Source organism: Arenibacter antarcticus, from assembly GCF_041320605.1.
In the GTDB taxonomy this organism is placed as follows: Bacteria; Bacteroidota; Bacteroidia; order Flavobacteriales; family Flavobacteriaceae; genus Arenibacter; species Arenibacter antarcticus.
This window is the reverse complement of record NZ_CP166679.1, coordinates 2,626,029-2,741,371: the sequence shown is the minus strand read 5'-3', so window position 1 is coordinate 2,741,371 and position 115,343 is coordinate 2,626,029. Positions and strand designations below refer to the sequence as shown.

Below are 115,343 nucleotides of genomic sequence, written 5' to 3'. Positions count from 1 at the left end.
TCTCTACCAATACATCTTTTAGCTGTTGGAATTTAACTTCGTATTCCAACTCTAATTTCGCCAATTCTTCTTTATCTTCGGAACGCTTACGCTTATCCTTAACCGATCTAGAGAATAACTTTTTATCGATAACCACTCCTCGTAAAGAAGGTGAAGCTTTTAAGGAAGCATCCTTAACATCTCCTGCCTTGTCTCCAAAAATAGCACGTAATAATTTTTCTTCCGGAGTAGGATCAGATTCTCCTTTTGGAGTAATCTTTCCAATAAGAATATCACCAGGCTTCACTTCTGCACCAATACGGATCATACCGTATTCGTCAAGATCTTTGGTAGCCTCCTCAGAAACGTTAGGAATATCATTAGTCAATTCCTCTGCTCCCAATTTAGTATCCCTCACCTCCAACGCGTATTCATCTACGTGTATAGAAGTAAAGATATCCTCTCTAACTACTTTTTCAGAAATTACGATAGCATCCTCAAAATTGTATCCCTTCCATGGCATAAATGCCACTACCAAGTTTCTACCCAAGGCCAGTTCTCCATTTTCAGTTGCATATCCTTCACAAAGTACTTGTCCTTTTTTAACCTTATATCCTTTTTTAACAATAGGTTTAAGGTTAATACTAGTACCTTGGTTGGTTTTTCTAAATTTCACCAACTCATAGGTTTTGGAATCCTCTTCAAAACTAACTAGTTTTTCATCCTCTGTCCTATCGTATTTAATGGTAATCTTTTGAGAATCAACATATTCTATAACCCCATCACCTTCAGCATTTATCAATACTCGGGAATCAGAAGCCACCTGACGCTCTAACCCGGTTCCTACAATAGGAGCCTCTGGTTTTAGCAACGGTACTGCCTGACGCATCATGTTAGATCCCATCAATGCCCTGTTGGCATCATCATGCTCCAAAAACGGAATCAACGATGCTGAAATAGAAGCAATCTGGTTTGGTGCTACATCTGTATAATCCAATTCTAATGGATCTATAACTGGGAAATCACCTTCTTCTCTTGCAATAATTTTCTCTGGAGTAATGGTCCCTTCCTCATCCATAGGGATGTTGGCTTGGGCTATTTTCATTCCCTCTTCCTCCTCAGCACTCAGGTATATGAAATCGTTAATGTTCACCTTTCCATTTACCACTTTTCTATATGGTGTTTCAAGGAATCCCATTGGGTTAACCTTCGCAAACACAGAAAGTGAGGAAATAAGTCCAATATTCGGTCCCTCGGGAGTTTCAATAGGACAAAGTCTTCCGTAGTGGGTATAGTGAACGTCACGTACCTCAAAACCTGCTCTTTCCCTAGATAGACCTCCTGGCCCTAATGCTGACAATCTTCTCTTGTGCGTAATTTCAGCCAAGGGATTGGTCTGGTCCATAAACTGGGACAACTGGTTGGTACCAAAGAAAGAGTTGATCACAGAAGACAAGGTCTTTGCGTTGATCAAATCGATCGGGGTAAACACCTCGTTGTCACGAACGTTCATACGTTCACGTATCGTTCTAGCCATACGGGCAAGACCTACACCAAATTGTTGTGACAATTGTTCTCCAACAGTTCTTACCCTACGGTTTGAAAGGTGGTCAATATCATCGATCTCCGCTTTGGAATTGATCAATTCTATCAAATATTTTATAATGGTAATAATATCTTCCTTGGTAAGGACTTGTTTGTCCATTCCAATATCAAGACCAAGTTTTTTGTTCATTCTATAACGCCCAACTTCACCTAAGTTGTAACGTTGATCTGAAAAGAACAATTTATCTATAATTCCACGTGCAGTTTCCTCATCTGGCGGTTCGGCATTACGTAACTGACGGTAAATATGTTCAACAGCCTCTTTTTCCGAGTTTGTTGGATCCTTTTGAAGGGTGTTATGAATAATAGCATAATCACTCTGCGCATTATTTTCCTTATGAAGTAGGATGGTCTTAACATCTGCATCCAAAATTTCGGCTATGTGATCTTTTTCCAAAACGGTATCACGGTCCAAAATAATCTCATTACGTTCTATAGAAACCACTTCGCCGGTATCTTCGTCCACAAAATCTTCGTGCCATGTGTTCAATACTCTTGCCGCCAATTTACGGCCCAACACCTTTTTTAACCCGGCATTGGAAACTTTAATTTCCTCAGAAAGGTCAAATATTTCCAATATGTCTTTATCCCTTTCAAAGCCAATAGCTCTGAACAAGGTAGTAACGGGTAATTTTTTCTTTCTATCAATATAGGCGTACATAACACCATTGATATCCGTTGCAAATTCTATCCAAGATCCTTTAAATGGAATCACCCTGGCAGAATACAACTTTGTACCGTTTGCATGAAAGGATTGACCAAAGAAAACCCCTGGAGAACGGTGTAACTGAGAAACTACAACTCGTTCAGCACCATTGATAACGAAGGTACCACTAGGAGTCATGTAAGGAATAGTACCTAAGTATACATCCTGTACAATTGTTTCAAAATCCTCATGCTCAGGATCTGTACAATATAATTTTAATCTTGCTTTTAATGGAACACTATGAGTAAGTCCACGCTCTATACATTCTTGGATGGAATATCTAGGTGGATCAATAAAATAGTCTAAAAATTCTAGTACGAACTGGTTCCTGGTGTCTGTAATTGGAAAGTTTTCCATGAAGGTGTTGTACAACCCTTCATTGCCCCTTTCGTCAGATTTGGTCTCAAGTTGAAAAAAATCTTGAAACGATTTAATCTGAATGTCCAAGAAATCCGGATAATTCGGCGTATTCTTAGCGGATGCGAAACTTATTCTTTCAGTCTGATTTGTGAACATCGATGGACAAAATTTTGATCGTGAATACTTAATTGGGTCGTGCACTCCTCTATACACGATATGTATAAAAAGGCTTAGGTCTAGCCACAAAAAGTGGAAAGACCTAAACCAAAATAATTATGGTTGTCGCAATTATTTAAGCTCAACTTCTGCTCCTGCTTCTTCCAAAGATTTTTTAATACCTTCAGCTTCGTCTTTAGAAACACCTTCTTTAACTGCTTTTGGCGCGCTATCAACGATGTCCTTAGCATCTTTCAAACCTAAACCAGTCAATTCCTTAACCAATTTAACTACTGCTAATTTAGAAGCACCAGCTGCTTTCAAAATTACGTCGAATTCAGTTTGCTCTTCAACAGCTTCACCACCATCGGCTCCACCACCAGCAGCAACAGCAACTGCAGCAGCTGCAGGCTCTATACCGTACTCATCTTTCAATATATTAGCCAACTCATTTACTTCCTTTACTGTAAGGTTAACCAATTGTTCTGCGAATTCTTTTAAATCTGCCATTTTTCTATCGTTTAATAAATTTTAAAATATAATTGTTTTTAGTGCGTACTTATTATCTTTCTGATAATGTCTTAAGAATTCCGGCAAGTTTTCCACCACCAGATTTAAGTCCAGAAATAACATTCTTGGCTGGGGATTGTAACAATCCAATAATTTCGCCAACCATTTCGTCTTTAGACTTAATACTCTCTAGAGCATTCAATTGATCATCACCAATGTATATTGCTTCAGCTATATATGCTCCTTTCAACAAAGGTCTATCAGACTTCTTCCTAAAAGTCTTGATAAGCTTTGCGGGCGCATTTCCAGTTTCCGAAAACATTAAAGAGGTACTCCCTTTCAATACTGACGGAAGATCACCGAAATCTTTATCCGAAGCCTCCATTGCTTTTGAAAGCAAAGTATTCTTAACTACAGCAAGCGTAATATCCGCTTTGTAACAAGCCCTTCTTAAAGCCGTTGTTGTCACGGCATTCATTCCAGAAATGTCAGCTAAGTATATAACAGGGTTTTCCCCCAACTGCGCAGTTAAATCCTGTATAACATTTAATTTATCTTCTCTTGTCATAATTTAAACTTTTGACTACCAGTTACTTAAACTACTTTTGGATCTAATGCAACGCTAGGACTCATAGTGCTGGACATAAAAATTGTCTTCACATATATTCCCTTAGATGCTGATGGCTTCAATTTCATCAAAGTATCCAACAATTCATTGGCATTTTCCGCAATCATATCTGCTGTGAAAGAAACCTTTCCGATAGCTGCATGCACAATTCCTGTTTTATCTACCTTGAAATCAATTTTACCAGCTTTCACTTCTGCAACCGCCTTGGCTACATCCATAGTAACTGTACCAGTCTTTGGATTGGGCATAAGACCTCTTGGTCCCAAGATCCTACCTAAAGGACCTAACTTACCCATAACGCTTGGCATGGTGATAATTACATCAACATCGGTCCAACCGTTTTTAATTTTATCCAAATATTCATCTAAGCCTACAAAATCAGCACCAGCTTCCTTAGCCTCTGCTTCTTTATCCGGCGTTACCAAAGCCAAAACTTTAACATCCTTACCTGTTCCATGAGGAAGTGTTACTACCCCACGTACCATTTGATTAGCTTTCCTTGGATCTACGCCTAAACGTACAGCCAATTCTACAGATGAATCGAATTTTGTATTGGTTATCTCTTTTACTAAAGCGGAAGCCTCTTCAACAGAATAGAATTTATTCTTATCTATCTTGCCATGAGCTTCTTTTTGCTTCTTTGTTAATTTTGCCATTCTAAATTGCGTTTAAGATTTTAAAAAGGTCTAGTACCTGCCACTTTTAAACCTATAGATCTTGCTGTACCAGCAACCATACTCATTGCGGATTCTACCGTAAAGGCATTTAGATCTACCATTTTGTCCTCAGCGATTGCTTTGACTTGGTCCCAAGTGACACTGGCAACCTTGTTTCTGTTAGGCTCGCCAGATCCTTTTTTAACCTTAGCCGCTTCCATTAATTGAACTGCCGCCGGCGGTGTCTTTACAACGAAGTCGAACGACTTGTCTTTATAAACCGTGATCGCAACTGGCAATACTTTGCCTGGTTTATCCTGTGTACGCGCATTAAATTGCTTACAGAACTCCATTATATTGACCCCGGCAGCACCTAAAGCGGGTCCAACCGGTGGCGACGGATTCGCTGCACCTCCCCTAACTTGTAGTTTAACTACTTTACTAATTTCTTTTGCCATTGTTTCTAATTAAAATTAAAGTCGTGCTAATTTGGAAGCAACACTACCTTTACTTATGTAACAGTTCTTACTAAAATATTCTTTTGTTGAAAAACTTCAACGGATATTATACTTTTTCTACTTGCATATAACTGAGTTCTAATGGCGTTTTTCTTCCGAAAATTTTCACCATTACCTCCAGCTTACGTTTTTCCTCGTTAATCTTCTCAACAGTTCCATTAAAACCATTAAAAGGACCATCTATTACTTTTACGGTTTCTCCAAAAACGAAAGGAATTGCAACACTATCGGTCGTTACCGCCAATTCATCGACTTTCCCTAACATCCTATTTACCTCGGATTTCCTCAAAGGAACTGGATCCCCACCTTTGGTTTCACCCAAAAATCCAATCACATTGGTAATGGAACGGATAATATGCACCATTTCACCCCCAAGATTGGCTTTCACCATTATATAACCTGGAAAATAAACACGTTCTTTGTTAATTTTTTTTCCGTTTCTAATCTGAACCACTTTCTCGGTCGGCACAAGGACTTCTTCCAAATAATCCCCAAAACCAAGTCGAGCTACTTCAGCCTCTATATAGCCTTTAATCTTATTCTCTTGACCACTTACAGCTCTTACAACATACCATTTCTTATCCAATACTTCTGACATAGAGCTTCCCTTAATTGATTATATTATTGAAATAGAGCTGTATTAATTCGCCAAACAAACTATCCACAGCCCAAGTCGCCAACGCAAAAATTATAGAGAATACCGCTACGATAACCATAAGATTGGAAGATTCCGCCCTAGAAGGCAAAGTAACATTATTTCTAAGTTCATCTATAGATTCCTTTATATACGTAATCATGCAGCGAGTTATTTATTTTCTTAACTATTCCGAAAGGGATTTTACAGGATAACCTACCATTTTTGGAGTCTTCTGCAAAATTATAAAATGATATTTAGGGAATACCAACATATCTTATCAACCCCTAAAGATTCCCATAACCATAAATGGAAACCCATTTTATTTTGCACGGGCGGAGAGGCTCGAACTCCCGACACCTGGTTTTGGAGACCAGTGCTCTACCAACTGAGCTACACCCGTTTATATTTACATTGAAAGGTATCCCGCTTTAGCAAGACACCCTCAATGTAAAATTAAACTATCCTAAATTGATTAGTCTATAATCTTTGTAACCTGACCTGCACCAACAGTTCTACCACCTTCACGGATCGCAAAACGCAAACCTTCGCTAAGTGCAATTGGAGACAATAAATCAACAGTAATAGTAAGGTTATCACCTGGCATAACCATCTCTACTCCACTTGGAAGATTAATTGTACCAGTAACATCTGTGGTTCTTACATAGAACTGAGGACGGTAGTTATTATGGAATGGAGTATGACGTCCACCTTCTTCTTTTTTAAGGATATAAACCTCAGCTTCAAATTTAGCATGTGGCTTAACAGAACCTGGCTTACAGATTACCATTCCTCTTTTTATTTGAGATTTTTCAATACCTCTCAAAAGGATACCAACGTTATCTCCAGCTTCACCTCTATCCAAAATCTTACGGAACATCTCAACTCCAGTAACTGTAGAAGTCAATTTTTCAGCACCCATTCCAATGATCTCAACTGGATCACCTGTGTTGGCAACACCAGTTTCAATACGACCAGTTGCAACAGTACCACGACCAGTAATTGTAAATACATCTTCAACAGGCAACAAGAAAGGCTTATCAACATCTCTAGTTGGCAATTCGATCCAAGAATCAACAGCTTCCATCAAAGACAAAACTGTATCAACCCATTTCTGCTCTCCGTTAAGCGCACCTAATGCAGAACCAGAAACAACAGGACCATTGTCACCATCATACTCATAGAAAGAAAGCAATTCTCTTACTTCCATCTCAACCAACTCCAAAAGCTCCTCATCATCAACCATGTCAACTTTGTTCAAGAAAACAACAATTCTTGGAATACCAACCTGGCGTCCTAGAAGGATGTGCTCACGAGTTTGTGGCATAGGACCATCTGTAGCAGCAACAACCAATATAGCACCATCCATTTGAGCAGCACCAGTAACCATGTTCTTTACGTAATCCGCGTGACCAGGACAGTCAACGTGAGCATAGTGACGATTAGCAGTTGCGTACTCTACGTGAGAAGTGTTAATGGTAATACCTCTTTCTTTTTCTTCCGGAGCGTTATCGATAGAATCGAAACTTCTCATTTCAGAAAATCCTGCGTTAGCCAATACCGTAGTAATAGCTGCAGTCAATGTAGTTTTACCGTGATCCACGTGTCCAATAGTACCTATATTTAAATGCGGTTTGGAACGATCAAATGTTGCCTTTGCCATGTTTGTTAAATTTAATTCTTAGTTTATATTAGTGTACAAATAATGCCTTAATTGAGCCAATGATGAGATTTGAACTCATGACCTCTTCCTTACCAAGGAAACGCTCTACCCCTGAGCTACACCGGCTTTTAATATTTTTCAAAGTCGAGCTAAACCCCAACTTCTCATAACGCCTTCAACCCAAAGTTAAATGAACTCAGACAAAGTCATCTCTAACTTTGTCTATGACTGAATAACCAAATTCAAGTCAAATCAATCCTAATCGCACAAAGCCCCATATTAAGGAGCCTTTTGCGTTAAAATTTTGAGCGGGAGACCGGGTTCGAACCGGCGACATTCAGCTTGGAAGGCTGACGCTCTACCAACTGAGCTACTCCCGCATTGCAATTTTTAGGCAAACCTAAAAATTTATTTCATCATTTCAAAAATATATTCTGCTTTTTATTGCAAAAATATGGTGGGGAGAGCAGGATTCGAACCTGCGAAGACGTAGTCAGCAGATTTACAGTCTGCCCTCGTTGGCCGCTTGAGTATCTCCCCAATGTTTTTTAACTAATACTTTAATGAACGTAAGCAAACTAAATTTACTTTAATTTACCTTGAGCCGATAGAAGGCTTCCCTTCAACTACATTCGAAACAAACTTCTCGTCCCGGACGCTTTTCAAACCCTTTTCAAAATTTCAACAAAAATAATAATAATTTTTGTTTTCACTTGAGCCGATGGAGGGACTCGAACCCACGACCTGCTGATTACAAATCAGCTGCTCTAGCCAACTGAGCTACATCGGCACTAACTACTTATTCTGTCAAAAAAAAGTCCGCTATTTCTAACGGACTGCAAATGTAGATATTTATTTTTCTAATCAAAACATTTTTTAAAAAAACTTTATGCGTTTAGCCGTATTTTTTCCTTTCGCTTCACCAATTGTCGCTCCAGCGAACTACAAGCGGTATCGATCGCCTCTTCAAAAGACTTGCATTGTTTCTTTACTACAAACTTATCTCGAGGAACCAATACCTTGATTTCCACGATTTTATTTTCCTTTGCACTTGTGTTCTCCACCTTAAGATACACATCCGAACTAATTACCTTATCATAAAACTGTTCCATTTTATTTAATCTGGACTGAACAAAATCAATTAGTTTACCATCAGCTGTAAAATTTACCGATTGCGTGTTTACTTTCATACAATAAAATTTTTTAGAGTTAAACAATACAATACATACTATACTACAATTTCTTATTCCTAGGATGAGCACTGAAATGAACTTTTTTCAATTCCGCTATACTATTGTGGATATAAACCTGAGTAGAAGCCAGACTAGAATGACCCAACAATTCTTTGACAGCATTTAAATCCGCTCCTTTGTTTAATAAATGCGTCGCAAAGGTGTGTCGCAAAATATGCGGACTTTTTTTTACCTTCGTAGACACCTCACTAAAATACCTATTTATAACTCTATAAACAAGCGTTTCGTATATTTTATTCCCCTTGGAAGAAAGAAAAACATACGCCTCATCTTGAATTGCATTTAACTCATTACGCACTACCTCATACTCCAGAAACGATTGTTTCACCAACTCCAGAAGCGGCACTATTCGCTCCTTGCTTCTCTTTCCCAGCACTTTAATAGTGTTCCCGTCCAAGTCAACATCCTTCATCTTCAGATTGATTAGCTCCGCCCTCCTGATTCCTGTGGCATACAACAATTCTATTATCAACTTATCCCGCTTTCCCTTAAACGTATTCCCGTAGTTCACCTGCCCCAACACCCGTTCCATTTCCAATTCAGAAAATGGCACTTCAACTTTTTTGGGAATTTTTAAAGCCTTGTGCTTTGCCAAGGGATTAATAGTTAATTTCTCCAATCCTAAAAGAAACTTGTAATACGCTTTTAAGGAAGCCACCTTCCGGTTGACCGACCTATTAGAAATACCAGATTCCACCAACGATATGATCCAAGTTCTTATTAATCCATAGGAAGCCTCATCAATATCAGTTAAACCAAATTGAAGTGTTGAGAAATCTTTAAAATCAAGAATATCCTTCTCATAGGCGAGAACCGTATGGGGAGAGTAATTTTTCTCCAGGGACAAATAAGATATAAAGGATGCTATGGACATAATCCAAAGTTACAAAAGTATAACTTAGAAAAACCTCTAGATCAAGCTTTTTCAACACCCCATAAATGATAAGTAAAATCTACAAAACAAGAAAACGTCTTACCGTTACGGTAAGACGTTTAAATTTTTACTAAGTACGGTATTAGGATCTAGATTTCTTCTTGATCTCTTAAACCTTGAATATACTGAGCTTTCTGTCTTTGTGCTCTATTCAACACAGACGGCTTAGTAAACTGCTGACGTTTTCTCAACTGACGCATTGTACCTGTTTTATCGAACTTTCGCTTAAAACGCTTTAAAGCTCTATCTATATTCTCTCCTTCTTTTATTGGTATAATTAACATGGGCGATAACCTCCTCTCTTTTGTGATTAAGGCTGCAAATATATGCCTTAATAATGAAAATCAAATAATTATTTCAGAATATTTTTCAAACTCTTCAAACCCCCTACACTACCAAACCCACTAAAGACTTAGCCCGTAGAATATTACGCCATTTAAAAATTACAGGAAAAACACTTCTAATTGAAATTAACCAACCCTTAACTTAAGCATTACTACTAACTACCTGCAACCCGATTACTGAAATAACAAGCGTAGAGAGAAAGAATAGCCGCCAAAAAGTAGCTGGTTCTTTAAATAGGAGGATACCGGCAATGATGGTTCCAATTGCCCCAATAGCACCCCAGACAGCATAAGCGGTACCTACAGGAATAGCTCTTTCACCCCCCATAGCCTTAAAAAGAAGATACATACTAATACACACGCAAATGGCAAAGGCCACCAACCACAGCCACATCTCCTTGCCCGTTGTCTGTTGCGCCTTCCCTAAACTTATAGCAAACCCGGTCTCAAACAATCCACCAAGGATCAATAGTATCCAATTAATGCTCATAATGATATAATAGTAGAATTAGGCCTTGTAACCAAATCAAATATAGTTTTACACTCCCCACAGGTGACACCCCATAAAATGGAAGTCGATTAACAAGATTTTGTGAGATCTGGAAGGAAAGGCAAACTTACTTTAAAATATTTCTTGCGATTACAATCTTTTGGATCTCGGTAGTACCTTCTCCAATAGTACACAGCTTGGAATCTCGGTAAAATTTTTCCACTGGATAATCTTTGGTATACCCATATCCACCGTGAATTTGGACTGCTTCATTCGCAGCTCTTACACAGACTTCAGAAGCAAACATTTTTGCCATAGCTCCCAATTTAGTAACATTACGACCCTCATTTTTAAGAAATGCTGATTTATGAAGCAACAACTCTGCAGCTTCAATTTCCGTTGCCATATCTGCCAATTTAAAGGAAATTCCTTGAAATTGACTGATTGGTTTTCCAAACTGAACCCTTTCCTTAGAATATTTTAAGGCAGCCTCATAAGCCCCTTTGGCGATACCAAGTGACAATGCCCCGATCGAAATTCTTCCACCATCCAATATTTTCATAGACTGAACAAATCCCTCTCCTACCTCTCCCAATCTATTGGCATCTGGAATTTTACAATTATCAAAGATCAATTCGGCCGTTTCACTTGCCCGCATCCCCAATTTATTTTCCTTTTTACCGCTAGAAAATCCCACCGTGCCTTTTTCAATAACAAAGGCGGTCATTCCACGGCTATCCCCTTTTTCACCAGTTCTCACTATAACCACTGCTATATCCCCACTTTTTCCGTGGGTAATAAAATTCTTGGCTCCGCTAATCACCCAAGAATCTCCTTCTTTTACCGCTGTAGTATTCATTCCACCCGCATCAGAACCCGTATTATGCTCGGTTAAACCCCAAGCACCGATCCATTCAGCAGTAGCTAATTTAGGAATCCATCTTTGTTTTTGCTCTTCGCTTCCAAAGGTTAGAATATGATTAGTGCACAAAGAATTATGTGCGGCAACTGAAAGACCAATGGAAGGATCAACTTTAGAGATCTCCTCAATAATACTTATATATTCATGATAACCTAAGCCAGAGCCCCCCAACTCTACTGGAACCAACACACCCATAAAGCCCATCTCCCCAGCCTTTTTGAAAACTTCTACCGGGAAGGTTTGCGCCTCGTCCCATTCCATTACAAAAGGTCGTATGTACTGTTCAGCGAACTCCATTGCAGAGGTAGCCACCATTTTTTGTGTTTCCGAATAATCAAAACTCATTGAACTAGGGGTATCAATTACCATTGTATTTGCTGTTACTATTTTATAATTGCAAATATAACTGAATTATATCTATTTTTTCGGAAGGGAAATCCTCTAAATCTAACAATTCCTCGAATGAAGAAATGACCCCATTAAACTCCCTAAAAGCAACTATCCTATTGGCCAACTTATAATTTATATACACTAGTTTCACCAATTCTGCAGCAGAGGCATCATTTATATTTATCTTGACTATCCTCGGTGCATCCACAATCCTAAACCGCTCCCACACCTTTAAGACAACCTCCTTTTCCAAACCATAAACATGCTCCAATTGTTCTTCCACTACAAATCCTCCAAGGCGATCCCTAAATTTTATAACACGGTTAGACAATATTTCACCAACCCCTGAAATTGTCCTTAAATCTGCCGCTGTTGCTAGGTTAATATTCTTAAACTCCAAACCCACTTTAGGCACTTTAACCTCCTTTCCACCAACATATATTGCGCCTTCTAACTTATTTTCTGAAGATTGTCTCTCTTTATTATTTATTGTTCGTTTGGGCTTTTGTGTCCAATCGGGAAATTTAAAATAGGGCGACAATACTTTTAATAATGAATCCGAGACCAAGGTTACCTCTTGGAATTCTTGGGTGGAATTCACAAATTTCCTTTCGGCTCTAAAGCTGTGCAGCCTATCTATTTCGATAGGCGACATTCCCAATACATATCCTTTATAATCTGTAATGAAGTTGGGGTTAAAGTCGTAAATGACTACCGAATCCTGCTGAGTAAACGCTATCTTAAGCTGCTCCATTCTCCACTGAACTTCGGGATCAAACTTTAGTTGTGGCTGGTGAAGCGTTGGAGAATTAGTAGCCCAAACATAATACAACAATTGTAGAAAAAGTATGATAAATAACAAAAAGAAAATCCCATTTCGTTCTTGTTTATTAAAACTGAAATGGGATTTTATTGATTTTCTGCTCACAACTTAATCGTTTTGCCTACGCACAATATCATCATTCTCCGAATAGGAATCCGGCTCTTGCTTGGGAGGCGTTGTCAATACCTTATAAAAAAAATATATCGCAAAGAAAAAAAAGACTCCCTGCGCTAATATCATAATAGTCAATGCGGATGAATTCATAATGTAGCCCTCCCTTCTTTTAATCTTTTATTATAGGCTAAATATACTAATAATGAAATAAATAAAAACAAGCAGACCAAAATTGACCTACCAATATTTTTATAAAAGACATTATTTATAAAATTGCCCTCAGCAATAACATCACCAGGTTTAATTTGATCCCCTACAACAACTGTTGCTTTTTGGTCCTCGGAAAAGGCATACTCTTTAGCGTCGATAAATTCTTCGTACAATGCCATATTACTATCCTTATCGAACCTTTTTCGAGTGTTTTCAAAGGAAAATTTAATATAGCGAGCACCAACTTCCTCCACGGTACCAATTGCAGTTCCAGTCCTGTCAAAATTCTCTGCATAATAAACATCGGCAAAGGAAGATCTATTGAAGGTATCCTGATGGGTTAATTTATCGAACATGCTTGGAATACTAGCAAAGAAGACCCACCCCAACAACAGGGGTGTGACATACTTGATAACGTATTTATAGATGGTTGGCACTTTAATATCGGCACCTAGGTTAATTTCACGCCAACCCTTATCGATCCCAAATACCCAGGAGTACAAAATAACTTCAAAAAATGCAAAGAACACCAAACTCACGGTCCCGGCCCAATAATCATAATCATCAAATACTCCTTCCTGATAAAAAAAGACCGTCGGCAAACCCAGTATCAGTGCCATTACTCCAAAAGACCACGCCCCTTTTGTATTGCTCCATCCAAATTCGTCTCTCATAAAGCCCAGCCAAGGAGTCCCCATTGCCAAGGAACTGGTAATTCCGGAAAAGAACAATAATCCAAACCACATAACTCCTGCAACCGCCGCGAGGACAGGTCCCCATTGTTGAAATAAATACGGCATGGTCTGAAAAGCCATTCCAAATCCTGCATTGTTCATCACCCAATCTAACCCTAAATAACCTGCAGCGATCGGTATAACGATAGCACTTCCAATAACCACCTCAACAAATCCGTTCATAAAGCCTGCAGTGACCGAGTTGAGGGCTATATCGTCCTTACTCCTAACATAGGAAGCATAGCAATGAATGGTCCCCAGGCCAACGGATAGGGTAAAGAATATTTGTCCGGCCGCTGCCAACCACACTTTTGGGTTGAGCAAGGAATCATATTGAGGTGTCCATAAAAAATTTAATCCATCCCAAGCGTTGGCATTTGGGAAAAGATCTGATGCCCCGCTAGTACCTAAGGTATATCCCCGTATTGCTAAAAGTATTCCAAAAAGAATCAGTAATGGCATACCAATTTTCGCGACTTTCTCTACCCCTCGGATACCTTTAGATAATATAAAAGTATTGAAGGCCAGACAGAGCACAAAGAAAACAACCGCTTCGTAAGGAATACCAGTGGTACTATGTGTTACATCTACATAGGAATTGAAAAAACCTGCGACTTCCCCCTGAGACATCCCAGAAAAAGTCCCTTTTAAAGAATGATAAACGTAGGACATGGTCCACGACTCTATATAGGAATAATAGGCCACTATGGCTAAATTGGTGAAAATACCAAACACTCCAATATACTTAAGTGCCCTCCCTTTTACCATAGAATCCAAAATATACGGAGTACTATGATTTCCAAACCTACCGCCATAACGACCGGAGGACCACTCTATAAACAATAAGGGAATTCCCATTAATAAAAAACAGACCAAATACGGAATAATAAATGCCCCTCCCCCATTTTCAACAGCTTGAATAGGAAATCTTAAAAAATTCCCCAATCCTACTGCGTTCCCGGCCATTGCCAAAATAAGCCCCACACGCGAGCCCCAAGATTCCGTTGATTTTGCCATCTTTTACCTAATCTTATTAATGGGTAATTTTATTAAGTGGCGCAAGTTCGGGAAAAAATACATTTATACCACCTTTAATATATAATTCCGCCCAACACATTGCATTTAATGCAGGATTAGGCGGAATTATCGATAAGAATCACAACTATTTTTGAATTATATAACCTAGGCCTTTTGCTTTTTGTACAATTGGTTCGACTTCAGTTTAATTAAATAGCCCTTAAGATCAGTTTTCACCTCTCCGGACATAATGTATAAGCCTATTATATTAGGAAACGACATTGCCAAGATCATCATGTCGGAAAAGTCCAACACAGCCCCCAAACTAACGGAAGCCCCGATAACCACAAAAACTAAGAACAACATTTTATACACAAACTCCACCTTTTTGCTTTTCCCAAAAAGATAGGTCCACGCCCTCATCCCGTAATACGACCAGGATATCATAGTTGAAAAAGCAAACAGGAATACTGCGAGGGCCAACACATAGGGGAACCATGAGATTTGACTTGCAAAGGCATCAGAGGTCAACTGTGCGCCACCTAAGCCGCCCACTTCGTGCATACCTGTAAAAATTAACACCAACGCGGTCAAGGTACAAACAACCACAGTATCTATAAACGGTTCCAATAGCGCAACAAACCCTTCTGAAGGAGGATGATTTGTCTTGGCCGTACTATGAGCAATTGCAGCGGACCCCACTCCTGCCTCATTCGAGAAAGCAGCTCTTTGGAATCCAACTATCAACACTCCGATCACCCCACCTTTTAGAGCACTGGGACTAAATGCCCCATCAAAAATGGCAGTAAATGCCGGACCTATATTTTCTATATTCATTATGATAACGGCCATAGCTGCTACAATATAGATAGATGCCATAATAGGCACAACTTTACCGGTCACCTTGGCTATACTACTAATACCTCCAATAATCACTACCCCTACCAATATCGCAGTAATAATTCCGAACCAAAACCCCATCCCCTGTAAGGCGGGAAATTGCCCTGAAAGCTGCTCAAAGGACTGATTGGCCTGAAACATATTACCTCCACCAAAGGAGGCTCCAACCGCCAATACAGCAAATAATCCTGCCAACACCTTCCCTAACCCCTTCATATTCCTCTTTTCCAGACCATATCTCAAATAGTTCATAGGTCCACCAAAAACCCTTCCGTCAGGAAGAATATCTCTATATTTTACTCCTAAGGTACATTCTACAAATTTTGATGACATTCCCAGTAAGCCACAAACAATCATCCAAAAGGTAGCTCCGGCTCCCCCTAATGAAATAGCAACCCCAACCCCCGCAATATTACCAAGACCTACTGTACCTGATACCGCAGTGGCCAATGCTTGAAAATGGGTTACTTGACCGGGAGCATCGGGATCATCATATTTTCCTCTAGCAAGATCTAGGGAGTGCCTAAACCCCCTAAAATTGATAAAGCCCATTCTAATGGTGAAAAAGAAAGCACCAATAACCAACCAGATCACAATAAATGGGATTGCTTTCTCTTGTGCATCTCCATTAGGGTGTAAAATGGCAACAGGTTCATCATACTTTATACTGGCCAAAAAATGTGCTCCTTGCTCTATAACATGTTCAATATTTTCAGAATTATAGACTACTTTACCTTCCTTAGCAAGATACTGGAGTTCTCCCGCCACCGGGGCGATTATGGTATCAACTGCACCACTGTTACGAGACACAATAGCTATTTTATCTCCCTTTTTCACTTTATGGCCTTCGGGCAGCAACCATTTCTTCAACATAAACTTATCCTTCAACTCAGGAGACCAATTGGGTACTCCTATCAGTTTTACGTCTGCATGGACTACTGGGTCGTAAATGCCGATTGCAGCAAAGGGGTCCCAAAAAAGAATGGATCCCAATGCACTAACAGCCGGGGTCATAACCCCATTAAACACTTCAGTTATAGCCTCCGATGGCACCTTATACTCCTTGGTTATGGTCAACCCTTTAGCATCCGTAATCTTGACCGTATAGGCCAATCCCTCCACCAGTCCAACCGCCTGGTTAGAGGTTAATGCTGTTGCTTGGTTGCTCCATTTATATTGATAGGGCGGGGTACCTCCTTCCACTTCTAATTTAATAACCCCATCATTGATATTTACTGAGGGATTTAAAAGTGTTTCCTTTACTAATAATTCTTGCGAAAAGACGGTAAGAGAAAATAGGGAGATAATAAAAGCTAGGTTTTTCTTCATAATTCGATAAAAAGGTTAAGTTTTAGTTGGCTATAAGTACATGATTTTAGCAATATCATAAAAATAATCAATGCAAAAAAATATATCTTTTGAAAATATTTCAATAAAAAGGGTGCATTTCATTCAATTATTTAATCTTTCAGGACCTAACCACCAAAAAACCAACCGCAGTCACTTTAATGATGGTCCAGTAAAACCAAACTACTCAGGCACGATCAGGAAAGAACCAATACCCCAACATCCTAAAAAATAGCAGCAGATAACTTGTGGGACGAAAAAGTCTAATTTTCCTTAAAGGTCAAAAACAGAAGTTCTTTTTGTATATACCAGATCCTTTATTCTAAGCCAAAAGGCCATAAATAGGTAAAGGGCAAATCCAAAACCGAGGGTTACAAAAGTGAGGTAGATAAAAGAAGTCCTTACCACCCTCGTCCTAATCCCTAGACGTTCTGCAATACGCCTGCATACTTCAAAGCCCCGTTTCTGAAAATAGTAAAGTAATCTATAAAAAATATTCATGATCTAAAATTAGGCTTTTCCATTCAATAATCCATGTCCTACCACACATTGCAGGCATTTATTTTTTACACAGTAATCATTGTACAGCTGTAACACAGCCTGACTTTCCAAAGCAGAAGGGAAGGAAACCTTAAGGCTTTTAAAATTGGATATTACACTATTATTCTCTGCCTTGACCCCGGACATAATCTGTATAATTTCCTCGCCAATATCTTCTCCAAAATGCTTTGAATACCCTATTTTAATCGGCAAAACGGTATTTATTATCAGTAGATCCATAAATTTTTTACTCAGTTTTTTAGGACTGGAACCAGACTCCTTTCCAAAGGTGTAATGCCGATCCCAATAAGGACTAGCCGAGACCGCAAATAATCGGTATAGTTCCTCTATAGATTTTGCCGCCAAGATCTTGCTGAAAATATTTCTTTGAACGAAATACAAATTGGCCAATTGGGACAGTCTAATGGTGGGGAAATTGGAAGGCCTTAACCGAAAGAATTGAGGTTTTTGCACCTGACTTTCCGAAATAAGGAATTTGGTACTTAAAAACTCGAATTCCTTTTTCAGACTATTATAGTAGTCATCTCCCTGAATATCTTGGGACAAAAATCCTGCTAATCCAAAAAATGCACTTTCCAGACGCAGGGTATCGTTTTGAATTTTGCGTATCATGGAAAAATCGCACTGTTTTGCAATTTCGTAAAAAGCATCACCATTGATCTTTAGCCCAAAACCCTTCGCCAACATTATGAAAAACACCTTCTCCCAGTCGTTCTTGGATTCTAACAGAAGATGGGAAACCAATAGCCACTTGTTTTCCAGACGCTCAAAATAGAGTCGCTCTAACCAATTCCTCCAAATCAATTGGGATACATTTTCAATGGCGTGACCGCAATTGATAAACTTGCCTCCATTCTGCTGGAATAATTCAAGATAAGTATCCAGAACTTCTTGAGAAATGTAATTTTTCAAGACTAGGGTGGGGATAATAGTATTGTCTTTTCTATATACATTTACATCGTCCTCCCAAACAACGTGAAGAATTACATTGTTATAATTGGGATCTTGTTCGTGATGATGAGCATACCAATCGGAGGATTTTACATGAATTTCCACCGTCCCTGCCCATAGTTGTTCTCCAATAACAATTTTGGCATTAAAAAAATCTGGACCTGCCAATAAATTATGGGCACCTACCTCCATAATCCGAATAGGCTCATTGGTAGAGGTGTAGACATTACTAACCTGCAATTTTCGGTACTTCCAGATATAATGCAAAAGATCTTCCCGCATAATCCAAAGTAAGAATTTTTTTTGAAAAATACTACTTCGAGCATATTTTCATAGCCAACCCTGCTATGAAAATATGCTATCCTATCTTTGTAATACCGATCGACTCTGGGGACGGCTTAATACGGATCATGACCAATTGTTGTGTTTATGCAAAAATTGTAGTTAATCTGTAAAGGAAGAATTCTACATTTTTCACCCCTCTGAATTGTGCCCTGAACGCTTTAATTTTTGCATTGAATGATTCTGCCGAGGCATTCGTACTTTTATTTATAAAATAGTTCAGTATAGATCTGTAATTAACGCTGATACTGTTAGCCACTGTTTGGAAGCTTTTAAAGCCCGAAGCCTCTACGTCCTTGTGCCAGTGTGCCAGTTTCGTATATGCCGTTTGTATAGTAGTGGCTGTATTGAATATGTTCCTGAGCCCCTGTACCAGGTCGAAGGCTACCTTTATGTCGGGATATTCGGCAAACAATATTTTACTTCTTTCGGATTGGTTTTGGGTCCAGTTGGAAGGAGCTTTATACAATAGGTACCTGCTTCTGGCCAAGAGTTGTTTTCTTGTATCGCCATTGCTGAATTCTTTTGGAACGAATTGCTCTCCCTGTGTCTTTGCCTGTTTTATCTGTTGGTTCTCTTGATCTATGGCCTCCCATCGGTGTTTGATCCGGATATTCTGAACGGCCTCCGAAGCCAGCTTTTGCACATGGAACCTGTCCGTTACCTGTATCGCCTTTGGGAAGCATTTGCTAGCGATGGTCTTCATGGAGTTTGCCATGTCCAAGGTGATTTCCTTGACCTTTGCCCTTTTCTTGGGAGGTATCTTAAGTAGCTGCTTTATAATCGGTTCCATCTTGGTTCCGGAGAATATGGCTACTATGGATCCTTTCTTGCCCTTGGCTTTTTTATTGGTGATTATGGTGTAGAGTTCTCCCTTGGAAAGCGCTGTTTCGTCAATGGACAGGTAAGGCCCTATGTTTTCGGGGAATACAAGCCATTGCTTAGCATGGGATTTCTCCTTCCACTGCTTAAAATCGCTTAGGTAATCCCTAAACTGTCGTTGTAGATTTTTGCCGTTTACCCCATAGAATTGGCCGATGGTATGGCAGTCATTTGCTTTAGTACTGACCAAGTACTTTTAAAAAAGCAGCGAACTCTACGGTCATACGAGTTCCCTGTGCCACCAGCTCCCAATCTCTTTGCACGGCTTGCCTCGTGGCCTTGTCCAGCCAACGGCGGCGCTTAATGTGGAGAAAGACTGATTTTCCCCGTAATGGGAAATCCTGGACGACGATCTCCTTATGAAAGCCATGACCTATTAAAATGCGGTGTTTTTCCTCTTTAGGGCTATCCTCTTTTTCTTCAAAATATAAATGAAGCGTACCATCTTCAGTTTTATGGGAAACTAGTTTAAAGTGGGTTATTAAAAGTTCCGGCAGTATAAGCTTTAATAGGTCGATAGATAATTCCAATGCTGTTCGTTTTACTGCAAATATCGAACTCCTATTTCAATTCACACACAACTTTTGAGCTTGATCCCTTAATACACCGGTTAAGTTAGAACCAACATCAAACAACAATAAAATAGGAATGGAAAACTCCCCATAATGTTGTTTAACACTTTGGACAACTATAACGTATAATGAATAATTTCTAGATAGACCACTACTCCTCTACGATCTCACCTTCCCAATTCATAATACCGCCCTGCAAATTATAAGCGTTCTTAAAACCTAATTTGTTCATAATGGCACATGCCTGACCACTTCGCTGTCCAGACCTACAGTACACATAATAATTCTTGGTCTTATCCAATTTTTCCAGCTCAGTCATGAACTCCTGCCCCAGATGTATGTCAATATTTGTCATGTTGGGAATATACCCTTCCTCTACCTCTTCCGCTGTTCTAACATCCAATACAAAAGCATTCTGGTCGCCTTCCAATTGTGCATTCCATTCTTCTTGTGATAAATCTGCCATTTCATTTAATTTAAGTTTTCAAAAATAACGATATTTAAAAAAAATCCAAGCCTTATTTTTGCTAAGCTTTCCGAAAAACTTAAGCCCTCAGAAAACCCTTAAATCGTATTTAACACAAAATTAGCACAAAACTAAATTGGAGATCAAGGAATACGACATACATTTGTACATACAATTATTGTATAGACATGGATGTAGAGGAAATTATAAAAACCGAAAAGTCAATTCCCTTAGAAAGTAGGACGCTGATTCACATTAGTCTTGTGGAAAATAAAATCAATGACATAATGGGGCAAGCGATTAAACCCTTCGGTGTTTCACTACAACAGTTTAACGTCCTTAGAATTTTAAGGGGACAAAAAGGGAAACCTGCAAATCTTTCCACGTTAAATGATAGAATGGTGACCAAAATGAGCAACACAACCAGACTTGTGGACAAATTGATTCTAAAGGATTATGTAAACCGAGAAGTTTGCCCCAGTAATAGACGGAAAATAGAAATCACTATTACCCCTAAAGGTGAGGCAGATCTGTTAGAAATTGATAAGAACATTATTGAAGCAGAAAGGAAAATAATCCAAAATTTTAATCTACAAGAACTACAGGAATTAAACAGGCTCTTGGACAAGTTTTAAAGATAAAGATTAAAATACCATACAAATATATTAATGATGAGCAACTACTTAGATACCTTAAACTGGCGATATGCCACCAAAAAATTTGATACCTCCAAAAAAGTTTCACCCGAAAAATTAGAAAGCTTATTGGATGCTATTTCCTTAAGCGCCTCCTCTTACGGGTTACAGCCTTATGAAATCTTTGTTATTGAAGATAAAGAGGTGCGGGAAAAACTAAGACCTGCTGCATGGGACCAAGCTCAGATCACCGAATCATCTCATGTTATCATATTAGCAAATCAATCCACTTTTGGCGAAGAATTAGTAGATGATTATTTAGAGAATGTTAGTGCCACCCGTAATATCCCACTTGAGAGTTTAGGAGGTCGTGCTGACTTTATGAAATCTAAACTGGTAACATTGCCCGAGTCTGAAAAGGCTTCTTGGACCGCTAGACAAGCATATCTTGCTCTGGGAAATCTATTGTCTGCAGCCGCAGATCTTAAAATAGATAGCTGCCCGATGGAAGGGTTTGACGCTCCAGATATAAATGAAATCCTTGGACTTACTGAAAAGGGCTTAAACGCCGCGGTATTGGTAGCCATAGGGTATAGATCTGAAGAAGATACCACCCAACACAATAAAAAAGTGCGAAAGCCTAAAAAAGAGTTAATTACCCACATATAAATTAAATATAAACCTTAAACAAGAATTAGAATTATGAGAAAAACAACATTATCATTAGTATTGGCCGTAGTTACAGGATTCACTGCAATAGCGTCTAACCCAGTTGAAAACGACAAGAAAATAGTAAAAGCCTCGGAAAGCTCCGTAACCTGGAAAGGGTATAAGGTTACTGGTTCCCATTATGGTGTTATAGACCTAAAGGAAGGCGCCTTGATCTTTAACGACGATAAATTAGTAGGCGGGGAATTTGTAGTAGACATGACTACCTTGGTTTCTCACGACTTAGAGGGGGAATACAAAGGAAAATTAGAAAATCACTTAAAATCCGACGATTTCTTTGGAGTAGATAAACATGCTACCTCTAATCTAGTTTTTACAAAAGTAACCGCTACCGGAAAAAACTCCTATGAGGTTATAGGCAACCTTACTATAAAAGGGAAGACCAATCCTATTACTTTTAACCTTTCCGTTTACGGGAGTAAAGCTACCGCAACCATGAAAGTAGATCGCTCATTATACGATGTAAAATTTGGGTCTGGTAGTTTCTTCGACAATTTAGGGGACAAAACTATATATGACGAATTTGACCTAGTGGTAGATTTGGAATTCTAAGAAATACTGAAATTAAATTGTTTAAAACCTCACATTTGTGGGGTTTTTTATTTTTTACGTAACACTTCGTTTGTACTTTTAAAATTCCTTCTTATATTTGGCTTATAATGAAGAACTCGATTTCAAATACTTGGTGGTGGAACAACTTACGAAAAACATCGTGAGAGGAGCATCATTGTAGTATAACTATATAAAAGGCTTGTCATCACGACAGGCCTTTTTTTCGTTTATCATAAAAGTAAAAATTCCCGTTTGTACGGACAGAAATAAAAATTTAACATGAAATACCCTTTAGTTTCGCATCATAAGAAGATTCTTGCAGACACCATTACCCCTGTAAGTGTTTATTTAAAAATAAGAGATCGTTTTCCCAACAGCATCTTATTGGAGAGTAGCGACTACCATGCTAACGATAATAGTTTTTCGTATATCTGTTGTAATCCAATTGCTTCTATCGCCCTAGAGAATGAGTTGTTGGTACAACAGTTCCCAGATGGTAGTACAGAGAAAATACCCGTAAACAAGGATACGGATATCCCAGCACTATTGCACCAATTCAGTCAACGGTTCCAAGCTTCCAACAATGACTTCAAGTTTATAAACAATGGATTGTTTGGCTATATGGCCTATGATGCCGTTCGATATTTTGAGGATATAACCATCTCCAAAAAAGACAATAGCATTTCCATCCCGGATATATATTATGCCGTATATAGTAATATAGTGGCCATCAACCACTTTAAAAATGAAGCCTATATTTTCGCTCATTGTTACCAATCAGAAAGTAATATTGCAGAGATAGAGCAGATCCTCAGTGCCAAAAACTTTGCCTCTTATAACTTTAGTAAGAGTGGCGATCCAGTTTCTAACTTAATGGACGACGAATATAAGGAGCAGGTAGAATTGGCGAAAAAACACTGCCATAGAGGGGATGTTTTTCAGTTGGTATTATCAAAGCGATTCTCCCAAGAATTTAAGGGAGACGAATTTAATGTTTATCGCGCCCTACGATCCATAAACCCATCGCCCTATTTGTTCTATTTTGATTATGGAGATTTTAAAATATTCGGAAGTTCGCCCGAAGCCCAATTGATCGTAAAGGATGGAAAGGCCGAAATTCACCCCATTGCCGGCACCTTTAAACGAACTGGAAACGATGAACAGGATGCTGAGCTGGCAAAAAAATTAAAAATAGACGATAAGGAGAATAGCGAGCACGTAATGCTGGTTGATCTGGCCCGGAACGATCTCAGTAGAAATGGGAATATGGTACAGGTAGAAAATTATAGAGAGGTTCAATTCTTCTCTCATGTCATCCATCTGGTATCTAAAGTTACCGGACAAAAGAAAGCGCATATCCCCACTATGAAAGTGGTGGCTGACACGTTTCCTGCCGGTACCTTAAGTGGTGCACCTAAACATATGGCCATGCAACTAATTGAAAAATACGAAAAGACAAACCGTGGATATTATGGTGGGGCTATCGGTTTTATGGATTTTAACGGCAATTTTAATCATGCTATTATGATCCGTACCTTTTTAAGTAAAAACCATCAATTGCACTATCAGGCTGGGGCGGGCCTAGTGGCTGCCTCCATCCCCGAAAATGAACTACAGGAAACCTACAACAAACTAGGAGCCCTTACCAAAGCTTTAGAAATAGCAGAGTCCATATAAACCACATTCCCAACAAGTAATGGGAACTGATGGAAGATAAAAAAAATCAATAGGAAAAGTACAATATTCAATTCTAATGGATAAACATCAAAATAAAGAAAATACAATCTCCTCTCCCGCTTTGGGAGGACAAAAAGGAGCCATTCTTGTTATAGACAATTACGATAGCTTTACCTATAACTTGGTACATTATCTAGAAGATCTAGATTGCGAGGTAGTTGTACGAAGAAATGACCAAATAACCCTTGACGAGGTGGCGGTGTTCGACAAAATTGTATTATCACCAGGCCCTGGTATACCGGATGAAGCCGGATTGCTTAAGGCTATTATCGCAGAATATGCACCAACCAAAAGTATCTTTGGAGTGTGTCTGGGACAACAGGCTATTGCCGAAGTATTTGGTGGAAGCATAATAAACTTAGATCAGGTATACCATGGTATTGCTACCAAAATAAATATCGTTAAGGACGACATTTTATTCAAAGGCCTTCCAAAAGAACTGGAAGTAGGTCGTTACCATTCTTGGGTAGTGGACCCTAAGCTTCCCGAGGTCCTTATTGCTACTTCCTATGATGAAAACGGACAGGTAATGTCCCTACGCCATACCAGCTACGATGTATGCGCCGTACAGTTTCATCCAGAATCGGTACTTACCCCCATGGGAAAGGAAATATTAAAAAATTGGGTCGGGAATTAACTGGAGTAGTGAGTAGTGAGTAGTGAGTTAAAATAAAATTTAGGGGAAACACAGGGAATGGTTGCGAATCCTATTCTGAATTATAGCTCTAGTTCCTAATTAGTAAAAACAAGAAATGAAAGAAATATTAAACAAATTGATCAACCATGATGTACTTCCCAAGGAGGTAGCAAAGCAAGTATTGGTCAATATAGCAAAAGGAGATTATAACACCAGTCAGATTGCGGCATTCCTCACCGTTTATATGATGCGAAGTGTCACCATTGAAGAATTGGAGGGCTTTAGGGATGCATTGTTGGAACTCTGTTTAGCAGTAGACCTTTCAGCCTATAATCCCGTTGACCTTTGCGGCACTGGAGGTGATGGCAAGGATACTTTTAACATCTCTACCCTTGCAAGTTTTGTTACGGCAGGGGCGGGAATACCCGTTACCAAACACGGCAATTATGGGGTGTCGTCAAAATGTGGCAGCAGCAACGTAATGGAATTTTTAGGCATACGTTTCAGCAATGATCCAGGTTTTTTGGAGAAATGTTTGGTGGAAAGTGGAATCTGTGTATTACATGCACCGTTATTTCACCCAGCCATGAAAAATGTAGCCCCCATTCGTAAGGAATTAGCGGTAAAAACGTTTTTCAATATGTTGGGACCCATGGTAAACCCTGCCTTTCCAAAAAATCAAATGGTCGGGGTTTTCAATTTGGAACTCGCCAGAATGTACGGCTATTTATACCAGAAAACGGATAAGAACTTTACTATACTACATGCGTTGGACGGTTATGATGAGATTTCCCTGACCTGCAACACCAAAACGATCACCAATACCTCCGAAGGCATGTTAAAACCTTCCGATTTTGGCGTCGACACCATCTCAGCTACCGATATTGTTGGAGGCGATAGTATAGAGGAATCTGCTCAAGTATTTATGAACGTGCTTCAGGGTAAGGGAACCGCTCCACAGAACAATGTGGTCTGTGCCAATGCCGGTATCGCCATTGCTACCGTAAAGGGAATTAGCCCTATAGAGGGATTTGAGATGGCTAAAGAATCCTTAGTTAGTGGCAAAGCACTACAGGCGCTTAAAAAATTACAATCACTAAGCAGTAATTAAGAATAAATCCTCCTTTATTTAAAATAAAAACATGAATATACTGGACAAAATAGTTGTTGATAAACGTAAAGAGGTAGCATTAAAAAAATCCATCATACCAGCTTCCCAATTGGAAGCTTCCATTTTATTCGAAAGAACTACTTTTTCATTGGTTGACACCCTAAGGAATAGTACCAGTGGAATTATTGCCGAACACAAACGAAGATCTCCATCCAGATCGGTAATCAATCAGAACAATAGTGTTTACGATGTTGCCCAGGGTTATGAAAAAGCAGGTGCTTGTGGCATGTCTGTTTTGACCGATGGCAAATATTTCGGCGGATCACTTGATGACCTATTGCTAGCGAGAGCTTCTGTCCAAATGCCATTATTGCGCAAGGAATTTGTAGTAGATGAATACCAGATTTTGGAAGCTAAGGCCTATGGTGCCGATGTTATTTTATTGATCGCCTCCATTTTAACTAGGGAACAAATAAAAGCGCTTTCCCAATTTGCCCAAAGCTTGGCACTTAATGTCCTGTTGGAAGTACATAATGAGGAAGAACTGCATAAATCCATAATGCCTAGTTTGGATCTCTTGGGCGTCAACAATAGAAATTTAAAAACTTTTGAGGTGAGCCTAGATACCAGTAAAACCCTTTCTGCCCTTATCCCAGATGATTTTGTAAAAGTCTCTGAAAGCGGAATTAGTTCCGTTGACGCAATAAAGGAGCTACTACCCTATGGATACCAAGGATTTTTGATCGGAGAGAATTTTATGAAGACCGATGATCCTGGAGAGAGTGCTACCCAATTCATAAAGCAGCTAACCTCATGAAACTGAAAGTATGTGGTATGAAATACCCAGATAATATGCTGGAAGTAGCCAGCGTAGGTCCAGATTATATGGGTTTTATCTTTTGGGAACCCTCATCCCGTTTTTTTAATACAACTATTTCCGAAATTCCAAATCACATTAAAAAGGTGGGCGTTTTCGTAGATGCCTCATTAGAAGAGATAATAAATACAATAAAGAGATACAATTTGCAGGCAGTTCAGTTGCACGGAAAGGAAAGTCCGGATTTTTGTAAGCAATTAAAGGGGGCCAATAAGTCTGAAATAAACAAGCCCAAGAGGGAAGTAGAAATTATTAAAGTTTTTTCCATAAAGGACGATTTCAATTTTGGTCAACTACAGGCCTATGAGGCAGTATGCGATTATTTTTTATTCGACACTAAAGGGAAGCTACCAGGGGGGAATGGCTATGTATTTAGTTGGGAGGTTCTAAAAGAATACCCTTCAAAAAAACCCTACTTTTTAAGCGGTGGAATAGGACTTGAAGAAACTGATAAACTAAAAGACTTTCTGCAAAGACCAGAATCCAAATACTGTTACGCCATAGATGTAAACAGTAAGTTTGAAACAGCCCCTGGATTAAAAGAAATTGAAAAACTAAAAGAGTTTAAAAAGAGTATTGAGTAGTGAGATTCTCAATACTCACTACTATGTACTCAATACTATGTACTTAATACTATAATAACCATGAATTACAACGTTGACGAAAAAGGATATTACGGCGAATTTGGAGGGGCATTTATACCCGAAATGCTCTATCCCAATGTAGAAAATCTTAGGCAGCAGTATTTAAAGGTGATGGCAGAACCTTCCTTTAAGGCAGAGTTCGATCAATTATTAAAAAATTATGTAGGTAGACCTTCCCCCTTATATTTCGCCAAACGCCTTTCGGAAAAGTACAACACTAAAATATATTTAAAGCGCGAAGACCTTAACCATACCGGGGCCCATAAGGTTAACAATACGGTAGGGCAGATCTTAATGGCGAAGCGCTTGGGCAAGACTAGGATAATTGCGGAGACTGGTGCAGGACAGCATGGGGTGGCTACTGCTACCGTATGTGCCCTCATGGGTATGGAGTGTATAGTATATATGGGAGAGATTGATATTGCGCGCCAGGCCCCCAATGTGGCTAGAATGAAAATGCTGGGTGCAGAGGTTAGGCCGGCCCTATCTGGGAGTCGGACCCTAAAAGACGCTACCAATGAAGCAATTAGAGATTGGATCAATAATCCTGTGGACACTCATTATATTATAGGTTCTGCCATTGGCCCACACCCTTACCCAGATATGGTCACCAGATTCCAGTCCATTATTTCTGAAGAGATCAAATGGCAGCTAAAAGAACAGGAAGGCAAGGAAAATCCTGATTATGTAGTGGCCTGCGTTGGAGGGGGAAGTAATGCCGCAGGCACCTTCTATCATTTCCTTCACGAAGAGGAAGTGGGTATTATTGCGGTAGAAGCTGCAGGAAAAGGCGTAGAGAGTGGTGAAAGTGCAGCAACATCAGTATTGGGAAAAGAGGGAATTATTCATGGATGCAAAACTCTTCTGATGCAGACTCCTGATGGACAGATTACAGAGCCCTATTCTATCTCTGCCGGATTAGACTATCCAGGTGTTGGACCTATGCATGCCCATCTGTATAAAACTGGGAGGGCAGAATTTATCCCAGTAACAGATGACGAGGCCATGCAAGCGGGAATGGAACTCTCTAAATTGGAAGGTATAATTCCGGCAATAGAATCGTCCCACGCCTTTGCTATTTTAAAAACAAGAGCCTTTAAACCCAATGACGTGGTTGTTATTAACCTTTCTGGACGGGGTGATAAGGATTTAAGTACCTATATAAAATACTTCGAGCTATAAGTTTGGAATATCATTCCCCCTTTGAGGGAAAACTAAAAATACATTTGGTATGAACAGAATACAACACCAATTACAATCGGATAAAAAATTATTCTCCATATATTTTACAGCAGGATATCCGAATTTGAACGATACTGCCAAAATAATTCAGGATTTGGAAAGCAATGGGGTTGATATGATAGAGATCGGATTGCCATTTAGCGATCCCTTGGCCGATGGCCCTACCATACAGGCTAGTTCTACCCAAGCCCTGAAAAATGGAATGACTACTACAGTTTTATTCGAGCAATTAAAAGATATAAGGTCATCGGTTAATATACCCCTGATTATTATGGCGTATTTTAATCCCATTTTACAATATGGAGTAGAAGCGTTCTGCAAAAAATGTCAGGAAGTAGGTATAGATGGACTTATTTTACCGGACCTGCCGTTAGATGTATATCAGGAGCACTATGAGGCTATTTTTAAAAAATACGGATTAATAAATGTTTTCCTAATCACTCCACAGACCAGTGACGCGCGTATTGCGCAAATAGACAAGGCCTCTGAGGGATTCATATATATGGTGAGTTCTGCTAGCGTCACCGGTTCGTCCGATGGCTTTGGTACCGTTCAGGAATCCTATTTTCAAAGAATTGCGAAGATGGAATTAATATCACCTCAGATAATTGGGTTTGGGATTAGTAATTCCGAAACTTTCCAGCAGGCTACTAAATGGGCAAAAGGTGCCATTATTGGCTCGGCATTTATTAAATACATCACCAAAAACGGCACCAACAACATTGGGAATTTTGTAAAGCAAATCATTAGTGAAAAATGAAAGAACTCCTCAATAATTGGAAATTAATAGCGCTCCTTTGTCTAACTCTAGGCTTGGCGCCCTTCTTTCCTGAACCACATTTTTTTGGTAAACTAAAGTGGGTTTGGGGTGGCGCCAAGGGAATGCAGCCAATGGATTGGTTTGACTTTATCTTTCATGGATTTCCGTTTGTTTTATTGATCAGATTACTGGTAGTGAAAATTATAAAAAAGTAAGTTTAAACGTATTTATATAGCATTTTTGGATTCCTCCTTTCGCAGTGAGGACCTGCTACTTAAACGGTTATGTAGTTGGTCTAAAATTACGTATTGACCTTGCCAATAATTTAACTATTAGACAGATTGATTATCCGCAATTAACATCTAACTTTAACACATCAAACCACTAACTATTAGCTCCTTAATGCCTTAAAAAAGTAGTTATCCCCTTTATAAGATGAATATCCTGATTGTCATTTATAACGATGCCATGAAAAAAATTCGTTTACTTTTTGCATTACTACTTGTCAGTTCCATTTTAACGGGTCAGACTAAAGAATTCTCCAAAGATTATTTTTTACAAAAAAGTAAAAAACAAAACACCGCAGCATGGGTTCTACTAGGCGGAGGAACAGCTATGGCCATTGGAGGGCTAGCTGCATTCGACGCTAGTTGGGATAGTAGCTCCAGTAGTACCACGGACATAGCTGGCATTATTGGCATAACGGGTATAGTGGCCAATCTGGCCAGTATACCATATTTTATCAGTGCAGCCAAAAATAAGAAGACAGCAATGTCTATTACATTTGACTATAAACCTATTTATTCATCTGAAGAAAGCTTGGTTACTGCAAAGGCATATCCAGCAGTTTCACTGAAAATAAAACTTGACCATTAACAAGCTCCCATATTAGATATTTATTGATCCGCTAAGTGAATTTACCCTGTCGTTTTAATACGTTATGAAGAAATCCATACAACAAAAGACATGGGAATTAAAAAAACTTCTGATACTGTAAAACCCTGAAATCGATCGTATTGATTTCAGGATTTTTTGCCTTCATTACTTTATAGGCCTCCATACTTCCTACCGCTCTATTGGCTGCGCCAGAGGGCGCTGTAAGGGATACAGTCCTAATCACCCTCCTTACATCCAAAGTATGACCCTGAACGATGTCCGGTTGGGGTAGTACAAATTCATGAATCCGGGGAATTTGATCGGATACTAATGTTAACTTTACCCCAAACTCCCTGATATACCTTCTAAAAAAATATTCAGGACCATTTTTACTATTCCCCCCAGTAAACAATAATGTATCTATTTTAGGATACTGCTCTAGATACTCGAAAATGTTTCTCAATTCAATATTTTGCAATCCAAGATCCGAGGCGTCAATCTTTATACGCTCAGCACTCTTTACAATATCGCATATACCAATATGACGCTGTCGTAGAAAATCCTGCCGCTGCTGTACGGCTTGCTCTGTGGTCTCAAAAGCGAGCCCCAGTCCAAAAATCTGGTTTAGTATTGGCCATAATTGACCATCCCTGCTGCCATAGCAAAAATCGACATCACCTTCCTTTAGATCCCCAATGGTAAACCTAGGCGGCGGTAAGGTCCCTACAATCAGCTTTGTGGCCTCCGGAAACAAAAATGGTTCATAGGGATGGGTATGTAGAAAGGTTTTTGATGTCAAAAGAATAATTGAATTTTACAAAATTATCTATATGATCCGGTTAGGGGTAATTGGACTATCATTTTAATACAAGCACAAGGTCCTCCGAATTTACCAAAGTGCCCCCCTTCAATTGTATTCTATCTACCACCCCTTCCTGGGTAGCGGTTACTGTGGTTTCCATTTTCATAGCTTCGATAACGAAAAGTGGCTGATTTTTTTTCACTTCTTGATTTTTCTTTACCAGTACGCTAGATAGCAGGCCTTGTAAGGGGGCTCCAATCTGATTTACATCAGCGGCATCCACCTTAACATTTTCTACTTTATTCACTTTAACAGATCTATCTTTAATCATTACATTTCGCAATTGTCCATTTACCTTAAAGTAGATACTCACATTTCCGGCATCGTCCGGTTCCCCTCGTAACATAAGTGAGACCAAAATATTCTTACCCCGATCCAATTCCACAATGATCTCCTCTCCCACTTCCATCCCGTAAAAGAAATTCTTGGTAGGGATATTCATAACATTGCCATACTTCACATGGTTGTTGTAGGCATCGGTAAATACTTTTGGATATAGCTTATAGGAAAGAAAATCGGTTATCAGCAATTCACGCCCCATTCCAGCGTTAAATTTTCTTTTAAAGTCCGCAAATTCCCTATCAAAATCAATAGCTTCCAAGTGGGCATTTGGTCTATCCGTAAAGGCTTGTTGATCTTTAAGCACCATTTTTTGCAATTCTTTTGGAAAACCTCCTTCCGGCTGACCTAAATCGCCCTTAAAATAACCAATTACAGATTGTGGAAAGGAAATAGATTCTCCGTTTTCCAAGATATCCGATACAGTAAGGTTATTGGCAATCATATATTGGGCCATATCCCCTACCACCTTGGAACTGGGGGTTACCTTTATAATATCTCCAAAAAGTTGATTTACCTCCCCGTACATTTTGGTGACTTCGGGAAACTTATCCTCTAAGCCCAAAGCTATAGCCTGCCCCTTTAGGTTAGAATATTGTCCGCCAGGAATCTCGTGCTTATACACTTCCCCAGTCCCTGATTTTAATCCGGATTCAAACGTGTAATAATAATTCCGTACGGTTTCCCAATAGTTGGAATATTCTGCCAATTTATCGGTATTCAAACTATTTTCTCTTTCTTGGAAACGCAACATTTCCACAACAGAATTAAAATTGGGTTGGGAAGTAAGTCCAGACATACCGCCCAATGCCACGTCTACAACATCTACCCCAGCCTCAATAGCCTTTAGGTACATAGCCGCCTGGGTAGAGGAGGTATCATGCGTATGAAGATGTATGGGGATATTAATCTCGGACTTTAAGGCCGATATTAATTCGTAGGCCGCATAAGGCTTTAACAATCCCGCCATATCCTTGACCCCTAAAATATGGGCTCCAGCATTTTCAATATCCTTGGCCAATTGCACATAATACTTTAAATTGTATTTCGATTTTGTGGGATCTAATATATCACCAGTGTAACAAAGTGAGCCTTCTGCCAGGCCTCCTGTTTTGGTTCTGACATATTCTATGCAGGGCGCGATGGATTTCATCCAATTGAGGGAATCAAAAATCCTAAAAATATCTACCCCAGATTTCCATGATTCCTCAACAAATCGCTCTATCAAATTATCTGGATAGGCGGTATAGCCAACCCCATTGGAGCCCCTGATCAACATTTGCATTAATATATTGGGCATGGCTTTTCGCAACAATTCCAATCGCTCCCAAGGATTTTCCTGTAAGAATCGAAGGCAAACATCAAAGGTGGCCCCTCCCCAAACTTCCATACTAAATATTTCTGGATGGTTTTTGGCATATCCCTCAGCTACCTTTAACATGTCTAACGTCCTCATCCGTGTTGCCAATAAACTTTGGTGAGCATCACGCATGGTAGTATCGGTGAAATGGACCTTCTTCTCATTTTTTAGCCACATGGAAAATTGGTCGGGACCTAATTCGGTCAATAAATCCTTGGTTCCCTTTGGGTATTCCTCCACAATGGGGAAGGTGGGAATTTTTGGTTTGGAAAACACATGGCTCTTATCCATTTTTTTTTACATCAGGATTCCCATTTACAATAACCTCGCCCAAGAATTCCACTAACTTATTGGCCCTATTCCTTGGCTCCACAAATTGGAATAGCTCTGGTTCGTTATTAATAAAGTTTACCGTTACCTTACCCTCTCTAAAAGTGGGGTGTTTTAAGATATTGTCCAGAAACGCCATATTGGTCTTGACCCCCCTGATACGAAATTCAGCCAAGGCCCTTCTCATTTTACGACAAGACCCATCCAAAGTCCTACTCAAGGCAGACACCTTTACCAACATGGAATCGAAAAATGGGGAAATTGCCACCCCTTGATAGATACTACCGGCATCCAATCGGATTCCCAGACCTGAAGCACTACGGTAGGTAGTTACCACTCCATAATCTGGTTTAAAATCGTTAGCGGGATCTTCGGTAGTAATCCTACATTGCAGGGCATAACCCGTGACTACGATCGAGGCCTGATCTTGTATTTTTATCTGGGTATCCGATAATCTGTAGCCGCCTGCAATAAACAATTGGGCCTTAACCAAGTCTATATTGGTAATCATTTCCGTTACCGTATGCTCTACCTGTATCCTTGGGTTTACCTCAATAAAGTAGATACTGCCATCGTCATCTACCAAAAATTCCACCGTTCCTATATTATTGTAGTCTACTGCTTTGCAGATATCAATGGCATATTTATACAAATTATCCTTGGTATCCTGTGGCAATCCTATGGATGGGGCAAATTCTATTACCTTTTGATATCTTCTTTGTACAGAACAATCCCTCTCGTACAAATGCACCATATTGCCATGGGTATCCGCAACGATTTGAATCTCTATATGTTTGGGATTCTCCACAAATTTCTCCAGGAATACCGTATCGTCACCAAAGGCATTTAAAGATTCCCGTTTAGCTTCTGGAAATCCTTTTCTAAGCTCTTCCTCGGTTCGGATTACGCGCATACCACGTCCTCCACCACCAGAAGCAGCCTTTAACATTAAGGGATAACCTATTTGTTCCGCTTCAGAAAGTGCCACCTCAATATCCGACAAATCCCTATCACTACTTTTTATGATGGGAATATTATTGGCCACAGCAACTTCCTTGGCCGTAATCTTATCACCAAGAGCTTTTAATACCGAGACTTTGGGACCGACAAAAATAATTCCGTTGTCCTCACATTTTTGTGCGAAAGTGGCATTTTCAGATAAGAATCCATATCCTGGATGAATGGCGTCCACCTCATTTTCCTTGGCGACCTTAATCAAGGCATCCATATCCAAATAAGGCTTTAAAGGTTCGTTATCGCCCCCAATCTGGTAACTTTCATCTGCTTTATATCGATGTAGGGAATAACGGTCTTCATAAGTATACACCCCAACTGTTTTAATCCCAATCTCTACACATGCCCTAAAAATACGTATAGCGATCTCTCCCCTATTTGCAACTAATACCTTTTTAATTTTCAAAGCTATATTTTCTTTAGAATTGCTGGGTCCAACAATCGGTTATCTCACAAACTTAGCATTTTAGCCCAAGGATGACAATAGTAAAATAGGTTATATTTAAAGAAATTTGTTGTAAATCGATAGGAATCCATCGCATAAGGTCATACCTTAAAACTTTGAAATACAGAATTAATAATTTATTTTTAGGAAAATAAAAATTGGAAAGCTATGGGCAAAGGAGATAAAAAATCTAAAAGGGGTAAAATAATTAACGGCACTTACGGTACAAGGCGGAAACGCAAAATAAAAAGAAAGCCAAGTATAGAAGAAAAAATTAATGTGGAGAAAAAAAAATAAGTCGGTTATAAGAACCGTTTAGTGCTAATCCACCATAAAATTCAAAATTACTTCTCCCTCTTCGGAAATCTTTAAGCCATAGGTATAAAAGCCTTCTGGAAGCGGGGTTTCACCAACAAAATCGATGGGCTGTAAGATATAGTTTTCATCCCCTACAGTTATATTGATATAGGCATAGTTATAAGCAGTTTTATACTCCAGATATCTCGAAAAATTTCCTGGAGCAATGTTTGTATGTAGCATAGCTGCCTCGCCTACCTGTACCTTATCAAAATTAAAACTACTTTCGTTCTTCACCCTAATCTTTACCCCGCTAAGATCGTCATCCCGATCAGTACAGCCTGTTAATAAGATTAAAAACGCAATTAGTAAGCCGAATTTTTTCATTTTTATTTGTATTTATACAAAAACTGCTATGAACTTTAAAACGATATTTTGGCGAAAATATTCTATCTGATGAATACTGGCTGATTTTCCTTCAAGGTATGCTCCATACTATACAAATAACCTTCTTGATCAAAACCCTTAACATCCTCCAAAGTTTTGGCATTGGATTCCAATAAATAACGAACCATAGTTCCCCTTGCTTTTTTGGCAAAAAAACTAATCACCTTTAAGTTGTCATTTTTCCAATCCTTAAATATTGGAGTGATTACGGGTACTTTTAGCTTTTTTTCATCCACGGCACCAAAATATTCATTGCTTGCCAAATTTACAAACAACTCCTCGTCTTGCAGTTCCATATTCAAATGATCGGTAAGTTGTTTTTTCCAAAATTCGTACAGATTTTTTTTCCTCCCCACCTTTAAGGTGGTGCCCATTTCCAGTCTGTACGGCTGCATAAGATCCAATGGTTTAAGAATACCATAAAGTCCTGATAAAATTCGTAGCTGGTCCTGGAGTTGGGTCATTTTTTCGGGAGCAATGGAATACGCATCCAAACCTTGGTATACGTCCCCGTTAAAGGCATAGACGGCAGGCCTTGCATTTTCTGGTGTAAAGGGAATGGAAAACTCTTGGTTGCGCTCCCAGTTAAGCTGTGCCAATTTATCCGAAATTCCCATTAATTCCGACAGCGCAATGGGCTTTTTTTTCTGTAAAACTTTATTTAATCGTGCGGCTTCTTCAAGAAATAGTGGTTGGGAGTATTCCTTTATTGGTAATTTGCTTTCAAAATCCAACGTTTTTGCTGGCGATATAACTATTTTCATTCCTAAAAATTATTCTAGCGTTAAGTTAAACTTAAATCATTACCTAATCCAATACGTCCTTTACGGGATATTGGGATGGGAAAAGTTATTCTCCCTGACTGTGTTTGGCGTACTGCCTCCATTTTTCAATGCAATTCGCCATATCTTCAGGGATCTCCGAATTGAACTTCATATACTCCCCAGAAACGGGATGTACAAATCCCAATGTTTTGGCATGTAGTGCCTGCCTTGGCAAAATTTTAAAGGCATTATCCACAAATTGCTTGTATTTGGTAAAGGTGGTTCCTTTCAGGATTCTCTCTCCCCCGTAGCGCTCATCATTGAACAGAGTATGGCCAATGTACTTTAAATGAACCCTAATTTGATGTGTTCTTCCCGTTTCTAAGTTACAGGAAATCATGGTTACATATCCAAACCTTTCCAACACTTTAAAATGGGTCACCGCCTCCTTACCTTGCTCCCCTTCGGGAAACACCATCATTTGAAGCCTATTTTTTGGATTTCGTCCAACATGACCTTCTATGGTTCCATCGTCTTCGTCCATATTCCCCCATACCAACGCAACATATTCGCGCTCGCTAGATTTTTCAAAAAACTGTTTTGCTAGATGGGTCATGGCCGCTTCCGTCTTTGCCACAACCAAAAGCCCAGAGGTATCTTTATCTATCCTATGGACCAACCCGGGACGGTCATCACTGTTTTTTGGTAAATTCTCCTGATGGTATAAAAGGGCATTGATCAAGGTTCCCGAATAGTTCCCGTGACCAGGATGAACCACCATTCCTGCAGGCTTGTTTACCACCAATAGAACATCGTCCTCATAGACAATATCTAAAGGTATGTTTTCTGGGATCAACAAGAGTTCGTGCGGAGGGTGCGCGAATAATACACGTATATGATCGCCGGCCTTAACCTTATAATTTTGTTTTACAATGGTCCCGTTCACCCATATATTCCCATCCTTTGCCGCCTGTTGTATTTTATTCCTAGTAGCGTTTTCAATGAAATTCATTAAATACTTATCTACCCTTAAGGGGTCCTGTCCTTTTGATGCGGTAAAACTATGATGCTCAAAAAGTTCCTCCTCATTTAATTCATAATCCTCTTTTTCTTCCATAATTATTCTGAATCTGCCTTAACCTGGGCTCTTGGAGAAATATCACCATTACCACAAACCAATTCTATCTTGGATGTTTTTGGTAACTTATCCCCAGGGGTAATATATTTTCCTTTATGTTTTATATGATATACCATATCCTTTCCCAGCTCATCCACATAGGTCACCCGTTCAACTTCCAACCCTACGGCCTTAAGCATAGAACTTGCGTTCCTTTGAGTTACTTGGATAATATTGGGGATGGTAACTTTTTTATATCCCGATGGATTAACGGTAATATAAATTTTTCTATCCTCCTTCACCTGACTGCCAGCTGGAGGGTTTTGATCTATTATTGAAAACCGAGGATAAGAAGGATTGTAATTCGCAGAATCCAAAACAGAATACCGCAATTTAGACTTCTCTATTAAAGTCCTAGTCTCCATAACCGAAAGTCCGGCCAAATCAGGTACCTCAATAAATTCGCCATGATTGGTAGTTTCTTTTAACCACTGCAAAGCAGCAAAGATCACCAATACCGAAACCACTAAGGCTAACCCCAACTGTATTAGGAATGTCCTGCTTATTAAAAACCTAAAAAAATTCCGCATAATATATTTTCTTAAACGACAAAGATAGAAAACCGAATGCTTTTTTCTTTAATTTGAATGAATGATATTTGTTTCCTGGTTTCTCTAAACAATAAACTTAGAAAATAAGCCATTTTAGATGATAACGCCAACAAGAAATTGGGCATCTTATATCATACCGATCAGGAACGATTAATTATAACGGATGAAAAAAAATATTGCCATCATTATGGGCGGCCACTCTAGCGAGTTCAAAATTTCCCTGTTAAGCGGAAATGTAGTGTTCAACTCTTTGGACAAAGATAAATTTAACCTTTATAGAATTCATATTCTTAAGGAGAAATGGGTCTTGGTAGATGAGCACCAGGAAGAATATTTGGTGAACAAACATGATTTTACCGTATCCCTAAACAACCAGATCCTTAAATTTGATTGTGTATTTAATGCTATACATGGCACTCCGGGCGAGGATGGCTTGATGCAGGCTTATTTTCAACTTTTGGACATTCCACAGACTTCCTGTGATTATTACCAAGCTTCCCTTACTTTTAACAAACGAGACCTGTTAAGCGTATTAAAACCTTATGGCATAAAATCGGCAACCTCCTTTTACCTTAACAAAGGAGATATCGTACTAGCTGATGAGATTATAAATAAAGTGGGATTACCTTGTTTTGTTAAAGCCAACAAGGCAGGTTCTAGCTTTGGCATCACCAAGGTTTATCACAAAGCAGAACTTCCCAATGCCATTGTAAATGCTTTCTTGGAGGACGATGAAATACTTATCGAATCATTTTTAGATGGAACTGAAGTTTCAGTTGGAGTTATTCATTATCAAGGAAAAACGAAGGTCCTTCCCATCACCGAAATTATATCAGAAAACGATTTTTTTGATTATTCAGCGAAATATGAAGGGAAATCGCAGGAAATCACTCCGGCCAGAATCACCAAAAAACAGGAAGAAAGAGTAGTCCAAGTCGCCAAGTTGGCCTATGACACCCTTAAAATGAAAGGTTTTTCTAGGAGTGAGTTTATTTTTGTAGGGGATGAACCCTATATGCTGGAAATGAATACCACCCCAGGTTTAACCGCCGAAAGTATTTTACCACAACAAGCAGCGGCAGCAGGGATTTCTCTATCTGAGCTCTTTGAAAGTACCATTTGGGAGGCATTAAATGAAAATTAGTACCTTTACCGATTCATAAGAAAATAAGACATCTACTTTCATGCCTACAGTATAGTATTTCCATATTAATACTGCTTAATATTTTTAAACTCCGCCAATGAAAAGACGTGCTATTTTTCCTGGGTCATTTGACCCGCTAACATTAGGACATTATGATATAATACAAAGAGGTATTACTCTTTTTGACGAAATCATCATTGCTATTGGTGTAAACACGGATAAGAGCTATATGTTTTCCCTAGAGGAGCGTAAGCATTTTATCACTGAAGCTTTTAAGGACGAGCCCAAAATAAAAGTACTTACCTATGAAGGGTTAACGGTAGATTTCTGCAAAAAAATGAATGCGGGATTTATTTTAAGGGGACTTAGAAATCCTGGAGATTTTGAATTTGAAAAAGCCATAGCCCATACCAACCGTAAACTTTCGGAGATTGACACGGTTTTCCTACTTACTTCATCAGGAAAATCTTATATTAGTTCCTCTATTGTAAGAGACGTCATCAAAAATAAGGGAGATTATACTGGATTAGTGCCAAATTCTGTTCGTGTAAAATTAAAATAAGGTAGATCTTATTCCTATAAAAATATAAAAAAGCCCTACCACATATAACTTGGTATTACTGCCAACTTAAGCGCTACACCACTAAATAAGAGCCATTAACAACAAATTGTTTCATAATTTGAAGAAACGAAATAACATTGCATCAAATTACAATAATGATTAGGGACACTCCGGCTATTGGCAATCAACTTCTGTTCAATCAACTTCTGATCAAACAACTACCTAATGCCACTGGGTTTATCGACCTGGATTTTAAAGTAGTATTTGCGTCCGATAAATGGGCAGATGAGTTTCATTTTGAGTCTCAGGATATTGTGGATAAAAACATCCACGATCTTATAGGGCCTATTAGCGAGCAATGGAACAATTGTATTTTGCGGTGTTTTAAAGGGGAAATATCGGAAAGCTTTCGGGAAAGCTATGCTGGTCACAACCATAAATTAAAATGGCTCCAATGGACACTAAGTCCATGGTATTCAGAGAATAAAAAGATTATAGGGGCCGTAGTTCAATTTGACGATGTTAGCCAAAGTGTAAACCAAGAACAAAAAATTGAACAGCTCGAATTTGTCCTAAAAGAAACTGTTAATATAGGGAAAATTGGGAATTGGAAATACAATCAGTCATTAGATATTATGAACTGCTGCTCCATGATCAGCACCATCTTGGAAGTTGAAGAAGGGTTTCAATATACCCTAGATAATTACATCAACTTTCACAAAATTGGGTACAACAGAAATACCATTTCCATGGCCATTTATTCCGCTATGAAAAACAGGCGTTCCTGGAGCGAAAAGCTACAGATCATTACCGCAAAAGGGAACTATCGATGGGTAAAAGTTTCCAGTAAACCACTATACAACAATGGCATTTACATAGGTTTAATCGGTATAGTTCAGGACATTACCGATTATGTCTTAAAAGAACATGAAACAAAAAGCAGCGAAAATCTTTTAAAAACGCTGATCAATAATCTACCACTCCAAATCTATGCAAAGGATACCATGTCTAGAAAACTATTGGCCAACAGATCCGAGTTGGACCGCTGTGGAATAACTGAGGAAAGCGATATTATAGGGAAAGACGATTTCGATATTTACGATAGGACTACCGCACAAAAATATAGGGAAGAGGACTTAGAGGTCATGATCTCACAAACCCCAATGTTGAACAAGGAATTGAAGGAGGAAAATCCGGACGGCACTACCAATTATTACTTAAGTTCAAAAATTGCCTTAAAAGGTATAAATGGGGAAACCACAGGATTGGTTGGCATTACCATGGATATTTCAGAAATAAAGGAAAAGGAAAAGGAACTAAAAAGCCTCATCCACGTTTCGTCACAACAAAACAAAAAACTACTTAATTTCGCACATATCATTTCCCATAACTTACGGTCGCATTCGGCCAATTTCTCCATGTTATTGGACTTTTTAAAGGAGGAAAAAGATGAGGAGGAACGGATAAAAATTTTCAATATGTTGACGGATTCCTCCAACAGCCTAATGGAGACCCTTCACAATTTAAATGACATAGTTTCAATAAATACGGAAGCTACCACTAATAAGAAAATAGTTAATCTTAACGATCATGTCAATAACGCAGTAAATAACCTAAGCTTTTATTTAGATCAGAACCAGGGCACAGTTATTACCTCAATACCAAAAGATACTTACATCAATGTAGTCCCAGCATATCTAGAAAGTATCATGAACCATATTATCACTAATGCCATTAAATACAAAAAACCTGACACCCCTCTCGTAATCAAATTCAACTTAAGTCATGTTCAAAACTATACGGTATTGAGCATAGAGGACAATGGTTTAGGCCTAGATATGAAGAAATTCGGGAAAAAGTTATTCGACATGTACAAAACCTTTCACGGCAACCGCGATGCTAAAGGACTGGGATTGTATATTGCGAAAAATCAGATAGAAGCTATGAACGGAAAAATAAATGCTAACAGTCAAGTAGGAGTAGGAACCACATTTAATTTATATTTTAATGACGAAAATTAATTCGATTTTTATCGTAGATGATGATCCCATTACAGTTTACGGAATCAAAAAAATATTGAAATCGGTTTGCGATAACAATAAAATTGCTGAATTCCAAAATGGTGAAAGGGCTATTGACCATGTGCGGAAAATGATCTTGGAAAACCAAGAACTTCCTGATATAATTTTTTTGGATATAAATATGCCTATTATGGATGGATGGGAGTTTTTGGAAGAATTCATCAAACTCCCAATACCTAAAGCCGTCAACATCAATATCGTTACCTCCTCCATCGACCAAAACGACAAGGACAAGTCCGATAATTTCAAGTCCATGACCCATCACCCGATTGTTTTCAACAGCAAACCGATACGCCGGGAGGAAATTGAAGAAATTACTAGAGTGCTTTCTACCCAGTCCATTGCTTTTTATTTAACTTTGATCTATTGGAAATTAAGGAATTACCCTAGTGACGAAATTAGTTACAAGGGTAATTCGAAATTTTTAGGCCTACCCTATTAGAGTATCAACACTATATCAAAGTATAAAAAATGAGATTCTTATTAACTCTTGGATTGATGCTATGCCTTTTTTCTTGCGAAACCCAAAAGGAAAGTAAGACGAGGGAAATAATCACCGTTTTTGAAAAGAGCAATGGCAAAGAAACAGCAACTTACCTACAGGCTATTGACTTTTACATTCAACTCGCCAAAGAATTCCCTGAGATAAACATTCAGACCATAGGCACTACCGATAGTGGTCATCCGCTTCATATTGTTACCTATAATACCGATGCAGAATTTAATTTTCAAAAGATTGGCAAGGACAAAAGTGTCATCCTTATAAACAATGGTATACACCCAGGGGAAAGTGATGGCATTGATGCCACCATGATGTTGTACCGCGACTTGGCCCTAAACAATATAAACCCTCCAAAAAATACTGTTTTAGTTACCATACCCATCTACAATATAGGTGGCTCGTTAAACCGAAACTCAACCTCCAGAGTAAACCAGAACGGACCAAAATCTTATGGTTTTAGGGGAAATGCCAAAAACTATGACCTTAACAGGGATTTTATTAAAGTAGACACCAAAAACGCACACACTTTTTCCGAAATTTTTCATTTGGTAAAGCCCGATATTTTCGTAGACAACCACGTAAGCAATGGGGCCGATTACCAATATACCCTCACCCATTTATTTACCCAACACAACAAGCTGGATGGCGAATTGGGACAGTATCTACACCAAGAAATGATGCCTTCCTTAGAAAAATTACTATTAAACGATGGCTGGGATATTACCCCATACGTAAACGTCTTTAACACGGTACCTGAGAACGGATTTTCGCAATTTATGGATTACCCCCGCTACTCCACCGGATATACCGCCCTTTGGAACACCTTAGGCCTTATGGTGGAGACCCATATGCTAAAACCTTACAAACAAAGGGTAGAAGGCACCTATGAGCTGCTGGTAAAGCTTTTGGACCTCTCCGAAAGGGATTTCAAAAAAATAAAAGAACTAAGAGAGCATTCCTTTGAAATGTATTTGGAAAAAACTACCTATCCCCTACAATGGGCAATAGATACAACAAAAACAAGCCTCTTACAATTTAAAGGGTATAGTGCAGACACCCTTATCAGTGAAGTAACTGGATTTCCTAGATTAAAATACGACAGGAATAGACCCTTTGTTAAAGAGGTTTCCTATCAGAATTATTACGCCCCAACCAAAGAGGTGGAAATTCCGAAAGCATACCTAATAAAAAAAGGATGGAAAAAAATCACAGAACTGCTCCAGGACAATCAAATCAGTTTTGAAATTTTAAAGGAAAACAGCTCCTATACCGTGGAATCCTATAAAATAGATAGTTTTGAGACCTTCCAAAACTCCTACGAAGGTCATTATCCCCATTACAACACCAAGGTATTGTCATCCTTAGAAAAAATTGTTTTCACCCCTGGTGATATTTTAGTCCCTACCAATCAAAAAGGGCTACGCTATTTGCTAGAAACTTTAGAGCCAGAGGCTACAGACTCTTTCTTTAACTGGAACTTTTTCGATGTAATATTACAACGAAAGGAAGGCTTTTCTCCTTATGTCTTTGAGGATATCGCTTTGGAAATCCTAAAGAAAGACAAAAACATGAATTCCATATTTGTATTAAAAAAAGAAACCGACAGTGTTTTTGCCAGCAACTGGTACGCACAATTGGATTGGATCTACCAGAGATCAAAACCTCACGAACCCCAATTTATGCAATATCCTGTGTACCGACTTCTTAAGGACTAGCTTGGTTATTCCTCGAAAAGTATCCTAATGTTGGCATAGGAATTTTCCAAGGCTTTTTTTATTTTCTTTGGCCCCTTCCATTTCACTTTTTCTATACCTTCACTGGCTTCACCAATTAATTCGCCTTTATAATTGGTCCTCATAGCGAACCAGTGTACCTCTTTTAATTTATATCCGCCATTCCTTTTAAAAAGGTGATAGGTAGTCCTGAGGAAATTTTCAATCTTAAGGCCCTTTACCCCTGTTTCCTCCTCCACTTCCCTTATAGCACACTCTTCTATGGTCTCACCCTTATCCAATTTTCCTTTTGGAAGATCCCACTTGCCATCCCTATAAATAAAAAGCACTTTCCCCTCCTTGTTGGTGACCACACCCCCAGCAGCAACTACCAAAGGTATTTTTTTGGAGAACTTCTTTAATATTTCCTCTTTATTGGGGTGATAGATAAAGGCTTCTTTCAATTTTTTTCCAGCCAAAGAATCGATTGCCTCGTTGATGGAGGAACCATTCAATAAAAAATATTTATTATTAGTGGTGTCCGATAATTTATTTGTTAAAATCAACGGTGACTCATTAACAAAAACTTTATACATTTGCGTTATGGTTTTAGACAAAGACACAGCGAAAAAAACGGCCGAACTTCTGCTACAAATTAATGCAATTAAGTTGAAACCTGAAAATCCATTTACATGGGCTTCAGGTTGGAGGTCACCAATTTATTGTGACAATCGTATAATTTTATCCTATCCGACCATTAGAAATTACATGAGAGAACAGATGGGCAAGCAATTAGAATCCATTTATGGCAAGCCCGATGTAATTGCAGGTGTAGCCACAGGCGCCATAGGAATTGGGATGTTAGTGGCAGAATATTTGGGACTGCCTTTCATATATGTAAGGCCGGAAGCAAAGGCCCACGGGCGACAAAACCAAATTGAGGGACGTTTGGAGGCCAACCAGAACGTGGTGGTCATAGAAGACTTAATTAGTACTGGAAACAGCAGTCTTAACGCAGTAGAGGCTCTTAGAAACAATGGAGCCAACGTTAAGGGAATGCTCGCCGTTTTCACTTATGGATTTCCAGTGGCCACTGAAAATTTTAAAAAAAATAATGTGGAATTACACACTCTAAGTGATTTTGACCACTTAATTGAACAGGCTACTGAAACGAATTACATAAAAGAAAATCAATTTAAAACACTAATGGAGTGGAAATTAGACCCCGCTACATGGCAATTATAGATTATGCATTTAGATACACCAAAAAAAACCGTAAATAAAAGTAGTAAGGAAGTTTTTGATTTTCTGAACGATGTAAAGAATTTTGAAACTTTAATGCCCCAAAATATCAGTAAATTTGAGGTAATTAATGATCAAAGGTTTTTGTTCGCGTTAAAGGGAATGCCAGAAATTGTATTACAAAAAAAGCATCAAACCCCTAATTCTCAGGTTATTTTAGGGGCCGCTAGCGATAAATTGCCCTTTACTCTAACAGCAGACATCGTTGAAATTAGTGATTCAGAAAGCGAGGTCGTCCTGAGTTTTGAAGGCGAATTTAACGCTATGATGGCCATGATGATAAAATCACCTATCACCAATTTCATGAACACCCTATCCCAAAATCTTTCCGAAATTTAGGAAAAGTTCTAAATTTCAACTGCATATACCCTTCGTAATTCACGCTGGGCAGGGTGGCCTTATTATTTTTGCATCATTTGGGCATAAATACATTTTCTGATACCGACACTCCCTAAAGTAATCCCCTAGTGCAATTATTTGGCGCAACCTATCTTAGGGGAAATCCGTTTCAAAAAACATTAAATAGCGGATTCTATTCCCATTCAACTAAACTGCAAGGGAATTTGTTAGATAGTAGCCCCTTTAATACAGCAACTTTACCTCCTTTAAATCAAACTCCTTCAAGATATCATCCTCCAAAAGAATTAAAAGTTTACCCGAACGGGACACCCCTTTTATAAACCCCATAAAAAGTTGCTCTTCCGCATTTTTAAAGGTTGATGGTTTCCCGATTCTAAAAAGTTGATCCTCATAACTAGCACGAAGAACATCAAATTCATGCTCCCAATTAGTGCTCAAAAATACTTTAAGATGACCCACTATCGCATAAAGTAGCTCCTCCAAATCAAATTCTTGGCCCAATAACAACTTTAAGGAGGACACATTGGGCAGTTTTTCGAAATTTAGTTGATTTACATTTAGACCAATTCCAATAATGGAAGTACGTATAAACTGACCGGATAGCACATTTTCTATTAATATACCGCAAATTTTGGAATAACCTGACAGAATGTCGTTCGGCCATTTAATCTTCAAATCGGGTACATTATAAGGCGCCAAGGCTGTATATATCGCAAGGGAAACACAAATATTTATCCTAAATTGTTCTTCCACGCTAACCCTGTTAAATTTCTTCAAAACACTAAAGGTCAGATTATTACCGGGCTCAGACAACCAACTCGTCCCCATTTGCCCTCGACCTTTCATCTGAGTATCGGCAACAACTACCGTGAAATCTTCCAAATCAACACCTTGTATTAGGCTCTTCAAATACGCATTTGTAGAGTCCGTGGCACTAAGTTTGATTAACTGCATTTACAATTGTTTAGTTTATTCTATAATGTATTGTTAAAAACAATAGCTAAAAAAACAAATTTATAATAACTTTGTAAAAATTAAATTTTTTGGATGCAGAAAAGGAAAAGTAGCGCAGATGAATTAATTGCTTTAATTATAAGTGGGATAGAAGAAGTTAAAGGGCACGATATAAAATTACTAGATCTTAGAGATATTGAGAACACAGTTTGTGACTACTTTATTATTTGTAATGGTACTTCGAACACCCACGTAAATGCCATAGTAGGCTCAATTCAAAAAACTGTAAGCAAAGCTATAAAAGACAAACCTTGGCACGTTGAAGGTTCTGAAAATGCCGAATGGGTATTAATGGACTATGTTAACGTAGTAACGCATGTCTTTCAAAAACAGGTGAGGGAATTTTATGATATAGAAGGTCTTTGGGGCGACGCCAAAGTAACTTCAGTTGAAAGCAGCTTCAATCAGTAAAAAAAAATAATGGCAAAAGAAAATAATACAAGTCCTAAAAAACCAAAATTCAATACTTGGTGGATATACGGAATTATAGCAGTAATGTTAATCGGGTTTCAATTTTTCGGTAGTGGAAATTTTGCAAACACCAAAAAAGCAAGTACTTCAGAATTACAGGAATATCTGAGAAATGGGGACATCAATAAAATATTGATCATCACCAACACCAGACAAGCAAAAATATTCCTTACCGAGGAAGCTTTAAGTAAAGAAGTGCACAAAGATGTCTCTGATCAAGCATTTTCACTTAGTGCTACTGCAAACCCACAATATATAGTAAATTATGGGGATCAGCAGAATTTTGAAAAAGCGATCGACGAGATTAAAACCGAGAATAATCTAGAAACCGAAGTTACCTTCGGCCAAGAATCTAGCGTATTCACGGATCTTATATTAACCCTGCTCCCATTTGTTCTGATCATCGGTATCTGGATTTACCTAATGAGGCGTATGTCTGGCGGTGCCGGAGGTGGTGCAGGTGGACAGATATTCAATATAGGGAAATCCAAGGCAAAACTTTTTGACGAAAAAACGGATACAAGAACTTCCTTTAAGGATGTTGCCGGTCTTGAAGGCGCCAAGGAAGAAGTGGAAGAGATTGTAGAGTTCCTAAGAAATCCCGATAAATACACCTCTTTAGGAGGGAAAATTCCAAAAGGAGCCCTCTTAGTAGGACCTCCAGGAACAGGTAAAACATTATTGGCCAAGGCCGTTGCCGGTGAGGCCAAAGTTCCATTTTTCTCGCTTTCTGGTTCAGACTTCGTAGAAATGTTTGTAGGAGTAGGTGCTTCTAGGGTTAGGGACCTATTTAAACAGGCTAAAGAGAAATCTCCCGCCATTATATTTATCGATGAAATAGACGCCATTGGTAGGGCAAGGGGAAAAAACAACTTTACCGGATCCAATGATGAAAGGGAAAACACCCTTAATCAATTATTGACGGAAATGGATGGTTTTGGCACCAACACCAACGTAATTGTTTTAGCTGCTACCAACCGTGCAGACGTATTGGACAAGGCCTTAATGAGGGCTGGTCGTTTTGACAGACAGATTTATGTAGATCTTCCAGACATTAGGGAGCGAAAGGAAATATTTGAAGTACACCTTAGGCCTATAAAAACAGCTGAAACTCTGGATATTGATTTTCTTGCCAAGCAAACACCTGGCTTTTCTGGTGCAGATATTGCCAATGTATGTAACGAAGCAGCCTTGATAGCAGCAAGAAAAGAGAAAAAAGCAGTTACCAAGCAAGACTTTTTGGATGCTGTAGACAGAATAGTGGGCGGACTAGAGAAGAAGAACAAAATTATTACGCCGAGGGAAAAAGAAACCATTGCCTACCATGAAGCAGGACATGCTACGGTTAGCTGGATGCTAGAACACGCGGCACCCTTGGTAAAGGTTACCATAGTTCCAAGGGGACAATCCTTAGGAGCTGCTTGGTACTTGCCAGAAGAGCGATTGATAGTTAGACCGGAGCAAATGAAGGATGAAATGTGCGCCGCCTTAGGAGGTAGAGCCGCAGAAAAAGTAATATTCGATCAAATATCCACCGGAGCGCTGAGTGATCTAGAGAAGGTTACCAAACAAGCTAGGGCCATGATTACTGTGTACGGACTGAATGATAAGATTGGGAATTTGACCTATTACGATTCATCAGGGCAAAATGAATATGGCTTTACCAAACCGTATAGCGAACAGACTGCCCATACTATAGATTCAGAAATTTCAAAACTTATAGAAGAACAATATCAACGGGCAATTGAACTTTTATCCCACAACAAGGATAAACTTAAAGAATTAGCTGATCGTTTATTGGAAAAAGAGGTTATATTTAAGGACGATTTAGAAAAGATTTTTGGAAAGCGACTTTTTGAAAAAGATCAATTGATGGCGGCCGAAGAAGAAGCAGAAAAGGAAGCAGAAAAGGAAGCAGCAATAAAAGAGGCTGCAGAAAAAGAAGCAACAGAAAAAGAAGCAACTGAAAAAGAAGCCAAGACAATTGAAAGCAAAAGTGAACCGCAGACTGAAAAATAAATCCTTAATTATTTCGTTGTTCTTAGATTTGACAGCTGAAGAAGCGTATATATTTTAATGGGATTGTTTGATAAGATTTTTGGGGGAGGTAAAAAAAAAGTTTCTAAAGAAATAGTGGAGACTAGGGGGCAACATATGCCCGACCTGAAAATCCCAGCGGATGAAATGTTTACCATTAATTTTAAACGTAATGGGGGCAAATTCCTGTACTGTGATTCCATTGAGGAGGTCTATAGTAACTTAGACAAAATCATCATTGAAAATCAATGGCAGGACCAGACATTTTTTTCCATGGACAAACGCTTGGAGGATAAATTCTCCAAGCAAGACGTAAGTTTTACGGATCAGCCCAGCATGAGTCAGATCTTTTTCACCACCTGCGAACATCTAATTGCTCAAAATGGCTCTATTCTAGTTTGTTCCAATCAATTAAATGAAAGAAAATTGCACGAACTCCCCTCAAACTTAATTGTCTTTGCAACTACGAGTCAATTAGTAGAATCTATTGGGGAGGGACTAAAAACGATTAAGAAGAAGTATAAAAACCATATTCCCGCCAACATCACCACCATAAAACATTTCTTGCCCACCGACGAAAACTCCAATGATTTCTTAACTTACGGAAGTAGTTCTAAAAATCTTTATCTTTTACTTCTGGAAGACTTGTAGCATGAGAGAAATTTTAAGGCGTTTACTAACAGGGGTAGTATTTGTAGTTTTATTGCTTTCGGCTATTTTCCTAAGCTCTGATGCCTTCGACTTTCTGTTTATGATCTTCGGCTTAATATGCCTTTATGAGTACAAACGCATGGTGAAGCTTAGAGGATATTACGTCTTCCTAGCCTATTTGGGATTGTGGTGGGCCTATATTTATCTTGTCCAAGACAAGATTCTCATTAATATTTTGATGTTCGCAACAATAACGGTTAATTTCGCACTGTTATTTTATTTGTTTTCAGGAAAGGAAAAATTATTCAACAACCTTCAGAAATTCCTAATCGGATTATTTTATATAGGGGGTGGATGTATTTTCCTTACCATGATTCCGTATAAAGACAATGAATTTGCGCAATTTTTAATCATGGGCATATTCATCCTAATTTGGGTGAACGATTCCTTTGCCTATTTAGTCGGAAAAAGTATAGGTAGAACAAAGTTATTCCCATCTGTTTCTCCTAAAAAAACAGTGGAAGGAACAATGGGAGGTTATGTATTTACATTGATTGCTGCCTATTTCATGTCCAAATACGAAACCAATATTTCACTTATGCAATGGTTAATCCTTGCTTCGGTTATCGTATTGGCGGGAAGTTTGGGAGATCTTATTGAATCAAAATTCAAAAGAGCAGCTGGAGTAAAAGATAGTGGGGCCATTTTACCTGGCCATGGAGGAATGTTAGATCGATTGGATAGTTTAGTATTTGCCGCACCGTTTGCATATTTAACTTTAATAATATTTAAAAATGTTTCATAAAGAAGGTCAGAGAATTATTATCACTGCATTTATCCTTGTTTGTTCGGTGGTAATGTTAGCCCATTATTTTATTGGCACCCCATGGTTAAAACTGAGCCTACAAATTGTCGCCTTAGTTATTCTTATCCTAATCCTTCAATTTTTCAGAAATCCAACCCGTAAGGTGATCAAGAATTTTGACGATATCTTGGCGCCTGTAGATGGAAAAGTAGTAGTCATCGAAGAGGTAGAGGAAACAGAGTATTTTAAGGACAGACGCATACAGGTCTCCATATTTATGTCCCCTATTAATGTACATGTAACTAGGTACCCGTCATCTGGTGTCATTAAATTCTCCAAATACCACCCTGGAAAATATTTGGTAGCCTGGCATCCCAAATCTAGCGAGGAAAATGAAAGAACTACGATTGTGGTCAACACCCCAAAGTTTGGAGATATCCTTTATCGTCAAATAGCCGGTGCCGCCGCCCGTAGAATTGTAAATTACGCGGAAGTTGGAGAAAGTGTTCAACAAGGAGATGATGCCGGATTTATAAAATTTGGCTCAAGAGTAGATTTGTTCTTACCTTTGGACAGTGTCATTTGTGTTAAACTTCACCAAAAGGTAATTGGCGCCAAAACATGTATAGCAACCACAAAGGTTGAAAAAGACCATGAAGACTAATCAACTACATAAGGATTTCATAGAGGCAGTCAACTTTGTAAATGATTATACAAATCCATTGCCGGCAGATATATTGTTGAAGTTATATGCCTATTTTAAAATTGCCAACCGCAATTTTAGCCACCCAGGTAGCAGAACCCCATTGATTAACGCATTTAAGGCCAACGCGCTTATACAGGCCAAAAATGTAAATATTGAGGAGGCTATGGAAAAATATATCGCACTAGTAAATAAAGAAATAAGAAATCCCCACAAATAAGGCTATTTTCCTCGGAAAATTAATGGCTTAGAATTTGGTGATCCTCAACGGTAATCCCAATCCAACACGGAAACAAGCTTTGGACAACTAGCGGCGATCCTTAGCTCACCAAATCATATCTCTTATTCCGTGGCTCCAAGAAGGTGAAATATACCCCACCGAATATAGTCAACAAGAAATAAGCCGTTACCCACATATTGGCGCTGGGCAAAAAGTTATGCAACCCAAACCAATCTCCATAGAATAGTATCCAAAAAATACCCACCAATCCCCTACCTAACTCTATCCAAACCGCATACTTCTTTCTATCCATTAGGGTAGTATAGCCATAAATACCCGCAAAAATAAATCCGCTGAGCAACAATAGGCCATCAAAACCAATTCCTTCATAGTTGTAAAACATAAACATCATTAGCAGTAAACTAATGACCATCTGCAGAATAGCATATAGTTTAAGCCCTGTTGTAGCTTCTGGCTCATAGCGTTCAAAATGATAAACATCATTAATAATTTCTATAGGATATTTATCTTTAACATCTAGAGGCCTCCATCCGGTGGGCATAAACCAGATTCGGAGTTTATCCCAATAATTTTGAGTATACCAAGCGTCTTTAAGGAGCCGCCAAAAATGCTGAAAATTTATAAGGATGGGATTCCAAGTAGCCGCAGGCTTCAACACTCCATACTGCGGGGGTACCTCATCCAATTCCTCCTGAAAGGTACCGAACATTCTATCCCAAACACAAAGCACCTGGCCTAAGTTTTTATCTATATACTCAGGATTAATTGCATGGTGAACCCTATGTTGGGACGGGGTAACCAACACATACTCCAACCACCCCATTTTTTTGATGTGCCTCGTGTGGTACCAAAATTGTGCGAACAAATGTATTGGGGCCAATACGGCAATGACAACGTGGGGAACACCAAGAACGGCAGCTGGGATAAGTAGTAAGGAGAAATATCCAATTAAGTTGGAGATAGGCTGTCTAAGGGCACAGGCTAGGTTAAATTCTTCACTACTGTGGTGAATTACGTGCTGGTTCCAAAAGATATTAACCTTATGGCTCAACCTATGGTTCCAGTATCCCGCAAAATCGATCACCACAAATGCGACCAACCAAACCAACCAGTTTGCCTTTATATCCATTAATGCCAAATGCGTTAACAAAAAAGGATAGGAAACTACAATTAGGGCAAGGCCCAAGGTATCTTTTATAATATTGGTAAGGCCAGAACTGATGCTAGAAACCGTATCCATTACTTTGTGCATTTGCTTTTTCACATAAAACCCATAGGATATTTCTATAGCTAGAAGCATCACAAAAAAAGGAATGGCGTACAACAGCGCCGATGCGTAGGTTTCCATAGAATAAAGATCATTAATCCTATCAAATATAATGAAAATCCTCAGTTCTTAAGGTATCGTCACTAGCCCAATCAGCACGCTAAAGCACAATGCTCCCCGTCTTGCACCATGTCATTAAGTAAAGCTCATAAACCAAGTCTTGCAGTAGCATCTACCAATCTATGGGCATATAATCTTTTAAAAACTTCCCACACCAATGTTTGCCCGTGTTGATCCCATCGATCAATGGATCCAACACCCTTGCGGCTCCGTCAACAATATCCAAGGGAGGCTGAAAATCATGAACCTCAACTTTCTTTTTAGATAATTCTACGGGGTCTTCATCTGTTACCCATCCTGTATCAACTGCGTTCATATAAACGCCATCTTTGGCAAAATCCAGAGCGGAAGTATGTGTCATCATATTAAGCGCAGCCTTCGCCATATTGGTATGTGGGTGTCGATCTTCTTTAAAAAAACGATGGAATTTACCTTCCATGGCAGATACGTTAATGATATGTTTTTTACCTGTATTTTCTTGGCGCATCAATCTGGAAAGTCGGTTGCAGAGCACAAAGGGCGCAATGGCATTTACCAGTTGCACCTCTATCATTTCCGGAGTTTCTATCTCCCCTAATTTTAAGCGCCAGCTGTTGGTCTTGCGCAAGTCTACCTGCTGTAGATCTGCATCCAATTCCCCTTCGGGAAAGACTTCCTTTGTGGAAAGCGAACTATCAAAGCTATAGGGAATCTGGGAAAGTTTTGCCGAAGCTCTTATTCCAATACCAGGTTCTGGTGCGTGCCAATTAACTGGTAAAGCATTGTTTTGGGTGCCGGCTGTCCCCTGTGTCAGGGAATTAAGCTCCTGTAAACAATAATTATGATCTGCCAATACCTCCTTTGCTAGAGGTGGTAATGCTTGGTATGGGATTTCCTCATTTTTCATCAGGTGCTGATAAAATCCGGCTGGCCTTCTTACGGTTTGAGCAGCATTATTGATGAGGATATCTAACCTAGAATACTGTTGTTCAATAAAATTACAGAAAATCTCTACACTGGGAATATGTCTTAGATCCAGCCCGTGAATTTTTAATCGATGTCCCCAGTCATGAAAATCCTCTTCTCTAGAAAAACGCAGTGCTGAATCTACCGGGAAACGTGTAGTTGCCACTACTGTGGCACCTGCTCGCAAAAGAATAAGAGTAATATGATATCCTATTTTCAATCTAGATCCCGTCACTATAGCTACCTGCCCAGTAAGATCTGCTGATTGAAAACGTTTCGCATAATTAAAATCGGCGCAGTCCGGACACATGGCATCGTAAAAATGGTGAAGTTTGGTGTAGACCGCTTTACACACATAACAATTTCTAGGCGACTCCAATTCCATCTCCTCCAGGGATTTTTGAACGGGGGCATTCAACAATTTTGGCGCCACAAAAACAGAAGCTTCTCGCGCACTTCTAATACCCGTTTCTTTTCGGGCATGCTTGTCGCGCTCTATCATCTTTCGTTTGGCCGCCTTAGCTGCGTCTTTCTTACGTTGCTTGAATTGTTGTTTACTAGGCCTTGAAAGTTGTCCTGCGGCCTTTAATAAGGCTATGCGTTTCTCCTCGGGAAGTTCAAAAATAGTATGCCCTGTTTCCACCAGTTTATGTAAGGTGGCAATACAATTGTCTATTTCTATCAAACTGACTGTATCTTCCTTTTTTTCGATAATCCCAATGGATTGTCCACTTCCCATAACACCAATATTTTACATCAATTAAAACGGTGCAAATGTACATCTAAAAATAGATTCGGCAACTGGATTGGAACGATCGTAAAAGAAACATGAATAAAAAAAGCAAATTGAGGGACAACAGCACTTTTATAACTCGGCATACGCTGCACCTAAATACCGAGGCGAGGAATCTAGTAAAACCAAAAAGCCCTGTTAGGTTAAAAACATAACAGGGCTAAAACTAGATTGTATTACTCCCTTATAAAAAGGGAGCTAAAATAAGAGCGTAATTTTAATTAAAAGGTCCCACCATAATATGTGCCCTATGGGTACCTGGATCCATCAACCAAGGCATTCCAGGAGCATGTGGTTTATCTGGCAAGCCAGTAGACTCTGTAGTTGCAAACGGGGTGTATATAACATACCTATACTTTCCATTGTTCAAATCTCCAGTTTTTGGATCATAATCTTCAGATTTCCCATAATACACGTACAGCATACTAGGCTCTCCAGGCATTTTTAATTCTCCCGAGGCAACTTCGTTGGCCCGAATTTCTCTAATTTCATCAACTGATTTCCCTTGGGAAGACAGCTCACGTCCACGTGCCATAAACGGATCTAACTGGACATAATAACACGATACATTTATCCCGTCCTTTTCAGGATTATCCGCAATACAGACCAAATTATTGGTTCCTTTGCGCAAAACGATCAACTCTCCCGAAGCACCGTAACCATAGACCATAGCGCCCTCCTTATCTTCATCCGCCAAAGGCAACAGGGCCGTTTTTATCTGAATATCACTTGGGAGAACTTCTGTTTTTGATTTTTGTGCCATCATGGGTACAGCCAATAGCAGCAAACAATTTAATAGTAACGTTTTCATATTTTCATTTTTTACTTAAAATCCTTTATTTTCCAAAGATAACCTCAACTAAAATACAATATAGGCTACTTACAATGATTTAAGTGCCCAATAGATTTAACTTAGTACACAAGTTTAAAATAAACTAGGTATCCGTGTTTTCTCTAAAGATAAAAATATTAGGATAACCCCTCAAATAATTGCGACTTATTTACCGTTAATTAAGTATATTAATTTAAATTGGTATGTTATACATTTACCAAACTAATTTTAACCAATTACACTGATGACGGCACGTGAATTTTTAATCCAATTGAAAAATGACCCCGAGGGAATTTCCTTCGGCGATACCATTCAACTAATAGATACCTCTTACCATTTTGAGCCTACCGCTTTTAAAAATGGGCCCCTTTCCAATGAACCGGGACAGAACACGGGATCCTGCAAAGTGTTTTCCTTTGCACTACATCACAAATTGAGCAAAGAGGAGACTTTGGCTTGTTTTGGAAGTTATTACCGCAATGATGTTCTAAAGAACCCTACTGGCGATGACCATCAGAACATTCGTAACTTTATGAAAACCGGATGGGAGGGAATAGTCTTTGACAAAGAGGCGTTGAACATAAAGTAAGAACTGTACCTTTTAAGGTGCCCAACTACACCTATAATGATTTCCGTATTCCGATAAACAAAAAGATAAATACAGAGAAGAAAATAAAAAAAGGAATTATAGCGTTCGCCCAACCGACTACCAGCATAATGCTGATGACCAACAACTGAAAACCAAGGCCAAAGGTAGACACTGCAGTCATTAACCAACTAGGAAGTCGACCTTTAACTGATGCGCTACGATCCAGGTAATAAATAATTCGGTCAAACCCCCCATATAACACTTTATAGCATCCAAAAAGCAAATCTACATCTCTTTGGCGCTCTCCCGCCATGGCTATTGGCTTCCCAGTTTCAAATATTCTACTGGTAGTATCTCCATTGTGTCTATTTCTTAATATTACATAGTAATAATTATACAAGGTGCCCTGCAATTGCATTCCAAAAAATGCCAGCATTGTCCAGATAATACTAGTATCTGTAATGTGTCCTAACACGATAAAAATCATGAAATTCAATACGATATCGGCTATAGAATCAGAATATCGCCCCGTATAGGAAGGAGTTTGTTTTACTCTTGCCAATTCACCGTCGGCGGCATCCAAAGTCGATTTTAATATCAAAAAAAAAGTAGCTGCCAAATAATACCCTTTCAGGATACAACCTATCGCTAATAAACCGGAGACAATAAATAAGAACGTAACATGAAGCGGAGTAATAGTGGTATCCTTAAGTCGGACAGCAATTATCCTAGCTACTGGTCTACCGTAATCCGAAAGATCTAAAAACGCATAACTGTGTGGTATTTTTGACATTCTGGATGTATAGGTGGAAATTAATATGTTGAATTCTGTTAAAAACTAATTGGAGCAGACTATCCACAAGCAAGCCACCGAAAAACCTCACTCTAAAAAATAAGAACAAATAGCCTAGCCTTCCAATATGGCCAATTGTTGCAGTATATCATCGTGACTTACGGGATATGGAATTTCTTCTACTATTGTTTGATATACGGCATCGAACAAATGCAAGTAGGACGATGTTATAGGCGCTGTCTCCTCCATCTGCTTTTCTCCTTTTTCATCCAAGGTATAAAGCACCCCATTTTTATCGGCCTCCTCTACCCCAAAACTGGGATGGTCTGGTGCCAAACCATCCAATAACTGAGTTTCCTGAATATCCGTTCGCTGTTTAAAATAAGATCCCTTTGTCCCGTGCAAAACAAAGGAGGCTTGTGGCTGCACAACCAACATACTCATGGTAACAAACACTTGAAAACCTTCAGGATACAACAAATGGATATGAGCATAATCATCCACCTGGGTATTGGGACGAAATTGCCCCGTATTTTTCTTCCATTCTTTTGGATATCCAAAGAGTGCTATAACGGCATCCAACAGATGCGGCCCAAGATCATAAAGAAGGCCACTACCAGGCACTGGCGTCTCCTTAGCAACTTTTGGCCCAATGTGGTGTCTATATCTATCGTACCTAAGATGAGCCTCCACAAGGGATCCCAGCTTGCCCGATTCCAACACTTGTTTTACAGAAAGGAAATCACTATCGTACCGCCTATTTTGATAGGGAAGTATATGTCTTCCCTTTTCCTGAGCAACTTCGAACAGCTCTTTGGCTTCAGCGGTAGTGACACAGAATGGTTTTTCCACCAAGACGTGTTTATTGGCCTTTAGGGCCATTAACGCAAAATTGAAGTGGGTAAAATTAGGTGTATTTACTACTACCAATTCTATTTCCGAATCTGCCAAAAGTGCCTCTATGCTATCGTAACTTTTTATATGTGGATAAATTTCCTTTGCCTTTTTAGTAGACCTTTCTACCACGGCCATCAGTTGAAAACCTGAATGCACCTCTAAAAATGGGGCCTGAAAGAGCTTTCCCGACATACCAAAGGATAAAATCCCTGTTTTTATGGTCTTTTTTGTCATCATAAAAGATTTTTAATTCCCATCCAAGATACCTTGGCAAGGGGTATTAACTACAGCCTTCCTTTGGCAATGCCTTTACAACTCCTCGAAAAGGAATTAAAAAATTCATTCCACGTATTACATTAAATGGAGCTTAGCTCTCCTACTTTAAACTCGCTAAACTTTTTTCCAAAGTTTCAATTTTGGCAACGGCATCGGCCTCCTTCTTACGTTCCACCGAAATTACCTGTTCTGGCGCGTTCGTAACGAACCTTTCGTTGGAAAGTTTCTTTTGCACGGAAACCAAAAAGCCTTTTGTATATTTTAACTCTTCTTGTAATTTAACAATTTCGGCCTCGATATCTATAGTCCCGGACATAGGGATAAAATATTCATTGGATCTCACCCTAAAAGCGAGGGCACCTTCAACGGAAGAATCCACATATGAAATTTGGGACACATTGGTAAGCTTTGCAATTATCACATCCCAATCCTTGGAAATCTCCCCTTCGTTCAACACGGAGAGTTCCAAAGTTTCCTTCATAGCGATATTCTTTTCCTTACGGATGGTACGGATTCCAGAAACTACCTCAGCAGCAAAATCGAACCCAGTTATCAACTCCTCGTCTACGGGGAGTATTTCTGGCCATTTCGCAATTACTAGGGCTTCCTCTGGGCTTCGTTCTGCAATATGTTGCCAGACCTCTTCTGTAAGAAAGGGCATAAATGGGTGCAATAGTTTTAGGTTTTCCTCAAAGATTTGAATTACCGCATCAAAGGTAGTTTTGTCTATTGGTTGCTGATAAGCTGGCTTAATGATTTCTAATAACCAAGAACTATAATCGTCCCACACCAATTTATAAATAGCCATTAAGGCATCTGAAATACGATATTTACTAAAGTGATCCTCAATTTCCACTAAGGTTTTATTGAATTTAGCGGTATACCAGGCAATTCCCAGCTTAGAGGCTTCGGGTTGTGGCAAATTGGCCACTTCCCAACCTTTTACCAATCGGAAGCCGTTCCAAATCTTATTGGCAAAGTTTTTCCCTTGTTGGCATAGCGCCTCATCGAACATTAAATCATTTCCTGCAGCCGAACTCAACAAAAGTCCCACGCGTACCCCATCGGCACCATAATCTTTTATCAACTCGAGGGCATCGGGTGAATTCCCTAGAGATTTGGACATTTTACGCCGTTGTTTATCCCGTACCAAACCGGTAAGGTATACGTTTTGGAACGGTTTTTCATCTCTATATTCATATCCTGAAACAATCATTCTGGCCACCCAGAAAAATAGAATATCGGGTCCAGTTACCAGATCATTAGTAGGGTAATAATAGTTGATCTCCTCATTTTCAGGCTCTAAGATGCCATTAAATACACTTATAGGCCATAACCAAGAAGAGAACCATGTATCCAATGCATCTTCATCCTGCTTCAGCACCTCTATGGATAAATCGGAGTTCCCAGATTTTTTCTTCGCTAGTTCCAGGGCAAGTTCCTTGCTCTCTGCTACAACAAAATCGTCCTGACCATCGCCAAAATAATAGGCGGGAATCTGCTGCCCCCACCATAATTGCCTGGAAATATTCCAGTCGCGAATATTTTCCATCCAATGGCGATAGGTATTCTCGAACTTTTTAGGGAACAACTTCACCTCTTCATCTTCCAATACTGCTTTTATAGCGGGCTTGGCCAACTCCTCCATCCGCAGAAACCACTGATCGGACAATCTTGGTTCTATGACTGCCTTGGTCCTTTCGGAAGTTCCAACCTTATTTAAATGACTTTCCGTTTTTACCAAAAAGCCCTTCTCTTCCAATTCCTTAGTGATAGCTTTACGCACCACAAAACGATCCTGGCCTTCGTAGTGTAGGCCATAACTATTTAAACTGGCATCTTCGTTAAAAATATCGATGGTCTCTAAATGATGCTTATCCCCTAAAGCCTTATCATTAACATCATGAGCCGGAGTTACTTTAAGACAACCCGTCCCAAATTCAACATCAACATATTCATCCTCTATAATCGGGATTATCCTATTACATATGGGGACAATCGCCTTTTTCCCTCTTAAATGTTGATAACGCTCATCATTTGGATTAATACAAATGGCGGTATCCCCCAGAATTGTTTCTGGTCTGGTAGTAGCAATGGTCAAAGTTTCCTCAGAATCCTGTATCTTATACGTTAAATAATACAGTAAACCCTGTCTTTCCTCATAGATCACTTCTTCATCGGACAAGGTAGTCTTTGCTTCTGGATCCCAGTTTACCATTCTGTACCCCCTATAAATATGGCCTTTATTGAACAAATCCACAAAAACCTTTATTACGGAAGCAGACATATTGTCATCCAAGGTGAACTTAGTACGTTCCCAATCGCAGGAACAGCCCAACTTTTTCAACTGCTCAAGGATCACTCCCCCGTATTCATGAGTCCAATCCCAGGCATGGCCTAAAAACTCTTCCCTGCTTAAATCTTTTTTCTCTATCCCCTGCTCCTTTAGTTTCGCTACCACTTTGGCTTCTGTAGCAATGGAGGCGTGGTCCGTTCCCGGTACCCAACAGGCATTTTTCCCCATAAGACGGGCCCTACGGATCAAAACATCCTGTATGGTATTATTCAGCATATGCCCCATATGTAACACCCCAGTGACGTTTGGAGGTGGTATAACTATAGTATACGGTTCCCTCTCATCGGGTTTGGAATGAAAGTATTTATGCTTGGTCCAATAGTCATACCATTGGCCCTCTACCGTTTGCGGCTCGTATTTTGAAGGAATTTCCATTGTTTGGAACAGTTTTTGTTAACCCTTACCGGGTGATTACTATTATGATTGCTTTTTTAAAGTTACTTGAGGTAGTCCTATGGTTTTTTACCTACTTAGAAATACGAAACAAAAATAAGTAACGTTATTACATAACAAAAGAATTTTGGAGGTTCATTAAAAACATTTACTTTTGAAATTCGCCCAAAAACTAAAAATGATGAAAAAATTAGTACTAGTTTTATTTATTGGTCTATTAGGATTTGGCCTAACCGCACAAGAAAATGGAGCAAAGATTAAATTTAAAACGGACACTGTAGATTACGGTGAGATAGCCAAAGGAAGTGATGGTTTACGAGTATTTGAATTTACCAATACTGGAACCGCTCCACTTATCATTAGTAAGGTGAGTTCTACATGTGGATGCACCATACCTAAAAAACCTGAGGCTCCAATTTTACCTGGAAAAACGGGAGAAATACAAGTGAAATATGACACCAATAGGGTGGGGCCCATTAGAAAGGCCATTACGGTTATTTCCAATGCCGATACTCCTACGGTAGTCTTAAAATTAAAAGGGGAAATCAAGGCCGCAGACGGCAAATAGGTAGCCCCTAAACAACTATTAAAACTTGTTCTACAGCAAAATTTGCCTGTGGAACAAGTTTTTTCATTTAAACATCTTTTTAAGCACATAGGTAACCATTACGTCATTGCCAAAGCGGGCTACCTGAACTTTTACCCGCTTGCCCTCTTTTTCATTGAGCATTTCTAAGATCTTTTGCAATTCATAATTATGGACCTTTTTTCCGTTAACGGCCAAAATAACATCTCCCTCCCTTAATCCTGCCTCCTGTCCTGGACTTCCAGCACGGATGCCGGAAACTATAATCTCGGGGACTATGCTTAATCTCGTCTTGGATTCGAACACGATTTGGACATTGCCAAAAGAATCCCCTTTATCCCTAACAACACCTCTAGAATCGGCAATACTCTCAGAGATATAGCGCATTCCATTGTGCTGCAGATTTATTCCACTCAGGTTAAAATTGAAGGGATCGTTAAACATAGCATTCTTACGAAGACGCACTGTACTATCTCTATAATTATACACGGCAGTAAACCTTTTTAGGATTTCGCCACCCAAACTTCCATTCCGCTCTCCAAAACTGGTTATGGAACTAAAATATTCCATATCGGGAAAAGCGGTTTTGGCCTCCTTCAAATGAAATTCTCCCAGTACTAGGCCCTTTATTTTGGTCCTTTTGCCATAAATACCACCATTTAGTCCCTGGCCTAAAAAATCTTGGTAACTGTTTTTCGGCACATCTAGACCTTTCTCAACGTCTTCAAACAGCCACAGGGCATCCGAACTCCCTGAATCAACCAATAATTTAACGGGAACATTTTGTTTGTCACCTATAAGCACAAAGCCTTTTAAATACGCCTTACTCTTTTCTAAATGAAGGGACAAGGTTTGTTCCTTAGCCCTTTTTTTAGGCTTGTATAATTGGGGGTCGTACAGCTTAATCACCTTTGATGAGTAATTTATAGACACTACAAAATCACGAAAAAGGTCGTACCCTATAATCCCATGCACCACTATCCCTAATCTTGGAGATAAATTAAGTTCCTTGTCCATGACCACGTACAATAATTGATTATTGTTTCTGGCCTTCCCAATTTGAAAAGTGTTATTGGAAGAACTTAAGGCCTTAATAGGATCGCCATCCCCAAGCCCTCTAATAGAAACTTCCCTAACATCGTTTATTTGAATTGAATCTTGATCTGAAAGATTAAAAAGTATGGGCTTGTTTACACCCGAATCTAATATAAAGGACAGCTTGGCCCCATTTACATCCACAGGAACAATAATAAGGTTGTTAACCAGTTTAAATTTTACCTTTTCATATTTCTCACTTTTTGGTAAGGTGTACTCTTGGGCAACTAATAAAACTGGCAAACAAAAAATAAAGAAAACGGAATGTCTGAAAAATGAGTTCATACCTCCATACTTAATTGTGCCTTCCTATTAAGTTAAGGTTTTATCAGCATCCCTCAATGTTATTTAACAATTTTATGTGGTGAAAATTATTTGAAAACCCTATTTTCCAGGAGGCAAAACCGCTCTCTTTGCGCGGAATCATCTATCGTCGCATCTGTAAATACCAAAAAATAGTGCTGCCCTCTAGGTAGGCTTCACATCCCAAAAGCGGCAATTCAGAAGTCCACCTAGCCAGGCGATTGAGCAATTATTAAGATTAAAAATAATGAGCTTCTATTGTTTTGTCCATCTCTATTTCCCATTTTTGTGAAAAATATATTCTATATGCCATCAATTTCACAGAAAGGCCTGTCCATGCCAGAGTCCCCCATAAGAAAATTAGTACCCTACGCAGAAGCAGCAAAGGAAAGGGGAATTGGGGTAATTCACCTGAACATCGGACAACCTGATATTAAAACTCCAAAAATCGCATTGGACGCAGTTAAGAACATTGATTTAGAGGTTTTGGCGTATAGCCGAACAGAAGGTTCTGAAGTCTATAGGCAAAAGATAGCTAAGTACTATGCCAAGAACGATATTGAGGTTAATGCGTCTCAAATAATAGTGACCACGGGAGGCTCTGAAGCCTTGGCATTTGCCATCAGCAGCATTGCAGACATTGGGGACGAAATTATTATTCCCGAACCGTTTTATGCCAATTACAATGGTTTTGCAACCGCCGCAGGCGTAAAGGTAGTACCAGTTGTTTCACATATAGAAAACAACTTTGCACTCCCCCCTATTGAAGAGTTCGAAAAATTAATCAGTCCTCGTACGCGTGCCATTCTTATCTGTAATCCAGGAAACCCCACTGGCTATCTATATAGTAGAGAAGAAATAAAAAAACTGGCCGACATTGTTAAAAAACACGATCTCTTTTTGGTTGCCGATGAAGTTTATCGCGAATTCACCTATGATGGTATGGAACATTATTCCGTACTTAAGGAAGCAGGATTGGAAGAACATGCCATACTGATAGACTCGGTTTCCAAAAGATATAGTATGTGCGGTGCTAGGATAGGCTACTTAGTCTCCAAAAACAAGGAAGTGATAAAAACTGCCTTAAAATTTGCTCAGGCACGCCTATCTCCCCCAACTTACGCACAGATCGCCAGCGAGGCTGCCTTAGATACCCCACAAAGTTATTTTGATGCCGTAAAAGTAGAATACGTTTCCCGCAGGGACCTGTTAATCGCCGAACTAATCAAAATAGACGGGATAAAGGTTGCCAAACCTCAAGGCGCCTTTTATTGCATTGTAGAATTACCGATCAAAAACGCGGATACTTTTGCCCAATGGTTATTGGAAAGCTTTAATGTAAACGGAGAAACTGTAATGGTAGCACCTGCAGGTGGATTTTATGCCACCGAGGGATTGGGCGTCAATCAAATACGGATTGCTTATGTCCTTGAAAAAGAAGATTTAAAGAAGGCGGTATATATTCTTGGGGAAGCTTTAAAAGCATATAAGGATTAATGACCATCGAGAAAGACACATCTCTAAAAAATTATAATACTTTCGGAATTGACGCGAAAGCAACATACTTTTCCGAGATCCAGTCTGTTGCCGACCTAACGGAGGCACTGGCTCTAAAGGGATATCCCGATTTTTTTATTCTGGGTGGTGGCAGCAATATGTTGATCACCCAGGACCTAAATTATTTTGTACTCTATATTAACATTAAGGGTATAGAAGCGGTCTGGGAAGATGAGGACCATATCTGCATTGAGGTGAATGCCGGTGAAAATTGGCACGATCTGGTACTATGGACCTTGGACCGCAATTATGGCGGCCTAGAAAACCTGTCCCTGATCCCCGGAAATTCTGGCACTGCCCCGATACAAAACATTGGCGCCTATGGCGTGGAACTAAAGGACACTTTTGTAAGTTGCAAAGCGATGGAAATAGCTACTCATAAGCTACATCAATTTAGCAAGGCCGACTGTAAATTTGGGTATAGGGAATCCTATTTTAAAAATGAAGGGAAGGGCAAATACATTATCACCTCCATCCAACTAAAGCTCACAAAAAAAAATCACCGAAAACACATTGATTACGGAGCTATTGCCTCGGAATTAAAGGACAAGGGCATTCAAGATCCCGGCATCAAAGACATCTCCAATGCCGTAGTTGCCATAAGGCAAAGTAAACTTCCAGACCCAAAGGAACTAGGTAATAGCGGAAGTTTTTTCAAAAATCCCGTATTAAAGAAAAAAGAATTTGATAAATTTATAGGCAGCAATCCGGAAGCACCTTTTTATACAATATCCGAAATGGAATTTAAAGTGCCCGCAGGTTGGCTGATAGAACAATGTGGTTTTAAGGGAAAAAGATTTGGGGATGCTGGGATTCACAAGCATCAAGCCTTAGTTTTAGTAAACTACGGTAGCGCAACAGGACATCAGATTATTGCCTTAGCCCACAATATAATGAAAGCGGTTTATGATAAATTCAACATCGCTATTACACCAGAGGTAAATATCATAAAATAACCCCCGCTTAAAAAAAACAGGGGTTAGAATCAACCAAACTAACCAAAAATAAATGCACAGGTACCAGCTGCACATTTATCCTAATAATAGTTTTAAACAACTACCTTAACAATCAATTGTATAAATTAGCGTTTTCCTATATACGAGGAAAACACCGTCTTAGATGATCTATACATCATTTTATAATCATTCCATGATATGAGTATCTTATTAGAAAATCATATTGTAGAACTTCTTTTAGAACGGGATGACAAAGCCATGTCATTACTGTACGAACACTATGGGGATACTCTGCTAGGAGTTGCCTTTAAAGTAGTAAGAAACGAAGAGTTGGCACAAGATGTACTGCAGGAAAGTTTTCTAAAAATATGGAAGAAATCGGATACTTACGATCCCAGCAAGGCTAAATTATTTACCTGGTTATTTAGGATTACTCGAAATACAGCCATTGACAAATTAAGAAGTGTAAATACCAAATCAGACAAAGAGATCCAAATGGACGTTTCGGACGTATATAAGCTAGGAACTGAAGGATTAAACCCAGAATTAATGGACATTCAGGACAATTTGGATAAAATTGATAGTAAATACCAAATAGTTTTAGATGCACTATTTTTTCAAGGAATGACCCAACAGGAGGCAAGTGATGAATTGAACATACCCCTAGGCACTATTAAATCCCGGCTAAAGATCGGACTACGGGAAATGAAAAAAATATATGGCTCAACACTTCTACTTGCCACTTTATTACATTTTATTTAAACCAAAGCATCTTGTAGATTAGATCATAGCCCCAAAAGCAGTACGCTCCACGGCATATTCAACCGAAAAGAGCTGTAAAATCCAAAGCCATGAAAGACAAAATAAAAATATTTTTAGATTCGGACCTAATAGAACAATACCTATTAGGTGCCACCTCACAAGAGGAGACATTGCAGGTAGAGCGCTATATTGCCCTCTATCCTGAAGTAAGAAAAACGTATATTGAACTTCAAGAAAACCTTGAGATCTATGCTAAAATGCACGCCGTTAAAACACCCGATGGTTTAAAGGATAAAATTTTAAACAAGGTGAAATCTGAGAACAAAGGGCTTAAAAAGTTTTATTTGTACGCCGTTGCTGCAAGTTTTACTGCCTTGATCTTTGCCGGGTCTTCCTATACCTTTTGGACTCAAAACCAAAACTTGCAGGAAGAAAATGTTATTGTCAACAATAAGATCCAAAATCTGGAAGAAAATATGCGGTTACAGTTGGAGGATGTGCGCAACCAGTTTATAGTGCTCCACAATCCAAAAACAAAACGGCTTACCGTAAAGGGGAACAACAAAGCAAAGGATCTAAAAGCGGTAGCCTATATAAATCCAGTAAAGAAACTATCCTATATCAATGTAAGTAAATTACCTAATTTACCTGAGAACCAATGTTACCAGATGTGGGCAGAGGTGAACGGGGAAATGTTAAATCTGGGTATAATACAGGAAGCCACCAATAGCGAAAAGTTAATGGCACTTCCGTACGGTGAAAATGCGATGGGATATATAACCATAGAGCCTACAGGCGGCAACAATTCCCCTACTGTAGAGAATATAGTAGCCAATATCCGATACTAGGTATTCCCAAAACTAATCCCAATCCTACTTGGAAGCTTAATAATTTCATATCTTTGCACAAACAAAATGCAAGGATATGAAATTATTATTTTTAACCATAGGCTTGTTGGCACTTGCCTTTGCAGGTATTGCATTAAAGATATGGTCCAAAAAGGATGGTAAATTTGCAGGAACCTGCGCAAGCCAAAGTCCATTTTTAAACAAAGATGGGGAAGCATGTGGTTATTGCGGAAAATTACCGACAGAACAGGACTGCAAAGAAGACAGTATTACCTCATAGAATACGTTTCTAAAACCCTTTGTTATCCCCTTATTTTGGAAAAGACCGAAGAACCGCTCCTTACCCTTATTGAAAAGGCTAAATTAGGCAACCAGATAGCCTTCAGCGCCTTGTTGAATTGTTTTTGGAACGACGTGTATGGGTTTCAATTGATTAGGACCAAGAATGAAAACGATGCCGAGGATATTACTATACAGACCTTTTCCAGGGCTTTTGACAAGATCCATACCTTTGACAGCTCCTACGAGTTTAAGACATGGTTAATCGCCATTTCTAAAAATTTACATGTAGACCTAATCCGAAAAAGCAAAAAAAACGTTCTTCAAAGTAGTGATGGCAGTAATAATGAAGCCATAAAAAAGGTGTTGGACGACGCCCCCTCCCCTGAAGACAGTCTTATTACGGAACAAAATTTAGTCGCCCTATTAGGCTATATAAAAAAACTTAAACCCCATTATCAGGAAGTTATAAATCTCAGGTATTTCCAGGAACTTACCTATGCCGAAATAGCGGAAAAAACAGGGGAGCCCATTAACAACGTAAAGGTTAAGCTTCTAAGGGCAAAAAAGCTGTTGGCAGAAATCATAAAAAATCAGAATTAGGAAGAGTGCTCTTTACCAGAAAACAGTCTTTTAAACCTACTTCATTTCGTATATTTGAACCAAAGCATATTAGCATATAATGAGCACAGAAACTATAGATAGCGTAATTCCTCCAAAAGGCAAGCCAAAATGGTTAAGAGTTAAATTACCCACAGGAAAAAAATACACCCAATTAAGGCAGTTGGTAGACAAATACAACCTTAATACTATTTGCACCTCTGGCAGTTGCCCCAATATGGGGGAATGTTGGGGAGAAGGCACCGCTACTTTCATGATTTTAGGGAATATCTGCACACGATCATGTGGGTTCTGCGGTGTAAAAACTGGCAGACCAGTGGACGTAGATTGGGAGGAACCAGAGAAAGTAGCAAGGTCTATTAAATTAATGGAGATCAAACATGCCGTGATTACCTCTGTGGATCGGGACGATTTAAAGGACATGGGATCTATCATCTGGGCAGAGACGGTTAAGGCCATTAGAAGGATGAACCCTACCACTACCCTAGAAACACTTATTCCGGATTTTCAGGGTATAGAAACCCATATAAACCGCGTGATAGCAGTTGGGCCAGAAGTTATTTCACACAATATGGAAACCGTTAAAAGGTTAACTAGAGAGGTCCGTATCCAAGCAAAATATGAGCGTAGTTTAGGAGTACTTGCCTATTTGAAGAAAAATGGGGCACACCGTACCAAATCTGGAATTATGTTGGGATTAGGAGAGATGGAGGACGAGGTCATCACAACCATGAAAGACCTTAGGGCCGCCGATGTGGATGTAGTTACAATAGGACAGTATCTACAGCCCTCCAAAAGACATTTACCGGTAAAGGAATTTATCTTGCCAGAGCAATTTAAGAAATATGAAGAAATTGGTTTGGAATTAGGATTTAGGCATGTAGAAAGTGGCGCATTGGTACGATCTTCGTACAAAGCCCACAAACATATCTTGTAGGTAGTCCCGACCGGTCAATTCTTTTAAAAGACGTTCTCCGTATTTGTTACGGTTAAAATGACTTACCAATTTATATGAAGCAGACAACTATTGGCATAAACGGTTTCGGCAGAATTGGTCGGACCTTATTTAGGCTTCTTGCCCAACAACCACACTTAAAGGTGGTTGCAGTAAACGATTTGGCCGATGCACCTACCTTGGCCCACTTATTAAAATACGATAGCATTCACGGGGTATTTCCCTTAGAGGTCACCCATAGTGAGAATTGTATTATAGTAAACGGCACAGAAGTGGCCCTATTAAACCATAACTCGCCAAAAGACATTCCTTGGGCCGATCATAAGGTAGATATAGTTGTGGAAGCAACTGGTAGATTTAAGGACAGCCTCATTTTAGAGCACCACCTAAAAAACGGGGCAAAAAAGGTAATCCTATCCGTACCACCTTCTGACGATGAAATTAAGATGGTAGTGTACGGGATCAACCACGAGACCTTGAATAAAACAGACCATATCATTTCTAATGCCTCTTGTACGACCAACAATGCGGCCCCGATGATAAAGGTGATCCAGGATCTCTGTGGGATAGAACAGGCGTATATCACCACCATTCATTCCTACACTAGCGACCAGAGCCTTCACGACCAACCCCACAAAGATTTAAGAAGAGCAAGAGCAGCTTCACAATCTATTATACCCACCACCACCGGTGCAGCCAAAGCCCTTACTAAAATATTCCCGGAACTTTCAAATGTGATAGGAGGCTGCGGAATTCGCGTTCCCGTCCCAAATGGATCTCTTACAGACATCACATTCAACGTAAAGAGAGCGACTAGTATAGAAGAAATTAACGATGCATTTTCGCGAATTTCGCAAAACCAACTTAAAAATATCTTATATTACACAAAAGACCCAATTGTTTCTATTGACATAAACAATAGTTCTTACTCCTGTACGTTTGACTCTTTGATGACTTCTGTTATTGGCAAAATGGTGAAAATCATAGGATGGTATGACAATGAGACCGGCTACAGTAGCAGAATTGTGGATTTAATTAATTACTTAACAGATAAAGAATACGTTTGAGGTCCTTTATATCCCATATAAAATTAAAAAAAGGCAGTATATACTACCTTTTAGCTATGATATTGGTATATAACTATGGGCAATCTCAAGAAAATACAGTTTCCGCTACAGATGTGGATGTGCTTTTTGAAAAAGCTAGGAATTATAGAAACCAAAATAAAATAGACCTAGCCCTTGAATACCTCAATGCGGCCATGGATATAGCCGCACGGGAAAAAAATAACAAGACACTTATAGATTGCTATCATCAATTTTCCATTATTTACCTAAAGTTAGATAGGGACGATACGGCAGAATTCTATTGGGACAGATCCAAATCCTTGTTAAAAGATATTTCCTACCCATATGGCAACGCCGTTCACAAATACATAGAAGCCATTATTGCTTTCCGTGGTGGAAAAAATTTCCTGGCCATTTCTATGCTGAACGAGGCCAAACAAATAAACAACGACCGAAATTTATTGAACAACATCTTGTTTATTGAAGGTAACATATTTTTAAAATTGGAGAAATTTTCAAGCGCCCAGAAAAACTTCAACTCGCTTATAGTAAATACGGATATTTATGAGCAGGCATACCTAACCACCAATTCCTACCTAAAGCTGGCGGAGCTACATTTAATTTCCACAACTTTGGAAGCAAGTATTTTAGATGCGGAGAGCGCATTAAAACTAGCAAAATCCAACGGATTTTATGCCGAAGAATTGAGGGCCTACGAAATACTTACAAATGCAAGCACCCAACTTGGCCAATATGAATCTGCTTTGACCTATAACAAGAATACCGTTAAAATAAAAGATTCTGTTTTCAATGTCGAAAAGATTATTGCCGAAAGTAAAACCGCCGACAAGATCCAGACTAATTTCATGAAGGATGAAATAGCACGACAAGAGGAAATAATCACTGAACTCAGTCAATCTAAAAGTAGATCAGAGATCACGGCAATACTAACCTCAGCTTTTTTAACCGTAATCTCTATCCTTGCAATTTCCCTTTATCGGAACAATCAAATTAAGTTGAGGACCAACGACCTGTTGCAGACCAAGAACAGTGAATTGCAAGTGGCACGCGATGCAGCGGTAAAGGCTATGGAAGCAAAGACCAACTTTCTATCTACCGTTAGCCATGAGCTTAGAACACCACTCTATGCGGTAACAGGATTAACCCACCTATTGTTGGAAGAAAATCCAAGCGCCAATCAAAAAGAGCATTTAAAATCCTTGAAATTCTCCGGAGATTATCTTTTAAATTTTATCAATGATATTTTACAGATTAATAAAATTGACGCAGAAAAACTGGAAGCGCTCAAGATCGATTTCAACCTTAAAAAAATACTTTCAGAGGTGATTTTTTCCTTACAACAAGGTGCTAAGACAAATAAAACAAAGATTGTTTTACAATATGATGATTCTATTCCGTCCCATTTATTGGGAGACCCTTTGAAATTATCACAGATATTCATCAATCTTATCGGAAATAGCATAAAATTCACTAAAAACGGCGAGGTGACCGTTATCACTAAACTGATCGAGAAAGTAAACGAAAATGTCAATATATATTGTGAAGTAAAAGATACTGGTATTGGCATCGAAAAAGAACGTCAGCAAACCATTTTTGACAGTTTTGAACAGGGATCCATTCAGATCAACAGGGAATATGGGGGTAGTGGATTGGGACTTACTATTGTTAAAAGTCTATTAAGTCTTTTTGGAAGTAAAATTGGGCTAAAAAGTGAATTGGGCATGGGGAGTTCTTTCTTCTTTAATTTGGAATTAAAAAGCAAGAGCGACCTTGTTGAGTACATTACTTACGAAACACCTGCCCAGACCTACGACTTTACCGGGTTACACCTTTTGGTGGTAGAGGATAACAAAATTAACCAGGTAATTACCAAGAAGATGTTAGACAAAAAGAAAATTACCTGTGACATTGCTAATAATGGCCTTGAAGCCGTGGCCATGGTACGTAAAACCCATTACGACGGAATCCTTATGGATATCCATATGCCCGGAATTAGCGGTGAGGAAGCGACCATAGAAATAAGAAAATTCAACAGATTGGTACCGATTATTGCACTCACCGCCATTTCATTGGATGACAGTTTGGAAAGTTTCTACGCTGCAGGTTGTAACGATGTGGTGACCAAACCTTTTAAGCCAGAAGTTTTTTACCGAAAAATAGGGGAAAATATTTTCGATATAAAGAAACCCAAAACTACGGCTTAGTCCTCCATTACACTAAGTCTCCCATAAGCACTTCCTTTCCATTGCCCAAGAACACATGCTTGATCCCTACAAAATACAACTGTTCAATTTTCCCAGACAACCGTACGAAGTCTTTCTCCGTAGTAAGGATAAGCTCCTTTTTACTGAATATATCAATCTCCTTTTTGCTGAAAAAATGATGATCCGAATACGACAAATGTTCCAACTCCAATCCGCTTTCCAGCAAATAATTCACCAAGGGTGAGGGATCGGCAATCCCAGTCACCAAGGTTATTTTTTTATTCTTCAGTTCCTCCAAGGTTAGTTGCATGGGACCTCCCTTTAGAGCGGTGTCATATTCCAAATAACTAAACAACACCTTTTGCCTACTTTTAGGCTTTAACTTTACACAAATGTCTTTTTGCTCTGCATCGGATATATTTCTTGGACATTTGGTAACAACAATTATATTGGCACGCTTGGCCTCTCCCTTACTATCACGGAGATTTCCAGTAGGCAAATACCAGTCGTCCACATATAATTGACCATAAGCGGTTAGCAAAATATAATGTTCACACCTCACTTTTCTATGTTGAAAGGCATCGTCCAACAAAATAACATCGGGAGCCACAGCATTTTCTAAGGCCACTATTCCATGTTGCCTATCCACATCAACGGCTACGGAAATTTTCGGGAATTTTGTAGAGATCTGATAAGGCTCATCCCCCAATTCCTCTACCTTAACCTGCGGCCCTGCCAATATAAATCCTTTAGATTTTCTTCCATAACCCCTACTTAAGACCGCTATCTTTTTTGAATCCATTAAATTGGAAATTAAAAATTCGATCATAGGGGTTTTCCCGGTACCGCCCACACTTAGATTGCCTACACAGATCGTCTTGGTAGCGAACGACTTGCCTCCCAATATTTTATGATCATATAGAAAGTTTCGCAAATACACAATGAATGCGTAAATCAATGATAGGGGAAAAACTAATTTTCGTAGTAGCTGCATTAGAACGAAAATATAATATTTTATCTTTGGAAGACCATAAAATTATAAAATGATTATAAAAGAAGTTTTAGACATCCTGGAAGAGCTGGCCCCTTTAGGTTACGCCGAAGATTTTGACAATGTTGGGCTTTTGGTAGGAGAAGCTAATACCCCTGTAACCGGAATCCTAGTAACCTTAGATACCTTGGAGAACGTTGTAGACGAAGCCATAAATAAAAACTGCAACTTAATAGTAAGCTTCCATCCCATTATTTTTAGTGGGCTTAAAAAGATTACGGGCGCTAACTATGTAGAGCGTGTAGTTCTAAAAGCAATACGTCACGGTATAGCGATCTACAGTATGCATACCGCTTTGGACAACAGCAACAAAGGGGTAAATGCTAAAATTTGTGAAATTTTAGAATTAAAGCAAGCGCGTATTTTGATCCCTAAACAAGGCACTATCAAAAAATTGAGCACCTATATTCCCCAAGCCAACGCAGAACAGCTCAGGGTAGCGCTTTACGCGGCCGGTGCAGGACATATTGGCAATTATAGCAATTGCAGTTTTTCCGTGGAAGGTACAGGGAGCTATAAAGCCAACCCGGATGCCAATCCCCATTTGGGAAAAATTGGTGAGACCCACTATGAGCAGGAAACCCAAATAAATATAACCTACACCAAATCGAATGAAGCCAAAATATTAGCTGCTCTTTTTAACAATCACCCCTATGAAGAGGTAGCCTATGAGATCCAAACCTTGGATAATTATAATCAACATATTGGCATGGGAATGTATGGGAATTTGGAGAAACCACTCACCGAGGAAGTTTTTTTCGACATTATTAAGGAAAAAATGAATGTAAGCTGTATTCGCCACTCTCAATTTTCAGGAAAAAAAATCAGTAAAGTTGCAGTATTGGGAGGAAGTGGCTCTTTTGCCATATCTGCCGCAAAGGCCGTAAATGCTGATGTTTTCATCACTTCTGATCTGAAATATCACCAATTTTATGAAGCTGAAGGCAAAATTCTTTTGGCAGATATTGGCCACTATGAAACTGAGCAGTTTACAAAAAATCTCATAGTTGACTATCTTACGAAAAAAATTCCTAATTTTGCAGTCTCTTTATCGGAGAGTTTAACAAATCCCATCAAGTATTTTTAAATATGGCAACAAAGACAGAAGCAACAGTAGAAGAAAAGTTAAGAGCGTTATATGATTTGCAATTAATAGATTCTAGAGTTGATGAGATTAGAAATGTAAGGGGCGAATTGCCTCTTGAAGTAGAAGATTTGGAAGATGAGGTGCTTGGCCTTAAAACAAGATTGGATAAGCTTAAGACTGATGTTGAAACCATCAACTACGAAATAACTGCCAAAAAGAACCTTATTGACGAAGCTAAAGTATTGATGAAAAAATATGCTGAGCAACAAAAAAACGTTCGTAACAGCAGGGAATTTAACTCTCTTTCGAAAGAGGTAGAGTTTCAGGAGCTAGAAATACAATTGGCTGAAAAAAACATAAAGGAATTTAAGTTACAGATAGAGCAGAAGAAACTTGTTGTATCCACTACAAAAGAACGTTTAAGCGAAAGGGATGCCCATCTAAAGCATAAGAAGAGTGAGTTGAGTGCTATTTTAGCCGAAACTGAAAAGGAAGAGAAAGCACTTTTGACGAAATCGGAAGAGTATCAAACCCAAATAGAAGAGCGTTTGGTTAAAGCATATAAGCGAATCAGAAATAATGTAAAAAACGGCTTGGCAGTAGTTCCTATCGAAAGAGGTGCTTCTGGAGGGTCTTTCTTTACTATCCCACCACAGGTTCAGGTAGAAATTGCTTCTCGCAAAAAAATTATCACCGACGAGCACAGTGGAAGAATTTTAATAGATCCTGTTTTGGCTGAAGAGCAACAGGAGAAAATGAGAAAATTGTTCTCAAAACTGTAATAGCAAAAAAATTGAGGTAACATTCAAAGGCCATCTTTAACGAGATGGCCTTTTTTTGGTTTTATAAGAAGTTTAAGGCTCGTAGAAATCTCATCAACCTACATAATACTTATAGACTTTTTGATTTGGATATAAGCTCCAATATTTTTTGCTCTACCTCTTCGCTTTCCCAGACCTCTTCTATATTGGGGGTTCTCATAATCTGCGCCATTACTTCTTCTTGGGCATCGCCATAGGCCAAGGCTTCTACATAAGATCGTTCTGAAAAAGTTACCCTAGAATATACCGGAATCCATTTCTCGGGATGTTTTTGAGAGAATCGCTTTTCTATCTTCTTTTGCAAAATAAACCTGGGATCTGCGGTCATACTGCTCATTTCCATGAAATTGCGATAACTGAGCTCGGCAATAGCATCCGCATTGGGCTTGCGTTCCGTTTGATATTCCTTGAAAATACTCAACCAGTCATCCCCGTATTGGCCTATGATCTTGTTTAGGGCATATATGTCCTCAAAGCCAGCATTCATACCCTGTCCGTAAAATGGCACAACAGCATGCGCAGAATCACCCACTAAGGCCACCTTATCCATATAGGTCCATGGATAGCATTTCATGGTTACTAAGGCAGAGGTAGGATTTTTTAAAAAGTCTGAAGACAAATCTTCTATTGCTTGGGAAACACTGGGGAAATAGCTATTAAAAAACTTTTTCACCTCCTCCTTGGTCCTTAGTTTTTCAAATGAGATATCCCCTTCAAAGGGCAGAAAAAGCGTACAGGTAAAACTACCGTCTAGGTTGGGCATAGCTATGAACATAAACTTTCCTCTAGGCCAAATATGAAAAGAATATTTATCCAATTTATGCGTACCGTCCTCATTTGCAGGTATGGTAAGCTCCTTGTATCCCACATCTATAAAATCTTGGGAATAATCAAACCTACTTCTTCGTTGCATTTTATGGCGAACCCTAGAAAAGGCACCATCACATCCAAATACAATATCGTAGGCATACTCTTCCCATCTTCCTTTTTCCGTTGCACCGGTATAAATTTTCGCCTCCACCAGATCTACGTCCCATACTTTTTCCTCAAAGCGAAAAACAGCACCTTCAGCTTCCGCTAGATCGATCATTTTTCTATTTAACACCCCACGAGATATAGACCAAATAGCTTCCTTTTCCTTGCCGTATTTTTGATAGTATTCTGGCTGCCCCACAAGGTGGATGGCACGTTTATCCATGGGGATTCCCAATTCCTTTATATGATCTTCGATCCCCACTTCCCGCAATGCCTTCCAGCCTCGGTTGCTCATCGCCAAGTTTATAGACCGGCCAGAAAATTCAACATTTCTGATATCCCGTCGTCTGTCATAAACCGTTATATGATGTCCTAATTTCCTAAGATATATTGCCAATAAAGAACCTACTAATCCAGAACCGATAATTGCAATATTTTTCGGAGTTTGTGTCATACATTTTAAATAAAGGGGAATAGTAATGGTTAAAAGAATAAAAATAGTAAAATAAAGTCAAATAGTGCCGCATTGACGACCATTAGCTGGGTTGATTACCACCCTGTAGACCGACTAAAGTGACAATTCAACCATAAATAAATTATCTGCTAGCACAATTTATCATCGCATTTACCCTGTAATCAGAAGTATAGGGTGCTTTTTTCAACAATCCTTCAATCTAAGACATCCAAAACTAATACTAGTCTCGTATATATTGTACATTCCGCTTCGGCGTCTATATATATAAAAAAGTCCTTCGCATTAAGTTTGCGAAGGACTTTTACCTTTTATAAAAAGAAAGAAAATAATTATCTGCCTTTATTCCAAAATGCCATCTACAATTCCGTAGGCAATGGACTCTTCTGCATTCAACCAAAAATCACGGTCAAAGTCTTTCATCACCTTGTCAAAATCTTGACCACAATTTTCCGCCAATATCCTAGCACTCAACTCTCTTGTCTTTATGATTTCCTTGGCCTGAATTTCAATATTTGATGCCTGTCCCCTAGCGCCTCCACTAGGCTGATGGATCATCACCTGCGCATGTGGCTGAATAAACCGTCTCCCCTTCTTTCCTACGGATAACAATATAGAACCCATAGAAGCTGCCAAACCGGAACAGATTGTAGACACAGGACTTTTCAATGATTTAATAGTGTCGTAAATCGCAAATCCTGAGGTAACATATCCGCCTGGACTATTAATATACAACTGTATTTCTTTATTGTTCTGCATATCCAAATACAACAATCGGTCAATTACATGTTTAGCAGAATCATCATCTACCATCCCCCATAAAAACACCTTTCTCTCCTCAAGTAATTTCTCGTCGATTGCTTCTTGTATCTTACCTTTTTTTGAACCCATTTTTAAATTTCTTGTTAAGTCTCAAAAATAATCAATTTATTACAAATTACAGAAGCTAAATTATCCAACCCACTCCAAACCACCTATAAAATAACGTTAAATAGTGTTTCCAAAGGAGTTGTAGGAATATTGAAGGAAGAGAAATGCCCTAATAAACGTTTTCTAGACATTCCCCCTAAATAATAATAATAATAATAATAATAAGGATTGTATCATTTTTCAGGTTTAGACACAACATAACGAATTCATCTCCATACAAGTTGCTCAAAACCTATTACCTTTGAAAAAAATAGACCATGAAATGAGCATGACCGAAAACTGCTCGCAAATACGAATGAAGATATGCGAATCGCATATGACCATTAAAAAGCAATAAATATCTCCATATGAAAAAATCAATATTAATTGCCATAAGTTTCGCATGTTTCTTCAGCTGTAAGGAGACTAAAAAAGAAACCCCCTCAGAACAACAAATAGAGTTATCCATCATGGATAAGGTGGCTAGTGCCCATGGCTTTAATAATTTTAAGAACGTAAAGGAAATGGAATTTACCTTTAACGTAGACCGAGACACTTCCCATTTTCAGCGCAGCTGGACCTGGAATACGGTTACCCACCAAGTGGAGACCTTTAGCAACGATGAAAGAATCTCATATAACCGTAAAAACCTAGACAGCACTACAACAACGATCAACTCTGGATTTATCAATGATAAGTATTGGTTATTAGCCCCTTTCAACCTTGTATGGGACAAGGACAATATTACTTATGACCATCAAATAGACATCCATGCACCAATCAGCAACACCCCTATGCAACGGCTAACCATTGTTTATGGAAGTGAAGGCGGCTATACTCCCGGAGATGCCTATGATTTTTATTTTGGATCCGATTTTATAATTAGGGAATGGGTGTACAGACGCGGGAATCAAAAGGAAGCCTCTATGAGTACTACTTGGGAAAATTACGTGGATATAAACGGATTAAAAATAGCGGAAATGCATCAAAATGAAGATGGTTCTTTTAAACTGTACTTCACCGATCTAAAAGTTACCTCTAAAACCCCATAATTAGCAGGGTGGTTACCTTCCTTTACGATGCAAGCCATACGTTGCCGCCAATACCAATGCGGAACATATCAACAAAATAGTAAAGGTGTGGTTTAGGGAGTATTCCTCTGCCACAAAACCCAATACCACAGGACCTAGTAGGAACCCGGAATATCCGGTCCCTGCTATAAACGAAACCCCTTTTGCTGAATCTATACCCTTTACCGTGCCTCCGATCCTAAAAAGTTCTGGAATAATAACGGAAAAACCTAGGCCTACTAGAGCAAACCCTGTGATGGCCATATAAATATGTGTCGTAAGCACCAAAAGGTAGCCGATCATGGAAATACCAGCCCCAAAGGCCACAATTTTAATGGGGCCAATGCTCGCACTAATACCATCGCCCAAGAATCTGCCCAAGGTCATCATAACGGAAAATGCTAAAAACCCTGTACCTATAAGTGCTTCTGGGGCCATACTAACTTCCTGTAAATACAGGCCACTCCAATCTACAATAGCGCCTTCTCCCCCCATCACCATAAAAGATACCAAACCCAAAACGAGTAAGGGCTTAAAAAGCTTAAAACTAAAGACTTCTCTCTCTATTGGAGCCGCAACAATATTCTTAAAATTTTTATAGAAAAATAGATTCACGACCAGCACAAGTAATACGGCATATAGCATGTGCAAGGCAGGATTATTGATCCATAGAATAAGAAAACTGCCCAAACCAGCGAGTACCCCGCCCAAACTAAAAAAACCGTGGGAGGCCGACATAAAGTTTTTACTATCTTCTTTTTCTATTTCAGTAACCAAGGTATTCATTGCGATATCCGTTAAACCATTACTGGCACCAAACAAAAAAAGTGCCGCCATAAGGGTATAGTAATTTGGAGCGAGCAAAGGCAATAATGCAGTTAAACAGCTAAAAAGCACCCCGTACCAGGTAGCTTTCCCCACCCCTAGCCAGTCTATGATTCGCGATGCTATTGGAAATATAATAAAGACCCCTAAAGCCATAAAAAAGATGGCCACCCCAAGATCTGCCTTGTCTATATTTAGTTTGTCCTTTACGGTAGGGATATAAATAGCCCAAGTACCAAATAAGATGTTAATACTAGCAAATACCCAAGAAGGGCCAAAATATCTTGGATTGGAAAGAATTAAACGCAATGATTTCATTAATACCTTATTGTTACTGATTATAAACTGTTGAAATGTATGAAATTTTATAGTGAATGGTAATATAAAATAAGAACAAATCGAATGTCCAATATTCACTAATTATTAGAGCATTGGATATGGACTACTAGTGAAATTTAAGCTCAGCCTGCCTTCGGTAGGCAAACTCAATCACCGACTCAGGAATTAATAGGAGGTAGAGTCACTTTCCCTAAACGGGCTCAACCGAGTTTTTCAATGCTCGATTCTCAACAATACTCAATTCTCACCTCTCAATTTCTCACATCTCAATTTCTCACATCTCATTACTCACCTCTCATTACTCTGTACTAGGTCTTCATTTAATTCCCGATTTCAATATCTGGCCGAAATGGAACATATCTACGTAGGAACAATAAAAAGGTGCGGGTGCCAAACGAATTACATTAGGTTCCCTCCAGTCAACAATAACCCCATTATCCATTAAATACTTAAACAATTCTTTCCCCTGACCGTGCAAAAGCACAGAAAGCTGACAGCCCCTTTCCTTAGGGGTAATAATTTGAAATGTGGCATTGGTTTCCTTCCCTATTTCTTGAAGTATAAATTCCAAATAGCGCACAATAGTGTCCCTTTTTTTGATCAATGCATCCATTCCCACTTCCTCAAACATTTCCAAAGAGGCCAGATAAGGTGCTAAGGAAAGTACTGGGGGATTGCTTATTTGCCATGCATCGGCATTTTCCATGGGCTGGAATTCTGGTTCCATTAAAAATCGGGTTTCTTTTTTTGTTCCCCACCAACCCTCTAGTCTAGGGATATCCTTCCTATCTAAATATTGTTCGTGTATAAAAACTCCGGAGGCATTTCCCGGGCCACTATTCATATATTTATAACTGCACCAAGCGGCAAAATCCACTCCCCACTCATGGAGATTCAGGGCTACATTACCGGCACCATGTGCCAAATCCCACCCCACCATAGCACCTTGCTCTTTGGCTACCTTTGTTATTTGTTGCATCTGAAACACCTGTCCGTTGTAATAGTTGACACCACCAATAAGGACAAGGGCTAATTCTTCACCGACCTCCTTAATTTTTTCCAGGACATCCTCTGTTCGCCAAAAATGTTCCCCTACCCTCTTTTTTAAAGTAACAATGGCATTATCGGGATCTAGGCCATGAAATTTCACCTGGCTATTCATCAAATACTGATCGGAGGGAAAAGCCTTTTCCTCACAAATTATCTTAAATCGTTTTGGGGTGGGCCTATAGAAGGATACCATTAAGAGATGAAGGTTTACGGTAAGCGTGTTCATTACCGTAACTTCTTGGGTCTTTGCACCCACCACTTTTGCCATTGGCGCCGCCAAGAGTTCGTGATAGTCCCACCAGGATTTTTTAGCATGAAAATGGCCTTCTACAGCCAGTTCCTTCCAATCGGACATTATTTCATCAATATAACTTTGCGTTCTTTTAGGCTGCAGACCCAAGGAATTTCCTGTAAAATAGATGACCTCCTTGCCGTTTACCTTCGGAAAATAAAACTCGTTGCGGTATTTAGCCAAAGGATCTACAGCATCCAATTGTTGGGCAAACTCCAGGGAATTCTGAAAAATCATATCCTATTTTTAGTTCAAAAATACAATTTACCAAGGCATTCCGTTTATACTTAGGCAAACTATCCCATATTTTTCCTTAACCTACGTTCACCCTCATTTCTACTATATGCTTTTTAAACCCTACTTTTTGGTAGGCTCTTATGGCTGGCGCATTATCATTGTACACTGTAAGTCTTACTTCAGTAATTCCCTTGGATTTTGACCATTCCAACAAAGCCTCTACAATAGCTTTGTTTACTCCTTTCCCACGATATTCAGCATCGGTATACATAAACCCTAAATACGTAAACTTCTTATGGTCTAAATACGGTTTAGCATCTCGTATAAGCCCATATCCCGACCCCACCACTCTGGAGTTGAACTCTGCCAACAGAACTAAGGCAGTATCTGCTAGGATCAGTTCCTGTAGGTCGTAATAGCTAATAGGATCCCTTTCCAAGGTTTCATCAAACGGTCTTTCCGCTCCAATTATTTCCTGTTCAAAATTTTTCAATATTCTTAAATCGGCCAAGGTGGCCGTTCTTACCGTAAATTGTCCCATGATCCTTATATTTGGAGTCATAAATATACAACCTAAAACGCATGCATTTTTTATCGACAATTTTGGAACAATATATTACGGACCATTCTCAATCGGAACCGGAAATACTTCAAAAACTTACTAGAGAAACCCATTTAAAGGTAATCCAGCCCAGAATGATTACAGGGCACTTTCAGGGTCGTGTGCTTAGCCTATTGTCTAAAATAAAGGCTCCAAAAAACATCTTAGAAATCGGCACTTATACCGGGTATTCTGCAATTTGCCTAGCCGAAGGTCTTACAAGTGACGGATCGCTGCATACCATTGACATCAATGAGGAATTAAACGGTATGCAACGCCGGTTTTTTCAGGAAAGCGGTTATGGTGACCAAATTTTTCAGCATACTGGAGATGCATTAAAAATAATTCCGACGCTAGATATGGTATTCGATTTAATCTTTATTGATGCGGAGAAGGTTAGCTACGACCTTTATTTTGAGGCTTGTATTAAAAAATGCCGACCTGGAAGCATTATTTTATCTGATAATGTGTTGTGGTCTGGGAAGGTAGTGGCACCTTTAATCGCCAAGGATAAGGCTACAAAGACCCTAATAGATTACAACAGAAAATTAAAGGAAGACCCAAGAGTAGAAACTGTACTCCTTCCCGTTAGGGACGGACTCACCCTAAGTAGGGTAGTTTGATGAATGTTGGAAATAAGATTTTAGATGGGAGACGTGAAAAAAGAATTACTGAAGCTTGAAGACCAGTTACTCCGAAACAACAAATTTTCTTTGGTAGATTCGATAAAAGAGGATGGCAAAAAAGACACCTACAGCGGCACCCACTATGAGGTCTATGGGATAATGCACACCCAGATAAATCCTGCTCACGGCAAAGGTAATTGGCCAAATAAAGAACAACCAACTCCACTTAAACCGATGTCTAAGGAAAAGGAATACTGAAGTAGTGATACTAAAGGAACTGGAGGCATGACCGGAAAAGAAACTGTATCCGGTAGGACTTTTTAATATTCTGATTAAGGTATTTATTTCTTCTGTGTTATTGGGCCGTAAGCGAGCCACAATCTCTTTGGTAATACCAGTAAGCATGGCTACAACCGCTAGTGTAAGTATTACGGTCCCTATTACCCAAAGGGCTTCCTTTTTGGTATATTCTTTAAAAACAAGATAGATAAATAGTAGAAATAGTGGGATCCAAGTAGAAAAATTGGTCGCTATAGACCAAAAAACATCATAATCCTCAAGGCCCAGGCTATTTAGGTAAATAAAAGCATCCCGGTCCCATTGTAATAGCTTCTCGAGCATATTACTTTCTTTTGATAACGCCAGTTACCTCTTTTACATTCTCCTTAACCTTGTTGATCTCCCCTTTAATATCATCGGCGATACTGGTATCTATACCCTGCTTATCAGCGCTTTTCTGAATTTCTTGTTTAATATCCTCTGTGGCATCCTTCAACTGACGCATTCCCTTACCCAATCCTTTGGCTATTCCAGGAATTTTATCCGCACCAAAAACCATTACCACGATAAACATGATAAAGAATATTTCGGCGCCGCTAATAAATAGAATTATTGTGCTAAACATAAGACAAATATAATGAGAAGTTTTTCAGCTACATAAAAAATATGGTTAACTTTTTTTCACCCCCACAGACGCGTGAATACGGGATTAAAAGTTGGATAAAGACTATTATACTCGATTTCTCAAATACAAAAAACAATCCCTATCAATTTCCAAGCAACAAATCTACCTTGATTAAAGGGAGATTTGATGCTTGGAAACTATTTATTTTCCATCTATTTTTTCCTTAAACATATCAAAGTCGGATTTTGTTTCTTTGATGGGCCATGAATTATTGGTCACATCAATATCTGCGGTCTCCGCCTTTGGATCTACGACAATACCAGTCAATTCTTTTTCAGATGCAATTACACGACTCACTTCTTGATCGTTCATCCTCCAAATTTCAGCGGGGTAGGTAATATTCTCCTGAGACCCATCAGCATAAGTGTATTCTACGATCAATGGCATAGGTATTCCCCCCGGTTTTTCAAAAGTAACCTCATAGAAATATTTAGGCTCTTTTACTTTGGCGCGTTCCTCTGCAGTAAGGTTGTCCATCATATATTCCTGTAACGATTGAGAGTTTTCCGAAGCCGATTTCCCTATCAAATTGGGATCGTGATCCTCACTGCCCTCTTCGGCTAAAAACACCAAGGGTCGCAAGTCTTCCAATTTAATATTCCTCGCTGCCATATATTCCTTCATTTTCTTGGTAGGCTTATCGGATACAAAGTATTTTTTAACCTCTTTGACCCCTATATCCACATAATCTGTAGTATAGAACCAGGCCCTCCAGAACCAATCCAAGTCTACTGCGGAAGCGTCTTCCATTGTTCTGAAAAAATCTTCTGGGGATGGATGTTTAAACATCCAACGTTTTGCATAGGTTTTAAATGCATGGTCAAACAGCTCCCTGCCCATTACAGTTTCTCTAAGAATATTTAAGGCCGTCGCAGGTTTTCCATACGCATTGTTCCCCAATTGATACACATTTTCCGGATTGGACATGATAGGCGAAATGGTACTTTGATCCCCTGCCATATAATGTACTATTTTGGAGGGTTCTCCCCTACCGGAAGGATATTTGCTATTTGGGGCAATAGCCTCTGGATAGGCTTCACCAAACTCCTGCTCTGCCACATATTGTAAAAATGTATCCAGACCTTCATCCATCCAACCCCATTGGCGCTCATCGGAATTTACGATCATGGGGAAAAAGTTATGCCCCACCTCATGTATGATCACGGAAATCATTCCATATTTTACTCTATCGGAATAGGTGCCGTCTTCATTAGGCCTTCCATAATTCCAACAGATCATAGGATATTCCATTCCCTGGTTCTTAGCGTGTACGGATATGGCCTTGGGATAGGGATAATCAAACGTATGGCTGCTAAACGATCTAAGGGTATGTGCTACCGCCTTGGTAGAATACTCTTCCCAAAGGGGATTCCCTTCCTTAGGATACATGGAAATGGCCATAACATCCTTACTGCCTATTTTTACTGCCTGCATATCGTAAATAAATTTACGAGAGGTGGCAAATCCAAAATCTCTTACATTTTCAGCTTTTAGCTTCCATGTTTTCTTTTTCGCAGAAAACCCTTTTTCTGCTGCTTCCGCCTCTGCTTGAGTAACAATAAGCACTGGTTTGTCATAGGATTTTTTGGCTTGTTGGTAGCGGCTTATCATTTCCTTACTGTACACTTCCTTCATATTCTGAAGCTCTCCTGTACCGTCTAGAATATGATCTGCTGGAACAGTAATATTAACTTCGTAGTTTCCAAAGGGAAGCGCAAATTCTCCATTACCCCAGAACTGATGGTTTTGCCAGCCCTCTATATCGCTATAAACTGCCATCCGCGGAAAGAATTGTGCAATTACATACGCCCTGTTCCCATCTTCGGGAAAATATTCGTACCCAGATCTCGCTCGGGAAATGGTATGATCTGGAATATTGTACCACCACTTAATAGAGAACGATACCTGCCCTTTACTATTTAGTGTTTGAGGAAGATCTATCCGCATCATGGTCTGGTTTATCGTATACGGCAAGGGTTTCCCTTTGTCATCTCTTACATATTCTATATTAAATCCCCCATCGAAGGGCTCGCTTAAATAGGTGTCGACAAACGTGTTCACCTGATCTGCCAAAGGCACACTTTGTCCATCGCGTAAAGGCGATTTTGAATCCTTGGCCCTAACGTTCTGGTCTAATTGCAACCATAAGAAGGTAAGATCGTCTGGGGAATTATTGGTATAGGTAATAGTTTCCGTTCCGTATATTTTGGCATTTTCATCGTCCAACTCAATGTCCATCTTGTAATCTGCTTGCTGCTGGTAATAGTCGGGCCCAGGAGCACCGGAAGCTGATCTATAAGTGTTTGGGGTGGCAAATTCTTCGTGGAGTTGTTTAAACTTGTTCTGGTTCAGATGACCGGATTGCCGCTCTTTTTTTACTTCTTGTTGCGCCATTGTAACTGCCGCAAACAAGAAAAATAGGGAAGCAAAAACATATTTAAGTTTATTCATGAAAAGGTATAATTAATTTGATGTGAAAAGTACTATAATTTCTAGGAATCGTTAATATTTACTCTAAGTTTAACATTCCCTTATTATTCTCGCGAATAAGGACATGACTCTTCTTATTACCACCTACAACAAAGTGTATTACATTCTTCTGATCCTCAAAAAGATCCATTAACACCTCATTTTGTACTTCTATAGATCGGGTGGACTCAATAGCCACCTCTGTCACCTCCAGATAGCAGATTGCAATATCATCTTCATATTGCTTTCCTAAAAACTTATAGGATGCATTCTCCCCGTTGATGGAGATCAAAAATTTAGACTTAAGGTATTTCTCGATATACATATCGGCCTGTGGACTTTCCATTTTTGTTCCCAGCTGGAGTTTTGTCTCATAGCGTTCTTGTAGCACACGGTCAAAATCGTCTATAAAAATCCGAGTAGTTATCTGAAGCGCCCTATCCTTTTCGGAATACTCCACCTTACTAACACTAAGGTAAAACTTATGTACGGCAGTAAACGCGAATAAGGGCAACAGCAGCAGTAAACAACTTTTCTTTATGATTCCCATACTATTTTAGTCTGATGCAAAAATAAGCAAAGCCCAAATATAAAGTAGTGTCGAAGGTCAAATGTCGAAGGTATGTTTATCGATACCCATTGATAGTTGATCATTAGGATAGGATTTAATACAATGCCCAGTCTCCAGAATCCCAATACTATCATTACCTAATTGCGCAATAGCCTAATCTTAAGCAAGTAATGATTTTGTGTTTTTGATTGCATTTTCTCAAATTTCCATAAAGATACCAAGCTTATGATAGCTAATGTTCGTGTTCTCGGGCCCGCCCGAAGGAGGGATGAACTTAATACTCAATACTTTGTACTTAATACTTAACCCCACATCACTCCAACCCATTATTCTTGCGATACACTCTGCTCTTTTGCTCCATAAAGCCCCATACTTTAAAATCATCCTGACTATCCACTGCCCTGATAAAATCTGGATCCACCTCACAGAAATACAAAAAATCCTCTATCTTTTCTGCAGGTATTTTAAGTTGTAATACCATCAAACTATCGGCAAATTTGGTTCTTATATGTTGTACCTTATTATACCTTACATCCCTAGCCACTCTTTTTTTAAGCATTTTAGTCCTTCCTGTAATGGCATTTATAAGGGGATTAAAAGGTATACTGGTGAAGGTCCCTAATGATAAGGGTCCCATAGATGCCTCCCTCAACAACCTTTCACTTTGCATTAAGGGTTTTACATGGGCATTTGGAAGGCCAAGACTGGTAGCGGTTATGGGGCGTTCCACATTAAGGCGTCTCATATCTCTGCCCAGTTCTCCGGTTAGATTATAGGGCGTTACCACCACTTCGTCCAGAGCAATATTGGTTTCCACTAAACCAACGGAAATAAATTTACTCTCTAGGATTTCGGTTGAAACCACCACTATTTTTTTCTGGTACTGTACCGCCGAAAAAACCAGGGTATCACTTAAATGAATCACAATAGAAAAGAATCCATCAATATCGGTAATGGTGGCCTTTTTAGAAGTGGTATTCAACACATGGGTGGCCGCAACATCTCCATCGGAACTATAGACCCTTCCCTCCAAGGTTTTAGCACCAAAAGTCTGACCAGAAACTTGAGCAACCATCAAAAGGAAACTACCCAAGAACAGTTTTGTAAAAGTTTTGGAAAGTCCGAATTGTAATTCCATAGCCATTTTATCTATAAGCCCTATCACCCTGACACACAATACCACTTAAAGGAATTTTGAACAGTTTAATCTTTGGCATTTAGATTATCCAAATAGCTTTCGCTCTGTGTAACCAAGAAATCTATCAATTGAAATTCGTTGCGTTTTTGCAATAATTCCCTACCTGGGAGTTGCGTATCGCAATACAGTAGAAAATCGTCTATTTTATCTTGTGGCAATTTCAGGTCCACCACAAAAAATCTGTCGTCATACACCTGTCTCAGCACATCACTAACCTTTAGGGGCTCTCGTTCTTCAGTATCATCATCGCCTTTGGCAGCTAAAAGTAGTGCCTTAAAAATATTTACGAAATTAAGTCCGTTTACCATGCCCCTTTCGGCTTTGGAAAGGGAGATATTTTCCACGGCAGTAGATCGATCCGTTTCGTATTCATGTTCTTCCAAGAGTAATTCCTTGCTCTTTAACTGAAGAAATTTTTCCTGATTTTCGGGAGTGACCACCACCTCGTCTAGTTCGGTAACCTTCTCATTCACCTCAACAACAAGGCGATTATTGGCAAGTATCTCTGGCGTAATTTCAACCACCATAATCTGATAATTGACTGCGGTGAACACCAATTGGTCACCAGCTTTTACCTGGATCCCAAATTCCCCCTTGTCATTGGTAATGGTGGCCCTTTCGGTCTTGACGTTAATAACATTCTGATTGGGAACGTTTACATTTCTATAGAGCACCTGCCCCCTTAAATACTGACGGTCGTCGTCTTGGGAATACCCAAAGGCAACGGTAAATACGGTAAGCAATAACAGGATTATAAATCGCATATTTTTATTTAAAATTAGATAAATTAAGCTCGATATCGGGCTTTCCCGACAAAGAAATTGGAAAAAACCAAAAATGATTTAATATAAGATATAAAGAAATACTAAGTTAACCGCATTATAAAACTATTCTCCATTAAACTTTTGTTAATATAGCGCTAATGAGTACCCGAAATATATGATTTAAAAACAGATTGCAGTATTTTTAGAACGAATAAAATCTACCCATGAAAAAATTATTACTGGCCAGCACTTCTACCCTTTTTGGGCAATCGTATTTGGAATACCTCCTTACAGAACTGACAACTTTCTTCTCCCATACAGATACGGTTACTTTTATTCCTTACGCACGGCCAGGCGGTATTTCACATGACAATTACACAGAATTGGTGGCGATGGCTTTCTCTAAAATCGATAAAAAGGTAGTGGGACTTCATACTTACCAGAACCCGCTTGTCGGAATTGCAAAGGCCGATGCCCTGTACACTGGGGGCGGAAATACCTTTCTCTTGGTCCAACAATTGCATCGATTGGAATTGATGCAACCCTTAAAGCAAAAAATTGGCAGTGGCACCCCGTATTTTGGCACCAGTGCGGGAAGCAATATAGCGGGCCCCAGCATGAAAACCACAAACGACATGCCCATTGTGTACCCTTCCAGTTTTGATACCTTGGGGGTAGTAGACTTTAATTTAAACCCCCACTATTTGGACCCGGATCCCAATAGCACCCACAAAGGTGAAACTAGGGAGACTAGGATTCGGGAATTCCACAGTGTAGACCCTACGCCGGTAGTTGGACTTAGAGAAGGAAATTATATCCTTATTAACGGAAAACAAACTACCCTAAAAGGATCTGGGACCGCCCGCATCTTTGAAGCCGGAAAAACACCCTTCGAAAGTCTACAAATTCCATTTTAACACAGCGAACTCCCAATTCACCTAGTACTAAGGTATTTTGACTGATATAACTAGGTTTGTACAGAGATAATTTTATTTTTGTTAGCCCCCAGTATATCAGAATACCCGTTGATTATTGATCAACATAGACCACTGCTATTTTCGAATTAAGCACTAAGTTTTATGTACCTAGTATTGAGATTTGAGTAGTGAGTAGTGAGATTGGTCTGTGCCCTTGGCAGTAGGCACTTCACAATGAACAATAATCAATTTGAATTAAACAAAGTATTCAGTGGTTAGTTCAAATGAACGATAGTGAGAAGAACTTGCTCTTTGACTACTATTAATTTCAGTGTCGGAGATGGAGGTTTAGCAGAAGTCACATGGATTGGTACCTAGTATTGAGATCTGAGTATTAAGACACTCCGCGGCAAGGCGTGTCGCACTAAAAAATAGAAAATGAAACATCGAATTCTATTACTTTTCCTGCTATTTGGAATAGCGGTTCAGGCGCAGATAAAGATTGGGGACAACCCGCAAAATATTGACCCCAGCTCGGTTTTGGAGTTAGAAAGCACGTCTAGGGTATTGGTGATCACCCGGGTAAACACGGCTCAAATGAATGCCATAATTCCATCTGTTGGTGCTTTGGTATACAATACAGATGTACAATGTCTACATTATTATACCGGCGCGGCATGGACCAATGTATGTGATGCCGTGGCTGGCTCCCTATCTATTACTGCCGAAAATGGAACCATTGTTGTTACGCCAAATAACAATACTTATGAAATTAAAGTAGGACAGATAAAGGGAGAAAATATTGTGGATGCCACCATATTTGGTCAAGACCTTGCCAATGGCTCTATAACCCAGCCTAAATTGGCACTTAATTCTGTAGGGGCAGCGCAATTACGTGAGAATTCTGTAGGAGCTATGCAATTAATGGAAAATTCCGTGGGGACTCTAGAAGTTATTGATGGCACTATTCAGGCTGTGGATATTCAGCCCGGCGGCTTTAATCAATTATTGACCACCAGTGGGACAGGAGAGGTACTATGGGTAAACAAAGAAGAATTAGGGGCTACCATAGCGGACCAGGTTACCATTTCTGGCAAGGGCATAGCTGCAGATCCCATAAGAGTTGCTGATGTGGTGTTGCAAAGAATTACCTCCAATACCAATGCCCTTAACACTAAGGAAAATCTTTCCAATAAATCTCCAGATGTTAGTTTAGGAAATTCAGACCTTTTATACCCATCTCAAAGGGCGGTAAAAATCTATGTGGATAACCAAATCGGTGATCTTGGCGGGGCTGTAAATGACAATCAGAGATTATCTCTGAGTGCACAAAATATTTTAGCCCTTGAGCGTGGTGGCAATGTAAATTTAACTCCCTATGTGAATACGGACAATCAAACCTTAAGCAGGTCGGGCAATGAAATTTCTATTTCAGGCGGCAATACTATTGATCTTGGTGGACTTGGCGGCGGCGGCGGCGGCGGCGGTCCTGACAGAGCAATTATTGGCGTAGCACTCAACAACTCCAATTTGGTCTTTACCGGGGAAAATGGAGCCTTCACTGGTAACGTAGATTTATCAACACTGATAGGGAATGGTGCAGACGGTGTTATTTCTTCAGTAGCGCTAAATGGAACGGATTTAGAGTTCACGGGCAATGGTGGTGGATTTGGTGGTACAGTAGATTTATCTCAGCTCTCTGGAGGCGGCGACACTCCAGTAGAAGTAGATGGACTTACCATTTCTGGCTCAGGAATAGGTGGTGATCCCCTAAAAATTATACCTTCCAATGTATTTGGACAATTTTTAAGAACAGATCCAATTACCGGAGGTGTCATCTGGGATAATATGCCAGAAGGGACAGGCGGCGGAACCACCGTAAAAGCCGATGGTATTACCTTAACGGGAACCGGTAGTGATACCAATCCACTAAAAATTATATCTTCCACAACCTTAGGACAATTCTTACGAACCGATCCAACTAGTGGCGCTGTAGTATGGGCCGATTTGCCTGATGTCTCAGGTGGAATTCCAATATTGGTAGACAACTCAACAATTACCGGCGATGGAGAATCTGCCCAATTGCAGGTCATGGTTGGTGGAATCACCTCTACAGAAATTTTGGATGAGACTATTTTAAACGAGGATATTGGGAATGCAACTATCGAATTGACCAAAATAAGACCCTTAGCCACAAACCCCACAACAAACCAAATGCTTATAAACAGTACCGATGGGGAAATTAGATGGGCAGCAGTAAGTGCTGGCGGAGCTAATCAAGATTTGGCAGGTGTTTTAGCCACTGGCACAAGTGCTGGAAATAATCCAATTAAAGATTTACCTAACCCTACAGATCCCCAAGATGCAGCAACGATGGCCTATGTTGATGCCCAGGTGGGTAGTGGTGGCAGTTCCGATGGTGTAGTTTCTAATGTAGAAATCAACGGAACCAATTTAGATTTTACAGGTTCGGGAGGGGGGTTCAATGGTAGTATAAATTTATCGGGACTCTCAGGTGGTGGGGAAATCCCAGATAATGAATTAATAACAAATGCTGAGCTGATTGGGACCGACTTAATTATTACTGATCCAGGGCAAATTTGGACCATCCCATTAGCGAGTCTTGCAGGCGGCGGCGGATCCACAGAATTGGCAGACCAAATTACTATTATTGGGGATGGAACTGAGGATAATAAGTTTAGTGTAGGGGATGGAGCAATTACCACATCTCATATAAGCAACGGTGCAATTTTGGCCGAAGACTTAAACAACATGGGAGCCCTTGATGGGCAAATTTTAAAATGGGACATTACTGCAAATGCGGGCCTTGGTGGATGGATTTTAGCAGATGATCGTACGGACGGGACAGGTTTACCCAACTTATCCAATGGAACGTTCCTCATTGGCGATGCCTTAAACGATCCTCAGGAACGCACTATAAATGGAGATGCAACGATAGACAATGCAGGAGTTTTGACCATACAGGACGACGCCGTAACCGCCACTATGATAAATGCAAACGTGGCAGGGGCAGGAATAACCAAGAACCCAGTAACAGGGGCGCTCGAAGTCGACACAAACACTCTTACAGGTTCCGGGGATATCTCATCTACCGATATCACAGTGACAGGTGGCACCAATGCGGCGTTCGCCGACGTGACCCTCGAGATTGCTGACGATGCCGTAACCGCCGCTATGATAAATGCAAACGTGGCAGGGGCGGGAATAACCAAGAACCCAGGAACAGGGGCGCTCGAAGTCGACACAAGCACTCTTACAGGTTCCGGGGATATCTCCTCTACCGATATCACAGTAACAGGTGGCACCAATGCGGCGTTCGCCGACGTGACCCTCGAGATTGCTGACGATGCCGTAACCGCCGCTATGATAAATGCAAATGTGGCAGGGGCGGGAATAACTAAAAACCCTGGAACAGGGGCGCTCGAAGTCGACACAAGCACTCTTACAGGTTCCGGTGATATCTCATCTACCGATATCACAGTAACCGGTGGTGCCAATGCAGCGTTCGCCAACGTGACCCTCGAGATTGCTGACGATGCCGTAACCGCCGCTATGATAAATGCAAACGTGGCAGGGGCGGGAATAACCAAGAACCCAGGAACAGGGGCGCTCGAAGTCGACACAAGCACTCTTACAGGTTCCGGGGATATCTCCTCTACCGATATCACAGTAACAGGTGGCACCAATGCGGCGTTCGCCGACGTGACCCTCGAGATTGCTGACGATGCCGTAACCGCCGCTATGATAAATGCAAATGTTGCAGGGGCGGGAATAACTAAAAACCCTGGAACAGGGGCGCTCGAAGTCGACACAAGCACTCTTACAGGTTCCGGTGATATCTCATCTACCGATATCACAGTAACCGGTGGTGCCAATGCAGCGTTCGCCAACGTGACCCTCGAGATTGCTGACGATGCCGTAACCGCCGCTATGATAAATGCAAACGTGGCAGGGGCGGGAATAACCAAGAACCCAGGAACAGGGGCGCTCGAAGTCGACACAAGCACTCTTACAGGTTCCGGGGATATCTCATCTACCGATATCACAGTGACAGGTGGCGCCAATGCGGCGTTCGCCGACGTGACCCTAGACATTACCACTGGTGCAATTTCGAACGTACACATTTCTAGTGCAGCTGCCATTGCTGGCTCAAAAATAGCTCCAGATTTCGGGGATCAAAATATAGTTACAACAGGTGACCTCAGCGCTAAAGATATTACTGCAACAGGTCAATTTTATTCCAATACTGATACAATACCTTCAATCCCCGACTACGTCTTCCAAAAATATTTTAAGGGTTATTCGGATTTAAAAGAAGCTTATAATTTTAAAAGTTTGGCAGAGATTGAAGCATTTGTAAAACAGCACCATCACTTACCGGGAATCAAATCGGCAGAGGAAGTTAAACAAGATGGCTTTTGGAACTTAAGTGAGTCCAACCTGCAAAACTTGGAAAAAATTGAGGAATTGTTCCTACATACTATCGAGCAGGAAAAGAAAATAGATCAGCTTAAAAAAGAAAATCAATCCCTGTCTACAGCACTGCAGTCGCTTCGCAAGGACATGGAAGAAATAAAGGCCTTAGTACAAAAAAACAGTAGAAAGAACTAGCTATAATACATAGTTCCAAGAACATGAAAAGTATCATCTCCATACTCGCACTATTATTAGGTCTAGGGTTACAGGCCCAAACGGCCTTGTACAATAGTGGTAACATACGTATCCACGAGGAGGGGCAGATGGGATTCCATACCAATCTAATCAACAATGCGGCCTTTGACCAAAATTTGGGCTTGGCTGGCTTTTATGGCAGTACCGCCCTAGCCATATCCGGTGCTTTTATGCCTATTTTTTTCGATACCGAAATTGCCAACGATCAGGGAATAACCCTAGCGACAGGAATTGGCGTTACCAACAACACTAATTTTATCATCGGGAATATTACTACCCCAAGACTGCAGCAAGACGTTTACTATAACTTTCTGGACAATGCCGTTTATGTGGGCGAAACCGATTTCTCCAAAGTAGATGGTTATGTCACGGCCAATACGTTCCAAAATTTCGTTTTCCCAGTAGGCGACGCCACCCAGCTACGCCCACTTAGCTTAAACAGTAAAGGCACCAACACCTTTGCCAAATGTGCTTATTATAGGGACAATGTGGCCAACCCCACAGAATTTCCCCAAGGTTTTAATACCAGCCAAAAAGCCACTACCATTGGGGAAATCAGTAGTACAGAATTTTGGCATCTACAAGCCAATCTTTCCTCAACCATCCAGATTAGCTGGAATTCTAACAGTAATCTAGCTGCCCTTACAAACGATGTGGCAACCCTTATCCCTGTAGGGTGGAGTATTTCGGGAAAATCATGGGTCAACCTAGGGGCTAACTCCATAGTGGGCGACCTTAATCAAGGCTTCCTTATCTCGAACTACTTTGTGCCTTCAGACTATGCAGCAATCACCTTTGCCACCCAAGCCATCCCTAGTGAAATACTGACACTCAACAATTATTTGGTGACCCCAAACAGCGATGGGGTAAACGATTTCCTTTATATTGAGAAACTGGAACTCTCCCAAGATGATATGCTCCGAATCTTTGATCGCAATGGATTAAAAGTCTACGAGGAAAAGAACTACACTAACGGTTTTACTGGGTTTTCAAATATAGACAACCTCGTCATTAACCGTGAAGCGGGACTCCCCAACGGCATTTATTTCTACATCGTAAATATGAAGGACCTAGATCTGGACTATCAGGGATTTTTGTATCTGGAGAGGTGAGGTAGTACAAAGTATTTTAGGCAACTCAATCAGGTCCGAGAATAGGAAAACTATTTACTACTAGTTCCAGAGGCGGCGTATTAGAGGAAATAACCTCCTCCTAAACAGTAAGTAATTGCCAGTTTTAATGAATTATAGTGATAAGAGCACTAACAAGTAGTGGATCGCCCAACTCTAAAGAATGAGATTTCACAATTGCTGAGAAATAGGGATAGGGTGGACGAAAATTTAGTTGATGCATTCAATTAGATAATGCTATGAGATTTGGCTGTTTGAACGGGCCCGAACACAAACTTTATGTAACAAAACTTCATTGTGGTGATTTCGGACTAGAAATCACCATTTACAAATAGTAATGTATTCAACGGCCACTTCGACATGAAGTGTTTTCTTACACCGATTTAGAAGTCGCGCTAGATACTTTTCCCATCCTTGGAAATAAATTAATGGATTCTAGTTTTCTGGTCTAGGATTAGACAAGTTTAATTAAGTGAATATCTTGAAGTTTATTATTTGATAATAATCGGGACTAACCCTCTCCGAAGAGGGAAAAATAAATCATTATTTTAAACAAATTAAACCAAGAAATCAAGCACTTTTTGGCATAGCCAAAAACGACAAATAGCTCCTCATTTTGACTATTTCTACGCAGCAAAAGTAAAGTGGAGTGTTTATTTACAAATAAAAACCGCAGGGATTGAAGCAGTTTAAATACACATTTTAAAGTCAAGATTCCCACAGGACGTTGCACACCACATTTTTTGGAGCATTCACAACATTATATAAGGGGCGCGCGGTTTCTAAGCTAGTTTTGGCGTAAAACAGGCTATAACCACCCACACCACTCATTGATGGACTTTAAAAAACTACTCTTCTTACTTTTTATACTTGGCAGCAGTTATCTAACCGCCCAGGTAAAAATTGGAGAAAATCCCAATACTATTAATTCAGCTTCGATAGTTGAATTGGAAAGTACCACTAAGGCCTTTGTACTTACTAGAATTACCACTTCCCAGATGGAAAGCATTAAACCGCTACGCGGGGCCATGGTATTCAATATAGAGGAACAATGCGTTTTCTTTTACAATGGATCTCAATGGAACAATCTATGTAATGGAGGAACAACTCCTACAGGGGGTGTTGGCATACAATCGACAGTTGATAATGGCAACGGCACTATAACCTTTCATTACACAGACGGAACAAAATTTACTACTTCCAATTTAAGAGGACCCCAAGGATTGCCTGGAGCCAATGGAAAAGATGGAACTGATGGAGCTACTGGTTCTACTGGTACCCAAGGAGAAAAAGGAGAGACTGGAGAACAAGGAATTCAAGGTCTAGCTGGAGCTGATGGACAAGGTGGCGTTGACGGAGCTAAAGGCGAAAAAGGTGATGACGGTGAAGTTGGACCAGAAGGACCGATTGGTTTAACAGGAACACAAGGTGAAAAAGGAAATAAAGGTGAAAAAGGTGAAATCGGAGCTACTGGTGCACAAGGAATCCAAGGTTTCCAAGGTGAAATCGGAGCTACTGGTGCAACTGGAGCCCAAGGAGATACAGGTGAAAAAGGTGAGACCGGAGCACAAGGAATTCAAGGTCTAGCTGGAGCTGATGGACAAGACGGAGCAACTGGTCAAGACGGAATTGATGGTGTTGACGGAACAAATGGAAATGACGGCGCTACAGGAACTCAAGGAGAGAAAGGTGATACTGGAGCTACTGGTGAAACTGGTGAGCAAGGCGAAAAAGGAGATACTGGAGCACAAGGAGAGCAAGGAATTCAAGGGGTAACTGGAACTACTGGAGCAAAAGGCGACCAAGGAGAAACTGGTGCAACTGGTACAACTGGTGCACAAGGTGAAAAAGGAGAAACTGGAGCCGCTGGTACCAATGGAAACGACGGAGCTACTGGTGCAACCGGAGCAACTGGCGACAAAGGTGATACTGGAACAGCTGGAGCCCAAGGAGAGCAAGGTATTCGAGGAGAGACTGGAGAGCAGGGTGAGAAAGGAGATACTGGAGCAGCTGGACAAGATGGTTCTGATGGACAAGACGGCGCTGATGGAAATGACGGAGCAACTGGTGAAACTGGAGCACAAGGTATTCAAGGAATAACAGGAGCAACCGGTGCCGCAGGTACCAATGGAACTGATGGCGCGCAAGGAGAGCAGGGAATCCAAGGTGAGACTGGTTCTAAAGGAGATACTGGAGCGCAAGGAGCAACAGGAACTCAAGGAGAGAAAGGTGATACTGGAGCAGCAGGTACCAATGGAACAGACGGTGTAGATGGAAATGATGGAGCAACTGGTGCTCAGGGTGAGCAGGGAATCCAAGGTGAGACTGGTTCTAAAGGAGATATTGGAGCGCAAGGAGCAACAGGAGCTCAAGGACTAGCTGGTGCTGATGGACAAGACGGCGCAGATGGAAATGATGGAGCAACTGGTGAAACTGGTGCACAAGGCGACCAAGGAATTCAGGGTATCCAAGGAGAAAAAGGTGATACAGGTAACACTGGAGCACAAGGACCAGCAGGAGTCGATGGACAAGATGGTGCTACAGGAGCAATTGGTGCAACTGGTGACCAAGGAATCCAAGGTGAGACTGGAGAACAAGGGATAAAAGGAGAAACTGGAGCCGCAGGTCAAGATGGCGTTGACGGAACAAATGGAACTGACGGAGCTAAAGGTGAAACTGGAGCAGCAGGTGAAAATGGAACTGACGGAGCAACAGGTGCACAAGGCGAAAAAGGAGATACAGGTAACACTGGAGCTACTGGTGCAACTGGTGACCAAGGTATTCAAGGTCTAGCTGGTGCTGATGGACAAGACGGCGCAGATGGAAATGACGGAGCTACTGGTGAAACTGGAGCTCAAGGTGAGCAAGGAATACAAGGTGTTACAGGTAACACTGGAGCTACTGGTGACCAAGGTATTCAAGGTCTAGCTGGTGCTGATGGACAAGACGGCGCAGATGGAAATGACGGAGCTACTGGTGAAACTGGAGCTCAAGGTGTTACTGGTGCAACCGGAGATAAAGGAGATACAGGTGAAAAAGGTGACACTGGAGCACAAGGAATTCAAGGTCTAGCTGGTGCTGATGGACAAGACGGCGCAGATGGAAATGACGGAGCTAAAGGTGAAACTGGAGCAGCAGGTACCAATGGAACAGACGGTGTAGATGGAAATGATGGAGCAACTGGTGAAACTGGAGCTACTGGTAAAACTGGTGAGCAAGGCGAAAAAGGAGATACAGGCGCTCAAGGACCAATTGGTATAACAGGAGAAGCAGGTGAAAATGGAACTGAGGGCGCCCAAGGAGAGCAAGGAATTCAAGGTATTCAGGGTGATACTGGAGCTACTGGTGCGACTGGAGCCCAAGGTGCAACAGGTGAGCAAGGTGTTCAAGGAGAGACTGGAGCCGCAGGTCAAGATGGTTCTGATGGAGCTAAAGGTGATACCGGGGCTCAAGGACCAATTGGTTTAACAGGTGCAGCAGGTGAAAATGGAACTGATGGCGCCCAAGGAGAGCAAGGAATACAAGGGGTAACTGGTAACACTGGAGCAACTGGTGAAAAAGGTGACACTGGTGCTCAGGGTGCCCAAGGAATTCAGGGTGAGATTGGAGCTACTGGTGAGCAAGGTGTCCAAGGTGAAAAAGGAGATACTGGGACTCAAGGAATTCAAGGAGCAACAGGAGCTAATGGTAGAGACGGAATTGATGGTGTAGACGGAGCTACAGGAGCACAAGGTGTTCAAGGTGGCCAAGGAATCCAAGGTGAGACTGGAGCAGCAGGTGCTACTGGTAGCCAAGGCGAAAAAGGAGATACAGGAGCAGCAGGTCAAGATGGCGTTAACGGAACAAATGGAACTGACGGAGCTACTGGTGAAAAAGGTGAGACAGGAGAACAAGGTATTCAAGGGGTAACTGGTGCAACCGGAGATACTGGAGCCGCAGGTCAAGATGGTTCTGATGGAGCTAAAGGTGATACTGGTGAGCAGGGAATTCAAGGAGAGACTGGAGCAGATGGAACAAACGGAAATGATGGCGCTACTGGTGAAACCGGAGCACAAGGTGAAAAAGGTGACGCAGGTGCCGATGGTACTGATGGAGCTAAAGGTGATACCGGGGCTCAAGGCGACCAAGGAATTCAAGGTATTCAGGGTGAAACCGGAGCAGCTGGTGCTACTGGTAGCCAAGGAGAAAAAGGAGATACTGGAGCAGATGGAACAAACGGAAATGATGGCGCTACTGGTGAAACCGGAGCACAAGGCGAAAAAGGAAACAAAGGAGATACAGGTAATACTGGAGCAGCTGGACAGGACGGAATTGATGGTGTAGACGGAGCTACTGGTGAAACTGGAGCTCAAGGTATTCAAGGTGTTACTGGTGCAACCGGAGATAAAGGAGATACAGGTGAAAAAGGTGAGACCGGTGCACAAGGAATCCAAGGTTTCCAAGGCGAAAAAGGAGATACTGGTGCAACTGGAGCCCAAGGAGATACAGGTGAAAAAGGTGAGACCGGAGCACAAGGAATTCAAGGTCTAGCTGGTGCTGATGGAAATGACGGAGCTACTGGTGAAACTGGAGCTCAAGGTGAGCAAGGAATCCAGGGTATTCAAGGAGAGACCGGAGAAACTGGTAACACTGGAGCAGCTGGACAGGACGGAATTGATGGTGTAGATGGATCAAATGGAACTGACGGCGCCAAAGGTGAAACGGGTGCTCAGGGTGAGCAGGGAATACAAGGTTTCCAAGGCGAAAAAGGAGATACTGGAGCGCAAGGAGAGCAAGGAATTCAAGGTATCCAAGGTGAAATCGGAGCTACTGGTGCAACTGGTGACCAAGGTATTCAAGGTCTAGCTGGAGCTGATGGACAAGACGGAGCAACAGGTGCTACTGGTGCAACTGGAGCTAAAGGAGATACCGGAGCAGCTGGACAGGACGGAATTGATGGTGTTGACGGAACAAATGGAACTGACGGCGCTAAAGGTGAAACGGGTGCTCAGGGTGAGCAGGGAATACAAGGTTTCCAAGGCGAAAAAGGAGATACTGGAGCGCAAGGAGAGCAAGGAATTCAAGGTATCCAAGGTGAAAAAGGAGACACAGGTAACACTGGACAAGACGGAGCAACCGGACTACAAGGAGTTCAGGGTGAAAAAGGAGAAACTGGAACAACTGGTGAGCAAGGCGAAAAAGGAGAGACTGGAGCCGCAGGTAGAGACGGAATTGATGGTGTTGACGGAGCAACTGGTGCAACAGGAGAAAAAGGAGATACAGGAGCAGCTGGTGAAACTGGAGCTCAAGGTGAAAAAGGAGACACAGGTGCCGATGGTACTGATGGAGCTAAAGGTGATACCGGGGCTCAAGGCGACCAAGGTATTCAAGGAGAAACTGGTGCAACTGGTGACCAAGGTATTCAAGGTCTAGCTGGAGCTGATGGACAAGACGGAGCAACTGGTGCACAAGGAATACAAGGTGTTACAGGTAACACTGGAGCAACTGGCGAAAAAGGAGATACAGGAGCAGCAGGACAAGATGGAATAAATGGAACTGACGGTACTAAAGGTGATACTGGGGCTCAAGGACCAATTGGTTTAACAGGAGCAGCAGGTGAAAATGGAACTGAGGGCACCCAAGGAGAGCAAGGAATACAAGGTGTTACAGGTAACACTGGAGCTAAAGGAGATCCTGGTGCGCAAGGTGTAAAAGGAGATGACGGTGAAGTTGGACCAGAAGGACCAATTGGTCTAACAGGAACACAAGGCGAAAAAGGAGATCCTGGAGCCGCTGGTGCCAATGGAACAGACGGTGTAGATGGAAATGACGGAGCTAAAGGTGAAACTGGAGCAACAGGAGCTCAAGGTGTAAAAGGAGATACTGGAGCCGCTGGTACTGATGGAACAGACGGAAACGACGGAGCTAAAGGTGATACCGGGGCTCAAGGACCAATTGGTTTAACAGGAGCAGCAGGTGAAAATGGAACTGATGGCGCCCAAGGAGAGCAAGGAATTCAAGGTATCCAAGGTGAAAAAGGAGATACAGGAGCAGCAGGTCAAGATGGCGTTGACGGAACAAATGGAATTAATGGTGCAACCGGAGAACAAGGCATACAAGGAGAAACGGGTGCTCAGGGTGAGCAGGGAATCCAAGGTTTCCAAGGCGAAAAAGGAGATACAGGAGCAGCAGGTACCAATGGAACAGACGGTGTAGATGGAAATGATGGAGCAACTGGTGAAACTGGAGCAACAGGTGACCAAGGAATACAAGGACAAACTGGTGAAACTGGAGCTACTGGTAAAACTGGTGAGCAAGGCGAAAAAGGAGATACAGGCGCTCAAGGTGATAAAGGTGAGACCGGTGCAACTGGTGACCAAGGACTAAAAGGCGAAAAAGGAGATACTGGAGCAGCTGGACAAGATGGTTCTGATGGACAAGACGGCGCTGATGGAAATGACGGAGCAACTGGTGAAACTGGAGCACAAGGTATTCAAGGAATAACAGGAGCAACCGGTGCCGCAGGTACCAATGGAACTGATGGCGCGCAAGGAGAGCAAGGAATTCAAGGTATTCAGGGTGATACTGGAGCTACTGGTGCAACTGGTGACCAAGGTATTCAAGGTCTAGCTGGTGCTAATGGACAAGACGGAGCAACTGGTGAAAAAGGAGAAACGGGTGCCACAGGTCAAGATGGTGTAGACGGAACAAATGGAAATGATGGAGCCCAAGGAGATACAGGTGAAAAAGGTGAGACTGGTTCTAAAGGAGATACTGGAGCCGATGGACAAGATGGTGTAGACGGAACAAATGGAACTGACGGTGCTAAAGGTGATACTGGGGCTCAAGGTGAGCAAGGAATACAAGGTGTTACAGGTAACACTGGAGCAACTGGCGAAAAAGGAGATACTGGAGCAGCTGGAGCTAAAGGAGATACCGGAGCAGCTGGACAGGATGGAATTGATGGTGTTGACGGAGCAACCGGTGCCAATGGACAAGATGGCATTGACGGAACAAATGGAACTGACGGCGCTAAAGGTGAAACGGGTGCTCAGGGTGAGCAGGGAATACAAGGTTTCCAAGGCGAAAAAGGAGATACTGGAGCAGTTGGACAAGATGGAATTGATGGTGCTACTGGAGCTCAAGGTGAAACTGGAGCAGATGGAACAAACGGAAATGATGGCGCTACTGGTGAAACCGGAGCACAAGGACTAACTGGAGCAGCTGGACAAGATGGAGCTGACGGAGCAACAGGTGCTACTGGTGCAACTGGAGCTAAAGGAGATACCGGAGCAGCTGGACAGGACGGAATTGATGGTGTTGACGGAGCAACCGGTGCCAATGGACAAGATGGAACTGACGGCGCTAAAGGTGAAACGGGTGCTCAGGGTGAGCAGGGAATCCAAGGTATACAAGGAGAAAAAGGTGAGACCGGAGAACAAGGACTAGCTGGAGCTACAGGCGCAACTGGAGACCAAGGAGAAAAAGGAGATACAGGTAATACTGGAGCAACAGGAGATACAGGTGAAAAAGGTGAGACCGGAGCACAAGGAATTCAAGGCATACAAGGAGAAAAAGGAGATAAAGGTGATCAAGGTGAAATCGGAGCTACTGGTGCTGCAGGTACCAATGGAACAGACGGCGCAGATGGAAATGACGGAGCAACAGGAATTCAAGGTATTCAAGGTGAAACCGGAGCAGCAGGTGAAAAAGGAAATGAGGGCGCCCAAGGAGAGCAAGGAATTCAAGGTATCCAAGGTGAAAAAGGAGATAAAGGAGCAGCAGGTCAAGATGGCGTTGACGGAACAAATGGAATTAATGGTGCAACCGGAGAACAAGGCATACAAGGAGAAACGGGTGCTCAGGGTGAGCAGGGAATCCAAGGTTTCCAAGGCGAAAAAGGAGATACAGGAGCTGCTGGACAAGATGGAATAAATGGAACTGACGGAGCTAAAGGTGATAAAGGAGATGACGGTGAAGTTGGACCAGAAGGACCAATTGGTCTATCAGGAACACAAGGCGAAAAAGGAGATACTGGAGCCGCAGGTCAAGATGGCGTTGATGGAACAAATGGAAATGACGGAGCTACAGGTGCACAAGGCGACCAAGGTGAGACTGGTTCTAAAGGAGATACTGGTGCACAAGGAGAGCAAGGAATTCAAGGGGTAACTGGAACTACTGGAGCAAAAGGCGACCAAGGAACCCAAGGTGAGACTGGAGAACAAGGGATAAAAGGAGAAACTGGAGCCGCAGGTCAAGATGGCGTTGATGGAACAAATGGAAATGACGGAGCTACTGGTGCACAAGGCGAAAAAGGAGATAAAGGAGAAACTGGTGACTCAGGTACCAATGGAACAGACGGAGTAACCGGACAACAAGGAGTTCAGGGTGAGCAAGGTATCCAAGGTGAAATCGGAGCTACAGGTGCACAAGGCGACCAAGGTGAGACTGGTTCTAAAGGAGATACTGGTGCACAAGGAGAGCAAGGAATACAAGGTGTTACAGGTAACACTGGAGCAACTGGCGAAAAAGGAGATACTGGAGCAGCAGGTGAAACTGGAGCCGCAGGTCAAGATGGTTCTGATGGAGCTAAAGGTGATACTGGTGAGCAGGGAATTCAAGGTATTCAAGGAGAGACCGGTGCAACCGGAGATACTGGAGCCGCAGGTCAAGATGGTGTTGACGGAACAAATGGAATTAATGGTGCAACTGGTACAACTGGTGCACAAGGAGAAACGGGTGCTCAGGGTGAGCAGGGAATCCAAGGTTTCCAAGGCGAAAAAGGAGATACAGGAGCAGCAGGTCAAGATGGAATAAATGGAAATGACGGAGCTAAAGGTGATACCGGGGCTCAAGGACCAATTGGATTAACAGGAGCAGCAGGTGAAAAAGGAAATGAGGGCGCCCAAGGAGAGCAAGGAATTCAAGGTCTAGCTGGAGCTGATGGACAAGACGGAGCAACTGGTGAAACCGGAGCAACTGGTGAAAAAGGAGAAACGGGTGCTCAGGGAATCCAAGGTTTCCAAGGCGAAAAAGGAGATACAGGAGCAGCAGGTGAAAATGGAACTGAGGGCGCCCAAGGAGAGCAAGGAATACAAGGTGTTACAGGGAACACTGGAGCAACTGGTGAAAAAGGAGATCCTGGAGCGCAAGGTGATAAAGGAGATGACGGTGAAGTTGGACCAGAAGGACCAATTGGTTTAACAGGAACACAAGGTGAAAAAGGAGACACAGGTAACACTGGACAAGACGGAGCAACCGGACTACAAGGAGTTCAGGGTGAAAAAGGAGATACTGGAGCCGCAGGTCAAGATGGCGTTGACGGAACAAATGGAAATGACGGAGCAACTGGTGAAACTGGAGCTCAAGGAGAGCAAGGAATACAAGGTGTTACAGGGAACACTGGAGCGCAAGGTGATAAAGGAGATGACGGTGAAGTTGGACCAGAAGGACCAATTGGTTTAACAGGAACACAAGGTGAAAAAGGAGACACAGGTAACACTGGACAAGACGGAGCAACCGGACTACAAGGAGTTCAGGGTGAAAAAGGAGAAACTGGAACAACTGGTGAGCAAGGCGAAAAAGGAGAGACTGGAGCCGCAGGTAGAGACGGAATTGATGGTGTTGACGGAGCAACTGGTGCAACTGGAGCACAAGGTGACCAAGGTATTCAAGGACAAACTGGTGCAACAGGAGAAAAAGGTGAAAAAGGAGATACTGGAGCAGCTGGACAAGATGGAATAAATGGAACTGACGGTGCTAAAGGTGATACTGGGGCTCAAGGACCAATTGGTTTAACAGGAGCAGCAGGTGAAACTGGAGCCGCAGGTCAAGATGGTTCTGATGGAGCTAAAGGTGATACTGGTGAGCAGGGAATTCAAGGTATTCAAGGAGAGACCGGTGCAACCGGAGATACTGGAGCCGCAGGTCAAGATGGTGTTGACGGAACAAATGGAATTAATGGTGCAACTGGTACAACTGGTGCACAAGGAGAAACGGGTGCTCAGGGTGAGCAGGGAATCCAAGGTTTCCAAGGCGAAAAAGGAGATACAGGAGCAAAAGGCGACCAAGGAATCCAAGGTATTCAAGGTGAGACTGGAGCCGCTGGTGCCAATGGAACAGACGGTGTAGATGGAACTGACGGAGCTACTGGTGCAACTGGTGCAACTGGTGCTAAAGGAGATACCGGAGCAGCTGGACAGGACGGAATTGATGGTGTTGACGGAGCAACCGGTGCCAATGGACAAGATGGCATTGACGGAACAAATGGAACTGACGGCGCTAAAGGTGAAACGGGTGCTCAGGGTGAGCAGGGAATACAAGGTTTCCAAGGCGAAAAAGGAGATACTGGAGCGCAAGGAGAGCAAGGAATTCAAGGTATCCAAGGTGAAATCGGAGCTACTGGTGCAACTGGTGACCAAGGTATTCAAGGTCTAGCTGGAGCTGATGGACAAGACGGAGCAGATGGTGAAACTGGAGCTCAAGGTATTCAAGGTGTTACTGGTGCAACCGGAGATAAAGGAGATACTGGAGCCGCAGGTGCCGATGGTACTGATGGAGCTAAAGGTGATACCGGGGCTCAAGGCGACCAAGGAATTCAAGGTATTCAGGGTGAAACCGGAGCAGCTGGTGAGACTGGAGCCGCTGGACAAGATGGAATTGACGGAACAAATGGAAATGACGGAGCCCAAGGAGAGCAAGGAATTCAAGGTATCCAAGGTGAAAAAGGAGAAACTGGTGCAGCTGGACAAGATGGAACAAATGGAAATGACGGAGCTACTGGTGAAAAAGGTGAGAAAGGAAATACTGGAGAAGCAGGTGCTCAGGGTATTCAAGGTCTAAAAGGTGACGCAGGTGCCCAAGGAGAGCAAGGAATTCAAGGTATCCAAGGTGAAATCGGAGCTACTGGTGCAACTGGTGACCAAGGTATTCAAGGTCTAGCTGGAGCTGATGGACAAGAAGGAGCAACTGGTGCACTAGGAATACAAGGCATACAAGGAGAAAAAGGAGATACAGGAGCAGCTGGTGAAAAAGGAGATCCTGGAGCGCAAGGTGATAAAGGAGATGACGGTGAAGTTGGACCAGAAGGACCAATTGGTCTAACAGGAACACAAGGCGAAAAAGGAGATACTGGAGCCGCTGGACAAGATGGCGTTGACGGAACAAATGGAAATGACGGAGCAACTGGTGAAACTGGAGCTCAAGGAGAGCAAGGAATACAAGGTGTTACAGGGAACACTGGAGCAACTGGTGAAAAAGGAGATCCTGGAGCGCAAGGTGATAAAGGAGATGACGGTGAAGTTGGACCAGAAGGACCAATTGGTTTAACAGGAACACAAGGTGAAAAAGGAGACACAGGTAACACTGGACAAGACGGAGCAACCGGACTACAAGGAGTTCAGGGTGAAAAAGGAGAAACTGGAACAACTGGTGAGCAAGGCGAAAAAGGAGAGACTGGAGCCGCAGGTAGAGACGGAATTGATGGTGTTGACGGAGCAACTGGTGCAACTGGAGCACAAGGTGACCAAGGTATTCAAGGACAAACTGGTGCAACAGGAGAAAAAGGTGAAAAAGGAGATACTGGAGCAGCTGGACAAGATGGAATAAATGGAACTGACGGTGCTAAAGGTGATACTGGGGCTCAAGGACCAATTGGTTTAACAGGAGCAGCAGGTGAAACTGGAGCCGCAGGTCAAGATGGTTCTGATGGAGCTAAAGGTGATACTGGTGAGCAGGGAATTCAAGGTATTCAAGGGGTAACTGGTGCAACCGGAGATACTGGAGCCGCTGGACAAGATGGCGTTGACGGAACAAATGGAAATGACGGAGCAACTGGTGAAACTGGAGCTCAAGGTGAGCAAGGAATACAAGGTGTTACAGGTAACACTGGAGCAACAGGAGAAAAAGGAGATACAGGAGCAGCTGGACAAGATGGAATAAATGGAACTGACGGTGCTAAAGGTGATACTGGGGCTCAAGGACCAATTGGTTTAACAGGAGCAGCAGGTGAAAATGGAACTGAGGGCGCCCAAGGAGAGCAAGGAATACAAGGTTTCCAAGGCGAAAAAGGAGATACAGGAGCAGCAGGTCAAGATGGCGTTGACGGAACAAATGGAATTAATGGTGCAACCGGAGAACAAGGCATACAAGGAGAAACGGGTGCTCAGGGTGAGCAGGGAATCCAAGGTTTCCAAGGCGAAAAAGGAGATACAGGAGCAGCAGGTCAAGATGGAATAAATGGAAATGACGGAGCTAAAGGTGATACCGGGGCTCAAGGACCAATTGGATTAACAGGAGCAGCAGGTGAAAATGGAACTGAGGGCGCCCAAGGAGAGCAAGGAATTCAAGGTATCCAAGGTGAAATCGGAGCTACTGGTGCAACTGGTGAGCAAGGTATTCAAGGTCTAGCTGGAGCTGATGGACAAGACGGAGCAACTGGTCAAGACGGAATTGATGGTGTTGACGGAACAAATGGAACTGACGGTGCTAAAGGTGATACTGGGGCTCAAGGACCAATTGGTTTAACAGGAGCAGCAGGTGAAAATGGAACTGAGGGCGCCCAAGGAGAGCAAGGAATACAAGGTGTTACAGGGAACACTGGAGCTAAAGGAGATCCTGGTGCGCAAGGTGATAAAGGAGATGACGGTGAAGTTGGACCAGAAGGACCAATTGGTCTAACAGGAACACAAGGCGAAAAAGGAGATACTGGAGCCGCTGGACAAGATGGCGTTGACGGAACAAATGGAAATGACGGAGCAACTGGTGAAACTGGAGCTCAAGGTGAGCAGGGAATTCAAGGAGAGACTGGAGAGCAAGGTGAGAAAGGAAATACTGGAGAAGCAGGTGCTCAGGGTATTCAAGGTCTAAAAGGTGACGCAGGTGCCCAAGGAGAGCAAGGAATTCAAGGTCTAGCTGGAGCTGATGGACAAGACGGCGCAGATGGAAATGACGGAGCTACTGGTGAAACTGGAGCTCAAGGTGAGCAAGGAATACAAGGTGTTACAGGTAACACTGGAGCAACTGGCGAAAAAGGAGATACAGGAGCAGCAGGACAAGATGGAATAAATGGAACTGACGGTACTAAAGGTGATACTGGGGCTCAAGGACCAATTGGTTTAACAGGTGCAGCAGGTGAAAATGGAACTGAGGGCGCCCAAGGAGAGCAAGGAATTCAAGGTATCCAAGGTGAAAAAGGAGATACAGGAGCAGCAGGTCAAGATGGCGTTGACGGAACAAATGGAATTAATGGTGCAACCGGAGAACAAGGCATACAAGGAGAAACGGGTGCTCAGGGTGAGCAGGGAATCCAAGGTTTCCAAGGCGAAAAAGGAGATACAGGAGCAGCAGGTCAAGATGGAATAAATGGAAATGACGGAGCTAAAGGTGATACCGGGGCTCAAGGACCAATTGGATTAACAGGAGCAGCAGGTGAAAAAGGAAATGAGGGCGCCCAAGGAGAGCAAGGAATTCAAGGTCTAGCTGGAGCTGATGGACAAGACGGAGCAACTGGTGAAAAAGGAGAAACGGGTGCCGCAGGTCAAGATGGTGTTGACGGAACAAATGGAATTAATGGTGCAACCGGAGAACAAGGCATACAAGGAGAAACTGGTGCAACTGGTACAACTGGTGCACAAGGAGAAACGGGTGCTCAGGGAATCCAAGGTTTCCAAGGCGAAAAAGGAGATACAGGAGCAGCAGGTCAAGATGGTGTTGATGGAGCTAAAGGTGATACAGGTAACACTGGAGCACAAGGACCAGCAGGAGTCGATGGACAAGATGGAATAAATGGAACTGACGGAGCTAAAGGTGATACCGGGGCTCAAGGACCAATTGGTTTAACAGGAGCAGCAGGTGAAAATGGAACTGAGGGCGCCCAAGGAGAGCAAGGAATTCAAGGTATCCAAGGTGAAATCGGAGCTACTGGTGCAACTGGTGACCAAGGTATACAAGGAGATACTGGTGCCGCAGGTGAAAATGGAACTGATGGAGCCCAAGGAGATACAGGTGAAAAAGGTGAGACTGGTTCTAAAGGAGATACTGGAGCCGATGGACAAGATGGTGTAGACGGAACAAACGGTGTAGATGGACAAGACGGAGCAACTGGTGAAACTGGAGCCCAAGGACTAACTGGAGCAGCTGGACAAGATGGAGCTGACGGAGCAACAGGTGCTACTGGTGCAACTGGAGCTAAAGGAGATACCGGAGCAGCTGGACAGGACGGAATTGATGGTGTTGACGGAGCAACTGGTGCAACTGGAGCACAAGGTGACCAAGGTATTCAAGGTATTCAGGGTGAAACCGGAGCAGCTGGTGCTACTGGTAGCCAAGGAGAAAAAGGAGATACAGGAGCAGCAGGTGAAAATGGAACTGAGGGCGCCCAAGGAGAGCAAGGAATACAAGGGGTTACAGGTAACACTGGAGCAACTGGTGAAAAAGGAGATAAAGGTGATCAAGGTGAAATCGGAGCTACTGGTGCCACAGGTACCAATGGAACAGACGGAGCAACCGGACAACAAGGAATTCAGGGTGAGAAAGGAGAAACTGGAGCAGCAGGTACCAATGGAACAGACGGTGTAGATGGAAATGATGGAGCAACTGGTGAAACTGGAGCAGATGGAACAAACGGAAATGATGGCGCTACTGGTGAAACTGGAGCTACTGGTGACCAAGGGATACAAGGAGAGAAAGGTGATACAGGTAACACTGGAGCACAAGGACCAGCAGGAGTCGATGGACAAGATGGAATAAATGGAACTGACGGAGCTAAAGGTGATACCGGGGCTCAAGGACCAATTGGTTTAACAGGAGCAGCAGGTGAAACTGGAGCCGCAGGTCAAGATGGTTCTGATGGAGCTAAAGGTGATACTGGTGAGCAGGGAATTCAAGGTATTCAAGGAGAGACCGGTGCAACCGGAGATACTGGAGCCGCTGGACAAGATGGCGTTGACGGAACAAATGGAAATGACGGAGCAACTGGTGAAACTGGAGCTCAAGGTGAGCAAGGAATACAAGGTGTTACAGGTAACACTGGAGCAACTGGTGCACAAGGAATACAAGGCATACAAGGAGAAAAAGGAGATACAGGAGCAGCTGGTGAAAAAGGAGATCCTGGAGCGCAAGGTGATAAAGGAGATGACGGTGAAGTTGGACCAGAAGGACCAATTGGTCTAACAGGAACACAAGGCGAAAAAGGAGATACTGGAGCAAAAGGCGACCAAGGAATTCAAGGGGTAACTGGAACTACTGGAGCAAAAGGCGACCAAGGAATCCAAGGTATTCAAGGTGAGACTGGAGCCGCTGGTGCCAATGGAACAGACGGTGTAGATGGAACTGACGGAGCTACGGGTGAAACTGGTGCTCAAGGTATTCAAGGAGAGACTGGAGAGCAAGGCGAAAAAGGAGATACTGGTGCTGCAGGTACCAATGGAACAGACGGCGCAGATGGAAATGACGGAGCAACAGGAATTCAAGGTATTCAGGGTGAAACCGGAGCAGCTGGTGCTACTGGTAGCCAAGGAGAAAAAGGAGATACTGGAGCAGCAGGTCAAGATGGTGTTGATGGAGCTAAAGGTGATACTGGGGCTCAAGGACCAATTGGTTTAACAGGAGCAGCAGGTGAAAAAGGAACTGATGGTGCAACCGGAGAACAAGGTGAGCAAGGAAACAAAGGAGATACAGGTAATACTGGAGCAGCTGGACAGGACGGAATTGATGGTGTAGACGGAGCTACTGGTGAAACTGGAGCTCAAGGTATTCAAGGTGTTACTGGTGCAACCGGAGATAAAGGAGATACAGGTGAAAAAGGTGACACTGGAGCAACCGGAGATACTGGAGCCGCAGGTCAAGATGGAAATGACGGAGCAACTGGTGCAACTGGAGCCCAAGGTATTCAAGGTGAGACTGGTGCAACCGGAGCAGCTGGTGCTACTGGTAGCCAAGGAGAAAAAGGAGATACTGGGGCAACTGGTGACAAAGGTGAGACCGGAGCACAAGGAATTCAAGGTCTAGCTGGTGCTGATGGACAAGACGGAGCAGATGGAAATGACGGAGCTACTGGTGAAACTGGTGAGCAAGGCGAAAAAGGAGATACTGGAGCAAAAGGCGACCAAGGAATTCAAGGTATTCAAGGTGAGACTGGAGCCGCTGGACAAGATGGAATTGACGGAGCAACTGGTGCACAAGGCGACCAAGGAATTCAGGGTATCCAAGGAGAGACCGGAGAAACTGGTAACACTGGAGCTACTGGGGTAACTGGTGAGCAAGGAATACAAGGAGAGAAAGGTGAGCAGGGAATCCAAGGTTTTCAAGGCGAAAAAGGAGATACTGGAGCCGCAGGTCAAGATGGCGTTGACGGAACAAATGGAACTGACGGAGCTACTGGTGAAACTGGAGCACAAGGCGACCAAGGAATTCAAGGTATTCAGGGTGAAACCGGAGCAGCTGGAGCAGCAGGTCAAGATGGTGTTGATGGAGCTAAAGGTGAAACTGGAGCGCAAGGAGCTACAGGAACTCAAGGAGAGAAAGGTGATACAGGTAACACTGGAGCTAAAGGAGAAACTGGAGCACAAGGACCAGCAGGAGTCGATGGACAAGATGGTGCTACAGGAGCAAATGGTGCAAAAGGTGATAAGGGAGATCCTGGGGAAAGTGAAGCTGGTGGTGGATTTATTCGATCAATAAGGACTACTAATACAAGTACAACCTTATTACCAGATGATTTCACCCTGATTGTTAAAGGGGAAAGCAATACAATTTCATTTCCTACAAATGCCAGTACAGGGCAGATATACGTTATAAAAAATATGGGGGTTATCAAAGCAAATAATGGTAATAACAATGGTCATCATAAGAATAACAGGATGAACATAGCTATTACAGGTCTTGGTGGAGGAGGCTCAAATGAATTAATGGGCGATACCCACTGGTTCCAATATGATGGAAATGATTGGCATATTATTGGATCCTATTAATAGTATTCCAGAAATAATACTTAGGTGATAAATACAACTTAATTGAAAAATATGAAAATTGCATTAACAAATTATTAAACCAAGTTCAATATAATATGAACACAGTAAGACACATAGTTAGTTTACTCATCTTTGCAGGCGCATGCCATGCACATTGTCAAAATGCAGTCCACAACTATGGTAACCTCCAGATTCATGAGACTGCTATGGTGGGTTTTCATATAGATGTTATTAACGACGGAACCTTTGATCAGAACTTAGGATTGGTAGGGTTCTATAATGAAAATAATCCTATTACGGTTTCCGGGGCCTTTGCCCCTGTTTTTTATGATACGGAAGTGGCCATAACCGATGGCCTCTACCTACAGACGGCTGTGGGAGTGAACAACAATCTCAATTTTATCCTAGGGAATATGTATACCCCAAAAAATAGAAGTGATATTGCAGTTCGGTTTTCGGAGCAGGCCTTTTATGTGGGCGAAGGAAACAATACTAAAATTGACGGATACGCCTCCGCGATAAACAAGGCTACCTTTACCTTCCCTGTTGGGGATGATGACCGCCTACGGCCTTTGACCGTCACCTCGAGCGATATAATCTCCTTGTCCATATGTGCCTATTTTTATGAGAATCCGAATATTCCCTCCACAGTTACCCAAAAATTCGATACCGAAAAAAGGGACAAAAATGTTATGGGGGTCAGTACCAAGGAGTTTTGGAAATTGGAGGGAGACATGCCTGTAATGGCCTCTCTAAGCTGGGACGCATGGAGCGATATTAATGTATTAAGCGAACATCTAAGCGACCTAACCGTGGTAGGTTGGAGCAAAAAAGAAAAACAGTGGATAAATCTAGGGAATTCCGATTTTAAAGGGGAACTATCCAAGGGCTATATCAGTTCGGAAATCTTTATTCCTAACGATTATGAAGCCATCACCATTGGTGGCATAAATGATATGAACGAAACGCTGTCTACTGTGGAACTCGGCAATTATTATTTATCCCCGAACGGCGACGGAATAAATGACTACCTAGTTCTGGAAGGGATCAACAAATCTCCGAGAAACCTTTTACAAATCTTTAATCGATATGGTGTATTGGTCTATTATAAAGAAAATTATAACAATGAATTTGAAGGCCTTTCAAACCGGAAGATGGTTATCAATAGAAAATCGGGTCTAGATTCTGGAGTGTATTTTTATATCATCACCCTAAACGACCTTAAAATAAAACATCAAGGCTATCTGTACCTAGCACGGGCCAAGAAAAAATAAAAATTTTCTTGCCACTAATTATCCCCAAACCAATGCGCTCGGAGGTAATTTAGAGTAACCATTAACACACCGATGATCCACCTAGATCCCCATTTTGATAAAATTGGGTAACTTTACGCTATTAGCTGTAGTTGGCATCTAATTCTGCACTTGTAAGGCAATAAACATGACTTTGCATTGTTCTTAAGTTAGCTGGATTAACGAAATCTATCATGAAATTAATATCGCTCTATGCAACGAAGATCCTTTATTAAAAAAAGCGGTTATACCAGTTTGGCATTATCAATCTTGCCCGGTATTACCCTATCGCAAGACCCTGAATATAGCCTGGATGAATTGATGGGGAAAAAAGACATAGAACTGTTCGGGAAGGACATCAATCTAAAAAAGGCTGCGCATGACGCCTTCGTGGAAATGAAAAAAGCGGCTTATAGTGACGGCATCGATTTAAAAATTGTTTCCAGTTACAGGAGTTTCTATCGCCAAGATGCGATATGGGAACGCAAATACATACAAAACACTGAAAAAAGCGGCATGTCAAAATTGGCCGCTATAGAAAAGATCATAGAATACTCTACCATTCCAGGGACCAGCAGGCACCATTGGGGAACAGATGTAGACATTATTGATGGCTACCGAACAATTACCGGCAGTGTATTAGATCCCGACAAATTTGAAACAGGTGGACCATTTGAGCTTTTTAAGCAATGGATGGACGAAAATGCCAATACCTACGATTTTTATTTGGTGTATACCAATAACCCGAGGAGGAAGGGGTTTAAATACGAACCCTGGCATTACAGCTACGCTCCTATCTCCAAACCTATGTTAAAGGAATTTAGGAGAAAGAATATTTTTAAACAGATTATGCAGGAAGATATTATAGGCAAGGAAAACTTTACCGCTGGTTTTCTTAAGGGCTATATACAAAACAATATTTTAGATATTAATCCTGAATTATTGTAACCCATTTTTTTGTACATTGTTCTACTAACATTAGGTGGAGGTTGGGGAATTCTTCCCAGCAGAGTATATACATATTACTTCAATGAGAAGGGGCAATTGGAAAATCAGGATTTTTATTGGCTTGGCCATTGTGGCCTTTGCCTATGTACAACGCTGCACAAATAAGGAAGAAAATCCATATACTGGAAGGGTCCAGAATATCAATATGAGTACGGAGCAGGAAATTGCCATAGGCCTACAGAGCGCCCCGGAAATAGCACAGCAGTATGGCGGACTCTATCCTGATGAAAAACTTCAAGCCCTAGTAGACCAGATAGGCAACAAGTTGGTGAACAACAGCATTGCAAGAGAAACCCCTTACAACTATGAATTTCATTTATTGGCAGACACACAGACCATCAATGCCTTTGCACTTCCAGGCGGACAAGTGTTTGTAACCTATGCGCTCTTTTCCCAATTGAATGAGGCCCAATTGGCCGGGGTATTAGGACATGAGATCGGACATGTAATAGGCAGACATTCCGCTGAAAGAATAGCAGAGGGCAACTTCTGGAAAACAGTGTCCGTAGGGGCTACTGTAGGCGCGGATGCAGGTGATATAGTTGGCAGTATCGGACAGAACACCTTGTTGACAAATGGCAGGGAAGACGAATTGGAAAGCGATGATCTAGGCGTATTATTTATGCTTCGATCTGGTTATAACCCGCAGGAAATGATACGGGTAATGGAAATATTAAAGGCCGCCGCTGGACCAAACAGAGTACCCGAATTTCAAAGTACCCATCCCGACCCCGATAACAGAATCGAAAAAATTAAAGAGGCCATAAAGAAACACCAAAGTACCCCTTAACGTTAAAATAGCGTCTAAATCACTGAATTACAGGATATTTTAGTATCTTGCCATATCCCAATCTTTATACCTCAGCCAATTTAGCCCTTAT

Annotated in this window: 96 protein-coding genes, 5 tRNA genes and 1 pseudogene (1 of these 102 only partly in view); 49 read left to right on the top strand and 53 right to left on the bottom strand. The window is 40.9% G+C overall.

Features of this window, described 5'->3' with window-relative positions:
• The 21 genes from rpoB to KCTC52924_RS11200 all read right to left on the bottom strand — a co-directional run.
• Nucleotides 1-2,806 carry the 5' portion of a DNA-directed RNA polymerase subunit beta gene (rpoB, locus tag KCTC52924_RS11300; RefSeq protein WP_251809306.1) on the bottom strand. 1,004 nt of this gene lie to the left of the window's left edge, so the window shows 2,806 of its 3,810 coding nt (coding positions 1-2,806); its start codon is at nucleotides 2,804-2,806; its stop codon lies beyond the left edge, outside the window.
• Nucleotides 2,807-2,938: 132 nt separating this feature from the next.
• Nucleotides 2,939-3,316 (bottom strand): 50S ribosomal protein L7/L12, encoded by a 378-nt coding sequence (gene rplL, locus KCTC52924_RS11295; RefSeq protein ID WP_251809305.1) that lies wholly within the window; start codon nucleotides 3,314-3,316, stop codon nucleotides 2,939-2,941.
• Nucleotides 3,317-3,368: 52 nt separating this feature from the next.
• A complete protein-coding gene (gene rplJ / locus KCTC52924_RS11290; protein WP_251809304.1) occupies nucleotides 3,369-3,884 on the bottom strand; it encodes a 50S ribosomal protein L10 in 516 nt (171 codons plus the stop codon).
• 26 nt (nucleotides 3,885-3,910) lie between these two features.
• Nucleotides 3,911-4,600 carry a 50S ribosomal protein L1 gene (rplA, locus tag KCTC52924_RS11285; RefSeq protein WP_251809303.1) on the bottom strand — a complete coding sequence of 230 codons (690 nt, stop codon included), beginning with the start codon at nucleotides 4,598-4,600 and terminating at the stop codon, nucleotides 3,911-3,913.
• A 20-nt stretch (nucleotides 4,601-4,620) separates the two neighbouring features.
• Nucleotides 4,621-5,058: a 50S ribosomal protein L11 gene (gene rplK / locus KCTC52924_RS11280; protein WP_251809302.1), complete on the bottom strand. Its 438-nt coding sequence runs from the start codon at nucleotides 5,056-5,058 to the stop codon at nucleotides 4,621-4,623.
• Nucleotides 5,059-5,164: 106 nt separating this feature from the next.
• Nucleotides 5,165-5,716, bottom strand: coding sequence for a transcription termination/antitermination protein NusG (gene nusG, locus KCTC52924_RS11275; RefSeq protein ID WP_251809301.1), 552 nt, complete (start codon nucleotides 5,714-5,716; stop codon nucleotides 5,165-5,167).
• Nucleotides 5,717-5,726: 10 nt separating this feature from the next.
• A complete protein-coding gene (gene secE, locus KCTC52924_RS11270) occupies nucleotides 5,727-5,915 on the bottom strand; it encodes a preprotein translocase subunit SecE (RefSeq protein WP_251809300.1) in 189 nt (62 codons plus the stop codon).
• Between the two features lie 167 nt (nucleotides 5,916-6,082).
• Nucleotides 6,083-6,155: transfer RNA gene (locus KCTC52924_RS11265), tRNA-Trp, on the bottom strand.
• 72 nt (nucleotides 6,156-6,227) lie between these two features.
• On the bottom strand, nucleotides 6,228-7,415 hold the full coding sequence (tuf, locus tag KCTC52924_RS11260; RefSeq protein WP_251809299.1) for an elongation factor Tu: 1,188 nt from the start codon (nucleotides 7,413-7,415) through the stop codon (nucleotides 6,228-6,230).
• Nucleotides 7,416-7,469: 54 nt separating this feature from the next.
• Nucleotides 7,470-7,541, bottom strand: a tRNA-Thr gene (locus tag KCTC52924_RS11255).
• Between the two features lie 181 nt (nucleotides 7,542-7,722).
• Nucleotides 7,723-7,795 (bottom strand) — tRNA-Gly (locus KCTC52924_RS11250).
• Nucleotides 7,796-7,870: 75 nt separating this feature from the next.
• Nucleotides 7,871-7,955 (bottom strand) — tRNA-Tyr (locus KCTC52924_RS11245).
• A 176-nt stretch (nucleotides 7,956-8,131) separates the two neighbouring features.
• Nucleotides 8,132-8,205: transfer RNA gene (locus tag KCTC52924_RS11240), tRNA-Thr, on the bottom strand.
• A 97-nt stretch (nucleotides 8,206-8,302) separates the two neighbouring features.
• Nucleotides 8,303-8,605 (bottom strand): ribosome hibernation-promoting factor, HPF/YfiA family, encoded by a 303-nt coding sequence (gene hpf / locus KCTC52924_RS11235; protein WP_251809298.1) that lies wholly within the window; start codon nucleotides 8,603-8,605, stop codon nucleotides 8,303-8,305.
• Between the two features lie 43 nt (nucleotides 8,606-8,648).
• A complete protein-coding gene (locus KCTC52924_RS11230; RefSeq protein ID WP_251809297.1) occupies nucleotides 8,649-9,542 on the bottom strand; it encodes a tyrosine-type recombinase/integrase in 894 nt (297 codons plus the stop codon).
• Nucleotides 9,543-9,691: 149 nt separating this feature from the next.
• Nucleotides 9,692-9,886: a 30S ribosomal protein S21 gene (gene rpsU, locus KCTC52924_RS11225; RefSeq protein ID WP_251809296.1), complete on the bottom strand. Its 195-nt coding sequence runs from the start codon at nucleotides 9,884-9,886 to the stop codon at nucleotides 9,692-9,694.
• Between the two features lie 202 nt (nucleotides 9,887-10,088).
• On the bottom strand, nucleotides 10,089-10,430 hold the full coding sequence (locus tag KCTC52924_RS11220; RefSeq protein WP_251809312.1) for a multidrug efflux SMR transporter: 342 nt from the start codon (nucleotides 10,428-10,430) through the stop codon (nucleotides 10,089-10,091).
• A gap of 133 nt (nucleotides 10,431-10,563) precedes the next feature.
• The gene (locus tag KCTC52924_RS11215) at nucleotides 10,564-11,703 is read right to left on the bottom strand and encodes an acyl-CoA dehydrogenase family protein (RefSeq protein WP_251809295.1); all 1,140 of its coding nucleotides are present in this window, start codon (nucleotides 11,701-11,703) and stop codon (nucleotides 10,564-10,566) included.
• 43 nt (nucleotides 11,704-11,746) lie between these two features.
• Nucleotides 11,747-12,676, bottom strand: a complete 930-nt coding sequence (locus KCTC52924_RS11210) for a helix-hairpin-helix domain-containing protein (RefSeq protein ID WP_251809294.1) — start codon at nucleotides 12,674-12,676, stop codon at nucleotides 11,747-11,749.
• Nucleotides 12,677-12,831: 155 nt separating this feature from the next.
• Entirely contained in the window at nucleotides 12,832-14,646 is a 1,815-nt protein-coding gene (locus tag KCTC52924_RS11205) for a sodium-dependent transporter (RefSeq protein WP_251809293.1), read from the bottom strand.
• A 165-nt stretch (nucleotides 14,647-14,811) separates the two neighbouring features.
• Nucleotides 14,812-16,875 (bottom strand): amino acid carrier protein, encoded by a 2,064-nt coding sequence (locus KCTC52924_RS11200; RefSeq protein ID WP_251809292.1) that lies wholly within the window; start codon nucleotides 16,873-16,875, stop codon nucleotides 14,812-14,814.
• A gap of 70 nt (nucleotides 16,876-16,945) precedes the next feature.
• Here KCTC52924_RS11200 and KCTC52924_RS11195 point away from each other — a divergent pair, with 70 nt between their 5' ends.
• On the top strand, nucleotides 16,946-17,128 hold the full coding sequence (locus tag KCTC52924_RS11195; RefSeq protein ID WP_251809291.1) for a hypothetical protein: 183 nt from the start codon (nucleotides 16,946-16,948) through the stop codon (nucleotides 17,126-17,128).
• Nucleotides 17,129-17,166: 38 nt separating this feature from the next.
• Here KCTC52924_RS11195 and KCTC52924_RS11190 read toward each other — a convergent pair whose 3' ends face one another.
• The 5 genes from KCTC52924_RS11190 to KCTC52924_RS11170 form a co-directional block, all read right to left on the bottom strand.
• A complete protein-coding gene (locus tag KCTC52924_RS11190) occupies nucleotides 17,167-17,394 on the bottom strand; it encodes a PspC domain-containing protein (RefSeq protein WP_251809290.1) in 228 nt (75 codons plus the stop codon).
• Nucleotides 17,395-17,403: 9 nt separating this feature from the next.
• Nucleotides 17,404-18,687: a DUF2851 family protein gene (locus KCTC52924_RS11185; protein ID WP_251809289.1), complete on the bottom strand. Its 1,284-nt coding sequence runs from the start codon at nucleotides 18,685-18,687 to the stop codon at nucleotides 17,404-17,406.
• Between the two features lie 145 nt (nucleotides 18,688-18,832).
• Nucleotides 18,833-19,819, bottom strand: a complete 987-nt coding sequence (locus tag KCTC52924_RS11180) for a transposase (protein ID WP_251809288.1) — start codon at nucleotides 19,817-19,819, stop codon at nucleotides 18,833-18,835.
• A complete protein-coding gene (locus KCTC52924_RS11175; RefSeq protein WP_251809287.1) occupies nucleotides 19,806-20,159 on the bottom strand; it encodes a transposase in 354 nt (117 codons plus the stop codon). The genes KCTC52924_RS11180 and KCTC52924_RS11175 overlap by 14 nt, the downstream gene beginning before the upstream one ends.
• 193 nt (nucleotides 20,160-20,352) lie before the next feature.
• Nucleotides 20,353-20,667 (bottom strand): rhodanese-like domain-containing protein, encoded by a 315-nt coding sequence (locus tag KCTC52924_RS11170; RefSeq protein ID WP_251809286.1) that lies wholly within the window; start codon nucleotides 20,665-20,667, stop codon nucleotides 20,353-20,355.
• Nucleotides 20,668-20,855: 188 nt separating this feature from the next.
• Between KCTC52924_RS11170 and KCTC52924_RS11165 the strand changes: the two genes are divergently transcribed.
• The 12 genes from KCTC52924_RS11165 to KCTC52924_RS11110 all read left to right on the top strand — a co-directional run bounded on the left by KCTC52924_RS11165 (nucleotide 20,856) and on the right by KCTC52924_RS11110 (nucleotide 30,467).
• Nucleotides 20,856-21,302 carry a MarR family winged helix-turn-helix transcriptional regulator gene (locus KCTC52924_RS11165; protein ID WP_251809285.1) on the top strand — a complete coding sequence of 149 codons (447 nt, stop codon included), beginning with the start codon at nucleotides 20,856-20,858 and terminating at the stop codon, nucleotides 21,300-21,302.
• A 33-nt stretch (nucleotides 21,303-21,335) separates the two neighbouring features.
• Nucleotides 21,336-21,971, top strand: coding sequence for an NAD(P)H-dependent oxidoreductase (locus tag KCTC52924_RS11160; protein WP_353057512.1), 636 nt, complete (start codon nucleotides 21,336-21,338; stop codon nucleotides 21,969-21,971).
• A 33-nt stretch (nucleotides 21,972-22,004) separates the two neighbouring features.
• Nucleotides 22,005-22,583, top strand: coding sequence for a YceI family protein (locus tag KCTC52924_RS11155; protein ID WP_251809284.1), 579 nt, complete (start codon nucleotides 22,005-22,007; stop codon nucleotides 22,581-22,583).
• 279 nt (nucleotides 22,584-22,862) lie between these two features.
• A complete protein-coding gene (locus KCTC52924_RS11150) occupies nucleotides 22,863-24,260 on the top strand; it encodes an anthranilate synthase component I family protein (RefSeq protein ID WP_251809283.1) in 1,398 nt (465 codons plus the stop codon).
• Nucleotides 24,261-24,336: 76 nt separating this feature from the next.
• A complete protein-coding gene (locus tag KCTC52924_RS11145) occupies nucleotides 24,337-24,957 on the top strand; it encodes an aminodeoxychorismate/anthranilate synthase component II (protein WP_251809282.1) in 621 nt (206 codons plus the stop codon).
• 115 nt (nucleotides 24,958-25,072) lie between these two features.
• A complete protein-coding gene (trpD, locus tag KCTC52924_RS11140; RefSeq protein WP_251809281.1) occupies nucleotides 25,073-26,068 on the top strand; it encodes an anthranilate phosphoribosyltransferase in 996 nt (331 codons plus the stop codon).
• Nucleotides 26,069-26,099: 31 nt separating this feature from the next.
• Nucleotides 26,100-26,885, top strand: coding sequence for an indole-3-glycerol phosphate synthase TrpC (trpC, locus tag KCTC52924_RS11135; RefSeq protein WP_251809280.1), 786 nt, complete (start codon nucleotides 26,100-26,102; stop codon nucleotides 26,883-26,885).
• Nucleotides 26,882-27,529, top strand: coding sequence for a phosphoribosylanthranilate isomerase (locus tag KCTC52924_RS11130; RefSeq protein WP_251809279.1), 648 nt, complete (start codon nucleotides 26,882-26,884; stop codon nucleotides 27,527-27,529). Before trpC ends, KCTC52924_RS11130 begins: the two co-directional genes overlap by 4 nt.
• A 60-nt stretch (nucleotides 27,530-27,589) precedes the next feature.
• Nucleotides 27,590-28,771: a tryptophan synthase subunit beta gene (gene trpB / locus KCTC52924_RS11125; protein WP_251809278.1), complete on the top strand. Its 1,182-nt coding sequence runs from the start codon at nucleotides 27,590-27,592 to the stop codon at nucleotides 28,769-28,771.
• 49 nt (nucleotides 28,772-28,820) lie between these two features.
• Nucleotides 28,821-29,591 (top strand): tryptophan synthase subunit alpha, encoded by a 771-nt coding sequence (gene trpA / locus KCTC52924_RS11120; protein ID WP_251809277.1) that lies wholly within the window; start codon nucleotides 28,821-28,823, stop codon nucleotides 29,589-29,591.
• Entirely contained in the window at nucleotides 29,588-29,806 is a 219-nt protein-coding gene (locus KCTC52924_RS11115) for a hypothetical protein (protein ID WP_251809276.1), read from the top strand. Before trpA ends, KCTC52924_RS11115 begins: the two co-directional genes overlap by 4 nt.
• 220 nt (nucleotides 29,807-30,026) lie before the next feature.
• Nucleotides 30,027-30,467 carry a hypothetical protein gene (locus tag KCTC52924_RS11110; RefSeq protein WP_370671461.1) on the top strand — a complete coding sequence of 147 codons (441 nt, stop codon included), beginning with the start codon at nucleotides 30,027-30,029 and terminating at the stop codon, nucleotides 30,465-30,467.
• A gap of 97 nt (nucleotides 30,468-30,564) precedes the next feature.
• On the opposite strand, the gene KCTC52924_RS11105 is transcribed toward KCTC52924_RS11110, so the two are convergent.
• Together KCTC52924_RS11105 and KCTC52924_RS11100 are read right to left on the bottom strand one after the other, a co-directional pair.
• Nucleotides 30,565-31,266: a uracil-DNA glycosylase family protein gene (locus tag KCTC52924_RS11105; RefSeq protein ID WP_251809274.1), complete on the bottom strand. Its 702-nt coding sequence runs from the start codon at nucleotides 31,264-31,266 to the stop codon at nucleotides 30,565-30,567.
• 58 nt (nucleotides 31,267-31,324) lie between these two features.
• Nucleotides 31,325-34,778: pseudogene (locus tag KCTC52924_RS11100) on the bottom strand (pyruvate carboxylase).
• Between the two features lie 207 nt (nucleotides 34,779-34,985).
• Between KCTC52924_RS11100 and KCTC52924_RS11095 the strand changes: the two are divergent.
• Complete coding sequence (locus tag KCTC52924_RS11095; protein ID WP_251809272.1) at nucleotides 34,986-35,114, top strand: 30S ribosomal protein THX; 129 nt, start codon at nucleotides 34,986-34,988, stop codon at nucleotides 35,112-35,114.
• 24 nt (nucleotides 35,115-35,138) lie between these two features.
• Here the strand turns inward: KCTC52924_RS11095 and KCTC52924_RS11090 are convergent, their stop codons facing one another.
• The 4 genes from KCTC52924_RS11090 to KCTC52924_RS11075 form a co-directional block, all read right to left on the bottom strand.
• Nucleotides 35,139-35,501: a hypothetical protein gene (locus tag KCTC52924_RS11090; RefSeq protein WP_251809271.1), complete on the bottom strand. Its 363-nt coding sequence runs from the start codon at nucleotides 35,499-35,501 to the stop codon at nucleotides 35,139-35,141.
• Between the two features lie 62 nt (nucleotides 35,502-35,563).
• Nucleotides 35,564-36,325, bottom strand: a complete 762-nt coding sequence (gene yaaA, locus KCTC52924_RS11085) for a peroxide stress protein YaaA (protein ID WP_251809270.1) — start codon at nucleotides 36,323-36,325, stop codon at nucleotides 35,564-35,566.
• 85 nt (nucleotides 36,326-36,410) lie between these two features.
• A complete protein-coding gene (locus tag KCTC52924_RS11080; protein ID WP_251809269.1) occupies nucleotides 36,411-37,442 on the bottom strand; it encodes an RluA family pseudouridine synthase in 1,032 nt (343 codons plus the stop codon).
• 2 nt (nucleotides 37,443-37,444) lie between these two features.
• Nucleotides 37,445-38,032, bottom strand: a complete 588-nt coding sequence (locus tag KCTC52924_RS11075) for a PASTA domain-containing protein (protein WP_251809268.1) — start codon at nucleotides 38,030-38,032, stop codon at nucleotides 37,445-37,447.
• Between the two features lie 184 nt (nucleotides 38,033-38,216).
• Between KCTC52924_RS11075 and KCTC52924_RS11070 the strand changes: the two genes are divergently transcribed.
• From KCTC52924_RS11070 to KCTC52924_RS11050, 5 genes are all read left to right on the top strand, one after another.
• Nucleotides 38,217-39,197: a D-alanine--D-alanine ligase gene (locus KCTC52924_RS11070; RefSeq protein WP_251809267.1), complete on the top strand. Its 981-nt coding sequence runs from the start codon at nucleotides 38,217-38,219 to the stop codon at nucleotides 39,195-39,197.
• Nucleotides 39,198-39,294: 97 nt separating this feature from the next.
• Nucleotides 39,295-39,759, top strand: coding sequence for a pantetheine-phosphate adenylyltransferase (gene coaD, locus KCTC52924_RS11065; protein ID WP_251809266.1), 465 nt, complete (start codon nucleotides 39,295-39,297; stop codon nucleotides 39,757-39,759).
• A gap of 155 nt (nucleotides 39,760-39,914) precedes the next feature.
• Nucleotides 39,915-41,780: a PAS domain-containing protein gene (locus tag KCTC52924_RS11060; RefSeq protein WP_251809265.1), complete on the top strand. Its 1,866-nt coding sequence runs from the start codon at nucleotides 39,915-39,917 to the stop codon at nucleotides 41,778-41,780.
• Complete coding sequence (locus KCTC52924_RS11055) at nucleotides 41,767-42,282, top strand: two-component system response regulator (RefSeq protein WP_370671460.1); 516 nt, start codon at nucleotides 41,767-41,769, stop codon at nucleotides 42,280-42,282. Before KCTC52924_RS11060 ends, KCTC52924_RS11055 begins: the two co-directional genes overlap by 14 nt.
• Before the next feature lie 29 nt (nucleotides 42,283-42,311).
• Nucleotides 42,312-44,057 (top strand): M14 family metallopeptidase, encoded by a 1,746-nt coding sequence (locus tag KCTC52924_RS11050; protein WP_251809263.1) that lies wholly within the window; start codon nucleotides 42,312-42,314, stop codon nucleotides 44,055-44,057.
• A 5-nt stretch (nucleotides 44,058-44,062) separates the two neighbouring features.
• Here the strand turns inward: KCTC52924_RS11050 and KCTC52924_RS11045 are convergent, their stop codons facing one another.
• Nucleotides 44,063-44,650 carry an NUDIX hydrolase gene (locus KCTC52924_RS11045; protein ID WP_251809262.1) on the bottom strand — a complete coding sequence of 196 codons (588 nt, stop codon included), beginning with the start codon at nucleotides 44,648-44,650 and terminating at the stop codon, nucleotides 44,063-44,065.
• Between the two features lie 7 nt (nucleotides 44,651-44,657).
• Between KCTC52924_RS11045 and pyrE the strand changes: the two genes are divergently transcribed.
• Together pyrE and KCTC52924_RS11035 are read left to right on the top strand one after the other, a co-directional pair.
• Nucleotides 44,658-45,299, top strand: coding sequence for an orotate phosphoribosyltransferase (pyrE, locus tag KCTC52924_RS11040; protein WP_251809261.1), 642 nt, complete (start codon nucleotides 44,658-44,660; stop codon nucleotides 45,297-45,299).
• Nucleotides 45,300-45,302: 3 nt separating this feature from the next.
• Nucleotides 45,303-45,695, top strand: coding sequence for an SRPBCC family protein (locus tag KCTC52924_RS11035; RefSeq protein ID WP_251809260.1), 393 nt, complete (start codon nucleotides 45,303-45,305; stop codon nucleotides 45,693-45,695).
• A gap of 243 nt (nucleotides 45,696-45,938) precedes the next feature.
• Here the strand turns inward: KCTC52924_RS11035 and KCTC52924_RS11030 are convergent, their stop codons facing one another.
• Nucleotides 45,939-46,670: a biotin--[acetyl-CoA-carboxylase] ligase gene (locus tag KCTC52924_RS11030; RefSeq protein ID WP_251809259.1), complete on the bottom strand. Its 732-nt coding sequence runs from the start codon at nucleotides 46,668-46,670 to the stop codon at nucleotides 45,939-45,941.
• A 93-nt stretch (nucleotides 46,671-46,763) separates the two neighbouring features.
• Here KCTC52924_RS11030 and rsfS point away from each other — a divergent pair, with 93 nt between their 5' ends.
• The 6 genes from rsfS to KCTC52924_RS11000 are packed head-to-tail and all read left to right on the top strand — an operon-like array spanning nucleotide 46,764 to nucleotide 51,617.
• Nucleotides 46,764-47,141, top strand: a complete 378-nt coding sequence (rsfS, locus tag KCTC52924_RS11025; RefSeq protein WP_251809258.1) for a ribosome silencing factor — start codon at nucleotides 46,764-46,766, stop codon at nucleotides 47,139-47,141.
• A 9-nt stretch (nucleotides 47,142-47,150) separates the two neighbouring features.
• Nucleotides 47,151-49,220 carry an ATP-dependent zinc metalloprotease FtsH gene (gene ftsH / locus KCTC52924_RS11020; protein WP_251809257.1) on the top strand — a complete coding sequence of 690 codons (2,070 nt, stop codon included), beginning with the start codon at nucleotides 47,151-47,153 and terminating at the stop codon, nucleotides 49,218-49,220.
• A gap of 57 nt (nucleotides 49,221-49,277) precedes the next feature.
• Nucleotides 49,278-49,889 (top strand): LUD domain-containing protein, encoded by a 612-nt coding sequence (locus tag KCTC52924_RS11015; protein ID WP_251809256.1) that lies wholly within the window; start codon nucleotides 49,278-49,280, stop codon nucleotides 49,887-49,889.
• Nucleotide 49,890: 1 nt separating this feature from the next.
• Complete coding sequence (locus KCTC52924_RS11010) at nucleotides 49,891-50,694, top strand: phosphatidate cytidylyltransferase (protein WP_251809255.1); 804 nt, start codon at nucleotides 49,891-49,893, stop codon at nucleotides 50,692-50,694.
• Nucleotides 50,684-51,358, top strand: a complete 675-nt coding sequence (locus KCTC52924_RS11005) for a phosphatidylserine decarboxylase family protein (RefSeq protein ID WP_251809254.1) — start codon at nucleotides 50,684-50,686, stop codon at nucleotides 51,356-51,358. Before KCTC52924_RS11010 ends, KCTC52924_RS11005 begins: the two co-directional genes overlap by 11 nt.
• Nucleotides 51,348-51,617 carry an acyl-CoA-binding protein gene (locus KCTC52924_RS11000; protein ID WP_251809253.1) on the top strand — a complete coding sequence of 90 codons (270 nt, stop codon included), beginning with the start codon at nucleotides 51,348-51,350 and terminating at the stop codon, nucleotides 51,615-51,617. The genes KCTC52924_RS11005 and KCTC52924_RS11000 overlap by 11 nt, the downstream gene beginning before the upstream one ends.
• A gap of 100 nt (nucleotides 51,618-51,717) precedes the next feature.
• Here the strand turns inward: KCTC52924_RS11000 and KCTC52924_RS10995 are convergent, their stop codons facing one another.
• The 3 genes from KCTC52924_RS10995 to KCTC52924_RS10985 all read right to left on the bottom strand — a co-directional run bounded on the left by KCTC52924_RS10995 (nucleotide 51,718) and on the right by KCTC52924_RS10985 (nucleotide 55,574).
• On the bottom strand, nucleotides 51,718-52,986 hold the full coding sequence (locus tag KCTC52924_RS10995) for a sterol desaturase family protein (protein WP_251809252.1): 1,269 nt from the start codon (nucleotides 52,984-52,986) through the stop codon (nucleotides 51,718-51,720).
• A 151-nt stretch (nucleotides 52,987-53,137) separates the two neighbouring features.
• Nucleotides 53,138-54,709, bottom strand: coding sequence for an SDR family NAD(P)-dependent oxidoreductase (locus KCTC52924_RS10990; protein WP_251809251.1), 1,572 nt, complete (start codon nucleotides 54,707-54,709; stop codon nucleotides 53,138-53,140).
• 271 nt (nucleotides 54,710-54,980) lie between these two features.
• Nucleotides 54,981-55,574 (bottom strand): hypothetical protein, encoded by a 594-nt coding sequence (locus KCTC52924_RS10985; protein WP_251809250.1) that lies wholly within the window; start codon nucleotides 55,572-55,574, stop codon nucleotides 54,981-54,983.
• Between the two features lie 265 nt (nucleotides 55,575-55,839).
• On the opposite strand from KCTC52924_RS10985, the gene KCTC52924_RS10980 reads away from it, so the two are divergent.
• Entirely contained in the window at nucleotides 55,840-56,184 is a 345-nt protein-coding gene (locus KCTC52924_RS10980) for a HopJ type III effector protein (RefSeq protein WP_251809249.1), read from the top strand.
• 31 nt (nucleotides 56,185-56,215) lie between these two features.
• Here KCTC52924_RS10980 and KCTC52924_RS10975 read toward each other — a convergent pair whose 3' ends face one another.
• The 3 genes from KCTC52924_RS10975 to KCTC52924_RS10965 form a co-directional block, all read right to left on the bottom strand.
• On the bottom strand, nucleotides 56,216-56,977 hold the full coding sequence (locus tag KCTC52924_RS10975; protein WP_251809248.1) for a CDP-alcohol phosphatidyltransferase family protein: 762 nt from the start codon (nucleotides 56,975-56,977) through the stop codon (nucleotides 56,216-56,218).
• Nucleotides 56,978-57,091: 114 nt separating this feature from the next.
• The gene (locus KCTC52924_RS10970) at nucleotides 57,092-58,111 is read right to left on the bottom strand and encodes a Gfo/Idh/MocA family oxidoreductase (RefSeq protein ID WP_251809247.1); all 1,020 of its coding nucleotides are present in this window, start codon (nucleotides 58,109-58,111) and stop codon (nucleotides 57,092-57,094) included.
• A 139-nt stretch (nucleotides 58,112-58,250) separates the two neighbouring features.
• Nucleotides 58,251-60,881 carry a valine--tRNA ligase gene (locus KCTC52924_RS10965; RefSeq protein ID WP_251809246.1) on the bottom strand — a complete coding sequence of 877 codons (2,631 nt, stop codon included), beginning with the start codon at nucleotides 60,879-60,881 and terminating at the stop codon, nucleotides 58,251-58,253.
• A gap of 196 nt (nucleotides 60,882-61,077) precedes the next feature.
• On the opposite strand from KCTC52924_RS10965, the gene KCTC52924_RS10960 reads away from it, so the two are divergent.
• On the top strand, nucleotides 61,078-61,467 hold the full coding sequence (locus tag KCTC52924_RS10960) for a DUF1573 domain-containing protein (RefSeq protein WP_251809245.1): 390 nt from the start codon (nucleotides 61,078-61,080) through the stop codon (nucleotides 61,465-61,467).
• Between the two features lie 63 nt (nucleotides 61,468-61,530).
• On the opposite strand, the gene KCTC52924_RS10955 is transcribed toward KCTC52924_RS10960, so the two are convergent.
• A complete protein-coding gene (locus tag KCTC52924_RS10955; protein WP_251809244.1) occupies nucleotides 61,531-62,865 on the bottom strand; it encodes an aspartyl protease family protein in 1,335 nt (444 codons plus the stop codon).
• 324 nt (nucleotides 62,866-63,189) lie between these two features.
• On the opposite strand from KCTC52924_RS10955, the gene KCTC52924_RS10950 reads away from it, so the two are divergent.
• From KCTC52924_RS10950 to KCTC52924_RS10910, 9 genes are all read left to right on the top strand, one after another.
• Nucleotides 63,190-64,380, top strand: coding sequence for a pyridoxal phosphate-dependent aminotransferase (locus KCTC52924_RS10950; protein ID WP_251809243.1), 1,191 nt, complete (start codon nucleotides 63,190-63,192; stop codon nucleotides 64,378-64,380).
• A complete protein-coding gene (gene murB / locus KCTC52924_RS10945; RefSeq protein WP_251809242.1) occupies nucleotides 64,380-65,396 on the top strand; it encodes a UDP-N-acetylmuramate dehydrogenase in 1,017 nt (338 codons plus the stop codon). The genes KCTC52924_RS10950 and murB overlap by 1 nt, the downstream gene beginning before the upstream one ends.
• Before the next feature lie 198 nt (nucleotides 65,397-65,594).
• On the top strand, nucleotides 65,595-66,158 hold the full coding sequence (locus KCTC52924_RS10940; protein WP_251809241.1) for an RNA polymerase sigma factor: 564 nt from the start codon (nucleotides 65,595-65,597) through the stop codon (nucleotides 66,156-66,158).
• An 89-nt stretch (nucleotides 66,159-66,247) separates the two neighbouring features.
• Nucleotides 66,248-67,006, top strand: coding sequence for an anti-sigma factor domain-containing protein (locus tag KCTC52924_RS10935; RefSeq protein WP_251809240.1), 759 nt, complete (start codon nucleotides 66,248-66,250; stop codon nucleotides 67,004-67,006).
• A 76-nt stretch (nucleotides 67,007-67,082) separates the two neighbouring features.
• Complete coding sequence (locus KCTC52924_RS10930) at nucleotides 67,083-67,286, top strand: membrane or secreted protein (RefSeq protein WP_251809239.1); 204 nt, start codon at nucleotides 67,083-67,085, stop codon at nucleotides 67,284-67,286.
• A gap of 35 nt (nucleotides 67,287-67,321) precedes the next feature.
• Nucleotides 67,322-67,888 carry an RNA polymerase sigma factor gene (locus KCTC52924_RS10925; protein ID WP_370671459.1) on the top strand — a complete coding sequence of 189 codons (567 nt, stop codon included), beginning with the start codon at nucleotides 67,322-67,324 and terminating at the stop codon, nucleotides 67,886-67,888.
• Nucleotides 67,889-67,967: 79 nt separating this feature from the next.
• Complete coding sequence (gene lipA / locus KCTC52924_RS10920) at nucleotides 67,968-68,843, top strand: lipoyl synthase (protein WP_251809237.1); 876 nt, start codon at nucleotides 67,968-67,970, stop codon at nucleotides 68,841-68,843.
• A 74-nt stretch (nucleotides 68,844-68,917) separates the two neighbouring features.
• Nucleotides 68,918-69,928 (top strand): type I glyceraldehyde-3-phosphate dehydrogenase, encoded by a 1,011-nt coding sequence (gene gap, locus KCTC52924_RS10915; RefSeq protein ID WP_251809236.1) that lies wholly within the window; start codon nucleotides 68,918-68,920, stop codon nucleotides 69,926-69,928.
• 56 nt (nucleotides 69,929-69,984) lie between these two features.
• On the top strand, nucleotides 69,985-72,153 hold the full coding sequence (locus tag KCTC52924_RS10910; RefSeq protein WP_251809235.1) for an ATP-binding protein: 2,169 nt from the start codon (nucleotides 69,985-69,987) through the stop codon (nucleotides 72,151-72,153).
• A 7-nt stretch (nucleotides 72,154-72,160) separates the two neighbouring features.
• Here the strand turns inward: KCTC52924_RS10910 and lpxK are convergent, their stop codons facing one another.
• Entirely contained in the window at nucleotides 72,161-73,147 is a 987-nt protein-coding gene (gene lpxK / locus KCTC52924_RS10905) for a tetraacyldisaccharide 4'-kinase (RefSeq protein ID WP_251809234.1), read from the bottom strand.
• Nucleotides 73,148-73,196: 49 nt separating this feature from the next.
• Here lpxK and KCTC52924_RS10900 point away from each other — a divergent pair, with 49 nt between their 5' ends.
• Together KCTC52924_RS10900 and KCTC52924_RS10895 are read left to right on the top strand one after the other, a co-directional pair.
• A complete protein-coding gene (locus KCTC52924_RS10900; RefSeq protein ID WP_251809233.1) occupies nucleotides 73,197-74,291 on the top strand; it encodes a Nif3-like dinuclear metal center hexameric protein in 1,095 nt (364 codons plus the stop codon).
• A gap of 2 nt (nucleotides 74,292-74,293) precedes the next feature.
• The gene (locus tag KCTC52924_RS10895) at nucleotides 74,294-75,073 is read left to right on the top strand and encodes a zinc ribbon domain-containing protein (RefSeq protein WP_251809232.1); all 780 of its coding nucleotides are present in this window, start codon (nucleotides 74,294-74,296) and stop codon (nucleotides 75,071-75,073) included.
• A 109-nt stretch (nucleotides 75,074-75,182) separates the two neighbouring features.
• On the opposite strand, the gene KCTC52924_RS10890 is transcribed toward KCTC52924_RS10895, so the two are convergent.
• Both KCTC52924_RS10890 and KCTC52924_RS10885 read right to left on the bottom strand, forming a co-directional pair.
• Nucleotides 75,183-76,541, bottom strand: a complete 1,359-nt coding sequence (locus KCTC52924_RS10890) for an NAD(P)/FAD-dependent oxidoreductase (RefSeq protein ID WP_251809231.1) — start codon at nucleotides 76,539-76,541, stop codon at nucleotides 75,183-75,185.
• 360 nt (nucleotides 76,542-76,901) lie between these two features.
• Entirely contained in the window at nucleotides 76,902-77,450 is a 549-nt protein-coding gene (locus tag KCTC52924_RS10885; RefSeq protein ID WP_251809230.1) for a ClpP family protease, read from the bottom strand.
• Between the two features lie 386 nt (nucleotides 77,451-77,836).
• Between KCTC52924_RS10885 and KCTC52924_RS10880 the strand changes: the two genes are divergently transcribed.
• Nucleotides 77,837-78,520 carry a hypothetical protein gene (locus KCTC52924_RS10880; protein ID WP_251809229.1) on the top strand — a complete coding sequence of 228 codons (684 nt, stop codon included), beginning with the start codon at nucleotides 77,837-77,839 and terminating at the stop codon, nucleotides 78,518-78,520.
• A gap of 12 nt (nucleotides 78,521-78,532) precedes the next feature.
• On the opposite strand, the gene KCTC52924_RS10875 is transcribed toward KCTC52924_RS10880, so the two are convergent.
• The 3 genes from KCTC52924_RS10875 to KCTC52924_RS10865 form a co-directional block, all read right to left on the bottom strand.
• Nucleotides 78,533-79,681 carry an MFS transporter gene (locus KCTC52924_RS10875; RefSeq protein WP_251809228.1) on the bottom strand — a complete coding sequence of 383 codons (1,149 nt, stop codon included), beginning with the start codon at nucleotides 79,679-79,681 and terminating at the stop codon, nucleotides 78,533-78,535.
• 337 nt (nucleotides 79,682-80,018) lie between these two features.
• The gene (gene kynU / locus KCTC52924_RS10870) at nucleotides 80,019-81,281 is read right to left on the bottom strand and encodes a kynureninase (protein WP_251809227.1); all 1,263 of its coding nucleotides are present in this window, start codon (nucleotides 81,279-81,281) and stop codon (nucleotides 80,019-80,021) included.
• 76 nt (nucleotides 81,282-81,357) lie between these two features.
• Entirely contained in the window at nucleotides 81,358-81,822 is a 465-nt protein-coding gene (locus tag KCTC52924_RS10865; RefSeq protein ID WP_251809226.1) for a GNAT family N-acetyltransferase, read from the bottom strand.
• Between the two features lie 41 nt (nucleotides 81,823-81,863).
• Here KCTC52924_RS10865 and KCTC52924_RS10860 point away from each other — a divergent pair, with 41 nt between their 5' ends.
• Entirely contained in the window at nucleotides 81,864-82,505 is a 642-nt protein-coding gene (locus KCTC52924_RS10860; RefSeq protein WP_251809225.1) for an O-methyltransferase, read from the top strand.
• A 66-nt stretch (nucleotides 82,506-82,571) separates the two neighbouring features.
• On the opposite strand, the gene KCTC52924_RS10855 is transcribed toward KCTC52924_RS10860, so the two are convergent.
• From KCTC52924_RS10855 to KCTC52924_RS10830, 6 genes are all read right to left on the bottom strand, one after another.
• Nucleotides 82,572-83,129, bottom strand: coding sequence for a phosphatase PAP2 family protein (locus KCTC52924_RS10855; RefSeq protein ID WP_251809224.1), 558 nt, complete (start codon nucleotides 83,127-83,129; stop codon nucleotides 82,572-82,574).
• 1 nt (nucleotide 83,130) lies between these two features.
• Nucleotides 83,131-83,412, bottom strand: coding sequence for a twin-arginine translocase TatA/TatE family subunit (locus KCTC52924_RS10850; RefSeq protein WP_251809223.1), 282 nt, complete (start codon nucleotides 83,410-83,412; stop codon nucleotides 83,131-83,133).
• Between the two features lie 201 nt (nucleotides 83,413-83,613).
• A complete protein-coding gene (locus KCTC52924_RS10845; RefSeq protein ID WP_251809222.1) occupies nucleotides 83,614-85,923 on the bottom strand; it encodes a M1 family metallopeptidase in 2,310 nt (769 codons plus the stop codon).
• Nucleotides 85,924-85,981: 58 nt separating this feature from the next.
• Complete coding sequence (locus KCTC52924_RS10840) at nucleotides 85,982-86,491, bottom strand: DUF6702 family protein (protein WP_251809221.1); 510 nt, start codon at nucleotides 86,489-86,491, stop codon at nucleotides 85,982-85,984.
• A 334-nt stretch (nucleotides 86,492-86,825) separates the two neighbouring features.
• The gene (locus KCTC52924_RS10835; protein WP_251809220.1) at nucleotides 86,826-87,650 is read right to left on the bottom strand and encodes a hypothetical protein; all 825 of its coding nucleotides are present in this window, start codon (nucleotides 87,648-87,650) and stop codon (nucleotides 86,826-86,828) included.
• Between the two features lie 65 nt (nucleotides 87,651-87,715).
• On the bottom strand, nucleotides 87,716-88,474 hold the full coding sequence (locus KCTC52924_RS10830) for a carboxypeptidase-like regulatory domain-containing protein (protein ID WP_251809219.1): 759 nt from the start codon (nucleotides 88,472-88,474) through the stop codon (nucleotides 87,716-87,718).
• A gap of 224 nt (nucleotides 88,475-88,698) precedes the next feature.
• On the opposite strand from KCTC52924_RS10830, the gene pepE reads away from it, so the two are divergent.
• The 7 genes from pepE (at nucleotide 88,699) to KCTC52924_RS10795 (ending at nucleotide 115,252) form a co-directional block, all read left to right on the top strand.
• Entirely contained in the window at nucleotides 88,699-89,391 is a 693-nt protein-coding gene (gene pepE / locus KCTC52924_RS10825; RefSeq protein ID WP_251809218.1) for a dipeptidase PepE, read from the top strand.
• A 438-nt stretch (nucleotides 89,392-89,829) separates the two neighbouring features.
• Entirely contained in the window at nucleotides 89,830-94,023 is a 4,194-nt protein-coding gene (locus tag KCTC52924_RS10820; RefSeq protein WP_370671458.1) for a hypothetical protein, read from the top strand.
• A 23-nt stretch (nucleotides 94,024-94,046) separates the two neighbouring features.
• Nucleotides 94,047-95,195 carry a gliding motility-associated C-terminal domain-containing protein gene (locus KCTC52924_RS10815; protein WP_251809425.1) on the top strand — a complete coding sequence of 383 codons (1,149 nt, stop codon included), beginning with the start codon at nucleotides 94,047-94,049 and terminating at the stop codon, nucleotides 95,193-95,195.
• A gap of 851 nt (nucleotides 95,196-96,046) precedes the next feature.
• Nucleotides 96,047-112,162, top strand: coding sequence for a hypothetical protein (locus KCTC52924_RS10810; RefSeq protein WP_370671457.1), 16,116 nt, complete (start codon nucleotides 96,047-96,049; stop codon nucleotides 112,160-112,162).
• 95 nt (nucleotides 112,163-112,257) lie between these two features.
• Nucleotides 112,258-113,436, top strand: a complete 1,179-nt coding sequence (locus tag KCTC52924_RS10805; protein ID WP_251808235.1) for a gliding motility-associated C-terminal domain-containing protein — start codon at nucleotides 112,258-112,260, stop codon at nucleotides 113,434-113,436.
• A gap of 231 nt (nucleotides 113,437-113,667) precedes the next feature.
• Nucleotides 113,668-114,402 carry a M15 family metallopeptidase gene (locus KCTC52924_RS10800; RefSeq protein WP_251808234.1) on the top strand — a complete coding sequence of 245 codons (735 nt, stop codon included), beginning with the start codon at nucleotides 113,668-113,670 and terminating at the stop codon, nucleotides 114,400-114,402.
• A gap of 82 nt (nucleotides 114,403-114,484) precedes the next feature.
• Complete coding sequence (locus KCTC52924_RS10795; RefSeq protein WP_251808233.1) at nucleotides 114,485-115,252, top strand: M48 family metalloprotease; 768 nt, start codon at nucleotides 114,485-114,487, stop codon at nucleotides 115,250-115,252.
• Nucleotides 115,253-115,343 lie beyond the last annotated feature (91 nt).

Excerpts from the sequence above, each read along its gene's own strand:
- KCTC52924_RS11015 (WP_251809256.1), top strand. The coding sequence starts at position 49,278 with ATGGGATTGTTTGATAAGATTTTTGGGGGAGGTAAAAAAAAAGTTTCT.
- KCTC52924_RS11215 (WP_251809295.1), bottom strand. The coding sequence starts at position 11,703 with ATGAGTTTTGATTATTCGGAAACACAAAAAATGGTGGCTACCTCTGCA.
- KCTC52924_RS11010 (WP_251809255.1), top strand. The coding sequence starts at position 49,891 with ATGAGAGAAATTTTAAGGCGTTTACTAACAGGGGTAGTATTTGTAGTT.
- KCTC52924_RS10865 (WP_251809226.1), bottom strand. The coding sequence starts at position 81,822 with ATGGGACAATTTACGGTAAGAACGGCCACCTTGGCCGATTTAAGAATA.
- KCTC52924_RS10810 (WP_370671457.1), top strand. The coding sequence starts at position 96,047 with ATGGACTTTAAAAAACTACTCTTCTTACTTTTTATACTTGGCAGCAGT.
- KCTC52924_RS10980 (WP_251809249.1), top strand. The coding sequence starts at position 55,840 with ATGACGGCACGTGAATTTTTAATCCAATTGAAAAATGACCCCGAGGGA.
- KCTC52924_RS10800 (WP_251808234.1), top strand. The coding sequence starts at position 113,668 with ATGCAACGAAGATCCTTTATTAAAAAAAGCGGTTATACCAGTTTGGCA.
- KCTC52924_RS11150 (WP_251809283.1), top strand. The coding sequence starts at position 22,863 with ATGAAATACCCTTTAGTTTCGCATCATAAGAAGATTCTTGCAGACACC.
- KCTC52924_RS11170 (WP_251809286.1), bottom strand. The coding sequence starts at position 20,667 with ATGGCAGATTTATCACAAGAAGAATGGAATGCACAATTGGAAGGCGAC.
- KCTC52924_RS10850 (WP_251809223.1), bottom strand. The coding sequence starts at position 83,412 with ATGTTTAGCACAATAATTCTATTTATTAGCGGCGCCGAAATATTCTTT.
- KCTC52924_RS11070 (WP_251809267.1), top strand. The coding sequence starts at position 38,217 with ATGAAAAAAAATATTGCCATCATTATGGGCGGCCACTCTAGCGAGTTC.
- KCTC52924_RS10910 (WP_251809235.1), top strand. The coding sequence starts at position 69,985 with ATGATATTGGTATATAACTATGGGCAATCTCAAGAAAATACAGTTTCC.
- pyrE (WP_251809261.1), top strand. The coding sequence starts at position 44,658 with ATGGTTTTAGACAAAGACACAGCGAAAAAAACGGCCGAACTTCTGCTA.
- KCTC52924_RS10975 (WP_251809248.1), bottom strand. The coding sequence starts at position 56,977 with ATGTCAAAAATACCACACAGTTATGCGTTTTTAGATCTTTCGGATTAC.
- KCTC52924_RS10985 (WP_251809250.1), bottom strand. The coding sequence starts at position 55,574 with ATGAAAACGTTACTATTAAATTGTTTGCTGCTATTGGCTGTACCCATG.
- secE (WP_251809300.1), bottom strand. The coding sequence starts at position 5,915 with ATGATTACGTATATAAAGGAATCTATAGATGAACTTAGAAATAATGTT.
- yaaA (WP_251809270.1), bottom strand. The coding sequence starts at position 36,325 with ATGAAAATAGTTATATCGCCAGCAAAAACGTTGGATTTTGAAAGCAAA.
- KCTC52924_RS10930 (WP_251809239.1), top strand. The coding sequence starts at position 67,083 with ATGAAATTATTATTTTTAACCATAGGCTTGTTGGCACTTGCCTTTGCA.
- KCTC52924_RS11130 (WP_251809279.1), top strand. The coding sequence starts at position 26,882 with ATGAAACTGAAAGTATGTGGTATGAAATACCCAGATAATATGCTGGAA.
- ftsH (WP_251809257.1), top strand. The coding sequence starts at position 47,151 with ATGGCAAAAGAAAATAATACAAGTCCTAAAAAACCAAAATTCAATACT.
- KCTC52924_RS11045 (WP_251809262.1), bottom strand. The coding sequence starts at position 44,650 with ATGTATAAAGTTTTTGTTAATGAGTCACCGTTGATTTTAACAAATAAA.
- KCTC52924_RS11155 (WP_251809284.1), top strand. The coding sequence starts at position 22,005 with ATGAGAAAAACAACATTATCATTAGTATTGGCCGTAGTTACAGGATTC.
- KCTC52924_RS11000 (WP_251809253.1), top strand. The coding sequence starts at position 51,348 with ATGAAGACTAATCAACTACATAAGGATTTCATAGAGGCAGTCAACTTT.
- KCTC52924_RS11090 (WP_251809271.1), bottom strand. The coding sequence starts at position 35,501 with ATGAAAAAATTCGGCTTACTAATTGCGTTTTTAATCTTATTAACAGGC.
- kynU (WP_251809227.1), bottom strand. The coding sequence starts at position 81,281 with ATGATTTTTCAGAATTCCCTGGAGTTTGCCCAACAATTGGATGCTGTA.
- KCTC52924_RS10940 (WP_251809241.1), top strand. The coding sequence starts at position 65,595 with ATGAGTATCTTATTAGAAAATCATATTGTAGAACTTCTTTTAGAACGG.
- rplA (WP_251809303.1), bottom strand. The coding sequence starts at position 4,600 with ATGGCAAAATTAACAAAGAAGCAAAAAGAAGCTCATGGCAAGATAGAT.
- KCTC52924_RS10840 (WP_251809221.1), bottom strand. The coding sequence starts at position 86,491 with ATGGGAATCATAAAGAAAAGTTGTTTACTGCTGCTGTTGCCCTTATTC.
- rplJ (WP_251809304.1), bottom strand. The coding sequence starts at position 3,884 with ATGACAAGAGAAGATAAATTAAATGTTATACAGGATTTAACTGCGCAG.
- murB (WP_251809242.1), top strand. The coding sequence starts at position 64,380 with ATGACCATCGAGAAAGACACATCTCTAAAAAATTATAATACTTTCGGA.
- rsfS (WP_251809258.1), top strand. The coding sequence starts at position 46,764 with ATGCAGAAAAGGAAAAGTAGCGCAGATGAATTAATTGCTTTAATTATA.
- KCTC52924_RS10965 (WP_251809246.1), bottom strand. The coding sequence starts at position 60,881 with ATGGAAATTCCTTCAAAATACGAGCCGCAAACGGTAGAGGGCCAATGG.
- KCTC52924_RS11110 (WP_370671461.1), top strand. The coding sequence starts at position 30,027 with ATGAATATCCTGATTGTCATTTATAACGATGCCATGAAAAAAATTCGT.
- lipA (WP_251809237.1), top strand. The coding sequence starts at position 67,968 with ATGAGCACAGAAACTATAGATAGCGTAATTCCTCCAAAAGGCAAGCCA.
- KCTC52924_RS11185 (WP_251809289.1), bottom strand. The coding sequence starts at position 18,687 with ATGCGGGAAGATCTTTTGCATTATATCTGGAAGTACCGAAAATTGCAG.
- KCTC52924_RS10860 (WP_251809225.1), top strand. The coding sequence starts at position 81,864 with ATGCATTTTTTATCGACAATTTTGGAACAATATATTACGGACCATTCT.
- trpA (WP_251809277.1), top strand. The coding sequence starts at position 28,821 with ATGAACAGAATACAACACCAATTACAATCGGATAAAAAATTATTCTCC.
- rpsU (WP_251809296.1), bottom strand. The coding sequence starts at position 9,886 with ATGTTAATTATACCAATAAAAGAAGGAGAGAATATAGATAGAGCTTTA.
- KCTC52924_RS10820 (WP_370671458.1), top strand. The coding sequence starts at position 89,830 with ATGAAACATCGAATTCTATTACTTTTCCTGCTATTTGGAATAGCGGTT.
- KCTC52924_RS11200 (WP_251809292.1), bottom strand. The coding sequence starts at position 16,875 with ATGAAGAAAAACCTAGCTTTTATTATCTCCCTATTTTCTCTTACCGTC.
- KCTC52924_RS10970 (WP_251809247.1), bottom strand. The coding sequence starts at position 58,111 with ATGATGACAAAAAAGACCATAAAAACAGGGATTTTATCCTTTGGTATG.
- KCTC52924_RS11035 (WP_251809260.1), top strand. The coding sequence starts at position 45,303 with ATGCATTTAGATACACCAAAAAAAACCGTAAATAAAAGTAGTAAGGAA.
- KCTC52924_RS11145 (WP_251809282.1), top strand. The coding sequence starts at position 24,337 with ATGGATAAACATCAAAATAAAGAAAATACAATCTCCTCTCCCGCTTTG.
- KCTC52924_RS10960 (WP_251809245.1), top strand. The coding sequence starts at position 61,078 with ATGATGAAAAAATTAGTACTAGTTTTATTTATTGGTCTATTAGGATTT.
- KCTC52924_RS11055 (WP_370671460.1), top strand. The coding sequence starts at position 41,767 with ATGACGAAAATTAATTCGATTTTTATCGTAGATGATGATCCCATTACA.
- KCTC52924_RS10815 (WP_251809425.1), top strand. The coding sequence starts at position 94,047 with ATGAAAAGTATCATCTCCATACTCGCACTATTATTAGGTCTAGGGTTA.
- KCTC52924_RS10995 (WP_251809252.1), bottom strand. The coding sequence starts at position 52,986 with ATGGAAACCTACGCATCGGCGCTGTTGTACGCCATTCCTTTTTTTGTG.
- KCTC52924_RS10955 (WP_251809244.1), bottom strand. The coding sequence starts at position 62,865 with ATGAACTCATTTTTCAGACATTCCGTTTTCTTTATTTTTTGTTTGCCA.
- tuf (WP_251809299.1), bottom strand. The coding sequence starts at position 7,415 with ATGGCAAAGGCAACATTTGATCGTTCCAAACCGCATTTAAATATAGGT.
- KCTC52924_RS11115 (WP_251809276.1), top strand. The coding sequence starts at position 29,588 with ATGAAAGAACTCCTCAATAATTGGAAATTAATAGCGCTCCTTTGTCTA.
- KCTC52924_RS11075 (WP_251809268.1), bottom strand. The coding sequence starts at position 38,032 with ATGCGGAATTTTTTTAGGTTTTTAATAAGCAGGACATTCCTAATACAG.
- KCTC52924_RS10830 (WP_251809219.1), bottom strand. The coding sequence starts at position 88,474 with ATGCGATTTATAATCCTGTTATTGCTTACCGTATTTACCGTTGCCTTT.
- KCTC52924_RS11160 (WP_353057512.1), top strand. The coding sequence starts at position 21,336 with ATGATGAGCAACTACTTAGATACCTTAAACTGGCGATATGCCACCAAA.
- KCTC52924_RS10880 (WP_251809229.1), top strand. The coding sequence starts at position 77,837 with ATGAAAAAATCAATATTAATTGCCATAAGTTTCGCATGTTTCTTCAGC.
- KCTC52924_RS10935 (WP_251809240.1), top strand. The coding sequence starts at position 66,248 with ATGAAAGACAAAATAAAAATATTTTTAGATTCGGACCTAATAGAACAA.
- pepE (WP_251809218.1), top strand. The coding sequence starts at position 88,699 with ATGAAAAAATTATTACTGGCCAGCACTTCTACCCTTTTTGGGCAATCG.
- KCTC52924_RS10895 (WP_251809232.1), top strand. The coding sequence starts at position 74,294 with ATGGCAACAAAGACAGAAGCAACAGTAGAAGAAAAGTTAAGAGCGTTA.
- coaD (WP_251809266.1), top strand. The coding sequence starts at position 39,295 with ATGAAAAGACGTGCTATTTTTCCTGGGTCATTTGACCCGCTAACATTA.
- KCTC52924_RS11205 (WP_251809293.1), bottom strand. The coding sequence starts at position 14,646 with ATGGCAAAATCAACGGAATCTTGGGGCTCGCGTGTGGGGCTTATTTTG.
- KCTC52924_RS10805 (WP_251808235.1), top strand. The coding sequence starts at position 112,258 with ATGAACACAGTAAGACACATAGTTAGTTTACTCATCTTTGCAGGCGCA.
- KCTC52924_RS11095 (WP_251809272.1), top strand. The coding sequence starts at position 34,986 with ATGGGCAAAGGAGATAAAAAATCTAAAAGGGGTAAAATAATTAACGGC.
- rplK (WP_251809302.1), bottom strand. The coding sequence starts at position 5,058 with ATGGCAAAAGAAATTAGTAAAGTAGTTAAACTACAAGTTAGGGGAGGT.
- KCTC52924_RS10855 (WP_251809224.1), bottom strand. The coding sequence starts at position 83,129 with ATGCTCGAGAAGCTATTACAATGGGACCGGGATGCTTTTATTTACCTA.
- KCTC52924_RS11165 (WP_251809285.1), top strand. The coding sequence starts at position 20,856 with ATGGATGTAGAGGAAATTATAAAAACCGAAAAGTCAATTCCCTTAGAA.
- KCTC52924_RS11080 (WP_251809269.1), bottom strand. The coding sequence starts at position 37,442 with ATGGAAGAAAAAGAGGATTATGAATTAAATGAGGAGGAACTTTTTGAG.
- KCTC52924_RS10885 (WP_251809230.1), bottom strand. The coding sequence starts at position 77,450 with ATGGGTTCAAAAAAAGGTAAGATACAAGAAGCAATCGACGAGAAATTA.
- KCTC52924_RS10845 (WP_251809222.1), bottom strand. The coding sequence starts at position 85,923 with ATGAATAAACTTAAATATGTTTTTGCTTCCCTATTTTTCTTGTTTGCG.
- trpC (WP_251809280.1), top strand. The coding sequence starts at position 26,100 with ATGAATATACTGGACAAAATAGTTGTTGATAAACGTAAAGAGGTAGCA.
- rplL (WP_251809305.1), bottom strand. The coding sequence starts at position 3,316 with ATGGCAGATTTAAAAGAATTCGCAGAACAATTGGTTAACCTTACAGTA.
- trpD (WP_251809281.1), top strand. The coding sequence starts at position 25,073 with ATGAAAGAAATATTAAACAAATTGATCAACCATGATGTACTTCCCAAG.
- KCTC52924_RS10835 (WP_251809220.1), bottom strand. The coding sequence starts at position 87,650 with ATGGAATTACAATTCGGACTTTCCAAAACTTTTACAAAACTGTTCTTG.
- KCTC52924_RS10875 (WP_251809228.1), bottom strand. The coding sequence starts at position 79,681 with ATGAAATCATTGCGTTTAATTCTTTCCAATCCAAGATATTTTGGCCCT.
- trpB (WP_251809278.1), top strand. The coding sequence starts at position 27,590 with ATGAATTACAACGTTGACGAAAAAGGATATTACGGCGAATTTGGAGGG.
- KCTC52924_RS11190 (WP_251809290.1), bottom strand. The coding sequence starts at position 17,394 with ATGAATATTTTTTATAGATTACTTTACTATTTTCAGAAACGGGGCTTT.
- KCTC52924_RS11005 (WP_251809254.1), top strand. The coding sequence starts at position 50,684 with ATGTTTCATAAAGAAGGTCAGAGAATTATTATCACTGCATTTATCCTT.
- lpxK (WP_251809234.1), bottom strand. The coding sequence starts at position 73,147 with ATGCAGCTACTACGAAAATTAGTTTTTCCCCTATCATTGATTTACGCA.
- KCTC52924_RS11230 (WP_251809297.1), bottom strand. The coding sequence starts at position 9,542 with ATGTCCATAGCATCCTTTATATCTTATTTGTCCCTGGAGAAAAATTAC.
- KCTC52924_RS10990 (WP_251809251.1), bottom strand. The coding sequence starts at position 54,709 with ATGGGAAGTGGACAATCCATTGGGATTATCGAAAAAAAGGAAGATACA.
- KCTC52924_RS10795 (WP_251808233.1), top strand. The coding sequence starts at position 114,485 with ATGAGAAGGGGCAATTGGAAAATCAGGATTTTTATTGGCTTGGCCATT.
- KCTC52924_RS10950 (WP_251809243.1), top strand. The coding sequence starts at position 63,190 with ATGCCATCAATTTCACAGAAAGGCCTGTCCATGCCAGAGTCCCCCATA.
- KCTC52924_RS11195 (WP_251809291.1), top strand. The coding sequence starts at position 16,946 with ATGCAAAAAAATATATCTTTTGAAAATATTTCAATAAAAAGGGTGCAT.
- nusG (WP_251809301.1), bottom strand. The coding sequence starts at position 5,716 with ATGTCAGAAGTATTGGATAAGAAATGGTATGTTGTAAGAGCTGTAAGT.
- gap (WP_251809236.1), top strand. The coding sequence starts at position 68,918 with ATGAAGCAGACAACTATTGGCATAAACGGTTTCGGCAGAATTGGTCGG.
- KCTC52924_RS10890 (WP_251809231.1), bottom strand. The coding sequence starts at position 76,541 with ATGACACAAACTCCGAAAAATATTGCAATTATCGGTTCTGGATTAGTA.
- hpf (WP_251809298.1), bottom strand. The coding sequence starts at position 8,605 with ATGAAAGTAAACACGCAATCGGTAAATTTTACAGCTGATGGTAAACTA.
- KCTC52924_RS11030 (WP_251809259.1), bottom strand. The coding sequence starts at position 46,670 with ATGCAGTTAATCAAACTTAGTGCCACGGACTCTACAAATGCGTATTTG.
- KCTC52924_RS10900 (WP_251809233.1), top strand. The coding sequence starts at position 73,197 with ATGATTATAAAAGAAGTTTTAGACATCCTGGAAGAGCTGGCCCCTTTA.
- KCTC52924_RS11050 (WP_251809263.1), top strand. The coding sequence starts at position 42,312 with ATGAGATTCTTATTAACTCTTGGATTGATGCTATGCCTTTTTTCTTGC.
- KCTC52924_RS11060 (WP_251809265.1), top strand. The coding sequence starts at position 39,915 with ATGATTAGGGACACTCCGGCTATTGGCAATCAACTTCTGTTCAATCAA.